Source organism: Paenibacillus sp. RC73, from assembly GCF_044908085.1.
Lineage (GTDB): Bacteria > Bacillota > Bacilli > Paenibacillales > Paenibacillaceae > Paenibacillus > Paenibacillus terrae_A.
In genome coordinates this window covers 230687-346029 of sequence record NZ_JBIYCV010000007.1, presented here as the reverse complement: position 1 = coordinate 346029, position 115343 = coordinate 230687, and the positions used below count along the sequence as shown (strand labels likewise).

Here is a 115343-nt window from a genome sequence, read left to right as displayed (position 1 = left end):
CAGCGTTCTTCAGCAATAATAGAAATGACGGCAACTACAATGGAGACCCCAAGCAAAGGAGTACCAATCAACAGCGCCATATGGGTATACCGATCCATCATTTCCAGACTTGGCAGACGCCGGATCGTATCACTCCATTTCTTGACTTTCAATTTACGATGCAAAAACAGATAAAGCCCCGAAAATACAGCCGCTACTGTCATGGCTACAAAGCCAAGATTGGCCAAAGCGATATGGATGAGAAGCAGCCCATATACCGTATGCCAACTTCCAAGCGGACTGTTGGTGGGCTCCATCCATATATTATTGAGCACAAGAACTGCAAAACTAATAATATTAAGCAGCAATACCGCAAATTCCGACCGCTGATAGCGTGACAGCATTAAAGAAATCAGGACCAAAATAAATGAAAACAGAAATAAAAAATCGTAGGTCACGAAAATAGGAAGATGTCCTTCGTTCCAGGTTCTCATTCCCATATATATAAGCTGGAGCACAAGAACGACAGCAAGAAGCCCTGTACCTGTCCGTTTGGCACTCGCATTACGGCGAATGCCATCCGAGAATACAAACAGAAGGCTCAGGGCAAAAACATAAATCATCGAATCATATATAAGCGTGCTTAAAGCCACGTCCACTCACCCGCCTTTACAGGCCAGCCGGCGCAAACGACGCTGGCGAGGATTGGGCCTGACCGGATTTTTCATGAATACCGGCCTCCGGTTTCATTAACGCGGATGCATCGCTTTTATCTACTTTCTGAGCGGCGTCCTCCAAACGATCCTCCAGAGCAAAAATGTGGCTAAACAGTTCAAGCGCCTCATTCCCCTGCTTTTGGACAGCCAGTTCCTTCACCGAATTGATCGGATCATGCATCATCTGGTTCAGCATGCTTTTCGTCAAACGGCTAATCACTTTGCGTTGTCGTTCATCCAACTCGGGAAGCTTGTTGAACAAGCTTTCGAGCGTATCCTGATGCACGGACTCTGCTTTTTCCTGTAAAGCACGAATCACCGGACGCACTCCCATCGTTTTTAACCATTGATAAAACTCGCCAAGTTCCCCTTCGATCATATGCTCAATTTTGGCAGCCTCTGTACGACGCATTTCCAAATTACTCTCCACGATGCCTTCCAGATCATCAATATCGTAAAGAAAAACATTCTGCAATTCGCCAATAGCCGGGTCCAAATCGCGTGGAACCGCGATATCAATCATAAACAAAGGCCGGGACCGACGGCGTTTCATACTGGCTTCAACCCGCTCCCGATCCAGAATATATCCTTGTGCACCTGTCGAGCTAATGACAATGTCCACATCCGCCAACCGATTCATACCTTCCTCCATCGTGACCGGCGTTCCGTGAAACTTGGAAGCCAAATCTTCCGCTCTGGATAAAGTCCGGTTCGCCACAATGACCTCGGCTGCTCCCCCGCTGTACAAATGCTTAACGGTAAGCTCGCTCATTTTACCCGCACCAAGAATCAGTACCTTCTTATCGGTAAACATCCCGAAAATCCGTTTGCCAAGCTCAACTGCTGCATAGCTGACGGATACGGCGCTTTCTCCAATGGACGTCTCCGAATGGGCACGCTTGCCCAATGTGACGGCCTGCTTAAACAGCATATTAAACCACGTTGCCGTAATTTTCTGGGATTGAGCCTGAAGAAAAGCGTTCTTCACCTGTCCCAAAATTTGTGTTTCTCCGATCACCATAGAATCCAGGCCACAAGTCACACGGAACAAATGCCGAATGGCCTGCTCGTCCTCATATATATATAGATGCTGTGTAAATTGATCGCGGGGAATACCGAACCATTGCTCCATAAAACTGCGTATGAAATAACCGCACATGTGAAGGCGGTCCACCACGACATATATTTCAGTCCGATTGCAGGTTGCGACAATTACGCCCTCCAACACACTTTTGGTGAGTTTGAGTTGTTCCAGCGCTTTTGGTAAATCTTGTTCCGCAAATGTAAAACGCTCTCTGACTTCCACAGGCGCCGTACGATAATTCAACCCAACAGCGACGATGTGCATTGCAAGTTCACCTGCCTAAACTGTAATAAGAATAACCACTGTTATCATAAACTATGTTAATTATATCACAGAAGTCCGAATCTCCTCCGGCTGTTTTATGAATTGTTTATGAAAATTGGATGGCAAACTCCAACATCCAAAATATTCTCTATCGTTTGATATAGTTTGAACCAGTCTTAAAACAAATAACCATGGAATAAATCCATGGTTATTCTTCGCATATATCTTTTCCGATAGAGCGCCCTCCATGGACGTCCTTCTTCTTAGATTTCCGGTTGTTCCTCGTCTTCGTCGTTCTCAATATAGCTGGAGATGACCGACCATAGCTCATCCTTACCCATGCCTTCTTCAGATGAAAAGGGGATAAACAAACCCCCAGGAAGTATTCCGAGTTCCTGCTTGATTACTTTATAATGCTTCTCCCGCCGTGTTTTGGGGATTTTATCTGCCTTCGTGCCTACAACGCATACCGGGAGTCCGTTATGGCGTAACCAGTCATACATCATGATATCATCCTTAGACGGTGGATGACGCAAATCGACCATTTGAAGCACCAGCTTGAGCGGCTCCCGTTCCAGCAAATACGACTCAATCATTTGTCCCCAGGCTTTACGGGACGTTTTGGATACCTTTGCGTAGCCGTAACCCGGAAAATCGACGAAATAGAGATCATCATTAATCCGGTAATAATTGAGCTGCTGTGTTTTCCCCGGCGTAGAACTGGTGCGCGCCAAGTTTTTACGGCTAATCAACCGATTAATCAGTGACGACTTCCCTACATTGGAACGCCCCGCCAGAGCAATCTCTGGCAAAGCGTCCACAGGGAACTGATCGGGGCCAACCGCGCTAATAATAAATTCTGCTTTTGTTACTTTCATTGTGTCCTTAATTCCTCTCTAATGTACCCTTGCCTGCTCAACCAAAGCATGCTCTAGCACCTGATCCATATGGGCAACGGGAACAAATTCAACATCCTGCCTAATACTGTCGGGAATATCTTTTAGATCCCGTTCATTATCCTTGGGAAGCAGAATTTTTTTGTAGCCTGCCCGGTGGGCTGCCAGCGACTTCTCTTTCAATCCGCCAATAGGCAATACGCGGCCGCGCAGGGTAATTTCACCCGTCATAGCCACATCCTTGGATACATGACGGTTGGTCAGCGCTGAAATCAACGCTGTAGCAATGGTAATCCCCGCCGATGGCCCATCCTTCGGAATCGCTCCCTCCGGAATGTGGATATGAATATCATTTTTCTCATAAAAGTCCGTAGCAATGCCCAGCTCAACCGCTTTGGAGCGAGTATAGCTAAATGCTGCCTGCGCGGATTCTTTCATAACGTCTCCCAGCTTACCTGTAAGAATCAGCTTACCGCTGCCGGGCACGACCGTCACTTCAATCATCAGCGTTTCACCGCCGACCTCTGTCCACGCCAAGCCTGTAACCATACCAATCTGGTCTTCCAGCTCCGCTACACCGTAACGGAATTTGGCGACGCCTAAATAATCCTTCAGATTATCCGGTGTAATTCGAATCGGGCCTTCTCCGCCGGATACCACTGACTTCGCAGCCTTGCGGCACAGAGAAGCCATTTGCTGTTCGAGATTCCGCACGCCGGATTCACGGGTATATTCGCGGATGACACGCAGCAGCGTATCCTCCCCGATGTCCAGTTGCTCCTCTTCCAAACCATGCTCTCTCTTCTGCTTGGGCAGTAGATAACGATTGGCGATTTCGAGCTTTTCCAGCTCGGTGTAACCCGGAATGTACAATGTCTCCATCCGGTCCATCAGCGGACGCGGAATGTTGTGCGCAGCATTGGCTGTCGTCACGAACATCACATTGGACAAATCGAAGGGCAGCTCGACAAAATGGTCACTGAACGTATTGTTCTGTTCGGGATCAAGCACCTCCAGCAACGCCGCCGAAGGGTCACCTCGAAAATCAGAAGCCATTTTATCAATCTCATCCAGCAAAAAGACTGGATTAGACGTTCCTGCCGTCTTCATCCCCTGAATGATACGCCCTGGCATCGCGCCCACATAAGTGCGGCGATGACCACGAATTTCCGCTTCATCCCGCACGCCCCCGAGCGAGATGCGGACAAATTCCCTCCCCATGGACTTGGCGATGGAACGAGCCAGCGAGGTCTTGCCGACCCCCGGTGGCCCTACGAGACACAGAATCGGACCCTTAATGGTCTTCACCAGTTTGCGTACAGCCAGATACTCCAGCACCCGCTCCTTCGGCTTATCCAGTCCATAGTGGTCATCATTCAGTACCTCTTCAGCCTTGACGATATCCAGATCATCATCCGTGAACTTGTTCCATGGCAAGCTTAACAGCCAATCGACATAATTACGGATAACCCCGCCCTCGGCAGAGCTTGCAGGCATTTTCTCCAGACGGTCGATTTCCTTCTCAACCTTCTCCTTCACAGGAGCGGGCAGTTCCAGTTCACTTAGCTGATTGCGCAGTTCTTCTACTTCTCCCGCGCGACCTTCCTTCTCGCCAAGCTCCTTCTGGATCGCCTTCATTTGCTCACGCAGGTAATACTCCTTCTGCGTTTTCTCCATCTGTTTCTTCACGCGCTGGTTAATTTTACGTTCCAGCTCCAGTACCTCACGCTCGTTATTCAAAATATCCAGAAGCTTCTCCAGACGTTGAGTTACGTCGATCGTCTCCAGTATATCCTGCTTCTCCTTGATTTTGAGCGTTAGATGGCTTGTAATCACGTCAGCCAGCCGTCCGGGCTCCTCAATGTCGGATACCGCAGCGAGAGTTTCGGGAGTTACCTTTTTGGACAAGTTGATATAATGCTCGAACTGGGTCAAAACAGTACGCATGAGCGCATCCGTCTCGGGATGCACGTTTTCTGCCTCATGCAGCTCCTTTGCCAGTACCTCGTAATATTCCTCATTGTCCGTATATTGAATAATCTCGGCACGTTCCAGCCCTTCCACCAGCACCCGAATCGTTCCATTGGGAAGCTTGAGCATCTGGCGCACTTTGGCTACCGTGCCGACTCTAAAAATATCCTCTTGTGCGGGTTCTTCAATATTTACTTCTGATTGAGAACACAGGAGAATCAAATTATCTTCAACCATCGCTTTTTCCAAAGCCTTGACCGATTTTTCCCGGCCCACATCGAGATGCAGCACCATGCTCGGGTAGACGAGAAGTCCTCTTAAAGGCAGCAAAGGAAAACGACGACCTTTTGTCTTGTTGGGTCCCATCGCTTTCGCACCTCCAGTGATTCTCAGGTTCCGGATTTTACAATCCTTCACGTTGTTATCTTTCATATTTTATCAAATGTTTTATGAAAAAACCAATGAAAGGGTAGTTCATTAGCAAGATCCTGTGTCCGATATCGTCCCGTTATGCGTCCCATCGGCCTGCAACAGGGAAGATTGGGATGGGCGAAAAGTCTCAATTGGTGTGTGCACAGGTAAATCTGACGTCAATTCTTCTCCAAATACGTGCCGGAATACTTCCGTAACCGACTGCACCGGAATGACTTTCAAGCCTTCAATACTGTCAAAAAGAGACTGCCAGTTGTCCTGAGGAATGATCACCTTTTTAGCTCCTGCCTGAAAAGCAGCCTCAACCTTCGCTAATACGCCGCCAATCGGTTTGACACGACCGTGAATGCTGACCTCTCCGGTCATCGCAATTTCGTGATCCACCGGAATTCCCCGCATTGCGGAAGCAATAGCCGTTGCCATTGCAATACCTGCCGACGGGCCATCTACTGGTGTTCCTCCGGGGAAATTAATATGCAAATCGTAATTTGACGGGGACAATCCGAGCGTACGCAAAACGGTCAATACATTTTCTACAGAGCCTTTGGCCATACTTTTACGCCGCAGCGTGCGGGAGCCGCCGCCAATCTCTTCCTCATCCACCACACCCGTAATATTATAGGTTCCCTTTCCCGCAGGAACCGGAACTGCTGTAACCTCAATCTCCAGCAGCATGCCCATATTCGGGCCATATACGGCCAAACCGTTAACAAATCCGATTTGTGGCAGACCCGGTATTTTCCGGTCAGGACGCGGTTGAATTTGGCTGCTGCCTGCTACCCATTCCACATCCGAGGCGTTTAGACGTTCCCGTTTCTCCGTAAGTGCCAATCCGGCAGCAAGCTGAATCATATTGACGGCTTCCCGGCCATTTGTGGCGTAGCGCTGTACAACTTCAACCGCCTCCGGGCAAGGACCAAAGCCCAGCTTGTGGACGGCATCCTCAGCAATACGGGCAATTTCCTGCGGCTGAAGGGCACGAAAATAAATTTCCATGCAGCGGGAACGAATGGCAGGCGGCAGCTCGTGCGGCGAACGGGTCGTCGCACCTACCAAACGGAAATCGGCAGGCAAACCATTTTGGAAAATATCATGGATATAAGCAGGAGTATTCGAATCCTCCGAGTTGTAGTACGCGCTCTCCAGAAATACTTTTCGGTCCTCCAATACTTTCAACAGCTTATTCATCTGTGTGGGATGCAGCTCGCCAATTTCATCAATGAACAGCATGCCGCCATGCGCCTTCGTTACAGCTCCGGGCTTGGGCTGTGGAATACCCGCCACTCCCATTGCTCCAGCACCTTGATAAATCGGATCATGCACCGAACCAATTAACGGGTCTGCAATACCCCGCTCGTCAAAACGGGCAGTCGTCGCATCAATCTCCGTAAATTTGGCGTCTCCCTTGAACGGGGAGGACAGGTTTTTCTTAGCCTCTTCCAGCACCACACGCGCAGCAGCCGTCTTGCCCACTCCCGGTGGGCCATAAATAATAACATGCTGTGGATTCGCACTGCATAACGCTGCCTTGAGCGCTCGCAATCCGTCCTTCTGACCGACAATATCCTGTAATGTGGCAGGACGAGTGCGTTCAGCCAGCGGTTTGGTTAATGAAATGGAGCGCAGTTTGCGCAGCTTATCCAGTTCCTTGCGGGATTCCCGGTCCACTGCGCTGCGGTTCGTCTTTTGGCTCCGCAAAAGGTTCCAGAAATATAGACCGATGACAATCCCAAAAAACATTTGCACCAACAACAAAATCATAGTAAAGTCCATCGTATTTCCTCCGTTTCTCATCTCAGCATTTTGAAAAATGCCGCTAAAATGCCGTCTATGAAAAACAGTATTTCCTTTTCCCCAATAGCTAAACGGCAGTCTTCCAAAAGATCAGAGAGAAAATACAAAAACACCGCGAAGAACAGTTCTGTAGCAGAGCTGCCCTCCACGGCGTTTAAATGATGGTAATATAATATGATTATTCCTCTTTATGGGAATCGATTTTACCTATACCTTCTCGGCTGTATGACGTTCCTCGCGACCCGGAATTTTACCCGTCTCTTCATACGCCTTGACGATGATGTCAATTTCTTTTTTCAATTCGTCAACCATGTCAGCCTCGGGAACTTTGCGAATCATTTTTCCGTAACGGAACAGAAGTCCTTCCCCGCGCGCTCCGGCAATACCGATATCGGCTTCCTTAGCTTCCCCCGGGCCGTTCACCGCACAACCCAGTACCGACACTTTAATCGGCACCTTGAGTTTTGCAATATAATCTTCGACTTCGTTGGCAATTGAGAACAGATCAATATCCAGACGTCCACAAGTCGGACAGGAAATCAAAGTCGCAGCATTCGTGATCAGCCCAAAGGTTTTGAGCAGTTCCCGCGCAACCTTCACTTCTTCCACTGGATCGGCACTCAGCGAAATACGCATGGTCGAGCCAATGCCCGCTGCCAGCAAGGCACCCATTCCCGCTGAACTCTTAACGGTTCCGGTAAAGAGGGTACCCGCTTCGGTAATACCCAGGTGTAGCGGATATTTGATGATTTCGGCTGCCTTCGTATAAGCAGCAATCGCCATAGGTACATCAGATGCTTTCAGCGACACGATAATATCGTGAAAATCAAGCTCTTCCAGTATACCGATATGATACAGTGCGCTTTCTACCATCGCTTCCGGCGTAGGATAGCCGTACTTATCCAGCAAATGCTGTTCCAATGACCCGGCATTCACACCAATCCGAATCGGAATTCCCTTTTCCTTGCATGCCTTAACGACAGCTTCCACTTTTTCACGACGACCAATGTTGCCAGGATTGATACGAACCTTGTCAATTCCGTTTTCAATCGCCAGCAAGGCCAGCTTGTGGTTAAAGTGAATATCCGCTACGAGCGGAATATGGATCTGTTTTTTGATTTCCTTAATGGCTGCGGCAGCTTCCTCATTGTTGACGGTGACCCGTACAAGTTGGCAACCCGCCTCTTCCAAACGGAGAATTTCAGCGACAGTAGCTTCCACATCTGCTGTTTTGGTCGTACACATGCTTTGGATGATGACTTCATTGCTGCCGCCAATCGTCAGATTCCCGACTTTAACGGGACGTGTGTCTTGTCTTAAGAACATGTACTTTTCTCTCCCATTAACACCAAACCTCCACCCCATAAAACCTCATATGGGTTTAGTGAAGTGGAGATCCGGCTTCTCATGTTTTAGAGATCGCGAAGTATCAATCCTTAGGCGCTCTCTTCTTGTTTTTTATCCTTATCTGTACCACCGAGTTCCGGTGCGATTTTATCTTTTACAACTTGCTCATTGATGACGCAAGTCGTGATATCATCACGGGAAGGAACCTCATACATCACATCCAGCATAATGCCTTCAATGATCGCACGAAGGCCACGGGCACCCGTGTTACGCTTGATGGCCTCACGGGCAATGGCTTCCAGAGCATCTTGCTTAAACTCCAAAGTAACATTATCCAATTCGAGCATCTTCTGATACTGCTTGACTAATGCATTTTTGGGCTCAGACAAAATACGAACCAATGTGTTCTCATCAAGCGGCTCCAGCGTAGAAATAACTGGCAAACGTCCTACAAACTCCGGAATCAGACCGAATTTCAAAAGATCTTCAGGCAACACCATAGAAGTATATTCGCCCGGTTTCAAATCCTTTTGATCTGTAGTGGCATTGAAGCCGATGACTTTCTTGCCAACACGACGTTTGATCATTTGCTCCAGACCGTCAAAGGCACCGCCGCAAATGAACAGGATGTTGGTGGTATCAATTTGAATGAACTCTTGATGAGGATGCTTACGACCACCTTGTGGAGGTACAGAAGCAACCGTGCCTTCCAAAATTTTAAGCAAAGCCTGCTGCACACCTTCACCCGATACGTCACGCGTAATGGACGGGTTTTCGGATTTGCGGGCTACTTTATCAATTTCGTCGATGTAGATAATGCCGCGTTCAGCTTTTTCCACATCATAATCGGCAGCTTGAATCAATTTTAGCAAAATGTTTTCAACGTCTTCGCCCACATAACCTGCTTCCGTAAGGGAAGTGGCATCTGCAATGGCAAAAGGAACGTTCAAGATTTTAGCCATGGTTTGCGCAAGCAACGTTTTACCTGAACCTGTAGGTCCGAGCATCAAAATGTTACTTTTTTGCAGTTCCACATCATCAATTTTGTTCTGCGTATTAATACGTTTGTAGTGGTTATATACCGCTACGGACAACGATTTTTTTGCTTGATCCTGACCAATTACATATTGATCCAGAATGTCACGGATTTGCATTGGTTTCGGAATGTCTTTCAGATCTACTTCTTCCTCATGACCCAATTCCTCTTCCACGATTTCTGTGCACAACTCGATGCATTCGTCACATATATATACGCCCGGTCCAGCAACTAGCTTGCGAACCTGATCCTGAGATTTACCGCAGAAGGAACATTTCAGTTGTCCTTTTTCATCATTAAATTTAAACATAGAGCCACCCCTTTACAGATTAATCGGTCTAGACAGCACCTGGTCAATGATGCCGTATGCTTTTGCCTCTTCCGCTTCCATGAAGAAATCCCGGTCAGTATCACGTTCGATTTTTTCGAGGGGCTGACCCGTACGCTCGACATAGATTTGATTCAGCTTGGCACGCGTTTTGAGAATCCAGTCCGCATGGATCAGCATATCGGAGGCTTGCCCCTGAATGCCACCCAACGGCTGATGGATCATAACTTCGCTGTTGGTAAGCGCATATCTCTTGCCTGGCGCACCCGCTGTGAGTAGCAAAGAGCCCATACTTGCAGCCATGCCTACACAGATCGTCGATACGTCTGGCTTAATGAATTGCATTGTATCATATATACCCATGCCCGCAGTTACAGAACCGCCCGGCGAGTTAATGTACAAATTGATATCCTTCTCCGGATCTTCCGCAGAAAGGAATAATAGCTGTGCAATGACGAGATTGGCGACATCGTCATCAATCGGGCCACTCAGGAAAATAATGCGATCCTTAAGCAACCGCGAGTAAATATCGTAAGATCGTTCTCCTCGATTCGTTTGTTCCACAACCATAGGGACGAGACTCATCACGACCAACCTCTTTTCTTTATTGAAATGAACACCAGTATTCATCCACTTCCTTAAGTCCCATTAAAACGGAAGCGGCAAGCATGAAACGGGAACACCTTACAAAATATTTTAACATGTTCAGAGTCTCGTGTCATATTTGCATCCGCTCATATATGCAGTGCGGGCTGTTATACAACGTGCTTAGCCGAGACCTTCTCATATTTAACCATGTTTCGTATGTATGTGCAAATGTACAGCAGTGACTTATGTACAACAATAAAGCGCAACTCACAGAATTTTCCATAAAAGACTAAAATATGGATTTCCCAAGGTAAAAATAAGGCACGTAACTTTCACTACGTGCCTTATCCCTATCTAATTGCTACGTTGCAACCTGTTCGGCATACCCCGTATATTTTATCGTTTGAATTACTCGGCAGCTTCAGCTGGCGCTTCAACTTCTTTGCTGTTTTCCAACAACAAAGCGATCGTTTTGCGCAGTGAAATTTCTTCTTTCAGGTTTGCGAACGAGCCGTTACCTTCCAGAATACCGCGAATTTCTTCAACCGAACGTTTGTAAGCTTCAGCCATGTTTTTCAGCTCTTCATCAATTTCCGCTTCGGAAACTTCGATGTTTTCCGCTTTAGCCACTTGCTCCAGCACAAGATTGTTGCGTACACGCTTCTCAGCATCCACCTTCATTTGCGCTTCCAGATCTTCCTGGCTTTGGCCGGAGAATCCGAGGAACATTTCAAGATTCATGCCTTGGCTACGCAGACGGTTGTCAAAATCGCGAACCATGTTTTGCACTTCACTTTTGATCATCGCTTCAGGAATGTCGATTGTTGCGTTCTCAGCAACCTTCTCCACTACCGCACCCTCACGGGCAGTTTTAGCTTCATTTTCCTTACGCTCCAGCAGTTGCTTTTTCAAGTCTTCCTTGAATTCAGCCAGTGTATCAAATTCACTTACGTCTTTTGCAAATTCATCATCCAGCTCAGGAAGAACTTTGCGTTTCAGTTCATGAACTTTCACTTTGAAGACTGCTTGTTTGCCAGCGAGATCAGCAGAATGGTAGTTCTCAGGGAACGTTACTTCAACGTCCTTGGAATCGCCTGTATGCAAACCGACCACTTGCTCTTCAAAGCCAGGAATGAACGTATTGGAGCCCAGCTCCAGAGAATACTTCTCAGCTTGTCCGCCTTCGAATGGTACACCATCCACGGAACCGTCGAAGTCGATAATAGCCGTATCGCCGGATTGTGCAGCATCTTCATCAACGACAACCAGCTCGGCATGACGTTGTTGCAAACGCTCCAGCTCTTGAGCCAGCTCTTCGTCAGTTACTTCGAGTTTGCTTACAAGCACTTCTACACCTTTGTACTCACCCAAAGTCACTTCAGGCTTAACAGTAACCTTGGCTTTGAATTTGAAAGATTCGCCTTTAGCGAATTGATCAATTTCAACGTCAGGGCTGTCTACCGGGAAAATATCCGTTTTTTCTACAGCTTGGCTGTAGGCTTCTGGCAGCAGGAAGTCAATTGCATCCTGATACAAGCTTTCAATACCATAACGCTTTTCAAAAATAGGACGTGGTACTTTACCTTTACGGAATCCTGGTACACTTACTTGTTTAGCCACTTTATTAAAAGCTTTGTCGAGTGCAGCGGCTACACGATCCGCGTCAACCTCAACTTCAAGAACCCCAAGGTTCTTCTCTATTTTCTCCCAAGTTGCTTTCATTTTATGCTTTCCCCTCCAACAAAATCTTCACTTAGTTTTCATACGATCAACGCACACAAAATAACCACTATAGTATATCTAACATTACTATCTTTTTCAAGGGCAGCTCCTTGAATGACTTCACAGGTAAACGTTTCCGGCCGTTATGGAGTGTTCATTCCCGCCGCTACGAATAGACGCATCGACCGATATACCTGCTCAAAACGGAAGCGCAATGCATCGGTAATGCCATATATAGCACGGGTTTCTTCCTCGTCCTTGTTGCCACTCAGACTCTCCGATACCGTCTGATGGAGTGCTGCCGCCCAAATATCCGGCATCCCGTCCTCCTCCACCAGCATTGACCTGTAATCTTTCGTACCGTACACCGCCATCACAAACTGCGACCATAGCTCCTGCGCAAAATAGAACAGCGTAGGCTCATGCACTTCAGTCTGATCGGCCACCCGCTCCAGAATACGCATAATCGGTTCAGGAAATTCATCCGGCCGCAACGGAATAGACTCAATCTCGATTTCTGCCTTCTCATCTCCCCGGCTGATTTCGATCGTCCCTTCCATTCCGCGTCGTCGTAGTGTCTGCAAAACACGGAATTGAAGCAGAGGGTGGATTTCCCGTTCCTTAATCCAGTTAAGCAGCGCATCGTCGATTTCTGGCAGATCCAGATAAGACAGTTGTTCCAGCGCTAAAATCGTCTGTTCCGACAACGGTTCATCCATAGCCATATGTAGCAGCTTGTTGCCGTAGCCTGCATCCTGCTCCTGCTTGAAGCGCGCATGTTGGCGAGCCAGCTCTGCTTCATTGACCTCATCTTCTGCCGTAGCGTCCGTGTCCGCCCCTCTGTCGGCATACTGTGGAAATGCGGCCTCCAGCCATTGTAAAAGGGCCTCCCACTCTTCGTATTGCTTCTGTTCCTGTCCCTGACACTGCATCAAAAAACGCAGCATCGCCATCGCCTCTCCGTAACGCTCGTTTTCAAGCATTACAGTGAGTTGAATTTGATAGTAATCCAGTGTCTTCGGAAACAAAACAATATTATTTTCTTTTGTCGTCACCTTGGAGTCCTTTATTAAAGGCACCCCCTCTCCACCGCAAGCTAAAGTATTTGTAGATTATATGAGAAACAGCGGCCGAAGTCCAACCTCTCGTCTTCCACATATTCACCTGTATTCTAACATACCCTTTTATGAGGCAAAAAAAACGATAGCTACTTTGATTTTTATGCTAAAGAAAGCCTGAATACCGGATATATGCGAAATAAAGCTTGAATCTTTTTTATCCATGTGATATATTAATCTTCGCTTGAATTTTATGTCCCAGTAGCTCAGCTGGATAGAGCAACGGCCTTCTAAGCCGTCGGTCGGGGGTTCGAATCCCTCCTGGGACGTTATCGTGAGAAGCTTCCGTAAGGGAGCTTTTTTTCGTTTCACAACCCCCGCACAAAAAAATATATTCTATTCTAATGTAGAAAAGTTCGTATCCACTTCAAAAAAACGCTGAGAATGCTATCATCTAATGTTAAATATTTTCCGACGAGCATGAACTGACGAAGTGCCACAGAAATAAAGCAGTATGCTTACATGTTTGGTACGGCAAGGGAGAATTAATAAATGAAAATCATATCTTGGAATGTTAATGGCTTAAGAGCCTGTGTGACCAAAGGATTTTATACTTATCTAAAAGAAACGAATGCTGATATTTTTTGCGTACAGGAAACCAAGCTTCAAGAGGGACAAATCCTGATGGAGAATATGGAGGAATACACACAGTACTGGAATTATGCCGAGAAAAAAGGATATTCTGGCACCGCTATCTTCACCAAAATCAAACCTCTTTCTGTGCATTATGGACTTGAAGAAAATGGGGAACCTGAAGGCAGAACCATTACTTTGGAATTTGAGAAATTTTATCTGGTTAATGTATATACTCCGAATACCAAACGGGATTTGACCCGACTGCCATACAGACTGGAATGGGAGGACCGTTTCCGCAGCTATCTGCAACAGTTGGATGCATTGAAGCCTGTCATTGTTTGCGGAGATTTGAACGTGGCTCATCAGGAAATTGACCTGAAAAATGCGAAAGCCAACCACGGAAATGCCGGATTTACGCCTGAGGAACGTGACAGAATGTCGCAGTTGCTGAGCGCTGGATTTATAGACACCTTCAGATACTTTAATCCTGACAGGACGGATGTTTATTCCTGGTGGTCCTACATGCCGAAGGTGAGAGAACGGAACATCGGCTGGCGGATCGATTACTTTCTCGTCTCGGACAGACTTCGCCCGCTGTTGATAGATGCAAGCATTGATTGCCATATTACGGGCAGCGACCACTGCCCTGTTATACTGGATATGCAAGATATTTCAGCATAGTCCCCCCTTACACAAAAATTTATGCAGTCTTAAAAGCCGTCATGCTCTGTTATTGCAGCATGACAGCTTAAATTATAATGATAATCTGTTTAAAACCCGTTATTCGCCATCACTTGCTTGAACCACAGCGCACTTTGTTTGGGTGTCCGTTCCTGCGTTTCGTAATTAATATGTACAATACCGAAACGTTTGCTGTAGCCCCAAGCCCATTCAAAGTTATCAAGGAATGACCAGACAAAATAGCCCTTGAGCTGCCCTCCCTCCCCGATGAAGCGATGGCATACCTTTAAATGCTCCTCAATGTAGCGCTGACGTCCAGTGTCCTCAATCTTCCCATCCATCAATTCGTCCTTCATCGCTGCTCCGTTTTCCGTAATCAGAATGGGCAAGCCCTTGGTAAAATCCTTCTCAATCCGAGTTAGCAGCTTATAAAAGGATTCGGGGTGAATCTCCCATCCCATATCCGTTACCGGTTCCTCGAAGCGAACCTGCTCTGCCTGAAGCAACGAAGCGTCTGTAGCCGCTCGAATGACGCTGCGGGCGTAGTAATTGATGCCCAAAAAATCCCCCGGCTGCTGAATCAGCTCCATATCACCAGGCTGTACAAAATCCAAGCCGTTCAGATACGCCCCGTACCATTCCACCATATCCTCTGGATATTTCCCGTTAAACAACGGCTCGGCAAACCAACGATTGATAAAGCCATCTCGGCGGACGGTAGCGGCTACGTCCTCAGGTCGCTCAGAAGCAGCATCCACATGTTCCATGTTCAGTGTAATGCCTATCTTACCTGTCAGACCCTTTTCCTTGTGCAAATGGATGGCAATGCCATGACACAACAGGACATGGTGAGCGGCAGTAAAGGCTTCGTTCCAGTTCTCATGGCCGGGAGCATGTTCACCTGTACCATAGCCCAGGATAGAGGCACAATAAGGCTCGTTGATCGTGTTCCACCAGTTTATGCGTTGTCCAAACCGATCCATGATTACAGAGGCATACGTCATAAAATGCTGGATAATCCTTCGATTTGTCCAACCCCCCTCGTCCTCGATCCACTGCGGAAGATCCCAGTGATACAGTGTCAGCATCGGAATTAGCCCGGCCGACTCAATCTCATCCAGCAGGCGCTCATAGAAGAGTAATCCCTGTTCGTTAACCACGCCGGGTGCAGGAATAATGCGCGGCCAGGCCACGGAAAAACGGTAATGTAGAAAGCCAAGCTGCTTCATTAACTGCACGTCTTCCTTAAAGCGGTGAAAATGATCACAAGCCATATCTCCGCTGTCATCGCCTATCACCTTCCCGGGTGCTTGACAGAAAGTATCCCAAATGGAAGACGTTCTTCCTCCCTCAGCTACACCACCTTCAATTTGATAAGAAGAGGTCGAGGTTCCCCACATAAAAGTGGCTGGAAATAAAAAGGTATTCTCACTCATACTTGGTATCATCCTTTCAGGATTTAAGACTTCACGGCTCCGGCCATTGCACCGCCAACAATAAAGCGCTGGAGGAAAATATACAAAATAACCAGCGGTAGTGTAACAATCAGGATACCGCAAGCGAGCAGCGGCCAGTTGTTCATGTATTGTCCGTAGAAGGAGAACAATCCCTTGGTCACTGGCTGATATGCGGGATCAGACAAATAAATGGTAGGACCTATAATATCGTTCCACGCCCCGATGGCTGTCAAAATAATGCCTGTGGCCAACACCGGCTTCATCAGCGGTACAAGAATCGTAAACAAATAGCGGGAATATCCGCACCCGTCCATTGCAGCCGCTTCATCCAGCTCACGGGAGACAGACTTGATATATCCCACAAACATCAGGAAGGCAATACCGGTACCCGTTGTTTTTAACAAAATAAAACCAAGCTGGGTATTGTAAAGTCCCAGACTATTAATGAGAGCAAATTGCGGAATCAGCGGGTTCGGAAGATACATGGATATCAGGAAAAACACATAAAAGAAGGTGCTGAACTTAACGTATCCCCGCGCCAATGGAAAAGCTGCAAACACGGATATCACCAACGTTAATAGCGTAGATACGCCCGTATACAAAATACTGTTCCACATGTACTGAGAGAAATTCCCTTTTTCCCAAGCATCCATGAAATTCTCCAAGCGCAGACTCTTGGCTATAGCCACAGGATCAATCAGATACTCACTTTGAGTCTTCATCGATACATTAAAGAGGTAGAATAGCGGGAATAAATATAACGAAAGCATGAGCAGTACGATGATGTAGCTCAGTAATTTTGTTCCTTTGGTACTGCTCATTACATTTCCACCTCTCTTCTGCGCAAGTAATACAGAGCAATCATCGACACCGTAAATACGAACAGGAACTGGATCATAGCTACTGCGGAAGCAAGGCCGTAATCCGACGTCCCGGAGCCGAAGGCTGTTGCATACACATCAAACGCAAGTGTCGTCGTGTTGAATTTACCACCTGTCAGCACATAAATAATGTCAAAGGTTTGCAATGCACCAATAATGGACAGCAGCATATTGACTGTAAAGGACGGCGCAATCATCGGAAAGGTAATGTTTTTGAACGCTTTCCACCCAGAAGCGCCATCCATATACCCTGCTTCATATAAATCATTGGGAATGGATTGGAGTCCGGCTAAGAAAATAGTCATCGAGTAACCCATGTACATCCAAATTTGCACAAAAATAATCAGTTCAAATGCAATATCATAGTCCCCGAAAAAGTTGGAGCTGGTTCCAAAAAAGTTCATCATGGCTTGCGCAGGACCGCCAAGCGGATTGGCAATCAGCTGCCAGATCAGTCCGGATACCGTTACCCCAAGCACAACGGGCAGGAAAAATACAGCGCGGTAAAACACATCACCCTTGAGCTTTTTATTAATAATGACGGCCATGAACAGCCCTACTGCATTTTGAATCACAACCACAGCTACGGCGAAATATAGGGAACGACCAATAGATGCGATTCGATCTCCAGAATCGGAAGAGGTAAAAAAGGTCATATAATTCTCGAATCCAACAAAATTCCACGTTTGTCCCGGAACCCCTGAAGCATTTGTAAAGGAAAACAGTACGGTTACCATTGAGGGACCAAAGCCAAGAAGCAAATAGAGCAGCACCGGAATACTCAGCAAAAGATACGGCATTAACCGGGCCGCACCCTTTCCGAAGGGATACATGGGCCTCACACCTTTTTACATTATTATGGGAGCTTTACAGTTGCCAATTTGCGCTCATGTAAAACCTTTTGATTTATTTAGGGGCTGCCGCATCCCAGTCTGCCTGGGATTTTTGGGCAAGCTCCAAAGGCGTCTTTAGCGGACCGGCAGGCGTCAGAAATTCAGCATGTACGCTGGCATCCTTAATGTACTGTCCAACATTCTTACGATTGATAAACAGCTGATCCCAAGAGAGCTTGAAGTTCTCCAGTGAGGGCTGGATTTCATTAACAAATTCACTACTTATCTTCACATCAGGCTGTGTCGGCAAAAATCCGGCGGCGTTCACAAAATCCGTATAGTTCTGCTTTTCGGAAAGCATTTCAAGCCATTTGATCGCATAATCCTTGTTTGGCGACTTTTCCAATACCATCCATGTCATATCGTACTTGCCTGCAAGGTTCTTATTTTTTGCCGGATCATTGCTGCCTGGAATCGGGAAATAACCAAATTTCATCTCTGGATTGGCTGTCTGGATCGTCGTTGCATCCCACGTGCCATCTGCAATCATAGCTACACGCCCTGTAGCAAACAAGCTTGGCAGGGTTCCATAGTCAATCCCCATAAATCCACCAATGGCGTTGTTCATCAAAATTTGTGTTTTTTCCAGCACCTCAAGCTGGACGGGATCTGTCAGCTTCGTCTTCCCTGTCCACAGCCCTTTAATATATTCCAGCTGATCATCATGGATAGAGGCTTGAAGCCCTTGGACTGCAAGATTAATAGGCCAAACATCCTTACCGCCGAAACCAATCGGTTCTACGCCGTTGTCCTTGAGCACCTTCATAACATTTACCAGCTCATCCCAAGTTGTGGGCACAGCAAGATTATATTTTTCAAAAATCTCTTTGTTATAGAACAGACCTGTAAGTGCCACCTTACCCATATTTACACCGTATACCTTGTCCTTATAGGTCATGGCATTTTTGACATCTGTAGGATTATAGTTTTTTATAAAAGCTTGATCCGACAGATCGGCTATTAGTCCTCCGTCAATCCATTGCTTCCACATCGGATCAGCTGCTCCCTTGGACCATTCCTGCGGAGCGCCTACGAAGCTGAATTTCAGAGGAATAATGTCTGCATCACCGGATGAACCAGCATTCATACGTGTTTGCATCAGTTGATCATACGTTGAGTCAGCAGGAACTGTCGTATACTCTACCTGAACATCTGGATACTTCTCTTCAAACTTTTTATTAAATTCCTTTATATAGTTATTAATATTTTCCTGTTGCCAATGAATAATCTTTAACGTGACCTTCTTATTCCCCTCCTGTGCAGTTCCGCTACCTTTACCGCAAGCGGCCAATACCACGATTAAAGCGGTTACAAGAAGTAAAGAAAAACTCTTTTTTAGCATTGCAGAATCCCCCCATAACATTTTAGAATACATACATCCACACATTACGAAAGCAGTTTCGTTGTTTACATTTACCATTATGTAACGAATGATCTGTATTTGTAAATAGAGATTTGTGAAATATCAAAAAAAAGATGAACCACCACTAAATTAAACTTATTTTTCCATATTATATTAAAATATATCCTAAAAGCACTGTTGACTCTCCTCTATGAGGTAGCATAGAATACGAGTAATCATTAAATTTAGAATGCAAAGTCAATTCAACTAAACCAGTTTAGTTTTGGAGGATTTCATGAATATAAAAACAATAGCGAGTATGGCAGGCGTTTCTGTAGCAACGGTTTCAAAAATTATAAATAATTATACGGATATCAGTGAGGAAACCCGGCAGCGGGTGCTTAAAATTATGGAGGAAACAGGCTATAGACCCTCCTCCTCGGCTAAAACGCTTGCTACCAAAAAATCAAATCTGGTAGGCGTTATATTCGCTGGCAAGCTGAATGTCGATTTTAGCCATCCTTTTTTTGTAGATATCATTAATGTCTTCAAAAAACAGATTGGCTTGCTCGGTTACGACCTGCTGTTTTTTTCGAATGAAAAATTTCTGGACAATGGAGAGGACTATTTGGCTCGTTCGAAATATTTTTCAGTGGACGGGTGCATTATTATTGCCGGAGATGAAGTGGAGAAGAGCGTTTTTGATCTCGACGCCAGCCCCATCCCCTGCATTGGTGTCGATATTGAACTAACCGGATCCAGTTCCTGTTACATTATGTCCGATAATCAGAAGATCTCAATGAAGGTTGTTGAGCATTTTTACATGAATGGTTACCGAGATATGGGTTTTATTGGAATTGAACGCCCATCCCTGGTAATTAAGGAGAGAGAAGAAGCCTTTATCACTTCACTAAAACGGTTTAGTCTTGATGTCAGACCCGAATGGATCGTGTATGCTAAGGACTACGCGGCGGAAGATGGATACCAGATAGCGAAGGCGTGGATCCAGCAAGGAAATTTGCCAAGGGCTATTTTTGCGGCTACCGACCTGCTTGCCTTTGGTGTCATCCGTGCTTTCAAGGAAAGCGGCTTGAGGGTACCCGAGGATATTGCTGTGGTGGGATGTGATGATATAGAAGCCTGTCGTTACACCGATCCTCCACTGACCACTGTAAAACAAGATAAACAAAAAATAGGACGACTAGCCGCTATGGTGCTATTTGACCTGATGAATAAACAAATGGAAACGAAATGTATTAAAGTAGAACCGGAGCTAGTCATTCGGAGCTCCTGCGGAGCCCGGCAAAATTGGAACCATACGAAGGTTAAGGGCTAAGATAAGTTGGGCTAATAACATATCTCATAGAGTGTGCCAGCTTTCTATAACTCTTTAACGAAAAAAGGGAGTCACCTCAGTGTTACATGACTATGCCCCGTAAGATGGACACTTTGAGAGAAAGTGTCCATCTTACGGGGCATTTAAGTTTTAATCAGAGTAAACAACAGTGGTGGAGCGGATAAAATATAACGCCCAATTCAACTGTCTTACGTGTAACCGAAAAAGACATTGCGTTGCTCTAGAAGAGATCCTTCGTTTAAGCTATTACTTGTAGGCCATTGTCGCCTTCACAGCCTTTTTCCAGCCTTCATACAAACTGCTGCGCGTTTCTTCATCCATACCGGGGGTAAAAGATCGCTCCACCCTCACACGCTTGCGCAGCTCATCCATGCTCTTCCAGTATCCAATCGCCAAACCTGCCAGACATGCGGCTCCCAGTGCTGTTGTCTCATGGATCACAGGCCGTTCTACTGTGGCATCCAGAATATCGCTCTGGAATTGCATCAGAAAATTGTTCAGCACGGCTCCCCCATCCACTCGCAATGTCTTCACGGCAATGCCGGAGTCAATTTCCATCGCGGCAAGCACGTCCTTCGTCTGGTAAGCAAGTGCCTCCAGTGTTGCACGAATAAAATGTTCTTTTGTGGTCCCCCGTGTCAGGCCAAACATCGCTCCACGCACCTCGCTATCCCAGTATGGACTGCCCAGGCCGACAAAAGCTGGTACCAGATACACCCCTTCCGAAGAGGGAACGCGGGCTGCATAGGCTTCACTGTCTTTGGCTTCACGGAACATACGCAGACCGTCACGAAGCCACTGAATCGCCGAGCCCGCTACAAAGACACTCCCCTCCAGCGCATATTGCACCTTGCCTTCCTCCAGCCCCCAAGCGATGGTCGTAATAAGTCCGTGCTTGGATTCCACGGGTTGATCGCCCGTGTTCATCAGCATGAAGCAACCTGTGCCGTAAGTATTTTTGATCATCCCTTTTTCGTAACAAGCCTGACCAAATAGAGCCGCCTGCTGGTCACCCGCTGCGCCTGCAATCGGTATATTTTGACCAAAGAAATGATAATCCACCGTATGCGCATATACCTCGGAGGAAGGCCGTACCTCAGGCAGCATGTTTTTTGGCACACCGAGAATGTCCAGCAGTTCTTCGTCCCACTTTAGCTCATAAATGTTATACATCAGTGTTCTGGCTGCGTTGGAATAGTCGGTCACATGCGCCTTGCCGCCGGACAGCTTCCAGATCAGCCACGAATCAATCGTACCGAACAGCAAGTCGCCTCGTTCTGCCTTTTCCCGCGCACCTTCTACATGATCCAGTATCCACTTCACTTTTGTGCCTGAGAAATACGGGTCAATCAACAGCCCTGTTTTACTGTGGAATAGCTCCTGATGCCCTTGCTGCTTCAGTTCTTCGCAGATCTCGGAGGTTTGGCGCGACTGCCATACAAGTACGTTATACACAGGAAGTCCTGTATTTTTGTCCCATACGGCTACCGATTCACGCTGATTGGTAATGCCGATAGCGGCAATTTGGTTCGCTTTTACACCGGATTCGGATAGACAGGATGCAATGACCCCCAGAATGGAACTCCAGATTTCATTCGCATTCTGTTCTACCCAGCCGGGATGAGGAAAGTATTGCGGAAACTCCCGCTGAGCCGAGTACACCACATCCCCTTTACTGTTAAACAAAATCGCTCTTGAGCTTGTCGTTCCCTGATCCAGTGACAAAATATATTTTTCCATCGTTAATCTCTCCCCTGTAATCCACTCATTTTATGCTGTTATTTTATGAGCTTTATCACTTTTATAAGTACGGCTGAAACGAAAGGTAAGCATAAGCACCACTACAATCAGACCCAGCACAATCCAGAAAGCTGGAGTCATATTCCCTTTAAATACGGTCTGGTAAAACAACCCTCCGAAAGAGCCCCCCAGCAATGGCCCTACAATCGGCACCCAGGCATATTTCCAGTTCGATGTTCCTTTACCGGGAATCGGCAGCAACCAATGCGCAAGACGCGGGCCCAAATCTCTAGCCGGATTAATAGCATAACCTGTAGTCCCGCCGAAGGACAAGCCGATGCTGACAACCAGAAAACCCACAATGAGTGGATTCAATCCCTCAGCGAAGGAGTTGGCACCGAATGACTGCAAAGCAAGAACAAAGATGAAAGTACCGATCATTTCACTAAGCACGTTAGCGAACGGATGATCAATAGCCGGTCCTGTAGCAAATACACTGAGTTTGGTTGCTGTGTCCTCCGTCTCTTTCCAGTGGGGCAAATAATGCAAAACCACAATCACGGCACCCGCCATGGCCCCAAGAAGCTGAGCTGCAATATAGCCCGGAACATCCCTCCACGGAAAAGCTCCCTGAAATGCAAGCGCCAGCGTCACCGCCGGATTTAAGTGTGCTCCGCTGATCTGACCAACCGCATATACCGCAACGGCGACCGCGAGCCCCCACCCCAATCCGATCACAATCCAGCCAGAGCCGTGGGCAAATGATTTTTTCAGGGACACCCCTGCGCACACTCCGCCACCTAGGGCAATAAGGATCATCGTCCCTATGAATTCGGCTGCGTATGGCGACATACAACCTACCTCCTCAATAGATCAACCGATTTTCAATCGCTTTCACCGCGCACAAAAAAAGAAAAGCCATCACAAACCGCCCCCTGTGCTCTAACATGGGATGTCTGCGTGGCTCTCTTGTCTCCGTCACGATTATTAACTTAAATTTGATATTATATAAGCATGTAAGCGATGTCAACTGCGGATTTACGTTTTTCCATGTACTAAAATAATCGTTGACCATGTCAGATTTCCCGATTTATGATGTAAAAAAATGGGCAAACCATTCTTTGGTCATATGACCAAACTCATAGTTATGAGCTAGAAAGCGAAAGGAAAGAGATCCGCTTTGCGGTTCTTTTTTGTTGTCCGGTAAGAATTTCAGGATGGTACGACGCTCCCAAACTCGACGAAGAAGGGAAGAATGTTATGCTGAAATTTCTGCAAAAAATCGGCAAGTCGTTAATGCTTCCAGTAGCCACACTACCCGCCGCAGGGATTTTACAAGGATTGGCTCTGATTAACTATGAAACGGATATACCGCTTGGTCCCGGAGTGGGCGGATTTCTGAATCATTATGTCACTCCTTTTCTGAACGAGGGGGCGGGTGCCATCTTCGGCAACCTGGCGTTAATTTTCGCCATCGGTGTTGCCATTGGCCTGGCCGAAGATGCGGTAGCCGCACTATCAGCAGTCATTGCCTACATGGTGCTGACCCGCATTTTGACGGCAGTACCGGGCATATTTGCATATATTCCGGATGACGTCAAGCTGGACATGGGCGTACTGGGTGGTATTTTTATCGGCGGATGGTCTGCTTTTTTGTTCAAAAAATATCACAACATCCAGCTTCCGGATTGGCTCGGTTTCTTCTCGGGCAAACGTTTCGTCCCTATGATCACGGCCTTCACGACCATGATTCTGGCCATTCTGCTCGGTATGATCTGGAGTCCGATACAAGATGGGATTGCAGCCTTCGGCAACTGGATTGTCGGCTTTGGCGGAATCGGGTCGATGGTATTCATGATCGCTAATCGGCTGCTGATCCCGCTCGGTTTGCATCATGTATTGAACGCTATCGCGTGGTTTCAAATCGGTGACTACACCAATGCGGCAGGCGAGGTCGTTCATGGTGACCTGACACGTTTCTTCGCAGGCGATAAATCGGCAGGAATGTTTATGTCCGGCTTCTTCCCCATTATGATGTTCGCTCTGCCTGCGGCTGCCCTCGCGTTTATTCATACGGCCAAACCGGAAAAACGTAAAGCGGTCGCTTCCATCTTCATCGGTTCTGCGCTGGCATCGTTCCTGACCGGAATTACCGAGCCCCTCGAATTTTCCTTTATGTTCGTTGCACCGTTGCTTTACGGCATCCATGCACTGCTTACAGGTCTGAGTGGCCTGATCATGTACCTACTGGATGTCAAACTCGGCTTTTCTTTTTCGGCAGGACTCATCGACTATCTGGTCAATATGAAGCTCTCCACCCACCCATTGCGAATGATCCTGGTCGGGCTTGCTTTTGCCGTCGTATATTACTTCCTGTTCCGATTCATCATTCTCAAATTCAACCTAAAAACCCCTGGGCGTGAAGACGATGCAGAAGACAGCCTCCTGCCTGACACTAACGAACCCAAACCCAATGAAAAGGCGGGTGCTGCATCCGACAGTCAGTCCAGTCATGCAGGCAAGGTGCTGACCTATCTCGGTGGTTCGGACAATATCCAAAGCATCGATGCGTGCATCACACGGCTGCGTCTCGTCGTCAAAGACGACAAAGCGGTTAACGACCAAGCTCTCAAGCAGCTCGGAGCGTCGGGAGTCATCAGGCTTGGCAGCGGTACGGTACAGGTTATTTTCGGTACGCGATCCGAAATTCTAAAAGATGAAATACAGCGTTTGATGTAAGTAAGTTCAGATTCGATGGCTCTTGAATTCCTCCGATGCTGCTTTACACGAAAAGGGTATCTCTTCAATCATCGAGATACCCTTTTGGGTTGCCGTCAATACGCCAATAACTTAGATACATCTAAATTATAGTGTCATATATACGTTGTTACATGTATTATTTTCTTTTAGGTACTTATCTTAGATTGGTGCTGTGCGCTCTTTTTTGTTTCAAAAATAACCATTCACGACATACCTTTACCTTTATCTGCGCAAAGGCATAGACGACGCCGAAGGAGCAGGCCACAGTCGTCAGATAAACCAAAAGCAGCGCTACAAATAAAGGAAGCTGACTTACCAAGTCACCGACCAAGCGCAGCACGATGACCAGAATGAATACGTTCGCTGTAAAGGCCCTGTACGCATAAGTAGAAAACCATTTGTAATAGGGAAGTGAACGGGAATTTACGCTGATCAAATGTCTTGCCAGCATGTAAATCAGGAAAATCACTACCAAGCTGTACAAGGTCATGGACGGCTTCAGATAAATCAGATTGCCAAATGACATATGCTTGAATCCAAAGCTGAAAAATTCGCAATTTATCCAAATGAGAATAAGCAGCATCACCGGAATGAGTATGAACTGAATCCGTCGAAGCACCCCGTCGAATTTTTCCTTGAACACCCAAGCGATTCCGCCTAGTAGAGCATAAATAAAATAGCTGACGAAAAAGCGGTCCAGGTATAGCAAACTGGTCGCATAAGCTCCATGGAATACATAGATATAATACATCCATACCCAGGCGCCGAAGATTATAAAGCTCACAATAAGCAGCGGAATGACCCGTAAAGGCTTAGCCAGGTACTTATAGCAGACGAAAATAATGACTGGCATCAGCAATTGAAATTGCAGCATCATCACCGTGTACCAATATTGTGGTGATGAATTACCGAGCACATAAGACTCAATGAGCGTCCAAAACGAAGTAACGTGTTGATTAACCTGTATGTTCGGGAAGAAGAGCAAGCTGGCTGACGCCCACAGAAAATAAGGAATCACGAGCTCGCTGAATTTTTCCTTGTAAAAATGTGATACCCTGGTATGCTGATTATTCATCACCATGCCATACACGATGGCAAAAATAAAGACTGGCGCGGTATATTTCACTAAATTATAAATAACGCCTAGTAAGGCCATATCCGTGTTAGTGTGGGCATACTTCAGTAACATGCCCAGAACGCTTTGCAGGATCGCTCCGCTGACCGCAAACACCTTTAAGATGTCACTTTCATTAATATTAACTTTTTGGCCGGTAGTGTTTTCCATAATACGCACTTCCCCTTTGAGAGCTTATGTTGGCATACGTCAAATGGTCGTGCATTCCTCCCTTTTGCCGTTATTATAGTACATTCATCATTGCCAAGGATTGCGGACGAGCCTCGGACCTGAAGAAGTTCGCAGCATCACGGTGCTGGTCCGTCTCTCAAGGATCTCGCGCAAGACGTAGGCGCCTTCCTTCACCTCTAATTGAATATCGATTCGAACGTCCAACTGCTCCAGCTTGCGCAACAGGCCTTCAGCTGTAGAATAATCAATAGCCTCTGAACCATCTATTACAAGATCAAGATCACTGCTTGCCTTCACAGCGGGGCATCCTGTCGCTATTTCGAATCCTGCACTTCCCGCTGGTCCCCAGCGCCAATCTGCCATCATTTCTGCTACAACGTCCATCAACTGAAGAACAGGCTGTTGTCGTCTCTCTGTAGACAAGAAGTTCCACATCTGACGTTTCGCTATCGCATAGGGAGACACGATCTGGCACACCCCTTTCGGGTCCAGAAATGCAGCTTCCCGTTGATTCCGTTCCTGTCCACGTACTCCGACGGGAATATAACCATCTGCCGACGGATCGGCTCGGCGAACGACCACAAAGGGGGTCCGCCTCAGCGAGGCGGTTACCCACTCCTTGTCTTCATTTAAGGAGAGATATTTCAAATTGGACACTTCAATCAGATCATGTGGATGGATTACCATTGCTCCAAAAGCGCATCTCGAACGCCGCGGGTTGCAGTCCGTCCGCCCGCCATAGCTTCCTTGGTCTGCAATCGGAAGCTAAGGTCACGGGGCGCTCCTTTCGTACTCTCGATCGCCTCGGAAACGGTCTTTTCCACGATAGCTACATCGCTGCTCTGTGGATCGTCTGCATGGATACCGCTCAGCATCTGATATAATGCCCCCAGAGTACTGTAGCTACGAACGTCGTAGGCCATAGCTGGAACCTTCTTGGTAGCTTCATCAAGCTCGGCAATCGTCCGCTTGGTAATTCGAGCAGCAGAAGCCTTGGACATTGCCTGAATATTGACCTTGCTGTCATCCAGTGCGATCAAACGATTCGATTGCAGCCCATGCGCGAGGAAGCCCCCGGAAATCGCGTTACCGACAATCACACCGATGACTGGATGGCCTTCTAATCTAGCATTTGCGTAAGCATCTGCACTTGCAGCCAGGGCAAGACTGATACCGACCATTTCTTCCTTATAGCCATAGGCTTGACTCGGTACATCAATAATGGCAATGATCGGACGCTTCGTTTCCTTTTTCTCATCTTGACGGATTGCGTCCCTAATGATTTGAGCCACCGTCCAGCCTTCAAGCATACCAACCTCGCCTTTTCTGACGCGCGGGAATCGATTGGTGGCATTCGGAACAATGGCGATATATCTGCACAGTTGCCCGTTCTTATCCACGTCTGCTGCAAGCACTGAAGGAACATCGCTGGTTGGGTGAGCAATGCCCGTCAAGCGGGAGAACCAGCGATAACCTCTACTATCCGAAATGTCGGACGCGCCCTCTTTTGCCAGCGGGACAGGCTGCTGCACAGGCTGTATCTGCGTGTAAAATTCGCGATAGCGCTCAGGTGTCCAAGCTTCTGTAGGATCAAGAGTGTTTAACAGGGTCAGATAGAAATCAATTTGCTCTGTTTTAGCAGGCTTCGCCAGTGCCTTGAGCGCAGTATCAATCGCTTCGATAACGGCATCCGTCGTATCTTCCACCATTACGTCAATCAATCCGGTTTGGAAGCGCTGGTTGGCTCCGATTGTGTTCCAAATTAAGGCTTTGTCGCTGGCATCGAACTCCATAACCCCTGCTTCCTGCTCTATGACCTCCGGCCCGTTCAGACCGAGGCGCGCTTTCTTCGTAGCAATCAGAGTGGTAAACAATTCTGCAGTAATGGACATCCCCCCAAATGCCCCTACGCGGCCCGGGATCAGTCCGACAACAGGGACGTATTTACGCAGGGCAACGATCTGGGTGGCAATCTCCGAAATCGACAACAACCCATAGTTCGCTTCCTGTAGCCGAACCCCCCCTGTATCAAAGATCATGACGGGATATAGTTTGTTCCCTTTCTTATTCTCTTCCAGTGCCAGTTCGAGCGCTCCGGAAATTTTGGCGCCGCTGACTTCTCCAATCCCCCCTCCTTGAAAAGCGCCTTCCATCGAAATGATCAAGACCTTCTGTTTGCGTATTTCGCCAAAAGCCAGAATGATTCCGTCATCGCTCTGAGGAACAATACCTTGCGGTTCAAGGTGCGGGGATTGGATTTTGTCTAACGGTCCAAGCAACTCCCTGAAAGTCCCCTCGTCCAGTAGCGCCCTGGCTCTCTCGCGTCCATTCAGCTCCACAAAACTATTCTGCATAGTCAAGCACCTCCAGCACTTGCGTAAATCTAAGCATTACTACCCCCGGAGTGGCTCCGAAGTCATGAACCGTAATATTGGCAGTAATCGGATAACGGGTAAAAAAACGTGTCAGCACATTCTCCCATACTTGTTCAAATCCTTCACTGCCTGTTAAAATGCTGACATTGGTGGTCTGGCCTTTTACAGGCTCTACAATAATCTCCAAATCTCCCGAACCGACAACACCGATATGTGCCGGCTTACAGATGGGCTTCGTAGTCTGGTATTGAAACTGTAATTTTTCCATCCTTCAGAAACACCTCCAATTAAAAGTATCAATCGATTAGAAATAATGTGGCAGCTAGCAGATCGGCACTGCCTCCGGGTGAGAGCTGTCTAACATTACAATACTCGGACAAGCGGTAGAGCAGCTTTCTGCCCGACTGGGTTCTTAATCCATCTGCTGCAAGGAACGCTGCGGCCATACTCTGAATCGCCATCAGATCCGTCAACTGACCGCGGTGCAGGATGCAGGTATCATCCACACATGCCATCAAGGCCAATAAAGCTTCTAAGCGTGCTTCGACCTCTTTCTTCCCACAAGCCCTGGCGCGCAGCAAAGCAGGCAAAGCTTCGTCCCGGATGTGCGGAAAGCCTAGCTTCGCTTCTTCCTCTGCCCCCACTACCGCGTATTTCTTCTTAACCGTTCGTCCATTCGTCTGCTGCATCGGGCGGTATCGGTCATGGAACGATGCGATTCTTCCTGCAATGCTCATGATCTGATGAGGGTCCCGCTCCTTTGGAAAGGCTGCCCGTGCACTCGTTAAAAGCCCCAGGGCCCAAATGGCGCCCTTATGTGTATTGACACCATTCGTGGCCCTGAGCATCACCTTTTCGCCTTCCCGCCCGATTAGAGCGATCTGCTCGCGCAAAGTCTGGTCCACCGGGTGAAGGTATGACACAATGGCTATTTCCCGAAACGTATCCTCCAATACTCTTGCGGATGCAAGCATTAGATTGATGGACATATCTGTATGAGAGCCATTGTCTCTGGCATCGACAAGTCCAGGCTTGGGCGTAAGAAGAGCCTCTTCCATCAGTGCCTTTACAGCTTTGGCAGCCAGAGAAGCCGCGAAGGCTGAATGCTTCATCGTGAGCATGGCTTTAAGACCAGCTCCGGAATTTAGCCGGTGGATCATACAATCCGTCTGACCAATCTACGAGGTCGTTAATCGTCTGTGCTGCCAGCATCGAGCGCTTGGCTTGTCTGCGCATAATCCCAAGATCCTCCGGATAGGCCACGATCCCTCTGTCACGCAACAGGCTTACATCGCTCTCATTACTTTCCATTCCTAAAGGTGTTACGCCTCCGATTGCCGCGAGCGCCTTCTTTCTCTCCTCTATGCTGTCCGTCTTGTAGAGGTATGCAATGCCTTCCTCGGTAAGGACGTGGGTGACATCATCCCCGTAAATCATGACCGGCGTAATGGCGAGGCCAGATTCATCCTTCACCTTGATGGCATCTAGCGAATCCACAAATACTGGCTTTTTGTTGGCACCGTATGTTTCAACCATCTGCACGACCAATTTCCGGCCTTTGGAGAGTTCCGTCGGGCGCTCGATCATGTCAAGCCAGGCAGGCGTCGCATGTCGCCGTCCCCGAGGATCATGCCCCATATTCGGTGCTCCTCCAAAACCGGACAGTCTGCCGGAAGTAACGGTAGACGAATTGCCTGCACTGTCCATTTGTAGCGTTGATCCGATAAACATATCTACAGCGAATTGGCCTGCAACCTGACACATTGCGCGGTTGGAGCGCATAGATCCGTCCTTGCCGACGAAGAACACATCTGAACGAGCCGCAATGTATTTCTCCATACCGACCTCGCCTCCAAAGCTGTGAATGCTTTCGACCCAACCGGATTCAATCGCCGGAATCAAAGTCGGATGCGGATTCAGGGCCCAGTGTTTGGCAATCTTCCCTTTCAGGCCAAGCTGTTCACCATAGGTCGGCAGCAAAAGCTCAATCGCTGCAGTATTAAAGCCAATGCCGTGATTAAGCGACTGCACCTGATGTTTTCCATAAATGCCTTTGATCGCCATCATGCCCATCAGGATTTGCAGTTCAGTAATATTCTGCGGATCACGGGTAAACAGTGCTTCCAATGCGTACGGTTTGTCGGCTTGTACAATGACGTCGACCCAGGACGCTGGAATATCGGTTCGCGGCAGCTCGTCCACGATTTCGTTAACCTGCACGATCACGATCCCATCCTTGAAAGCGGCCGCTTCCACGATCGTCGGAGTTTCTTCCGTATTGTTTCCGGTATACAGATTGCCCTCGCGATCTGATTTGTCTGCCGCTACCAGCACCACATCTGGAATAAGGTCAATGAAGAGACGTCCGAACAATTCCAAATACGTATGGATGTCACCGAGCTTAAGCATCCCGTCATCAATCATTTGCGCAACACGCAGGCTTTGGGAGCCACTGTAGGAGAAGTCCAGCTTCCCGGCGATGCCTTTCTCGAAAATATCCAAATGTTCAGGTCTTGAAATGCTGGACATAATCATATGCAGATCATGCACCTTGCCAGGATCGACTTCCAGCAGCTTCTGGGAAAGGAAAGACGCTTGCTTCTGGTTATCTCCTTCCAGGACGACCTTCGCGCCTGGCTCAATTAACGCCTCCATCAGGTCGACGATTCGGGAGGAGTCGATATATTTTCCGTCCAGCCACTTTTCCACTTTTCCTAACTTTTCCTGCTTTTTATCACGTTTTTGTGACCAGGATCGCAGTACTTTATTCATTCTTCTTGCTCCTTCCATTTTCTAATCAGATACTGAGTCGCTTCCAGACCGATTTCGTCCACGGCCATTTGCCGGGTACTCTTGTGGGCTTGCTTAACAAGTCTGGAAAGAGTATGGCCCGGCGGCATTTCGATGAAACAGTCAGCTCCCGATTCGACGCAGACAGCCGCCATATCCATCCACCGGACGGGATATGCTACGTTTAGGGCAAGGTCCTCTGCAATTTTTTCCTTGGCTTTCGTCTTTCTGCCCGTATGATTTACCAAATATGGTATTTGAGCGTCCCGCAAAGAAAAAGTGTGTATTTTCAGCAATAGCTTATTGGCTACCTCTGACATCAGCGGGGAGTGTGAAGGAATCGGAACCTTCAGAAGCGTCGCTTTAGCGCTCCCAAGCTCTTTCACATGCATAAATGCATTATTTAACCCTACCAATGATCCGGATACGACGATTTGCTGCTCTGCGTTTATATTCGAGATATAGACTGGCGTCGCCTCACTATGGGAGAGAAGCACGGCTTGTTGAACCTCTGCCTTCGTAAGCCCAATAATTACACCCATTCCATAGCCTTCAGGAAAGGCTTCTTCCATCAACCGGGCACGGAGCCATACGATCCGAAGCGCATCCTCGAACGAGAGAACTCCCGCGATGACCGCCGCAGGAAATGCACCAATGGAATGCCCTGCCACGAATTGGGGCCGGATCCCCTGCTCGATCAAGCGGTAGGCTATTGCCGTCTCCTTAACGAAGAGTGCCGTCTGAATCCAGACCGTTGAGCCCATGGCCTCCTCATCATCACGCAGTTCAGTTCCGATGATACTTGTTGCCTTTTTCACATACTCGGGCACATCTTGGAGCATTCCAGGAACCTGTGACCCCTGGCCGGGAAATGTAAAAACGATGTTCAGAATCTCACCACCTTTAGCGGATTCATTTTCTTACATTGTCAATTGTAATAAGTAAGCAAATACCTGTAAAATATATATATTCACATATAATTGATAACCTTATGGTTATAAAGGAGATACTCCATAATGGATTATTTGCAGCTTAAGTATTTTCAAGTGACCTCGAAGTATGAACATGTCACACGTGCCGCGAACGAGTTGTTTATTTCACAGCCTGCCTTAAGTAAAATGATTAGAAACCTGGAGACGGAATTGGGTGTGCAGCTATTTGACCGCGAAGGAAAACATATCGTGCTGAATGAATATGGCAAGAAGTTCCTGAAAAGAGTGAATCAGTCGCTCTCAGCGCTAGAGCAAGGCATATCCGAAGTCAAAGAAATGAAGAACGAAAAGGTAGAGGTAATCACGTTATACGTCGCCGTCGGCTCTATGCTATTGCCCAACCTTGTCGGTAAGTTTCGCGATCTCTACCCTCAAATTAGATTCAACCTGACCCAGCACCCTGCGATGGTGAAGAAAGGACTGGCGTACGATTTTGCGATTACGTCCGAAGAGTTGGCAGACAACGAGCATACGATTCTGCTGGAGGAGGAAATTTTGCTTGGCGTACCAAAATCTCACCCTCTGAGCGCTCAGGACACCGTATTCCTGAAAGATCTAGAGCATGAGAAGTTTATCAGCCTTACACCTGGTAATTCGCTTAGGAAAACAACGGACCGCTTTTTTACTCATACCCCTTTTGAACCGAACATCGTCTTTGAAAGTGATGATCCGGCTACGGTAAGAGGGTTGATTCAAACAGGACTTGGCATCTCCTTTATTCCTTCTATCCTGTGGAGAAACATCGTAACCGAAGACATCAAGCTGCTTCAAATCAGGGAGCCTCGATGTATGCGAACAATCTATCTGTCCTATCCTGCTGGGGAACTGCACACCGCTATAGAGAAGTCGTTCTTCGAATTCATCATTGGATTTTTCCAGGATATTGCCCAGCATTGACGATTGAGATACTTTTGTCATAATATCTGACTTATTGCTTTATCATTTTTCGATAGTATCTTTAGAGTATTTAATTTCTATACATGCTTTGTTTCAAATTTTTTGTTTTTGGTTAAGGCATATGCACATAAATGGATAACAGATTCATATGATGGAGCTAAACCATTCACAACTTGTTCAGCAGGTAGACCAACTCAGACAGCAAGGAGGGAAATGACGTGAAGACAGTACGATGGCTGGTGTTATGTCTTGCTTTCCTCACTATGTTTAGTGGTTGTAGCGGCCCTCTGTCCTCTGAAAGTCATTCATCTGAAAGCAATTTGCCAAACCACAAAAAGATAACGCTTACATTATGGTACTGGAACCGTTCTATTGACGATGAACTACTCGCTCGTGCCGAAAAGCAGTTTCCCGACATTAAATTGAACACCCAAAAAATCGGCGGTGATTTCAAAGCCAAGCTCAAGACGACTCTGGCAGCCCGTTCCGGTGAACCGGACATCGTAGCTTTGAACGACTGGATGGTAGAGTTATTTCCTAGTGCGGATCGTTTTTATGATTTGAGAACACTGGGAGCAGATCAATTCAAGGATCAGTATTTGGAGTGGAAATGGAATCAGGGCATTACCCCTGATGGCAACATGATTGCCTTCCCCATGGACACAGGCCCTACCGCCCTCTTCTATCGCAGTGATCTCTTTGAACAGGCGGGTCTGCCCAGTGATCCTGAAAAGGTCAGTGCTACGATTCGCACATGGGACGACTATATGGTTGCCGGAAAACAGCTTCAGCAAAAGCTCGGAAGTCGTTCGTTTTTAGCTGATAATATTGTAAACGTTTACAATCAGATGCTTGCTCAAAATACAGACCTGTACTTCAAGCCGGACGGCAGCTACATCGGTAATCAATCCCCTCATATCCGTTTGGGCTGGCAAACCGCCGTGGCTTTTCACAAGAAGCATCTACTCGCCAATGCGGATGGCTGGACCCCCGAATGGAATGCTTCGGTCAATAACGGAAAAGTTGCCTCTTTTATAGGTGCAATCTGGATGAAGCAAGTTCTCACGGAGGCTGCGCCGGATACTGCGGGCAAGTGGAGAGTCGCCCGTGCCCCTGGAGGGGACGGCAATTTGGGTGGATCTTTCATTTCCATCCTAAAATCCAGCAAACACCCCAAAGAAGCCTTTGAAGTCCTGACCTGGCTGCAAAACCCGGAACACCAGTTGGAAGCCTACCAAAAAATCGGGCTGTTCCCGTCCACTCCTGGCGTCTATGACGATCCTGCCATGGAGACACCCGAGCCTTTCTTTGGCGGTCAGGCCACTGGACTGATCTTTGCCGCCTCCGCACGTAATGTCAAAAGCAGCTATTTCGGCGAGCGTTATCCTGTCATTCACGGCATTGTGACACGTCGCCTTGCCAATGTCGCCAAGCAGGATGCCGATCCCGATGCATTATGGACGGAAACGATGGACCGAATCGAACGGGAATTACAGCGGTAAAAAATCAAAAATTTAAAAAAGGCGTGTGGTCAATATGCTGAAAGAAATATGGAAGCACCGTGCCGTATATGCCGCAATCTCGCCGTTTTACCTGCTGTTTGGCATCTTCGGCTTGTTTCCGATTGGCTTTTCATTATATCTGGCGTTTCACAAATGGGATGGCATCGGAGATATGACCTATAACGGCTGGGGTAACTTTGGCTATCTTGTGACAGATAACGAATTTTGGCAGGCTGTGGGTAATACCTTTGCGATCTGGGTGTATTCAACGATTCCGATGCTATTTTTTGCACTGATGATTGCCTTCCTGCTTTATGCACCTTTTGTCAAAATGCGTACCCTGTGGAGGGTCGGATTTTTTCTGCCGAACGTGACATCCATTGTGGCTGTTGCCATCATCTTTGGCGCTTTATTTGCCAATAATTTCGGATTTCTCAATTACCTGCTGCAACTCCCGGGCTTGCCTATGATCCAGTGGCTTAATGTGCCGTGGGGGATCCAAATCGCCGTTTCCTCCATGGTTGTATGGAGATGGACCGGCTATAACGCGATCATCTACCTGGCCGGACTCCAGAGTATTCCGCATGTGCTGTATGAAGCTGCGAAAATAGATGGAGCAACTGGAGCGCAAGCTTTCTTCCGCATCACCATTCCTATGCTTCGTCCGGTCATCCTGTTTACCGTAATTACGTCTACCATTGGCGGAATGCAGTTGTTCACCGAGCCGCAGGTGCTGGTCGGTAATGACGGTGGTGCCGGAGCAAGTGGCATGACCATTGTGTTGTATCTGTATCGTGAATCGTTCATTAACAACTATTTTGGATATGGTGCAGCCGTCGGATGGGGCATGTTCCTCATTATTGCCCTGTTCTCCATCGTGAACTGGAAGCTCGTACAAGGCAAAAAATAACGGCAGAAAGGGGGTTCTACAACATGATGCAGGCACGTGTAAAATCCGTTATTTTATATACCGGGCTGTCGGCGGGAATGATTCTGTCGATGTTTCCTTTTTACTGGCTTATCGTCATGGCTACCCGTACAACTTCGGACATCTATCGTTTTCCACCACAGTTATGGTTTGGAAGCCACTTCTGGAGCAATGTGACGAGAGTATTGCAGCAGATTGATTTTGCCGGAGCTTTTTTTAATACGCTTTTTGTAGCCAGCTCCGTTACCCTGTTGGTGCTGTTTTTCGATTCACTGGCCGGGTTTGCATTCGCCAAGTTTGATTTTCCGGGCAAAAAAGCATTATTCATCATTCTGCTGGCTACGATGATGGTCCCTTCCCAACTGTCGCTTGTCCCCTCCTTTGTCATGATGGCCGCCTTTGGATGGGTGGGCACGTTCAAAGCTCTAATCATTCCGGGGATGGTGAATGCCTTCGGCATCTTCTGGATACGCCAATATGCAGAGGAATCCATTCCAAAGGAGTTGCTGGATGCAGGACGGATGGATGGATGCAGCTTTTTTCGGCTGTATTGGAATGTGGCGCTCCCGATTCTACGTCCTGCGTTCGCTTTTCTCGGCGCATTCACCTTCATAGGAGCATGGAATGATTATTTATGGCCGTTAATCATATTAACCGATGAGCGCAAATTTACGCTCCAGATTGCGTTGTCCCAATTAAACGGTATTTACAATACGGATTATGCGATGGTCATTGCTGGCACCCTGTTGGCTGTACTGCCGCTTATCATTTTATTTCTTTTCATTAGCCGCCAGTTTATTTCCGATCTTGCAGCTGGAGCAGTCAAAGATTAGATTTACTGAGTCAGCTTTATCCTGCTCTAAAACGCAAAAAGGGAGTGTCCTCCCAGCCTGTAATGGCTGAGGGACACTCCCTTTCGTTATCCTGGCAAATGATCTTGCAGAGTCAATATTCTTAAATCCGGATATATCGGACTTTACGAGCTGACTGTTTGTCCTTTTTCTTCTATTTCTATGGCTGCTCCTGCACTGGCACCTGCAAGTATTCCCTTTTTCTTGTCAGGATACAAGGAATCCATATAGGTACGGGTTTCTGCAACTACAATTCCCGACAAGCCGAGCAGTGCAATCAAGTTCGGGAAGGCCATCATGGCGTTAAAGATATCTGCCAGCAACCAGATCGCATCCAGCTTAATAAACGCGCCTCCGGCAACCAGCGCAATGAACAGATAACGGTACGGCTTAATCCATTTGACACCCAGCAAATATTCAACACAGCGTTCTCCATAGTAGTTCCAGCCAAGCATCGTGGTGAACGCGAACATAATCAGAATGATTGTGAGCAGTTCCGCACCAAGCGGGAATGCGCTGGAGAAAGCTTGCTGCGTCATCAAGCCCGCATCGGTAGGACCGCTCCATACGCCGCTAACCAGCAGCGTCAGCCCGGTCATCACGCAAATAATCATCGTATCTATAAACACACCTGTCATGGAAATCAACCCTTGCTCCGCAGGCCATTTGGTTTTGGCGGCTGCGGCTGCAATCGGTGCGCTTCCCAATCCGGCCTCATTGGCAAAAATCCCTCTGGCTACCCCGCTGCGCATCGCCAGCATAATCGTAGCCCCGGCAAATCCACCCGTCGCAGACGTCGTGGAAAATGCCGAATGCAGCACAAGCGCGAGTGCGGCAGGAATCTGATCGGCGAACCGAATCAGTACGATCATACAGATCAACACGTACAAGCCTGTTTTGAAGGGGACTACTTTGGTCGATACCTTGGCAATGCTCTTGAGCCCTCCAATGGTAACGAGTCCCGTAAGGGTAGCAATAATCAATGCCGTTACAATTGGCGGAACACCGAAGCTGTTTTCGGTTGAGGATACAATCGCTTTGACCTGAGGAAATGTTCCAATCCCGAACAGCGCTACCAGCATCCCGGAAAAAGCAAACAGCATCGCCAACGGTTTAAAGCGGCGTCCAAGCCCTTTTTCAATATAATACATAGGGCCGCCGGAAAATTGTCCATTCCGATCCTTCACCCGGTATTTTACTGCAAGCACACCTTCCGCATATTTCGTCGCCATCCCGAAAAAGGCTGCAACAACCATCCAGAACAGGGCGCCCGGTCCCCCCAGCTTAATCGCTGTCGCGACGCCGACAATACTTCCTGTACCTACTGTAGCCGCCAGCGCCGTACTCAGGGCCGCAAAGCTGCTGACATCCCCGCTACCTTCATTTGGAGCCTTGCCGATCAGCTTGATCGCCAGAGGCAGGCGAAAAACCTGCAACATTTTTAAACGTATGGTCAGCCACAGACCTGTTCCCATAACGAGAATGATCAGTGGGGCCCCCCATATCCAACTGCTAATCGCTTCTAACACATGTACCAAATTCATTTCAACCCGCTCCTCCAGCATATTAAAAAACAAAAAAGAGTCAAATCCGCTGATTCGACTCCTGGAGAGGTTAAAGGCACGAAAAAATACAACCATCTTGTGCAGGATTCAGCCACTAACAGCTCATAAAAAAGCCTAGGGCATCCCCTGTCACAGGTTATTCGCGTCTCTGTCCTTTTGCCTGAGAGTTTAAGCAGATGATATCTGCGGTGCACCTTCGGCGCCCAATTAAGGGTCTCTCCAGAGTTCTGTCCGTTTACGGTCCCGCTTGTTGCTGTAATCAGCCCAAGCACCTGAGAGTTTTGCCCCTTCGGTCGGAACTTACGTTCCATCTCCCGCAAACATCAACCAGACATATGAAATTGTTTTTTATTATACAGAAAACTTTCAGCTTTTTACAAGTGAAAAATTTGTGAAGTCGTTTGGTTATCTTAAGATGAGCCTATAAAATAAGGGCGGGCGCAGCCAGATTCATCCTCATGATGTTCTCCGCCGCACCCGCCCCCAGACCATATCGGGTTATATTCAGTTAGCTTGGATTACAGTTCTTCGCCGTTAGTGGCAATTACATTTTTGTACCAGTCAAACGAATCCTTCTTGGAGCGCTTCAGTGTTCCGTTACCGTCATCGTCCAGATCAACATAAATAAATCCGTAGCGCTTGGACATTTCGGAAGTAGACATGCTCACAAGGTCGATAGGTCCCCAGCTAGTGTAACCGATCAGATCCACACCGTCCGCAATCGCTTCCTTCATTTGAGCGATATGCTGGCGCAAATAATCAATGCGATACGTGTCGTGAATGGAGCCGTCTTCTTCCACCTTGTCATATGCACCCAAGCCGTTTTCCACGATGAACAGCGGCTTTTGATAGCGGTCATATAATGTGTTCAGCGTAACACGCAGGCCGATCGGATCAATCTGCCAGCCCCAGTCAGAGGATTGCAAATATGGATTTTTCACGCCGCCAATCAGGTTACCCGCTGCCTTCTCGCCTTCCGGACCTGCAGAGACAGTCAAGGTCATGTAATAGCTGAATGAGATGTAATCGACCGTGTTGTTTTTCAGAATTTCGGCATCGCCGGGTTCTGTGTGCAAAACAATATTATTTTCTTCAAAATAACGGTTCATATAATTTGAATATTCCCCACGGGCATGTACATCCGTAAAGAACAGATTCATCTGGTTTTCATGCTGACTTTTCAGCACGTCCTCCGGGTTACACGTATGTGCATAGCTTTCCATACGAGCCAGCATACAGCCGATTTGAGAGCCTGGAATAATCTCATGGCCTCGTTTTGTCGCCAATGCGCTCGCCACAAACTGGTGATGCAGGGCTTGATAGATCGCTTGTTGCTTGTTATCTACACGGTCAATGACCACACCGCCACCTGTGAACGGACTCATCGTCATCACATTGATCTCATTAAAAGTCAGCCAGTATTTCACTTTATCCTTATAACGTGTAAACACAGTTTCGGCATAATTGACGTAGTGTTGTATCACTTCACGACCGAGCCAGCCATTATATCTCTGTGTCAGACCTAGCGGTGTTTCGTAATGGGACAATGTCACCAGTGGCTCTATCCCGTACTTGCGCAGCTCGTCAAATACATTATCGTAAAATTGCAGTCCTGCTTCATTCGGCTCCGCATCATCACCATTCGGGAAAATCCGCGACCAGTTAATGGACATGCGGAAAACCTTAAAGCCCATTTCCGCAAATAATGCGATATCTTCTTTGTAATGATGGAAAAAGTCCACACCTTCGCGCTTTGGAAAACGGGCATTTATCTTACCAGACAAAATGTCTTCGAGTCGCTCGGACGAAATCTCTATAGCATGATCGTTTGTGCGCTCTGCTTTGGGTACATAAGCAATCACGTCCGCACTGGACAATCCTTTTCCATCTACGTCAAAAGCGCCTTCCAATTGGTTAGCTGCGGTTGCCCCGCCCCACAGAAAATTTTTCGGAAATCCTTTTAATATCTTAGTCATAGTATGAGAGCCTCTTTTCTTATTGGATATGTTAAACACTTGTAGAGTATTCCATAACGACCTGAATGGACCAGCCTTTGCCATCCTCGTTGTAAGCAACTTCACATGGGTTGGCAGCTACTAGAACTTATAATACATCCCCTCCTTCTTTAGTTATTTTTGTCCATCTTCAAAATAAATGCCATTTTGATGGCGTAGTTCATTGCTGATCTTCTGAACCTCAATGCTCAATGACTTCAATTCTTCGTAGCGGTCTTTGTCCTTTTCGGCAATGATCCGATAAAATTCCTGAGCCTCGTAAAACATGAAATGATGAGTTTCAGGAGTACTTACAGTATCTGTTTCCTGAGTACGGACATCCAGAACCGATACGTCCGTGATACCAGAGACACCACTGGAGATCATAGTGGCCTGGTCCCCGTAAATTTCAACACGGTTGGTGGTTACAGCATTTTTGGCCAGTTGGATCACCAGTGTAAAATCGGGATACGACAGTAGGATCGGGCCGCCCAAATCCACGCCATTCTCATGCTTTTTGGCACGGTACAAGCCTGATGTAGGGGCTCCAAGCAAATCAATGGCAAAATACAGCGAATACACACCCAGATCCATTAATGCACCCCCGCCATAAGACAGAGAAAAGATATTAGGAGTATCTCCTGAAAGCAACTGATCATACCGGGAGGAAAATTGCATGGAGTACAAGGTGCCACCCTGGATATTGCCCACGCGCTTCAAGTTGTCCTTAAGGCGCAAAAAATTAGGCTCATGGATATGACGAACCGCTTCCAGCAGGTAGCAACCATTTCGGTCAGCCAACTCGTAAGCTTCTCGCAATTCCTGTTCTGTCAGGCTGATCGGTTTTTCGACAATCGCATGTTTGCCATGCTCCAAAAAAAGACGCGCTTGCAGCATGTGCAAGGAATTGGGCGTAGCAATATAAATGGCATCAATATCGGATTGAGCCATCTCTTCCAAACTGTCATACAGCGTAATGTTTTCAAGCTGACACCCGGCGGCAAAAGCTGCGCCTTTGTCCTTATTTCGAACAAAGAGTGCTGTAATTTCCCAGCCGCCAGCTTCCTTCACGGCTTTAACCCATTCTGTGCTGATCCATCCAGTTCCAATCATTCCGAGCTTCATATGGCGTAACTTCCTTTCTTGATGGCGAGCCTATCGCCGGAAATCAACGATTGACGGGGAAGGCTGCTTAAAGCCGCTTTCCAATATTTCGATTGTCAGCAAAATATCCTCGTCCTTAACCAGCTTGGGTGTTCCGTGCACAATGGACTCGTACAACGAGTCATACAATTGTCCATAATCTCCTATTGGCGTAGGAAGTGTTTCCTCGATAGCTTCACTACTTCCGGGCGGAACGTATTTAAGTTTGCCATAGGAAGCGGGATTATCCAGTCCGAAACCTTCCGCATCCGGGGTCTTGCCGGCTTTCAGCCAGGTTTCCTGCTGATCATCTCCCCATTTGACAAAGCTGCCCTTCGTGCCGTGAATAGTGAACTGCGGGTAAGGCAGGCACACCACAAGAGAAGTTTTTACAATCACTTTTTTGTCCGGGTAATATAATATAGTTTCATTGTAATCATCAGCGCCATGAGGAGTACGGATAGACTTGATGTCATATCCGACTTGCTCCGGTCTGCCAAATAAGGCGATGAGCCTGTCCAGCGTATGAACACCGAGTCCATAGTACATTCCGTTAACAGGATTGCCGCCGGGCATACTGGCATTGGGACGGAAATAATCGTAATGGGATTCAATTTCGACGATGTCTCCCAGCTTTCCGGAATGGAGTGCTTCCTTGAACGCCAGATAATCGCTGTCAAACCTCCGGTTTTGATAAGGCATGATGATGAGATTATTTTCCTTGGCGAATTGGATCAGTTCTTGCGCTTGCTCAAGGTTTTCACAAAAAGGCTTTTCCACCAGCACATGCTTGCCATGGGATAGAGCCAATTTTGCATATTCATAATGCGTAGAGGAAGGCGTACATACAACGACGAGTGATATTTCCGGGTCGCCCAGAACGTCCGTAATTTGATCCGAGAACTGAATGTCGGGGTAGGCCGTTTCCATATCCTCCCTCACTTGGCGTGTGAACACTCTCGATACTTGAAAGGCGTCCCTGATCTGAACATAGGGCAGATGATATCTGGTTGTACTTTTGCCAAATCCTAAATATGCAATTTGAATCGTCATTTCGCAAATCCCCTCGTTTCCTAAAGGCTTAGCTTTACGATATCGCAAGTATTGCCAGAATAATACCACAACATGAGGAACGTTTTTTTGAAATGCATCGACAGATGCTATAAAATAGACGTAATGCCCTCATAAGCATCCTAAACGTTGTAACGCGTTTCATGTCAAATAATTTTCATATGTGAGGAGAAGCAGCATGTCGAATCTTGATCAAATTGCCAAACTGGCGGGCTTTTCCAAAGCTACGGTATCCAGAGTGTTAAACAAGTCCCCCCATGTGAGCCGGGAGACGAGAAGTAAGATTTTAAAAATCATGCAGGAGCTGGATTACGTTCCCAACCGGAACGCCATTTCCTTATCCAAGGGTCAGACCCTTCAAATTGGCATCATCACTTCAACCATTAATGAAATTGTTCTCGCATTTCTGAATAGCTTTGTAGAGGTGGCGGGCCAGTACGAATTTCAAACGATAATTTATACTTCGGGAGAAGACAAGAAGAAAGAGCTTCAGGCCTTCGAAGATCTGAAAAGAAAAAGAATTGATGCGCTGGTCATCATTTCCTGTGTAAATGATACCGATTTGTTAAGCACTTATTGCAAGTATGGCCCGATCGTGTCGTGGCAACGAATGGATCATACCGATATTCGCTCCGTCGCCATGGACCAGTACGAAGGATACATGCTGGCGCTAAAACACTTGATACAAAAAGGCTATACTCGTATAGCCAATGCCTTTGGCCGCCCAAGCAGCATCAACACCCACAGCAGACAACGAGCCTATGCGTATATCATGGAGCAGCATAATCTTCCTGTATTGCAGCATTGGAATCAATCTTCCATCTATAACATCCGTGATGGTGAGCAGGTGGTGCGCGATTTGTTACAGTATCGGGACGAATTCCCACAGGCTATTCTGTGCTCCAACGATTATGTGGCGGTTGGTATTCTCTGCGAAGCACGCAGACAACTGCTGAGCGTGCCGGAAGATCTGGCGATCGTCGGGTTTGATAACACGGAGCTCTCGCATACGATGGGCATTACAACCGTTCAGAATCCAATCGAGGCTCAGGCGCAAAATGCCTTTTACATGCTTTCCCCTCAGCTCGTAGGTCGCCAAATGGAGCTGCAACCCCTGCAATACAGCCTCATTGAGCGCACGACTACATAGAGTAACGCTTAACTGAGGGGCTAGGCGAAAGGACCTGTGTTTATAATGTTTTTTGTCGAATAAGAATAAAATATGTTGAAATCGCTTTTTTTTGTGCTACAATAGCACTATATAAAGGATTGTGACCGGTGATGCGGGCAATGCCTGAGTTCAATTGAGTGCTATTGCTAACAATAGTGTTGAATTGTGCTTAGGCATTTTTTATTGGTAAAGGATGGGAGGGGGAACTTCAATGATTATTGAGAAGGTGCTCAATAACAACGTCCTGTTGACTAAAAACGACAAAGGCAAAGAGGTCATCGTGATGGGAAGAGGCATTTCCTTCAAAAAGGTGGCTGGGGACCAAGTCGATGATGATAAAATAGATAAGATTTTCATGTTAAATGAAAACGAGTTCACGGCCAAGCTTACCGAGCTGCTAAACGATATTCCCGTATCTCATCTGGAGGTCGTGAATGAAATCGTAACCCATGCAACGGAAGTGCTGGATACGGAATTAAGCGATAATATTTATTTAACGCTGACCGATCATATTCATTTTGCGATACAGCGGCAAGAGAAGGGGCTCGCGCTCCAAAACGCGATGCTGTATGAGATTAAGCGCTTTTACAAGAAAGAATTTGAGGTTGGGCTGGATGCTCTGCAAAAAATTGAAAATACGCTTGGTGTGAAGCTGGGCGAAGACGAAGCGGGCTTTATCGCATTGCATATGGTGAATGCTCGGGTCGACGGTAACGAAATGAAGTCTACGCTGAAAATGACCGAGATTGTTCAACATATACTGAATATTATTACGTATCATTACGGTATTGTGCTGGACGAGTCCTCTTTTAGCTATTCGAGATTTTTGACGCATTTGCAATATTTTGCGATGCGGGTGATTCGTAAAGAGGTCATTCACAGCGGCGAAGAATTTTTGTACAACCAGGTAAAGCAGACATATACCGAAGCTTTCGCTTGTGCGCAAAAGATCAATGAATATCTGGAAAAAACATACGATCAATATTTAAGCAAGGACGAATATGTATATCTGACCATTCATATTCATCGAGTGACCGAGCGAAATAATATTGCGGAATAACATTGCCAAGTAACAAGTCGAATCATAAATCTGTCTAAAAACTTCATACCTTCATCGTTCATGGATTGTGACTGGTAAGGCAGGCAAAACCTAAACTGATGGTGAAATCGGCGTTTCCTCTATGGAGAGGGTGCGTTGTTTTTACCACGAGTTTAGGTTTTTCTTGTTTACAAGGTTAAAAAGATGCACGCCGGCGCATCTTAGCAACATGAAGTAAACAGAAAGTCCTATCCATAACAAGAATAACCCATAAGGAGTTCTGAACATGAGCGATAAAGAGCTATCCAGAAAAATAGTAACCCTCGTTGGCGGCGAAGAGAATGTCAATTCGGTATTCCATTGCGCTACACGCTTGAGATTTAAATTAAATGATCGTACAAAAGCAGACAAAGCTGCATTGGAAGCAACGCCCGGTGTCATTACGGTGGTTGAAAGCAGCGGCCAGTTTCAAGTTGTCGTCGGCAACAATGTAGGTCAAGTATTTGAGCATATGATGGCAGAAACGAATTTGCAGGATGCCGAAAATGCAGGTGAGAAAAAGGAAGAGTCTTCCGAAAAAACTAACTTTCTTGGTAAAGCCGTCGATGTCATTTCCAGCATTTTTTCGCCTCTCTTGGGCGCTCTTGCCGGAGCCGGTTTGCTCAAAGGGATTCTGGCATTAATTTTGTCACTCCATTGGATTAATGATAAAAGCGGTACGTATCTGATCCTAAGCGCTGCTTCGGACAGCGTATTTTATTTCCTGCCAGTATTTCTGGCTGTTACATCATCCCGTAAATTTAAGACAAACACCTTTGTATCGGTGGCAATCGCCGGAGCTCTGGTCTATCCGGCGGTTATAGCAGCGGTAAGCAACCCGGAAAGATTGGCGTTTCTGGGTATTCCGATCATTCTGATTAATTACAGTTCCAGTGTTATTCCAATTATTCTCGCAGTCTGGGTTCAGTCCTATGTGGAACGCTGGTTCAATTCCTTTATCCATCAGTCGGTGAAAAATATTATCGTTCCGATGCTGGTTTTGCTGGTCGTTATTCCGTTGACATTCCTGGCCTTTGGTCCAATAGGTAACATGATCAGTCAAGGCTTGGCGAACGGCTTTACCTGGGTATACAATTTAAGCCCACTGGTCGCTGGTGCTGTTGCCGGGGCATTCTGGCAAGTGTTTGTTATTTTCGGCGTGCATTGGGGCTTCGTTCCGGTCATGCTGTCGAATATTGCAACATTGGGTTATGACACGATGCTTCCGATGCTTACAGCAGCCGTACTTTCTCAGGCTGGTGCAACATTGGGCGTATTCCTGAAATCCCGAAATACTCAAATGAAGGCTTTGGCAGGTTCCTCTACGCTGGCGGCTGTTTTTGGGATTACAGAACCAACGATTTATGGCGTAACTTTGAAATTGAAAAAGCCATTTATTTATGCTTGTATTTCCGGTGGTATTGGCGGGGCTATTATCGCTTCCGGCGGAGCGACTGCAAAATCCTTCTCCCTGCCTAGTTTGTTGGCATTGCCTACTTATTTTGGTGCTGGATTCTTGTGGCTTGTCATCGGCTTGCTCGTTGCCTTTGTACTTGCAATGGTGCTAGTTATGGTATTGGGCTTTGATGATCCAAAAGAAGAAACTGTCAAAGCAGCACCAACACCTGAGAAGAAAGAAACTGTGATTGAGAAGGAAATTCTCGTAAGTCCGCTGCAAGGTAAAGTGTTGCCACTCGAAGAATCTTCTGATGTCGCTTTTGCCTCAGGGGCTATGGGTAAAGGAATTCTGATTGAACCTACAGAGGGCGTACTGACTTCTCCTGTAAACGGAACAATTACGACGGTATTTCCGACCGGACATGCTATCGGTATTACTTCCAATGACGGAGCAGAAATTTTGATCCACGTTGGCGTGAATACAGTGAAGCTGAAAGGACAATTTTTTGACAAGCGCGTAAAAGAAGGCGACATCGTTACTCAAGGACAACTGCTGCTCGAATTTGACATTGAGCAAATTAAAGCCGCAGGTTACCCGACGGCTACGCCGATCATTGTGACGAATTCTGCTAAGTACCTGGATGTTCTGAAAACAGCAGAATCTGAAGTGAAACGTGAAGACTACTTGATGACAGTAGTTATCTAATCATGAATTAACACAGTAACATTACCTCACGTATAAAAGAAGCTTCCCTTGCGGGGAGCTTCTTTTGCGTTCCTTCCACAGCAGCTTATATTCGCCCTCAGCCAAGCACTTTACAAATATATCCTTTTTTATGTTTATGTCATGATTCGTAGAAAAAAAGTAAAAATGAGACAAGTATTACAGCTAAAAATGGAAATATCGTTTATGGTGTGTATAAGACTGTTAAATAAAGGAGGATTTCTGTGAAAAAAGGATATATTATCGGTTTAAGCGTGATTGTGCTGCTCGTCATTGCTATCGCTATTTCGGCTGTGTTCAAGTTTCAGGATCTCGAGCAGGTTGTTCAGCAGAAAGACAAAGAGATTCAAGCGAGTAAAAGCAATTATCCCGAAATATACGATCACTTGAATGCGGTTACAATTGAGGGTTTTAAGAAGATGATCCAGCAGGACCAAAGTGTGTTTGTTTATGTCGGCAGACCCAGCTGTGGTGACTGCAACCGCTTTGAGCCTAACTTTAACAAGATGATCGAGCAATACAATTTGGGCTCCAAAATCACTTTTTTGAATGTTCACAAAATTCATAAGAACAAGCCAGAATGGAATAAATTCAAAGAGGAATACAATGTAAAGTACACCCCCACCATTGCGGAATTCAGACATGGCAAGCTGGTAGATAAAGTGGAATGGACACCTGAAAGAGATCTCAGTACGGATGTGGTAAAAGAGTGGCTGATTTCCAAGAAACTGATTTTATAAGCATCGTCCTATACCGTGTCTTACGGACAAGCTTACATGCAGAAAAAGGTATTCACGCGTTCACCGCATGGATACCTTTTTGGGGAATTTTCAGATGATTTAAGGTTTTGAAGAAAAACAGTTCCTAACTCGCCTTCACTACCTTATGATAGCATCGTCTGTACCGGCTGGGTCCTATTATTATAGATTTACTTCATACGATATCTAGTGTTAAATGGAGTCGGGAAATTCGTATCTAATAATATCGGTTTCTGACACAATATGCCCAATTTGAGATTCGATGAACTCCAAATCCCCCTCGACAGCACCTATATAATGCTTCGTACCCGACTCTACGACGATAACCTCACCGGGGTTGACCGTTTGCATTATTCCATCGATACAGACGCTTCCCACCCCGGACACAATAGTCCAAACCTCTTTACGGAACTGATGCTCATGATAACTGATAAATCTTCCAGCAGAGATGACTACCCGTTTGGTGACTGTCTGTAAGCCGCTGGTCGCTTGTTGGTGGGACAACACCGTTTGTTTCCCCCAAAAACGCTCCTCAAAGCGAGGGCCAATCTCAATTTCCGTCACCATATCCTTAATCCCTGTGGACGACTGTCGATCGGTCACCAGCACACCATCCGGTCCGGCAACGACGATGATGTCCGGGACATTCCATATGCTAACTGGAATCTCCAGTTCATTGATAATATGCGAATCATGAGAAGCTTCCGAAATATAGCCCGGGCCGCTCAGCTCCGAGCTCCTTTCCCGCACCAGCGAATCCCACGTTCCTAAATCCCTCCACTCCCCATGATACGGAAGCACCGAAAGCTGACGGGTCTGTTCCACCACCGCAATATCGAAGCTTGTTTTGGGTAATTCCGCATAATTTGTCGAAAGAGATTCATAGTTCGATGATAGACCCTTTTGCTCCAGCATGTCCAATAAAAAACCAAGCCTGAAAGCGAACACACCGCAATTCCATAGTGCTCCTTCCCGGATCAGCGCCTCCGAACGAATCAGATCCGGCTTTTCCACAAATGAGCTAACCCTGAGATACGGCTGATTGGGGGAGGGAGATGACGAAGGAACAATATAGCCATATTTGTCAGAAGGCTCCGTTGGAACAGCTCCCATGAGTGCGATGTCACTCCCGGATTGCTCCAATATAGATGGAAGCCTGCGTAAATGCTCGAAAAACTCATCCCCCGCATATCCGTCCACCGGCATGACCCCTACAATCTCGTCGCGCGACGCACCTGCCTGGTCATGTAAGTAGGCCGCAGCCAAGGAAATGGCCGGAAATGTATCCCGCCGGGTTGGCTCCTCAATTACCACAGCGTCCGCCCCAATTTGCCCACGGATCAGCTCAGCTTGAGTTCCACTCGTTGAAAAATAGGCCTCCCCTGCCAAATTTGCTTCAGATAACTGCCGCCAAATCCGTTGCAGCATACTTTCAGGTCGTTCGTCATGACGCAGAATCGTAAGAAACTGCTTGGGGCGACTCTCATTGGACAAAGGCCAGAGACGTTTACCAGAACCTCCAGATAATAAAATCATACGCATTTATGCAACCTTCTTCCTCTAAATTAATAAATACATGCCACCTGGCACTGTTCGTTTTTCATAAATCTGCCGATTACATAAGTATGCATAAATCGCAATTTATGCATGATTACATCATGTATTTGTATACTTGTTTGTACAGGAGCTGTCAGTCATGTCCATTAAAATACTTATCATTGAAGATGAAAAAAGTTTGGCAGATATGATCGCCCTTCATCTTCAGGAAGAAGGTTATCATACCGAACTTATTTACGATTCCAAACAAGCACTTCCGACACTTATGCGTTTTAAGCCTGATATTATTGTGACCGATCTTATGTTTTCCGGTATGGTCGAATGCGCGCTAATCGGCCAACTCCGTCAATATACGACGGTTCCTGTGCTGGTGATCTCCAACAATACCCTTTTGAATATAAGAATTAAAGCATTGGATGACGGAGCGGACGATTTTTTATGCAAGCCATTCAACCTGAGAGAGCTAAATGCTCGTATCAAAGCCTTACTGCGCCGCTCTGGCCGCAACATACCTGCCGAGTCCCAAGCCATAACCAAAAAACTCAAAAAAGTGCGGGTCTGGGTGAATGATTACCGTCGCAGCCTGTTGGTCGATGACCGGGAGGTTGAAGTGACTCAAATTGAATTTTCCATTATAAAAGAGCTATCCTGCTATCCGGGGAAAGTCTTTACCCGCAGCGAGCTGATGGATCGGATTAAAGGCGGAGACGGTGCCTATCTAGATCGCACGATTGACGTACATATCTCCAGTCTCCGCAAAAAAATCGAACGTGACCCCAAAAATCCTCAGCACATCCGTACCGTCTGGGGCCGGGGGTACAAATACGAGATGTAGCCGTGCCTTCTAATGGCTACTGAATTGCATCATGGTAACTTCCTTCTATGGAATCTTTCGTTTTTTCCATCGCCGATAAGGAAGAAAACAAGCCGCTCCACCAAGTATCCCAAGTATGAACAGGATCCAGCCAAAACGGTAGGCGGAAGCCAGAATAATGACGACCTTGCCGCTTCCGCTGCCACTGGTTATAAATCCGGTAGTCACTCCGTTCACCGACAGACGGGCACGCTGGGTTTCACTTCCCAGTCTGAATTCCCACAGTGGATTGGGCGACTCGGTTTCCCGAATCAACACCTGCTGATGCGTCGGATTATACAGCGTAAAGCTGCGTTCCATGGAATTTTCACGAGAAGCCCGAATACTTTCTGAAGCATGGGGAGCCGTAAAAAAGGTTTCCATATCCGTCCCCTCAAACAGCGTAAGCTGATCCACTGTAATCATCGCCTGATAAGGGATGATGGAATAATTCTTCATTTGAAATAAGCCTGACTGCTTCTTATGCGCATGTGCCAAAATCTGAAACTGCATAAAGACGCTACCTGCCGGAGCCTTCACAATCTGATCATAATGATTCCATTGCTCCTTATCTCGCTCCTCCACCTCGTTAATATAAGAGGTCTGGAGGATTTGGGAGGCTTTATTCAAAAAAATAACCTTCATATGCCGACTTCCAATTTGTTCTGACCGCGCATCCAGTTGTACGGCATACTCTTGTAGCGGCTCAGCCTTCATCTTCTTCGACGCATATATATTCCAATCACATGAATAGCTCGGTGCGTAACGAATGGACAACCCCTCGCCGCCTGATGACAGACTCGTCTTGCCAGGCTGAATATCCGCCACGCAGCCTACATCATTGGTTAAAGATTCCTTCGTGTTATCCTCTGGCATAACCGCCACTTCCTGCGCAGCCATCCGATGAATATCTCCATACCCGCTCATGGACGGCACCTGACTGTCCAGCACCAGCGTTAAGCGATACTTCCCTTTGGTTAAAAACAGATTCTTGAACTCTATACGTCCATAATCGTTCAGCAGACCAGGAATTTGAATGATTTGTTTGGCAAAGCCATCCTGATTCGGCACCGTTTCAATGATCTGTTTTTCGGATGAAGAGGTAACGGGCAACCGCGTATACGATTCACCTGTATGGATCGTTCTTGTCAGTACCTTGCCTGTCTCTTCATTCGTCCACTTCATTGTCAATGCCCCATGATACCCGGCAGGTAGATCAGCTAAAATAGCTGTGGAATAGGTTCCGGTTTTGGCGATCTCCACATCCCTGCTTAATGTACCTTGCTGATAGCTGATTCCCCGTCCCATGCTGAGCCTCGGCAGAGCACGCTCTGACTGTACATTTCCTTGGGCGTTAAAATCGCTCTCAGCCTCCAGAGTGAAAAAGAGCTTGCCTCGCTTCAATGCCTGCTCCACCGGAAAAGATAGCTCATCCAGTTGGTCTACAGGTACAATCGCAAATTGATTGACCGCATTAAAGCCTTGCAGGTTATTCACCGTAATCGGGGTATCCCCTTTGGGAAAAGCATGCTCCCCCAGGTCGACCCATTGGAACTGATTCAAGCCTTCATCATGGGTCTTGATGTCGACCACTCCACCCGGCAGCGTAACTTGCAGCTTCCCGCCTGCCTTATTCATAAACACTCTCGCATATACATGCGAGGTTTGCGGCTGTTCCAGCTTTTTGTGCATCGTAAATGCGTTAGGCTTACTATATTGTCCCAAATCACGCAATTGGATATCATGAATCCACCAGTAGTTCTTTTGCTGCGGGCGTTGCAGGGTTAGCAAATCCATTCGCATCCAGTAGCTGCCCGGCGGGGACACATATTCCCCGTAAAATTTTACACCGTCAAAATCATATCCCTCCGAAGGCGCCACGACATAGCTAACCCCCAGCTCACGCATCTGCTTATCATAAAATCTCATTTTAACATGCATCTTGTTCGTGCCGCGTCCAGAGACGGTGATCTGAAACTGATACGGGTTATTTTCCTTGGCTTCCAGCAAACCGGATCTGGCGACCTGCCATATATTACTCGGGTCTCCCTTCATAATCTCGCCGTGCAGGGTTGGCACATCATTCAATTCCTCACGCGGGTTAGCCTCCACGCTGAACAACTGCGGATTATCCGGCTTGAAAAAGGTTTCGGTCCGCAGCATGGAATCAAAATCCACGACTGTTTTCCCCTCAATGCTGCTCATCTGATAAGGGGCCACATCCAGCTTCTTACTGGCAAAGGTGACAGCAATTCCAGCGTCCATTTCCATATCAAACGGGAAATTCCGTATATTTTGGGACGATAAATACCATAACCAATCGTTGGTCGAGGCAAAGGTTTTGGACCATTTTAAAAAGGCGTTGCCATCTTCAATGACATCAAACGGACGCAAATAATCCTCTGCCGGAAGCTGTGACAACAGCAAATCGTTAAAGGAGGCCGCTTCCACATAATCCCCCTTGTTGACCGTCTGAATGGTTTTTAGCTCAGGCTTTAACGCACTGAATAATACGCCGAAGCGACTAAAATCGAATCCAGGCAGATGGCTGTAGCTCTCCAGTCGGCTAAACCCGTAAGGTGTTACAATTTTGCTCGTTAATATGTTCATATAAGGGGGCGGCTGATCCAGATTAAATATGGAAAAAAGCCCGTTCTTGTACGTGCGTTTCAGCCTAGTCTGACCCTCCAGCTGAGACAGGTGGAAATCCTGCCGCTTCTCCTGTCCCTCATATTCGTCATGGTAGACCAGCTGATTGACCCCAAAAGTGGAGAATAGCCAGCCTAACCGGGAGCTTAGTCCGTTGTCCAGCAAATACTCCAGAAAGTTCATATAGTATGTAATCCCGGGGTCGTTGCCTTCATGATGGAAAATCGTATTTTTAGGAGATGAGTACACCTGAAAATCCCCGGTTGCCTTCTCGGTTGCTGTCTTACCCTTATTCCATTTAGGCGTGGCTACGCCGTTAAAGCTCTGAATCATATTGTCGGCAATCGGGAAATACAAGGCTTTGCTGTCGAAGCGGTCCGGGTCTGTCAGCTTTTCAGCCATTTCGCTGTAAGCCTCCGGCACTTGAACCGGCTTGTAATACCCCTCAATGAATTGGGTACGCAAGGGAGCAAAATACACGCCAAGGCACAGGACGACAATGACCAGCACCAGCCTTTTATACACTCGTTGCAGCGGCGATGAGCCGAACCATTCCATAATCTGAACCACGCCGAAGGTCAGCAATACCCCGAAATTAAGGGCAATCAGCCCGATAAACTTGTTGGGATCACGGAAAACCGAGCCAATCACAGGGGTCTTCGTCACCAAAATGACAAACCACTTGGCAATGGACGGAAAGGTTGTCCCGGTGGCTAAGACGAGAAATAATAACGTAAGCAGCGAAAAGATGAGAATGATCGGATTTTTGTGTGAGCGCGTCACCATCGCATAGCCAATCAAGAGCAGTAAAAACCCTCCGCCCACATAAAACATCGCAGGCAGTGAGGAAAAGGAAAACATAGGCCACCAATAGCTCAGCAAATAGCCCACATTGTATAAGCTGCTGTTACGACTGAACAGGGACAAGGTATCGACGACGTTGATATTATGCTGCGACGCCTGAGCGTCCATCACCATACTGCCGAGATACAGGGACAACCAATAAAAACTGAGCAGACCGAAGAACACGCCAAAAATGGTCCCTTTACGCAAAAAATTGCCGTATAACGGCTGTAAATAGGTGCGACCGGCCTTGCGGTGCGTCCAGGTCAGTTTGATCAGTAAGAGCACGGTGAACAAGCCCAAATAAATCATGCCGAAGAAAAAATAATGAATCGCAGCGGCGCTGACGGTAAATACCGCCGCCAACAGGAACAAGTCTATCCAGTTCCGCTGGTACAGCTTGTGAGGATTATAGTTTTTAATTTGCTGAATTTGAAATTTGGGATCAACCGCGCTGAAAAAGAAACGCAGCATTAACGGAAACAAGCTATATCCACAGAGCAAATAGATATGCTGAATGCGGAATATAACCCACGGATTCAGTGCATAAAACAGTGCGCCAATCATGATGGCAAAAATGCGAGTTTTCGTAAAGCTCGGTGAATAATATACACTGACCAGCCGCTTGGCAAAGGCATACATCGAAAATGCCGAAACAAACAGCAGACCCGTGATAAACGACTTCAGCAAAACCGGGCCGCTTTCTCCGAATAGCAACGAAAGTCCATAGAAGGGCAAGATATAAAGGATACGGGGAGCATTGAACATGGTAGAGGTAGACCACCGTTCGTTCCATACCCCCATAATTTCCTCCAGATACCGATGAGAGGTGGCTCCAAAGGCAATATCACTAAATACGATTTGCCCTGGTCCATAGATAGGCGCAAGATATACGCCAATCGCAGCCAGCATCAGCAAGATTGCTGCCATATCATAGCGGTATCGAATTATCCATTTTCTCACCATGCCTGGCCCCCCTCCTCTCTTGAAATTTCCGATGATCTTTCGGTTTATCTCTCCGTTATCTTCTCAAACGAACGATTGCCTGCAAGCCTTGATCCGTATTACGCAGCTTTAAGCGGCCACTGATCGTCTTTAGATAGGCATCCATATGATACAGGCTGAACGTATGCTCTTGCGAGTTTTGGGAATAGTCCGGCTGGAAATAGCTCCAACGCATCTTGTCATCGATACCGCCGCCCGTATCCTCAATGGTAATAACGATTTCTCCTTCTTCCAGCCGCGAGCTGACCTTAAGCACTTTAGTCTGCCGCTTGGTGCGCAGACCCGTTCGGCTTCGATGCTGATCCTCTGGTAGCTCATCCGCTTGTCCCATCGCCTGCACCGCGTTTTCCAGCAGTCCCTGAATCGTCTTGTACAGCAACGGTGCTTGGGCTGCAATGGACGGAACAGGCTCTTGCCGCAAGATGACCTGAATATCCTTCATGTTCAACGAACGGTTCGCCCATTTCAGCGATTCTGACAACACTTCATTCATATCTGTGAAACTGATTCCGCTATTGTCGTGCATCTTCTCTTCCAGCTCGTCACGCAAGGTGCGGACTCCAGTCAGCAGACCTCCCAGCGAGGATTCCTGTTTGAGACGTCCCTGAATGAAATTTTCATTCAGCTCACGGAAATATTCCAATTCCTCATGAGTTGCTCCCTTTCCCTGACTGGAAGCTGCCTCAAAGCGGTTCGCCAGATCATGATAAAAGCCTAACAGCTTCAAATCGTCTCGCCCTGTCAGGCGCGTAGTCTGCTCTTGCAACTCTTGTAGCCGCTGCTCAATCGTCTGCATTAACGGCAAGTAATACGTATCCTGCTGCTGACGCATATCTTCATCCCGTCGTTGGTCCCACACCTGATTATTCACGAGCGCATCCTTCACGACCCGTTTGCGAAACTGTACGAGCATGGCCCACAGCATAAACAATAGCACAACCATGACCAGCGACACCTTTTTGCGAAAAGAGCTGATCCGCTGGGCAGTGTCCTGATCGACATCCTTAACGGAAATGTAAAGAGCCTCCTCCCCCATACGGCTGAACCCTATTCCGTGCTTCACTCCCTGATCTTCAACAACGCCCGTATTGCCCTCCAGCAGCCTGCGGGTCACGCCCGTAATGTCTGTCCGATTAATATCCAGTGTGTTGAGGGAAGCTACAACCTTGAATTGATCATTATAAAATAAAGTCTCATGCTGATTGACTGGTTTATTCTTGATCATGCCGCTGAGCATACCGGAGTCAATGGTACGCACCATAAATCCGCCCGTCTGCGCCCCTTGAATCCTGCATACGATATACTGGGCAGGCTGATGATCCTCTGTCACAAAGGGGCTTACGGCGCAGCCGTTTTGCAGCAATTTAATTTGCTGCACCGCGCTCTTCATCTCACGGTTGTCACGTCCTGCGATCACACGATACTGTTCATCCAGCACATAAAATGCCCCGCTTTCACGCTTTAAGCCATCAGTATACTGACGCGTCCCCTGGTTCAGTATGTTTTTGCCAAGGCCGGATGCAAGCTCATTCAGCTCAGCCTGCCATGTCGCGTAATGCTCGGATATACGACTGGACAATTCCTGCACTTCATACCGGAGCTGCTCGTCCTGAATATCTGCCAATTGACTGCCGAACTCCCGAACGATAAACCACTGAAGCACAATGGCCAGAAACATGGTCATGCCCAGAACAAGCAGGTACAGGATCAGCTTTTGCCAACCCGGTTTCAACAACGCCCATCGCTTCATGCTTTCCTGTCCCCTCCATTCGGTTCAATTCGGCCCAGAATGGCCTGCATCAGACACTCCAGCTCGTAGCTGACTAGCGGCAGCCGTGCGCACAGCAGCCGGGGAGTCCGGCGCTGGAGTGCAGCAAACCTCGCAGCGGTTTCCGTTGCCCCGTTCGTCAGCAGCAGCAACTCGCAGGTTTTTGCAATATATAAACGATCCAGTTCTTCTTCGCTATACTCGCGCAGATCAACAATGTAAATATCATGACGATCGTCCATATGCTGAAGTGCGCTGGAGACGGTCAGGGTTACTCCCGCATGCCGTGCAGCATGATACTGATGAAGCAGACGCATTCCTTTTTCCCAGAGCGCATGCTCAGCCGAGTCGAACCGTTCACAAAAAAGACGCAGCGCCCGTTCTGTATTGACATCTTTCAAAAATGCCAAAACGCTGATATTATACATGTAGTTCCTCATTTCTTACTTCCTGATTGGAGTTGCGCAGTTCTTATGACACCCCAAAACATTCTATTTGTTGACGACAGCCCTATGGTTTTGTCCCTGCTTGAACGGACATTGTCGGAAGAAAGGTTCACCTTACATACCGCTCATACCACCAAAGAAGCCTTGCAGGTGCTGGAGCAGCACCCGATTGATGTCGTGGTTTCCGATCTGCTTATGCCTGGTCTGGACGGGATTACCTTCCTTCGCATGATCAAGAAGGATTATCCCCATATCGTGCGGATCATTTTGTCAGGTCACCTGCATACGCAGACCATTTTATCCGCGATTAATCAAGTGGGCGTATTCCGCTTTTTGACAAAACCACTGGAGCTGGATGATGACACACTGAAAAAAATCCTATACGAGGCGCTTGATGAAGCCAAGCTCAACCGAAACCGCCTGTATACAGACCAGAACGCGGCTTCCAACTTATCGGTATTTTTAGACAGTATTCTGAATGCTCCATACCGACCTTATGTGCTGCTTAATGAGCAAGATTTCGTAACCGCTGTACATGTTGCACTCGCTGAGCTGTATCCTGTCGGCTGCTCGCTTCGTCATCCTGAACAGGAAGGCATTCAGTTAACTGCACACTCACTGTATATACCGTATGATGAGTCGGAATCTTCCGATCCCGACCTGTATACGCTGGATACGCTGACCCTGGGACGTTCATCCTTACGCCTTATCCGCCTTAGCGAGATCGCCTGAGTGACGGGCGCCGCCCTTCAACACGGCGGCTGCCCCAATCACGGTCAGGCATGCATACATCCACAGCATCCCCGCCGTTAGCAGCGGGTGACGAATATAGCTTTTCAGATTGCTCCATGTATATAGCACCGGACGGAAAAAGTACCACCGTTCCAGCGCCTTCCGCAATCCCCCCTCCTCAGACGACATCGTACGATCCATCACCGAGAAGTAATAGGCTTTTTTACGTAATACATCACGCAGATAGACCTGTTTTTCATCATGATATACACGTGTAAATACCGCCCGCCGGATGACTCCGCCAGACTCTATATAACGCAGGGTCGGCTGTATTTCTTCAAAAGCAATCTGCTCTGCGTTAAATCCGCCTGTCGATTCATAAGCGCTCATTCGCCAGAAGCGTGCTGCTTCAATCGAACGTTTTCCCAAGGTGTCACCCGCGTTGTTAATCACATTCCGCTCAAAGACTTTGACTTTGGAAAAAAAGTTGGTCGCTTCCGAATAGGCCTCCTCGGGAACGACCAATGCGCCGATGTCCTGATGATGGTCAAAAAAGTCGATGCTCTGCTGAATCAAATGCTCGGCTAAAATCATATCGGAATCCAATACAAGTATGTATTCGGCACCCAAACGTCCGGCTTCCTCAACCGCCTTGACTCTCGCGACTCCCCGCTCTCCATGAGGAAGCTCCAATATCGTTACGGGTACTGGACTCCCTGCAGCTAGCGTACGAATCGTCTCCACCGTCTGATCCTCCGAGCCGTCATCGGCAATCACGATATGCAGATCCTTGTAATTTTGCCACATACAGCTCCGCAAACAAGGCTCTATCGTCCGTTCATTGTTGTACGTGGAGAAGAGAATGACCACTTTGTCCACTCTGTTCCGCCTCCTTTACCCAATCTCCCATCAACTGCTCAAATGCAGCCGCCGTATGATCAAAATGAAATCCCAGCGCATACTGATACGCCCGCTCACGCATGGCCATATAGTCTTCGCCGCCGTTGGCTGCTCTTTCCATTTGTTCAGATAATCCCCGGACGTCGCCGTGGAAGCACAGATATCCGCTTTTCCCAAAATCCGTCGCGTCCACCAGTCCGGGTGAATTACTGACGATGCTGGGAGTCCCCACAGCCGCTGCTTCGGTAATCGTCAAGCCCCAGCCTTCACGCAGGGAAGGGAAAACGAGCGCGTGGGCGCGGCTCATCAGTTCCAGCTTATGCTCTTCTGAGACGAATCCGTAAAAGGTAATATCCGCTTGTGATTGTCCCTGTTCATCCGGTTCTCCGTAGGTCAATCCATACCGTTTCATAATCGGCAATAATTGTTCTGCCACATAGGTTTTATCGGTTTTTCCAGCGATCCATAACATAGCCTGAGGAAATTTTTTCTTAAGCTCTCCAAAAGCTTCAACCACCAGATCAATGCCTTTATATTTCACAAAGCGCCCGGCGTACATAAAGGTCGGATTGGACTCCTTGGTTAAGAATTGTTCCCGAGGCCAGTGTTCAAACTCAATGCCTTCAGGCAACAGATGAACACGATCCGGGTGAAAGCCCAGCTTGAGCAGATCATAACGGGTAGACGGGGATACGGTAATTGTCCGATCCTTACGAGCAAGCTTGAGCATCAAGGGCTCCAGGCGATATCCGATATGGTTCAGCGGAAAACCAGCATTTTCAAACCATATTTCCCTTGTTAGCTGATGTATAAAGAAAATTCGCTTGGGCGCCTCCACCCAGAAACGGGTGAAAAACTGATGCGTGTTCGCCTGATTAATCACATAATCAATATGCTTACGATGATGGCGATAATAGCGCATGGCATAATAAATGACGCTATAAATGTTTCCTTTTCGGATATACGTAATTCCGTCTATGATTTCTTCCTCGGGCATCCCCTCAAGCCTGGGCGAAAAATGAATAAACTGAAAACGGTCTTGCTGTGAGCGTTTGAGCATTTCGTGGGTGAAAATTTCGGCTCCCCCGCTTTTAGGCGAACGAATGTCACGCCAGGAGAGCAACAGAACTACGGTTTTACCATCCTGTTCAGGTATTGTATTCACGGGTTGAATCCCCCCTTATCTTTATTTTGAACAAATATACATAGGCATCTACCACAAAATAGAGAGACATGGCGCCGTAAACAATCAATTCAGATAGCAGAAAGTCATACGGGTTTTGATGTGCAATATGAAAGGCTGCCAATAAAGTCGCAGCTCCAGCCAGCAGCCCGAACATAAATTTGCGTCTGCCCACCAGCACATGCACATGAACAAAGAACAGCACGATAGAAAACAGCCAATACACCCATCCTCCCAGCGGAATATAGGCTTCTGCCGACTGGTATGAAGACCCGAATAGTACGGGAATAGAGGGCGGGAATACAAAGGTGGTGCCCACATATACACAGATAGCTGCAACAGCCATTAATCCGGCATAGACGGCAACCAGCTTGCCCAGGGCTTGGCGATCATGACCCTGCGCACCGAGCTTTGGAATAAAGGCGGCAATCAGGCTGTACGACACGTAATAGACCAACTGGCTGTATTTCAGCGCAATCGCATAGCCACTGGCCTGTTCGGGAAAGTAATGCTGCACATACAGCATGTCAATGGAGATGCAGAACAAAATAAATAAATTCGTAATAAGACTATCCGTAAAATCCTGGCCTAGTGATTTCCATAGCCCGGAAGGTATACGTTCCTTAGTGTGACCGAGTAAGGATAAGCCCCGAACCGAAACAGCCCAGCCGTGAAGCAGCGACAGCAGCATCCCCCCACAGCTTGCCAGCAGCAAAGCCTCCAGCTTCAGCCCTGACGCAGCCAGTATAAAAAACAGGCTCAGCTTTCCTAAAACCTCCAAGTAATAGTTCACATTCAGCGCCAGCATGCGTTCCCTGCCCTGTAGATCTCCACGGCACGAGCTGACGAGAATATGCAACCCTACCAAGCCATACAGCATGAACAGCGGGCCAGACTCCACGCCTAATAGCGAGCGCAGCAGCGGATGAAACGCCAGCAAAATGACTATGGCAAGCACGGTTAGCAACAGTGGTGCTTTTAGCAATAGGGAACCAAGTGGCAAGCTGCGCAATGGAAGCTTCTTGTCTCCCTTGGAGACCAGCTTGGCTGTTAATAGCTGAATGGACAGGCCCAAAACGGACAAAAGTGCAAAGAGGGCCAGCAGCGCATTCGCCTGACCATAAGCTTGTCCGGTAAGATACCAGCTCGCTGCAATATGGAAGAAAAAATTAAAGCCGTTCAGCAGCACATTAAATAAAGGAAACATCAACGTTCGCAGGCGGTTTGTCACTTGCTTATCTCACCCGCCGATCCAGTCGCCAAATATCAATGATGGAGCGCAAAAAACGAATGGAATCCTTCCAGACATGGATGTGCGATCCGTCCCGGTCAATACATTTGACTGGTAATTGCAGCACCCGAAGCTGGAGCCGCTTGGCGATAAACATCATTTCCAGATCCAGCGCCAGCCCGAGCTGTTCCTTCAAATGCGGGAACATACGCTTCACAGCGACCGAGCTCATCACTTTAAGCCCTGTCTGGGAATCCACCACGCCTGTCGGTAAAAAGGGCCGGGAAATGACACGTTTGCCGAAACTGACTACAGATCGTAATAAGGAACGGTTTTCAGCTGTCATGTCCTTGGTTCCAATCACCACATCATAGTAGCCCTGCTGAACGACATTAATCATTCTGGCAATATCCTCAATAAAAAAGGAATCGTCCGCATCCACAAATACGTAGTAATCCGCGCCGATGGTGCGCATCCCTTCCAGATACGTTCCTGCCTTGCGGGTATTGCGTCCCAGTTCCCTGGTTTGAAGCAGCGGACTCAGATTCTGATTAATCCGGTTCACGGACAGGTCTGTCGCCGCCTCCAGCGCTTTGATCAAGGCATTCGTCCCATCATGACTGCCATCATCAATGAGATAAATAGAGCCCTCCACAATATGACTGCGGATAAAGGCTTGCAGCCGTTCAGCAAACTTCTTGACATGAACAAAACGCTGCTCCTCGTTATATACAGACAAGATGAAGGCAATATGCCGGCTTTTGGCCGAATACTCGGGATAGAGCAAGCTTTGAATTTCGGAAAGCATCTCTTCGTTGTCATTGGCTTGCCAAAAAAGCAGGCGCAAACGGCCTATTCCGGTAATCTGCACCATATGCTGATCACTGAACGGATGCGATACATCCGTCACCAGTAACAGCGGCATCTGCGGAAAGCGACTACGGATCTGATTCGCTACCCGTACAGCCTGTCCAGGCTCCCTGTAATCAATCAGGCAGCAGCATGCGTCTTCATAGACTGAAGTGGCCTCCTGATCCTCGCACTGTATATATTCGTAAAAATAAATCACGTTGGGATAATCAATAGCCCTGTGGTTATCGCTAAAAATGGCTATAGGTCCCTGCACACAAACATCTCCTTTTTCTCCGGGTAGTTCTATTTTCTTAAAAAGGAATTAAAAATGTTTGCTTATAGGGATTAAACATGGTTGCAAATTCTTCATATTTTTTTAATAAAATAGCTCACACATCTTGATATATATGGATAATGTCGAAATGAGACTGATATTTCACATTTAGCAGAAAACAAGCATTTAGACCTACTTTTCCCTGTAAAAATAAGTGTAAAAAGACCTTACACCCCATTCTTCATATATAGTTCTTTTTAATCAAAAACAGAATTCATTATGGTTATTTTGTCATAGAAAACTAGGCGAATAAATCAGATTCACACGCCCATACTATGGAGAACGTGTCATCTTTCGTTACGAATGGTTATCAATATGAAGTGAAAGAAGGTTATTTCTATGGAAGCATTTTATGTAAATAAGGACGGGTCATTATCCACCCCGCTGCGGGGAAAGGATATATTAGCCAATCCTCTTTTGAACAAGGGGGTCGCTTTTACCGAAGAGGAACGCAAAGCACTGGGTCTTGAAGGAATTCTTCCGCCGACCATCCTTTCTCTGGAGAAACAGAGCGTCCGGGCGTACCAGCAATTTTTGGCACAACCGACCATGCTGCGCAAAAACGCTTCCCTGAATGACCTTCACAATCGAAATGTCGTGCTGTACTATCGGCTGCTAACCGACCATTTGAGTGAGATGCTGCCCGTAGTCTACACACCTACGGTGGGGACCGCGATTCAGGAGTATAGTCATGAGTACAACCGACCTGGAGGCGTCTATTTGTCGATTGATAATCCGAATGGCATCGGACAAGCATTCTATAATTCTGGCTTGAGCGGTGAGGATGTAGATCTGATTGTAGTGACGGATTCCGAAAGTATTTTAGGGATCGGTGACTGGGGTGTGGGAGGCATTAATATTGCCATTGGCAAGCTGGCTGTATACACGGCTGCGGCAGGAATTCACCCGGGGCGGGTGCTGCCGATTGTGCTGGATGTGGGCACGAACAATGAAAAGCTGCTGAATGATCCGCTGTATATCGGAAACCGCCATAAACGGGTTCGCGGAGAGGCTTATAACCAGTTTATTGATACCTTTATCAGCAAAACGTTAGCTCAATTCCCAAAGGCGCTTTTGCATTGGGAAGACGTGGGTAGTGTGAATGCACGCCATATTATCGGAAAATACGGTCAAAGTATTCTCACCTTTAACGATGACATTCAGGGTACGGGAGCCGTAACCTTGGCTGCAATTCTTTCGGCGGTAGGCGTCACCAAGGTTCCGCTGCGTGAGCAACGAATACTGGTCTTCGGCCCGGGAGCAGCGGGAATCGGCAACGCCGACCAAATCCGGTTAGCCATGATCGTCGACGGCCTTGCAGAGAAGGATTCCTTCAAGGCATTTTGGGCCTTTGATTATCGTGGATTGCTAACGGACGATATGGAAGATGTACTGGATTATCAGAAGCCATATGTGCGCAACAAAGATGAAGTCAGCTCATGGACCCGGTCTGATGACGGCAAAATACCGTTGCTGGAGGTCATTCGTCAGGTAAAACCTACGATATTAATCGGAACCTCCGGCGTAGCGGGTGCCTTTACCGAAGAGATCATCAAGGAAATGGCCAAGCATGTAGAACACCCGATTATCATGCCCATGTCCAATCCTACAAACCTTGCAGAAGCGGTACCTGAGGATTTGATTCAGTGGACAGATGGCAAAGCCTTAATCGCTACCGGAAGTCCCTTTGAGCCCGTCACCTATAACGGTACAGAATTTGAGATTGGACAGGCAAACAATGCCTTTGTTTTCCCGGGACTTGGTCTGGGCGCAATTGTAGTCAAAGCCAAAAGGATCACCCCTGCCATGTTTACAGCCGCAGCAGATGCCGTTGCCAATGGCGTAGATTCGAATAAGCCTGGCGGTGCACTGCTCCCTCATATCCGAAAATTAAGGGATGTTTCATATGCTGTTGCAGTAGCGGTAGCGAAGGCCGCAATTCAGGATCAGGTAGCTCAGGCACATATTTCAGATATTGAACAAGCCATTCGGGATGCGATGTGGAAGCCGGAATATGCGAAGGTAAAAGCAGTGGAAAACGTAATACACCACCCGCATTAATAGGGCTTTCAGGAGGAAAAATCCATGAGTGTCGGACATATCTTTTACATTTTGGTGCCTATTTTCTTCGTCATTATTTTAGGGTGGTTGGCAGGCCATTACAAAAGCTTCGATGCCTCTTCCTCGAAAGCCCTAAATTCACTGGTTACCAAATTTGCGCTGCCCGCGCATTTATTTATCGGCATTACGACCACCAGCAGGAAATCTCTTATCGAGCAATGGCCTTTCTTGCTGGCTCTGTTCATGGGTATTGTCGGCTTTTATGCCGTCCTCCTGCTGGTGGGTCGGTTTGCGGTGAAGCAATCGGTAAAGGATGCATCCATGTTTGCTTTGAACTCGGCCCAACCGACGTTTGCCTTTATGGGCATTCCAGTGCTAGGTGCCATCTACGGTTCCTCTGCTGTCGCTATCCCGATTGCGATTACCGGGATCGTCGTCAATGCCGTTCTTGATCCGGCGGCTACCATTATAGCTACCGTCGCCAGCCGGAACTCAGGCAAAGAGCGGAATGGTCACCTCGGGAAGCTTGTTTGGGACTCCATTCTCCACGGTTTAAGAGAACCGCTGGCGCTGGTGCCGCTTATTGGTGTTATTTTGACCTTGTTCGGCTTCCACTCCCCGGATTTATTGAACAAATCGTTCAATCAAATTGGCGATATTACGTCCGGGGCCGCTTTATTCGCGGTCGGTGTGACCATCGGCGTGCGCAATATCAGTTTCAGTATAACTGCCGTTGCTATCGCGCTGTTAAAAACGATTGTACAGCCTCTATTGATGCTGCTGATTGCCTACCTGTGCGGCCTTTCGTCTGCCGATACGGTGAAGGCGGTATTGCTCGTTTCCTTCCCAGGCTCAGCCGTCGCTGCCATGATTGCTACACGTTTTGAAAGTCTGGAATCGGAAACTGCTTCTGCTTTCGTCATCAGTGCCGTCATTTCTCTTGCTACACTGCCTGTACTCATTTCCCTGCTGGTGTGAATTCATACGTATAGATAGAACTGAATTTCTCCAGAAATAGATTAAATACGTTATTCTTCAATTCCAAGCAATTCGGATACTTGCTTTCTATATCTCGTAGCCTTACGTGTCCCGTGAATGAGATTGGACAATCTGGAGGCTGGAATATGGTATGTAGTACAAAACGTCTTCTGATCCATTCTTTTCTCGATCAGTTTTTGTTTGATCTCCCACCCAAAAGGGGTTACAGGTTTTCGTTGATTCAACTTTTCATTACCTCCAAGCCTAGTTTTGAAATCATAGTATGATACAACACGTAATACACCCATTAACTTAATGCTCTGATTTGCCCGTTTGGTAATGATTCAGCAGATCATCCAGCTTCTTGGATTGTTCAATTACTTTGGGATGTGTTAAAAATCCGTACTTTTTCTGAACTTGATACAGTTTCCTCCTGGCTCTTTCCACACGAAGTAAAGTCACACCTTGATTCATCAGCATGATCCCTCCTATATGTCATATTTTAGAATAAAAAGACGTTTTTTGGATTTGCGAATGATGCTCCTAGCAAAAAAGGAGCTGTTCCAAAAGTTCGCATAAGCTGGGAAGCCTCAAATTCTACGCAAAAGAACCTCCGTCTCCACTACTAAAGTGGGGACAGAGGTTCCTTTGGTATAGTTGCTGATCTGTTCATTTCTCTCGTTTCGACAATGCAAAATTGATTACCTCTCCAATTATAATCGAAGTCAAAATGATATAAAGCATCATAATATCAAACTTATATCCAAGGACGTAGAATATGCCTATACCTAAAGCATAACTTACTATAATCCCTACGTACCGCTTTAGTAATTTAGTCATGGTGTACAGCCTATAGGGGAGGGCTGTGAACTAAAGAATTTTCCGGTGTCAAACACGCCAGTTACTTTCGTCCGTGAAGCACTCTCATAAAATATCACATGATGTGCGTAAGGTATGACTCCACATGTTCGAGGATACGAATATTGATATACCGTAAAGTAAGCTACAGTATTCATCCCAGCCGAAATACTAATCACAGTAAGAATGGTTGAAACAGGTACTTTAGTAATCGTTGAGATTATCCCTGCACCTATAGAAATCCCTACATTTACCCAATTATAAGAATAATCAAACTTTCCAGCAAAAGTTCCACCAGAAGGAACATCGTTTAATGAAAAATCTGAATTAATTTCTTTAACCATTAATTCATCCTGCTTAACTCCATCAATCAGAAGTTTTTGATCTTGTGGGAAATATTCAATTTTAGTTGTTTTTCCATTTTCAACAACCGTAGTGATTCGGTGATCATCATTTTCAAAGTTTGTTGTGATAACAGCTTTACCTTTTTCAGTCTGTACAACTTCTGTTTGGACCAAATTTTCTTCTGACGTGGTAATTTGTTCAGCATTACTTACCGAAGGTAAAACAGTTGCGCAGAGCAATGCTGATGCCAATAAGGGGACGAACACTTTCTTAAAAATTTTCATAATAATTCTCCTCCTATACAAATATTTCAAACAGTTATAAATATTACACTTTGTATAATGAGAAGTAAGGGGGAATTTGTCGAACAATAAATCAATTAAAAAAACAACCTTCTTTTAATAAAAAGTATTTAATTAACAATAAATTTAATTTCCGCCCTGTCCGGATACTCTTCAAGCTTATGACCTACCCAACTACCAGCTCCTCAGTTATCACTAGGGGTTATGTATCGAATCTATTTACTTCCTAAAGATAAGATGGTTATGATTGATTTAGGCACAGATAGAACTATTGATTCATATAAGCTTAAAAGTGATTCAAAGAATATGAGAATAAGCTTTTATAATCGGGGTGTAGGTTATGAAGGTGCATTTGCAACGAATGTAGGGGATGGAGATCTCAAAACGCTTCCTGATGAAAAAAAGTTTCTAATGTAATCGAACCAACATAACCAACTGGTGAACGCGCTATTCTGACTGTAACAATGGACAATGGATTTGATAATTCCTTTAATAACTGTGATTAACAACGACGAATAACAGAGGAAGAATGAAAAGAAAGTGGTATTTAAGACCAATGGTCATAATTTTAATGATCATTATAACCCCGCCGATAGGCTATTTGAATGTATTCTTCAATAGGAAGAAATTTGAACCCAATGAACGATTAGGCTATTTGGCAATAGCCACAGTATTTGCTGCCCTATGGTTAACTAAATTTCTACCGCATTCATGGCGAATTCCCGCTATAATAGTTGTTGCACTTATTGGGATATTCATATTCAGAAAAAAGTAAATAATAAAAACAATCCCCGTTACCTTAATTGGTTGGCGGGGATTGTTTTTATTTACGTTTAAGCTCCACCAATTTGATCACGAAGCTCAATGCTATGACCGTAAGTTTGAACAGGCATACTGAAGATAAACAGAAAGCTAGTTGCTATTACTAGAAGCACCATTTTTTTCAACATTGTTTACCCACACCTTTTCAATAAGATTGAAATACTCCGCTTTAGTTTCAGGAACCGCATGGGCTTGAAAACGAACGAACAATCCCATACAGTTTATAAAATATGTCTCATTATTTAGTATATTCGCTTTTATCGATGCATTCATCAAATGTTTAAAGCCAACAGCATAAATCCCTTTGTGTAAATAGTAATAAGCTAACTCATAATCAAAACGTGCATACTGGTCTGGCACAACTTGTTGGGTATACATGTCAGCAGATGGTCGCTGTTGAGCAAAAGAATCAATCTCCGTTTTAAACCGCTGGAGTATTTCATCCACATTTATCTGATATTGGTTAGTCGCCATTAAAACATTCAATAGCTTGGTAATCATCTCTTGATCCGTTCCATCTGTGGCTGCAATATACTCAACATAATCCAGAAGCACACTTGTATCTCCAGAAAGAAGTTTATTTACAAATACATTACCCTCTGCCCAGTGCCCAAACAAGCCGATCCAATGCAGGGTATCCTCGTCCGTCTCTTTGACCCAATCTAAATTAACGTAGGCGTATGTATAATCTAGAGCTTGTTGATAATCGCCTTGGGCTTCACAAACACCTGCACACAACAAATCGGCATAGGTGATGTACACAAACATGGGACGACTCAGCCTTCTATCAGGCTCCACGCGCTTTTGCTTCTTCTGCTGATGTTTCAAAGTATATTGAATTTCCGCTTTATCTCTCATTTTTCTAGCCGTTTCATCCAGCTTGTCCCATTCACGCAATGAACGATACACATTCGCCAAATCTTTCAACGCATCAAGCTGGTCTATTTCATCCAGTCGTTCGACAAAGGGCTCAAATAGCGTAGCTGCTCTGAGATTTCGGTTTTGATCGTCTCCAACCTGAATTGTAAACATACGATACTGACAGATGGCCAAGCGTTCAGAATGCTGGTACTTCTCTCCTTCCGCAACCCCCTCATAGAGCAACAACGCAGCAGCGTGCCGACCTTGTGCGAATAGTATTTCCGCCGCATCAAATAGCTTCGGGGAATATAACAGCTTGTCCATGATATGACCAACTACACGCTTAATCGCTTCCAGCTTATCCAGTTCAGCACAGCGATACAATACTGGCTCAATTCGCCGCCAATCCGGGGAACGTTCGATGATGTAATGATCTATGTATCGTTCGTAAAAAAAGCCTTCGGGTAATCCCATAGCCAGCGTGATTCGATCAAGCTGATGTATAGCCACAGGACGATGCTTAAGAATCCAATTATTAAGTGTTCTTTGATGAACACCTGAACACTCGGCAAATTGTGCCAATGTCAAGTCATTTTGCTTTAGATATTCTTCCAACTCCGCTAAAATCGTAGGTGTATGTTCCAAGTCACAACCACCTTTCATACAAAAAATCCAAATTTTATAATCTTATCTCAGATTATTGTCCAAATATTGGCATGTGTCAATATACTTTTTCTTGATATTGGCATATCAAACCAAAGCCCTTTCCCCAAATCAGGTAGTCGCTCTCTCCACTAATTTAAACTCCAAATGATGTAACGTTTCATCCAGCCCTTCAAGGGTGTTGCGAATCATGATGAATGCGTTCTCAGCTTGTTTATCAATCGGGTAATGAATCGTTGTTAAATCAAGCAAATGCGAAATTTCCGTGTTATCAAATCCGACCACCGCACATTGATCCGGCACAGAAACGTCGAGCCTGCGTGCTTCGGTCAGCAGTCCTGCTGCCAAATAATCTGTAGAACAAGCGAAGGCATCCGGTTTGTCCGTTTGTTCTATCCACCAATGGGCGATATTTTCACCCTCTGCTATTGAATTTAAACCATAAAAATGCGGGAAGGCCTCAGCGTCCAGATCATATTTTTCACAAAAATCATGATAGGCCCGGATGCGTTCCTTCGTATTAAGCCCCCGCATATTGCCATACACATTTACAATTTTCCGGTATCCTCGGGCATACAAATGCTCCAGCGCCAGCGTATAGCCCTGATACTGATCCATGAATACAGACGGGATTGCCTCTATGGTCACACGCTGCCATGTCACAATCGGACCATATTTGGTATAATGCTCGATCACACTCCACTCATTGACGCGAATCATACAAACCAAGGCATCCAACTGCTTTCTTCGCAACATTTCCAGTGCTTCAAGCTCCCTTTCCTTATCCCCATTCGTAATAAAAAGGGCTATATTAAAGCCATGCTCCTGAGCATACATCGTAAAACCACGCACAAATAAATTCAATGAATCATTAAAAGAAATTGAAATAATTCCTATGAGCTTTGTCATGCCCGTTTTTAAAGAAATCGCATTCAAATTAGGAACGTAATCCAGTCGGTCTATGACCTCCTGCACACGCTGTCTTGTCGGTTCACTCACATACGGGTGGTTATTAATGACACGGGACACCGTTGCCGAGGATACACCCGCAAGCTTTGCAATCTCATGGATATTCGCCATAGTCCTCACCTCGTTCTCTCTATTTTAGCATGTCTTTGCGCTAAGCCTCCAGAATCTCATCACACCCCCAAAATTGTTTTTTTCAACCCCCTTGACCTGTAATGCATTACAGAGATTACAGTGAAATAGAAGCTTGAGAAAGCGGTTTAAAAAAATGTACTCAGGAGGCAACAATCATGAAAAAAGGCTTAAAGATAGCAACTATCGGTGGCGGCTCCAGCTATACTCCGGAATTAGTAGAAGGCTTCATCAAACGTTATGCAGAGCTCCCTATTCGGGAATTGTGGCTGGTAGACATTGAGGCAGGACGCGAAAAGCTGGAAATTGTAGGGGCCATGGCCAAACGAATGGTGAAAGCGGCAGGCATTGATTGTGAAGTACATTTGACGCTGGATCGTCGTGAAGCCTTGGTAGATGCCGATTTTGTAACAACACAGTTTCGGGTAGGCTTGCTCGAAGCCCGGATTAAAGATGAAAGTATTCCGTTAAAACACGGTATGATCGGTCAGGAAACCAACGGTGCCGGAGGAATGTTCAAGGCCTTCCGTACCATTCCTGTCATCCTCAGTATTGTCGAGGATATGAAAGAGCTGTGTCCGAATGCGTGGTTGATTAATTTCACCAACCCTGCAGGGATGGTCACCGAAGCCGTGCTTCGTTATGGTCAATGGGACAAAGTCATCGGATTATGTAATGTTCCAATCGGCGCGATCAAGAGTGCATCCGCTGTGCTGGACAAACCGGAAGAAGAACTGTTCTTTAAATTTGCAGGAATTAACCACCTTCACTGGCATAAAGTATATGACAAAATAGGGACCGAATTAACTGAGCAGGTGATTGAAGGACTGTACGCGCCTGGCGCAAAACCGGAAAAGGTCGTTGAAAATATTAGAAACATGCGTTTCCTGTATGATCAAGTGCGTCATTTGAAAATGCTGCCTTGTCCATACCATCGTTATTACTACATGACAGATAACATGCTGAAGGAAGAACTAGAGGAAGCCAAAAATGAAGGAACTCGGGGTCAAGTCGTCAAACGTCTGGAAGAAAGCCTGTTTGAACTGTATAAAGATCCTAATCTGGATTACAAACCGGAGGAACTATCCAAACGCGGCGGCGCGCATTACAGCGATGCAGCCTGTGAAATTATTAATTCCATCTATAACAACAAAGGCACACTGATGGTGGTTAGCACACGTAACAATGGTGCAATTGATGATGTTCCTTATGACAGCGCGATTGAAATTACCAGTGTGATTCGCGCACATGGTGCAGAACCTGTAAACTTTGGCAAATTCCCGCCTGCACAGCGCGGCTTGCTGCAAGTGATGAAGGCGATGGAAGAATTGACGATTGAAGCGGCGGTAACGGGGGACTACGCAACAGCTCTGCAAGCCTTCACCCTGAATCCGCTTGTACCAAGCGGTGACATCGCCCAAACGGTGCTGGATGAATTGCTGGAAGCGCATAAAGAGCATTTGCCACAATTTTTTGCGCATAAGGCGAAAGCAACGGTATAAAACAAAAGCAGAGCTTTTCCTATCACTTAATTGATGTTCCACGTTCTGAGGTTCGAAGCTATTGAATCCAGTAAAAGAGGCCGTGTCAGACACGGCCTCTTGGTATTTAATTATTCTCCCACAGTAACTCGTAGCTAATCCATCGCTCCAACTCCCGGGATAGAGCCACGTATTGTGGCTTAATTCAGATTATTAATAGGCAGTCCAACCTGCATCGGCAGTAATCACTGTAGCGTTCACAAAACCTGATTCATCCGAAGCAAGGAATAAAGCCACCTGTGCTATTTCCTCCGATTTTCCAAGACGTGGATTAATAGCCATTCCCAATTGCTGTCTGGAAGCACCAAATTTATTTAGATTAGTTATCGTTGAATTGATGTTAGTTTCCACACCACCTGGAGCAATTGCATTACAACGTATTCCTTGTGGAGCATACATGTAGCCTGTATTTTTAGTAAAACCAACAACTGCATGTTTAGAAGCTGTATAAGCTCCACCAGCTCGCCCACCAAACAACCCACCTGCAGAAGCTACGTTCACAATGACACCTTTTTGTTTTTCTAAAAAGATAGGTAGAACTTTACGAGTAGAACGCATAACACTGGTTGTATTAATCGCAAAAATTCTTTCCCACTGGTCATCTTTAATATCGCCTGCCGGTTCCATGTTATCCATAATTCCGGCATTGTTTACCAGAATATCTACTGTACCATAGGTGTCAACGGTCGTATCAATCAGATTCTGAATATCTTCTTCTTTTGCAACATTAGCAACTACGACGATAGCATCTCCACCATTAGCTTTGATTTCTTCTACCACATTAGTAGCTGCATCTGCATTAATATCGGACACCACTACCTTGGCCCCTTCTTGTGCATAAAGCTTGGCAATAGCTTTACCCATACCGGAAGCTGCACCTGTGACTACTGCAATTTTGTCTTGAAGTCTCATTTCTATCCTCCTCGTCTGCATCTGTATCCTGTATAATGTTCGACAGTTGTTCATCAACTTTTACAATTATAGTATAAAGAAGCACATCAGCTAAAATCATCAAACGCTACTTATTTTGCTCACTAGCAAACACTTTTATACATTAATGTCTATTAAATAGGGGGACATTTTATAAGAACTATCAGTCTATCGAAGCTCTGCTTAATGAAATTATAGACGATGTCACTACTGATTAATCGCATCATATCGTGAACCCTGTGAGCATAACTGGAACACAAAAAAGCTCCCTTACGGAAGCTTCTCTGTTATACGTCCCAGGAGGGATTCGAACCCCCGACCGACGGCTTAGAAGGCCGTTGCTCTATCCAGCTGAGCTACTGGGACAAAATGGTATTCGTTGGAACCTTATGTATTCAGCGCATTGATTATTATATCATATTTTTGCTAACTGTCAAAAGCATTTTTTTATCGTACAAGTAAACAGGCTGCAAAAGGAATCATTTGGACGCTGACGGGGTATTATGTACAAAAGGCCATGCTACGAAGGAGGTATATGTCCGTGAGAGGTCTATTGTCGTCACTTTGTTATTTCAGTATTTTTTTCGCCCCTTTTCTGTTGCCTGTCATTGTATGGATTGCGGTACGGGACGAGTATGTTCGGGAACATGCAAAAAAGGCCATTTTATCGCACATTTTCCCCATTATCGCGGCGATTCCGCTATTGTATTTTATCGCAACGGCGAATCATGCAGGTTCTGTAATCGGGTTTGTGCTGCTATTCGCTGTGGTCTACCTCGTGGTATTTGTCTACAACATCTACAAAGGAATCATGACACTCCGTGAAGCCGCTTAAATCTGAAGAAGAAGCCTCCTGCATTCCGCGAATTAAGCGGGATACGGAGGCTTCTTTAAAAATTTTTAATGGACAAATTTATTTATTACCAAAGCGTCTAGGACTTTTTGGTACTTCATGCCTTACATTTTTCTCAAGCACTTCTTCCGCAAATTCATTGTTATGAATATAACTGCTGCCTTTGTTCTTCTTGTACTTCGCTTTGCCGTCTATGATTTCCCCCTCCTTTCACGCTGATCCCGCGATGGCGCTGGAGCCCAAATCAACAAAAGCCGAGGCATGGCGCATCCTATTCTCATACGCCGAACTCCTTGGCAAATTCCGTGCTGAGCTGCCCATAGGAAAGTAACTCCCTTTTAAACTTTTCCCGTTCTTCCCCAGCCGTAATGTGAGTGGAGTCGGTAAAAGCCTTATCCGTCACTTCCTCAAACGCAGAATGCAGGTTATTGTCGTACCAATCCAGCGCCAGATCGGCATCATTACGAATGATGCGTACCATGTCATAGCCTTCCTGACCGTCCTGCTGATTGGTGGCGGTAATGTAGACCAGCAGTTCCGGGTCATCTGCTGCGCCGGGCCGTACCTCTACCTCTGCGCAGCGCACTCCGTCAAGTTCGGTGAAGCGGCGTATTTTAGCATCCTTGATGTAGTACATTTGCCTTCCTCCTTCCTTGCGAATACACGGGTTGCCCCATTTGTAGTTTTCGGAACGGACAGACATTTTATGCTCCTTTTCGGCATATATACTGATGAACTGGGGATTTAGTTTTTGTTTCATCCCAACACTGGATGAACACGACAAAGAGAGGATGAACAGACATGTGCGGAATTACTGGTTTCATACAGTGGAACGGAGACTTAATGCATCAATCGGAGCTGCTGCTCAATATGACGCGAACGCTCTCTGATCGCGGACCGGATGCTGCGGGCACCTGGATATCCAACCCGTGTGCCTTTGGACACAGAAGACTGAGCGTCATGGACCCGGAAAACGGCGCCCAACCCATGATCCGGCAGCTTGAGGATATCACTTATACGATTGTATATAACGGGGAAATATATAACGCGCCTGAGCTGAAAAAAGAGCTGCAACAGCGAGGGCATATTTTCCGTACACAATGCGACACAGAGGTATTGCTTGAAGCCTACATTGAGTGGGGCCCGGATTGTGTGGATCGGCTGAACGGCATTTTTGCCTTTGCGGTCTGGGACAGTGAGCGGGAGCAGGTGTTTCTGGCACGGGATCGGCTGGGAGTGAAGCCGTTATTTTACAGCCAGGCCGGAGATGTATTCGTATTTGGCTCGGAGCCCAAAGCGCTGCTTCAGCACCCTTCGGTAGAAGCCGCAGTCGACGCCGAGGGTTTGGCTGAAATTTTTATCATCGGGCCTGCACGCACCCCCGGACACGGCGTCTATTCGTCCATGAAGGAGCTGCGCCCCGGACATACGCTAACGTACAGCCGCGACGGTGTGCGCATTCAAGCCTACTGGAAGCTGGAAAGCTTTGCGCATGAGGATAACACCGAAGAAACAGCGCTCAAGGTACGCGAGCTGCTGCTGGATACGGTGGAGCGGCAGCTGATTTCAGACGTTCCGGTATGCACCCTACTGTCGGGCGGTCTGGATTCAAGCGCACTGTCCGCGCTGGCTGTCGATTATTACAAGCGTACCGGGCAGGGACAAGTTCATACGTATTCAGTCGATTATGTGGATAACGACAAGCATTTTAAAGCCCATGCGTTCCAGCCCGGAGCCGATGCCCCATGGATTCAGCGGATGGTCGATGAGTTAGGCACGAACCATCACTGGATCGAATTCGATACGCCCGAGGTCGTAGCAGCGCTGAACAACTCCACGCTAACACGGGATTTGCCCGGTATGGCGGATGTGGATTCGTCGCTGTATCTCTTTTGCCGGGAGATTAAAAAGGGAGCCACTGTTGCTATTTCCGGTGAGGCGGCGGATGAAGTGTTTGGCGGATATCCGTGGTTTCATCGTGAGGAAATGCTCAATTCGGGTACGTTCCCGTGGGCAGTCGCTCCCGACATGAGAGCCAGTCTGCTGTCTCCCGAGGTGCGGGACTGGATCAAGCCCTTGGAATATTTGAACGACCGCTACTCGGAAGCCGTAGGAGAAGTGCCAAAGCTGCCGGGGGAAACAGATAAAGCCGCGCAAATGCGCGTCATGTCCTATTTGAACATCACCCGCTTTATGCCTACTCTGCTGGACCGTAAGGATCGGATGAGTATGGGAGCCGGACTGGAAGTACGGGTGCCGTATTGCGACCATCGGCTGGTGCAGTATGTATGGAACATTCCGTGGAGCATTAAAATGACGGGCGGGCGTGAAAAAGGTATTTTACGCAAGGCGCTGGAGGGTGTATTGCCGGATGATGTGCTGTATCGCAAAAAAAGCCCATATCCCAAAACGCATAACCCTTCCTATCTTGCTGCTGTGAAAAAACAGGCGCTGGATCTATTGGATGATTCCTCCTCCCCACTGCTCAAGCTGATTGATGCCCAAAAAGTACGGGATATCGCGGCCTCACCGGAGGCATCCACCAATCTGCCCTGGTTCGGTCAGCTGATGTCAGGGCCTCAATTGTTCGCGTATTTGGCTCAAGTGGATAACTGGCTGCGCACTTACAAGGTAGCGATTCGGTAAGCGTTAGTCGTAACCTGACATAACCTTCCTCAAGGCAAAACGTGAATAGCTTGAGTTGTATGGAAAATAATAAATGTCAAAAAGCCTATCCGCAGCTTGGTACCATCCCCATCAAATTAGATACTCAAAAAATCCCACATGAACCATGGATAGAGTGAACTGGAGGGGATATGTGCATAACACGGTTTACTCAATTATGACTGGATCGGGAAAGGAAACTAAAAAACACAAACGGATCGTTTGTGTTTTTTAGTAATTAGTTCGACCAAAAAATTACTCTTGAATTTTTTTTACAATTTCCATCAATTCATCAAGAGTGGCATTAAAAGAGGAAACAGTATAAAAGTGATCTTTCGTAATCAGATGAACAACCTTTCTTGCTTGCCCGTCAACATAAACAGCAGTATGGTCGTTGATTTTAGTCGACTCAACCTTTTCCTCTTTATATGATTCTTTCAAACTCTCAATAGTAGCCTGTTTATCCATATGGGATTCGGTTTGAATGACCATAATTTCTTTTCCATCATTCCCGCGATATGATTGTCTAATAACCAATCCATTCTCGCCTTTTAGTGCTGTTGTGTTTAATGGTTTCAAACTTACGTCCCCAGCCGCTGCTGTTTTAAGCGAGGCTCCCTGCGCTAGATTAGGAATATGGATATCTTCTGCTGGTACATCAGATATGTTTATGAGTCCTTCGATATCAGTAGAGCTTTCAACTACTGTCTCTGCTGGTGTTTCCATCGGCGCTTGTGCTGTTGAAGCATCAATCGCTTCTGCTTTGGTCTCAACCGGAACCTGTGATGGAACTTCCGATTCGGCAGCATAGGAATTATATACAAATGCACCACTACCTATTACGAGTGCGCCACCTAATGCTACAGCAACTAATTGTTTTTTCAAATTAAACCCCTCCTATTAATATACTGTACCTGAAGTAACGGTCCTATTATTGGTTTTATACAAAACTGCATATCTCATACCACTACCACTATCTCCTGTCCCATAAAACACGTAATAAGTCGAACTGTCAGGAGTAGATAAGAAGAAAGATCTTCCTGGAACTTCAACAGAGACATTATAGTTCATTCTATTCCAAGTCCCCGAACCAGCTATTCCATCTGCTGTTAGTCCTTTAGCACTTTGAAAATTTTGGAGCCCTGATTTCACACCGCTACCAAAACTTCCATCAATCGTTCCTACGGTTCCCTGTTGTCCATAGGCCCATAAATTTGCTTGTAATGCTCTCACATATCCCCCGCTGTCGCCTTGGCGCAAAGTAGGGAAACCACTAAAATCACTGGCAGCACTTGCTATGCTTGAAAGCCCGAGACAAGAATGGACTTTATTAATCAGACTGATTATGTAAAAGGTTATTTGTATGTGTTTTATGACTAATAAAGAACGTACAAAATACAGCTACACTATTAATAGCTGCATATTGCATTTGGTTGTCTTCTCTTACATTATAAGTTTATTTTTGTAATTCTTCAACAAAACTATGGGCAATTCCCCCAATCTATCAGGGGCACGCTGCGGAATTGAACCGCACAAGGGGTCCGACCAGGCTGCTGCTGTTTCAGCTGGTTAACTGGTTCCTTGCGCCAGCGCCTGCCATTAAACCCCAGACTAATCTGAGGTTTAATTCTGGGTAAGCTTGATGGAAATGGAAAAATCAAAAGTCTATACATGATTATACCCCTGTCTACTTGACAGGGGTATAATCAGCTATCCTTCATTATTGTTATATGTTAGCTTAATTATTTAGCCGTTCAATAAAACGGTGAGGCAACAGACGCATCTAAAGGTTACTCAAGCCCAGCAGCTACATTGCTAAAAACTATGCCTGCGGATTCCCAAGCTTTTTCGCCAAGTCACGCAATGCTACGCCTCGGTGGCTAATGGCTTGCTTTTGTTCCAGCGTCAGCTCGGCCATCGTCTTTTCAAACTCAGGCAAATAAAACAACGGATCATAGCCAAATCCCCCGCTGCCTGCGGTTTCCGTTGTAATCCAGCCCTCCACCGAGCCAGTCGATTCCAAGGTCTCCCCTGTCTGCGGATTATACAGAATCAAGGTGCAGACGAATTGAGCCGGGCTTAGCAAAGGCTGTCCGGTATCATCACCAAGCTGCTTCGATTCCAGAACGTCGAGCAGCTTGATATTGTTTTCGTGATCGCTGGCACCTTCTCCGGCATAACGGGCCGAGTATACGCCCGGTGCACCGTCCAGCAAATCCACACACAGGCCGGAATCATCAGCCAGCACAGGCAATCCGAGCACATCTCCGACCGCTTTGGCCTTTTTCAAAGCATTCTCGGCAAAGGTTTTACCATCCTCAACGACATCAGGGATGTCAGGATAGTCGTACATGCTTTTGACTTCCTTGCCAAACGGAGCAAAGGCATGTGCGAATTCACGCAATTTTCCTTTATTCTTCGTAGCGACAATAACAACCGGACCCTCCAACAGCATCAGGCCCCAGCCCCCGCACGTCCTGCTCCGATCTTGTCTGCAATCGGTCCGAGTACTTCTTTTTGACGCTCGATCATTTGCAGAATTCCTTGTTCACCCAAGCTGAGCAGTTGATCCAGCTCTTGACGGTCGAACGGACTTTCTTCACCTGTACCTTGCAGCTCGACATACTTGCCGCCGCTGGTCATCACGAGGTTCATGTCTACCTTGGCCTTGGAATCCTCTTCATAGTTCAGATCGAGCAGCGCTTTGCCGCCAACAACCCCCACGCTGACGGATGCCAGAAAATCAGTAATTGGAAAAACAGGCAGCTTGTGCTGTAGCGCAATTTTATTCACAGCAATCGCCAGCGCTACGAAGGAACCGGTAATTGAAGTCGTGCGTGTGCCGCCATCCGCCTGAATCACGTCACAGTCCAGCGTAATCGTCCGCTCACCCAGCGCCTGCAAATTCACAACCGAACGCAGCGCTCTTCCGATCAGACGTTGAATTTCCATCGTCCGGCCTGTCAGCTTCCCACGTGCAGCTTCGCGCTGATTACGCGTATGAGTCGCCCGTGGAAGCATGGAATACTCTGCCGTCACCCAGCCCTTCCCTTGTCCCTTCATAAAGGGTGGAACGCGTTCTTCCACGGTAGCTGTACAGATGACTTTCGTCTCGCCAACCTCTATAAAAACAGAGCCCTCCGCATACTTATTTACTCCTGCTGTCAATTTCATCGGGCGCAGCTCATCACCGTTTCGTCCGTTAGATCTACTCATGCTTTTTCCTCCTACGTCGTATGCAACCTGTTCTTATACGTTTATTTTACCAAAGTGTGCAGGCAAAAGCACCCCAAGGACGATTCGTCGCCCTTAAAGAGGAATTTCGTTAATGTGCTGCGGCTTGGTTACAGGCTCTCCATAATTCTGATTATTTTGTCCAATCACACTTTTTTCACCGTTCAGCTCAATCCGAATTTTGGTTTTAACCGCATCCTCTGAATTGTCTGCCGCCGTCAGCACTACCGATTCCAGAAACTCGGCAGGCACCGCTTCTCCCTTGGCGAACATATCATCCGAGAGCGATACCGTAATCACGTTATCCTTGGAGCGTTCCACGGATTTCAGAGCCGTCTCCCCTGTCATGACTTCCTGTAGTCCGTCCTGGGTCTGCGGCCCCTGGATCAACTGATGCAGCGCGGACTGAACACGATCTTTTTCCGGGCTGACCAGCCGTGTTACAGGCACATAATATTGAACTCCAGCGGGAGATGAGGATGAAAAATATACCGTGACCGGACTAGAATCTAGCGGCGTTACGCCATGACCAACCTCCAGATTAATGCCTACTGCGCGGGTCAGCGGATGATCCAGCGGTGTGCCGCCAACAGGCATTTCGTTCAGCTTTTTGCCATCCACCCAGATTTGTACACTTTGAATATCGGGACGGTCAGTCAGGGTCCAGGTCAAGCTCTCCATTAATTTGCGTTCTTCCTGTGCCTTGTAGCTCCCAAACGATTTGTTGAATTCGACGACTGCCAGCTTGTTCTTCTTGTCCACCGTCACACTCTTCACTTCTGTACCTTGGGGCAGCACGCCCTTGAAACCCTCCGGCAATAATCCGGCATACGGCCCGCCCTCCACCAGCGTTTCCAGCGCCGACTTGGCATCCGCCTGCACATCACCTGTAGCAATCGGTAAGGATACCGGGGCTAGCAAACCGTTATGATCCTGTAAAAATACAGCTCTCAGCTGTCCAGTGCTGATGGGAGCTTTTCCTGTCACCGCCTTAATCATGGACTGCTCCGTCGTGGATGGCGGGGGATCAATAGATGCCGATTCATTGCCGAAAAGACTGCATCCGGACAACAACAACGGCAGGGACAGCAGCCCTACTACAGACGTTACGCGCAATGGATGTTTTATGTTCATAAATGAAGTTCCTCCCTAACAATTTTGTACAGATTGTACTAATATGTATACGAGCCTCGCGTAAAAAATAACTACTTTTTCATCCGACTGGACACACTGGTCATAATTGCAGTAGAAATCAGGAACGATACGAGGAGGGAAACTTCAACTTTATGGACAAGAAAAAAGCACCTTATAGCCTGAATAGTAAAAAGGTAGCCGATGCCACCCGCGAATGGCTGCACAAGCGTGGTGTAAACATTACGGAGATCGCAGAGCTGGTCATGCTTTTACAAAAAAAATATTACCCGAATTTAACGGTGGAAGAATGTATTGAGAATGTGGAAAAGGTGCTGATGAAGCGCGAAGTCCAAAATGCGGTGCTTACGGGCATCCAACTGGATATCCTTGCCGAGCAAGGCGCTCTCCTTCCCCCATTGCAGGATATGATTGAAAATGATGAAGGGCTGTACGGAGTGGATGAAATTTTGGCCTTTTCCATTGTGAATGTATACGGCAGCATTGGATTTACGAATTACGGTTATGTCGATAAACTTAAACCGGGCGTGCTGGAACGACTGAACGATAAAAGCCTGGGGCCGATCCATACGTTTCTGGACGATATTGTCGGGGCCATCGCTGCTTCGGCCAGCAGTCGTATTGCTCATCGCAAGCAAGCAGAACGCGAGCAGGAGCTTGGGGAGGAAAGCGCCCCGGATACAACTCGTTAGATAACAACGCGATAAAATACAACAGATATATGCCGGGTCTGATTTGAATAGGAAACGATCAGACCCGGAATATAGGGTAGACTAACGTGATGGTTACAATCTAAATTTATTTTTGTGGGCGCAGTGCACGTTCTACAATTCCCAGCGTGGATTGACGAGAGAAAAACCGGGATACCTGAGCTACCCAATAGTTTTGACGACCGGAAATGATGTGACTACGCCCCTTTTCAAATGCTCTCAGCGCGTTCTTCACAACGGTTTGGGGAGTTTCCCTAATTCCAATTGACGCTTCACTTGCGCCAACAATATCAAAAAACGGCGTTTCTGTTGAGCCTGGACAAAGGGCCAGAACTTTAAGTCCCCGTTTCCGATTTTCTGCCCATAGCGCTTCAGTAAAAGAAAGCACAAATGCTTTGGTTGCTCCATACACCGCCATATACGGATCGGGCTGAAATGCGGCTGTGGAAGCAACATTGATTAATCCGCCATCCCGGTTACGCAATAAATCAGGCATAAATGCATGTGTGATATCGACTAAAGCAGCCACATTGAGCATGACTTCCTCATGCTGCCGTTCTCCTGAAACCTGCTCGAAGTATCCATAGGTGGCAAAGCCGGCATTGTTAATCAAGAGATCCACCTTTAGATGATGTTTTTGAACCTCCTGATGTAATGTTTGCGGTGCTCCTATCACAGAAAGATCAAGTGCGATGACTGTTGTCTTTACATTGTATTTAGCAGAAAGCTCTTTAGCCAACGCCTTCAACTTCGTTTCATTACGTGCAACCAAAATGAGATTGCATTTTTGAGCTGCCAGCGAATAGGCAAAGGCTTCGCCAATACCGGATGATGCACCTGTGATCAGAGCTGTTTTGTTTGCGTACATAAACATGATTATGAACCTCCATAGTATCGTTGTTTTATTTAAGAAACATTGTTACCATTGTTCCAAAATGAACCGAAGTCACCTATTATGACGACCTCAGTACACCTTATATCTTAAGATTGGGATGAGGATGTTTTAAATGCTGCGAGCATATTCTTCAGTGTAAATACATACACCCCTTGAGCCATATCTACATCTGAAAAATGACCTGCAAACTGAAGATGTATGACTCCATGTAAAGCAGACCAAAACATGCGGACAACTAGCAGCGGATCATGTTCTTCCAGTTCACCCTGCTCCATAGCATGTGCTACGGCTTCCGTGATTCGAGAAAGGGCCGTAGTCGTGCCCTCCAGACTCTGTTCATCCGGTTTAAAATCAGATAAAGCCCCGCCAAACATCATTTTGTAATAGGCTGAATGAAGCTGTGCAAATTGCCAATATGCCCAGCTTAGGGCTTCCAGATCAGCGAGTACGTTATCGGTGCTTGGAACTTGTTGAAAGGTTTCGGCCAATAGCCGACATCCATCTAGGTACATCTCATTGGCGAGACCATCCTTGCTGCCGAAAATACTGTAAATAATCTTGGTGGAACAGCTTAATTTCTGGGCAACTCGTCGTACAGTCACGGCCTCAGGCCCTTCTTCCGCAAGAAGGATACATGCGGCATCAATGACATTTTTACGTAGCAATTGCTGCTGCTGTAGCTTCACTTCCGAATAGGTTTTATAGGGATGCGATGGCTCGGACATTTTTTAATGCACTTCCTTACTATTTTTAACATAGAGTTTGAACGTGATCTTTTTGGAAACAACGTTACCAACAAGAATCATAGTATTCTAATTCTGAATTTTTGTCAAATATTAAACTCGCTACAGCATCAATAGGCAATGCCTACCCGTGTGTGTAGAAAATCGCTGCTACTCAACTGACGATAGGTAAAATCGGCCGTGTCAGCGGTCATAATTTGTGTGCCATCCTCGGGCAGCAGATCCTTTTCCACGCGATATATGCCCGTCCGTGCTCCGTCCGGCAGCCATGTCGGGCAGACTATCGTCCAGTCCAGCGCCGAATCGCGCAGCAGTTCGTACACCCGGCGGTGTTCCTCAGCCGCACGGGTGCTGCGCCGCCGGGGCTCGGAGGATTCATACCGATACAAGCCCGGCTCCGTCCGGCTCTGTAAAATCCCTGCCGTCCCCACTGTAATGAGCCGGGGAACGGACTGCTCCTGCATAAGCCGGATCAGCAAACGGATATTCACGGATAAGGTCGTGGTTCCATCCGTATTCAGCGCGCTGATGACAGCCGTCGTCCCACCCTCCAGCGCTTGCGCTACATCCTCAGCGTTGGTGGCATCTCCTTGTACGATCTGGAGTAGCGTCCCATATCTTAATATGTAATCCTCCAGCTTGTCCGGTGAACGAACAAGAGCTGTAACAGTATGACCGTCCGCTAATGCATATTCCAGAATAAAACGCCCCACACGTCCGGTAGCCCCCAGCAGCAGCAAATTCATAAAAGCCTCTTTCCCGGCATGGATGCCGTTGTCCTTCTATTACTTTCCGCCATTACTTTCCGCGAAGCGGGTAGAAACGTGCGATAGGGTTCGTCTCGCTTATAGAGGCCCGACCGCGTCGCTCCAGTTCCACCAGATGGGCCAGTGTCTCGGACATGGCAAACCGTAGCTGATGAATCCCCAGTTTGTCACTAAATACAGCGATACACAGCTCATAGGCTGTACTGCCCTCTGGCTGGATCAACTCATGGAACTTGTCCAGCCGTTCTTCATGATGCTCCAGCAGCGCCTGCGTCCGTTCACGAAAATAACCAAACGGATTACGGTGCCCCGGATATGCCCACGCTACCTCCAGCTCGCCAAGCCGCTGCAAACCATTCAAAAAAGACTGCAAGGGCTGGGGGTCACTTCCCGGCAGCAGACTGATATTAGGCGAAATCCTTGGCAAAACCGCGTCACCGCACAGAATAACGCCGCTATTCGGCTCATACAAAGAGACATGTCCGGGCGCATGCCCCCCTGTCTCAATGGGCAGCCAGCCACGCCCACCCAATTCCAGACGTGCATCCTCCCCGACAGGAATAACAGTGATATCAGGCTGTGGATTCACTTGCAGATGAGCCTGCTGCATGTGCAGTTCCAAGGCCGATACCTGCTCCACAGGAAAGCCGTGACGGACAAAAAAGCTTGGCAGCCTCTGCTCCATCGGCATAGAGATATCCGCTTGTGAATCTGGCTGGCCCCACATCACCATCGCTTCCTTATGGCTTCGCGCTGACATATGTACACGAGCCTGACTTTGCTGCTGCATCCAGCCCGCCAAACCATAATGATCCGGGTGATGATGAGTCACCACAATGTCCGAGATATCACCAAAGGACATCCCCAGCTCCCGGAAGACATGCGCCCATTCTTCCTCCGTATCCGTACTGCGCGGGCCGGGGTCTACGATCGTAAATCCGTCTTGCCCCTTCAGCACATAGCTGTTCACCCAGCGCAGCGGAAAGGACATGGATATTTTGACCTGAAAGCCTCCGTCGATCCGTTCACACGGGGTCAGCTCCGGCATCTTCATGGCTTCCCAACCGCCTTTCCGTATCAAGCACGCACACCGACAAAAATCATTCGGGGCGATGCATTTTCAATATATTCATCTTCGTTATAGCTTCCATGTACCTGCTCTACAGACAGTCCCGCTTCCTCCAGCAAAGCACGGAATTTTTCATACGGATACAGCTTGACGCGCTCATGATACACACGTGCAGGCTCTTCACCCGCTACTACTATTGAACGAATGGCAATCTGTTTTTTCACAAATCCGTCCTCGATAACCCGATGCTCCTCAATCTGACTTCCTTCATCCTCCCGTGACGAATGCGGCACCAGATGAGCGGCTACGTACGCAGGATTCAAATAATCTATAATAAAACGTCCGCCCGGCTTCAACAGCCGATAAATTTCTTTTAATACTCTAAGCTGCTCCGCGTCCTCCTCAAAGTAACCGAAGGAAGTAAACAAATTTACCACCGCATCAAAGCTTTCCTCCAGCGGCACCTCTCTCATATCGCCCTGATGCCAGCTAACCCGTCCTTCAGGATCGGAAGCATGTGCTTCACGCAGCAGCACACCGGACAAATCCACGCCCGTTACCTTATAGCCGGCATCTGCGAGCGCAAGCGAATGACGTCCCATACCACAGCACAAATCCAATACGCTGGATCCCTGCGGCAATTTGAGCCAGGAGATCATTTTCTGCACTTCCTGATAGGCTCCCTGAAAGTCGCGATGCTTGTATACTAATAAGTAATCTTCCCCAAAGCTCTGCTCATACCATTCTGCCATATTGTTTCTCCTCCATGAACTCATTTCGCTCTATTACATACTATATTAGCTTTTTCAAACTGGAAACTCAAAAACATTACGATTAAGCAACATGTTACAATAACCATATTTATGCTTAGATATTCATAGGAACTTCATACCAGCTTCATGCGATTCACCCCATTTTATCATTAAAATGAATCAAGGGAACGCCTTTTGATGCTATTCATGAAGGAAAGGAGCGACAACGTTATGATTCAAATCGGACTGACGGGTTGGGGCGATCACGATGATCTGTATCCAGTCGGCACCAAAGCCAACCAAAAATTAAGCGTCTATGGAAGCCATTTTTCAGTGGTGGAGATGGATAGTTCTTTTTATGCTGTGCAGCCCACAGATCGTATGGCACGCTGGGCGACCGAAACCCCTGACTCATTTTCATTTCTCGTCAAAGCCTATCAGGGCATGACCGGGCATACGCGCGGCAAACAGCCTTATTTCAAAACAACTGATGCCATGTACGAAGCATTGCATACATCCATACAGCCTCTCCGCGAAGCAGGCAAGCTCAAGGCTGTGCTGTTCCAATATCCACCCTGGTTCGACTGTACACGTGAGAACGTCGCCGTGCTGCGTGATACGAAAAAAAGGATGGGAGATGTCCCATCCGTACTTGAATTCAGAAATCAAAGCTGGTTCACACCCGAGTTTCGAAAGCAAACGCTGGCATTTATGCGTGAGGAAGGCTGGATACACAGCGTATGCGACGAGCCGCAGGCGGGACTGGGGTCCGTCCCGATTGTGCCGCAGGCTACGGACAGCAATATGACAGTGGTACGTCTCCACGGACGGAATGTGTCCGGCTGGAATCAAAGCTCCGCACCCAACTGGCGAGAGGTTCGTTATCTGTATCGGTATAATGAGAGCGAGCTGGCCGAATGGAAAGACCGTTTGCTGGAGCTGGAGCAGCAAAGCCGCGAGGTGTGCGTTATTTTCAACAACAACTCAGGTGGAGATGCCGCCGCTAACGCCAAGCAGCTCATGACCATGCTCGGCATGGAGCCTAAGCCTTTTCCACCCCGCAAGCCACCCGAGGAGGACAATGGACCGGAACAGCTTGAACTATTTTGAAGGGCGGGCTGAGGATGAAAGGTTTTGAATAGCACTCCTGAGCTTGAGTTCGTTATCCAGCAAATGCGGGTCCTCAGGCAAGTATCGCAAAGCTTTTTGGTTATGCTCATATGAAGCGTCCAGATTGCCCAGATTGGCACAGCAATGGCTAAGTCGTACATGCGGCAGCCAGGAGTAGCAGGGCAGCGGAACAGCTCTCAAACCAGATACGCCCCGCTGCTCCAGTGCTTTTTCGTACCAGTAGGCGGCTGTGCTCCACTCTTTTCGTGTGAAGAACCAGTCACCGATCATGCAGCACAGATCCGCTTGCGGCACATCATATCGGAAGGAGCGCAGCAAACTATCCAGTTGTTGCTCCGGCTGCACGAGATGAAGATAGCATTCCGCCAACCGTACACAAGCCGTAATCCGGTCCTCCCGGTAGCCGCTCGGCTCTCCCAGCAGGCGATTGAACGCCTCTGCCGCCTCGACATATTCCTTACGATCAAAGCACTCATTCGCGTAAAAATACAGCAGACGTCCCTCCAGCTTGCCGCTTTCGCTGATCCAGCGGGCAAGGATACGTTGATTACGGAGCGTGTGATCTTCCATGCGGCGGTGCGTTACAGCCACATCTGAATGGACGATTTGCCCCTCGGGTATCACCAGATCCTCATGCAGACGCCCTGCCCAGCGGTATTGACGCTCCCGCTTCACGAGACGAATACGGCGCGAGGTGAATAATGGCTCCCCCTGCTCACCTTCCGCCAGATGGAGTGGCATCACCACCGCGTCAATGTCCATAGACAAATGCCGCTTCAACGAACGCATACGCTCACGATCTGGCTCCAGCAGCACATCGTCCGCATCCAGCCACAGGACATAGGAACAGGTCGCCTTGTCGAACGATTCGTTGCGGGCGGAGGCAAAATCGTCGTTCCAGTCGAATGTATACAGCCGATCCGTATAACGGGCTGCAATCGTCTTCGTCTGATCCGTGGAACCTGTGTCCACGATGATCATTTCATCCATCAGGTCCGCCACCGAATCCAGACAGCGGGCAAGTGTCTGCTCCTCGTTTTGCACAATCATACACAAGCTGATGGTGACGGGAGGTTTAGTTATAGAGCCTTCCGCACTACAGCTATGCGTCTTGGGCATTTCCGTCGTCATGACTTCACGCCATCCCCTTTACCGTTGGCTGTATTCCCGGTCTATTTCCCGGTAGACCCGCCATCAGTATATGCACCTTTCCCTTCATTCTGCGCCTTGCCCGCCTCTTCAGGACGTGCAGCCCTCTCCGGTGGCAATGCCCGTTCCTCCATGTGTCGGATTCGCTGTACCGCCTTGTCGAGCGCTGCCTTGCGCTGATTCATTTTGCGAACATGCTGCTGCTCCACCAGCCGGAATTGTTCCTCATCTAGCGCCATCCAGCGGGCCAAATGCTCTGCCCCCGGATTGGCTTCGCGCAGCTCTTTCGCTTTTTTACGGCCTGCGAAGCACAAATATTTGTGATGCACCTCCAGCGCTTGTTCATCAACATAAGGAAACAGCACACTGGACAGGCTCCCGGCATAGTAGGTCCACTTGTGATCGTGAAACGGATGATATCCGTAGGGTACAGAAAGGACGAGCGTCCCTTTTTTATGAAGCAAACGGTAGGCTTGTGCAAGCAATGTATGAGGGTGTGCGTAATGCTCCAAAATCTCACCTAAAATAATCGTGTCAAATCCACCGGGCGGACGTTCGAATTGAGAAATATCTTTTAACTGAAAATGAACTCTTCCACGAACAGGTGCAGATTCCTGGCGAAGTTCTTTTTTTGCATATGAAATGCTGCCCTCTTCCAAATCAATGGCCGTTACCTCAAAGCCTTCCCGCCCGAGCAAAATGGACGTGATCCCCTGACTACATCCAGCATCCAGCACAGTATGACCCTGCACATGGCGGCAAATCCAGTGAATTCTGTTACGGGTAGCCTCATGAGATTCCTCCGAGTTAATCTGCCCGTAATAGCGCTCATTTACCTGATCACGGTTAGCCAACAGCGGCGCCCCCTCCAGCACCGGGATTCCCCAGTATCACGACATGACCACCTGTGCAATTCACCGTCGCGTTGCGTGTATCGAACACCAGCGGAGCATGGTCGACTAACTGCTGGTAATCCAGGGCAGAATGATCCGTCGTGATCACGACGATATCTGCACTTTCCCACAGGCGGGTGTTCGCCGCACGAGATTGGATGACCTCACCGTTCAGCTTAAAGCTCTTTACATACGGGTCGGTGAAGCTCACCGAAGCGCCCATTTCCTTTAAGTGCTCAAACAGGACAAGAGCAGGGGATTCCCGAACATCATCAATGTCTTTTTTGTAGGCTACGCCCGCCAGAACGATCTCGGACTGGTTCACAGCTTTACCTTCCTGGGCGAGCAGGGTTTCAATTCGCTCCGCAATATACAGCGGCATACGCCGATTCATACGGTCTGCCAAATCCACAAACTCCAGCTCAAGCCCATGCTGCTCGGATTTCCATGACAAATACAGCGGATCGACCGGAATACAGTGACCCCCGATGCCAGGCCCCGGATAGAACGGCATATAGCCGAAGGGCTTCGTTGCTGCCGCATCCAGCACCTCCCATATGTTGATGCCGATTTTCTCACAGGCCGCTGTCAGCTCATTGACCATCCCGATGTTGACACTGCGAAACGTATTCTCGAACAGCTTCGCAGCTTCCGCGACTGTTGTCGAGCTGACTGGAACCATTTGCTCCAGAAAGGAGCCGTAAAAGGCTACTCCTGCTGCCAGGCAATCCGGAGTACAGCCGCCAATCACCTTGGGCGTGTTCCGAATGTTAAAATGAACACTGCCCGGATCGACGCGCTCTGGTGAAAAACACACGTAAAAATCCTGGCCTACCGTCCAGCCCCTTCGCTGTTCAATCACCGGGCGGATCAGTTCCTCCGTCGTTCCCGGATATGTGGTACTTTCCAAAATCAGCAGCGTCTGTTTTCGCAAATGGGGGATAGCTTGGTCGATAGCCGTTTCTATATAGGACGTATCCGGCTGATGGTCATCCGTCAGTGGCGTAGGCACGCAGATGACGACGATATCCGAATGCTCCAGCACCTTGATATCCGTAACCGGATGCAGCCTCTGCCCGATCAGACCCTCCAACGCATCATCGTCAATATCTATGATGTACGATTGTCCTTGAAGCAGCTTGGCTACTTTGACCGGATCGGAATCCACACCATACACGTCGTAACCGGCTCGTGCCATTTCCACAGCCATCGGCAGTCCCACGTAACCGAGGCCGATCACCGCAACCTTTACCGTGCCTTTAGTTATTTTTTCCATAAGTTGCAAAATGCCCACCTCTTTCATCGTTACTCCACACCTCGCAATAGCTCAGCAATGCCTGCGCGGTCCATTAACTCATCGTCCGAGCGGTATTGATCAAAGCTCACCCGTTCCAGCCCGCCATATTGGCTCAGTAATCGCTTGTCTGCTTGCTGTGGGAGAATGACAAAATAACGATCATCATAGCGGTACGTGTGCGGCACCTCATAAGGAGAAATCAGAACTTCGTGCAGCTTTTCCCCACCGCGTATGCCGATTTCTTTTACTTTCAAAGATGGCTGGCCCGCCTGCTCCTTCATCACTTCCGCCAGATCTGCAATGTTGCAGCCCTTCATTTTCATAACCAGCGTCTCTCCACCAATCGCCGCCACAGAAGCCTTCAGCAGCAAGCCAATAGCCTCTCCAAGCGTGAGGAAAAAACGGGTCATATCAGGACTGGTCAGCGTCAAATCCTGCCCTTCCGCGATCTGGCGCTTGAACAACGGCACAACACTTCCGCTTGTACCCAGCACATTGCCGCCGCGAATACACACAAAACGGGTGCGCTCGCTCAGATCGTTGGCACGAATCATCAGTCTTTCGCCAATCGCCTTCGTCATGCCATATACATTCACCGGGTCTACTGCCTTGTCGGTAGAGACGTCAATAACCTTGGCGACTCCCTGCTCAATGCTGGCCCGGATTACATTTTGCGTACCGTATACGTTCGTCTTGAAAGCCTCTTCTGGCTGTCTCTCGCACACGGGGACATGCTTCAACGCCGCCAGATGGAACACATAGTCCACCCCGCGACATGCCTCTTGTAATGCCTGAAGATCCCGAATATCACCTATAACAAAATTCAACCGGGGATCAGACTGGAATTGACGCTGCATAGCAATCTGTGCAAATTCACCGCGTGAAAAAATACGAATTTCCGCTGGTCCTTCCTTGAGTAATTCCGCCGTTAGACGTTGCCCCCAAGATCCCGTTCCTCCGGTCACCAGCAGTTTTTTGCCTTTGAACAATATAATCTCCTCCTGACCGTTACGAATTGACAGTGCCCGTCCCCAGAAATTCAGCCAGCACAGCCTTCATGTCATCCTCTGTCAGCCGATCCTTCGCTGGCACTTTTTTTACAGAAGTATTTGCGGCATGGATGACGTTCACATAGTTGCGAAGCGGAATGACCTCATGCGGCAGCTCCGTTACATATCCGTGCGTACCCTTCCCAGGAATGGCGACACGGTAATCGTTCAGAAAATCCTCCACTCGATAGCGAAACACATAAAAAGAAGGCGAACGGTGAAATACCGGTGCCATCTGACCTTCTACGGCATCCCACAGGTAACCCATCTGGTTCACCAACGCGACCGTATCCGGCTGAAATTCGTAATCATGCAACTGTTGCACAAACGATTGATGATACAAATCGTCGGAATCAATTCGCGCAATAAGCAGTTCGTCCGCGCCTTCGATATACGCATTAATGCGGCGCTTGCTTTCGATGCTGGTACCAAAGCGGATATGGTCGGGAATCGGCTCACGCTTGGCTAATTCATCCTCCACGATGTCACTGCATCCTCCCGCCAGCTTGACGACAGACAAGAAATCCGCATTCGTCTGACTGAGCAAGCTGCGCAGCGTAAAGGTTCTGAATACATCCAGCCGCTCGCTGATCCACTCACGTGTCAGCCGATTGGGATTCATCCCGTAGTTATTAAAATTAATTTCAATCACAATCTTGCGATTCATTCATCTTCCTCCCTTTCAACCGTCTCCTCACAAGTTATGAAACCGCCGGGGAAACGGCACGTACAAATGCATCAACTCTTTCAATAAATAGGTAGAATCCAAAAAGAATAGCTGATCATACAAAAACCTTGCCGCTTTCGACATATGATAGAATACAGAGTTTTTTGCACCATTCTAAAAGCTGAAGAAGAAGGATAGACAGGGAGGAAGCATGATATGACTAAGCCAAAGTATCTGGAGATTGACGAGGTATTGAATCATTTGAAGTTGGCACTGGATCAACAGCAGCCCTTCTCGCTAATTCGGATTGGGGATGGTGAAAATTTGATTTTGTCTCAGGATACCGTCTGGCCGATGGAAAAGGTGTTGCAGGAACGTTGGGCAGTCAAAGCCAATCTCGGGCAAAAAGGATTGTTTCTACCGAATACGAAATTGCGAGATTCGGTAGCCGAGGCGGTACGCAAAGTCGATATTGCTGGCATCCTGCCTTATGATGACGAATCTATCAAAGCACCGTCCTATATGAAGCGGGAGCTGACCGACCAGGTTTTTAACCATTACAGCCTCTCTCCTGCGCTGACCTGCCATGCCTGCCTGAACCGGTATTTGGCTGAGACACCCGCTTTCTGGGACATGCTTAAAAATCGGCGCATCCTGCTCGTCACCCGTACAGCCGCCGAAGTGAAGCCCGTCCTTGAAGCCGAGCCGTATCAGCTGCATATCCCGCACACGCTTGCATTTCATCAATATGAACAAATGGATAAAACGCTCCAGTGGATCGCAGCGCATAAAGATGACTTTGATATTGCGCTATTCTCCTGCGGGGTCAATGCGGTCGTACTGGCGCAAAAAACGGCAGAACTAACTGGCAAAGTAGGTATAGACTTCGGCAAGGCAATTAATATCGTAATGTTCGGCAAAGCGAATTAATGGATAGCCTCTGCTTCTCATATCAAAAAAGCACTAGCAAATTCAAGATTTGCTGGTGCTTTTAGCTATCACAAACCGTCCTAAAGTACGTGGGTCGCATGGAATATCTAAATAAAGCCTTGAAACCTTGCTAGCTTAAAAATAGACTTTGAGATTTCATGTCACTTATTTTACAATATTATAGAAACTAGCATTAAATTGGAGATCACGAGGAGGATATCGTAAATGACACATAACAAGAAATTGAAGACATATCCACTTACAAAAGCTAAGCATGTAAAGGTTCATGGTCGAACTACACAAACACTTACACCACTAACTCTGTTTTGGACAGGCAGCGGCATTGAATTGAATATCAAGGGCTCGGAGCTGTGGATTGAAATTGAGGCCGATTACCAGGTGTATGAGCACTGGATCAGTATTGTCATCAATGGTGCCCCGATGAGTCGCTTGATGGTGACCGCAGGACGGCATTGGATTTGTCTTTTGAGAGGAATGAATCCTGACATGGTTAAAAATGTCCGGGTGGTCAAGGATGTCCAGCCTATGAGTTTTGACTCGCGCATCTTGTTGCAAATTCATGCCCTGAAGGTTGACGGAGAATTGCTGCCGGTCACAGATAAGCCTTACAAGGTGGAATTTATCGGTGACAGCATTACCTCGGGAGAAGGAACGATTGGAGCAAAGGAGGAGACAGACTGGGTTCCCATGTTGTTCACGGCACTACATAATTATACAGCCATAACTGCCGAAGCACTGAATGCCGATTACCGAGTATTGTCACAAAGCGGATGGGGTGTCCTAACGAGTTGGGATAATAATCCGCATGCAAACATACCAGCATATTATGAGCAGATATGTGGTGTGCTCAGCGGAGAGAGAAATGAAGCATTAGGGGCATTTTCCGATCATGATTTTACCTCATGGCAGCCGGATGTGGTCGTGGTGAATTTGGGGACTAATGACGGGGGAGCCTTCTATTCTCCCGCATGGACGGACCCAGCAAGCGGGAAAGTGTACAAGCAACGCTTGAACGAGGACGGGACATTCAATGAAGAAGATTTACAAGCTTTTGAAAACGCTACCGAAAATTTCCTTGTCAAGCTTCGGACCTGTAATCCTGCTGCCCATATTGTGTGGGCCTATGGGATGCTTGGTACTCCGATGATGCCAGCGATCTACCGGGCGGTAGACGCGTACAAGAAAAGAACGAGGGATCGGAATGTGTCCGTGTTCCAACTGCCTAACACGACGGAAGAAACGTTAGGGTCTCGCAGCCATCCAGGGCTTCTCGCCCATACCAAAGCGGCAAATGAGTTGACAGGGTATTTGCGAGAAATTTTAAAGAATTAGAATCCAGGAAGCAGAATCAACTCTGTTGAACCACTCTCTTGAAGTAAACATAACATCACAACACCCAGGATATTTGTGTTCTGGGTGTTGTTGACAATCATAGGAGAACCATAAACAGGAGGCAAATTCTTAATAAAGAAATACTCGTCTGATATATTTAGAAAAAAGGAGTCGAAGCGATGCCAGTAAATACCTCTGGACCGTTACGTACGGTCGTCGATACCCCAGAAATATAAGAGGAATACACTGTTTGTATCGCCCATGGCGCGGAAAGATCCTGTGCATTAAAAGCTTGCGTTTCAGTGGCTCCTGTGACGCCAAGTACACCCTCTGCCCGGTAAATAACATCGCTCGGATCGTAGTCGGTGCCACGTACGATTTCAACCGCATACGTATCACCAAGTTCACCAATCAGACCTATGGAACCGCTAAAGGTCACAATCGGACCCGGTACAAGAAAAGTTCGCAGGGTAATCAAACCAAACCGCTCCGGTTCAGGACCCAGCTGGACATCGGGACCCTCACCTGATTTTGATGAATTTGTTGAACTTCTCATATCCAGAAAAAAACCCATTGCTTATCCCTCCAAATTGCAAGATACTCCATGATATGCGAGAAATTCTTAAGCGACTTGGACAAATTAGCAATAAATCTATCAATTCAGCTTAAAATAACCGATAGTAAATACATATGATATAAGCACTAGAAATGAATATGTAGATAGAAAGCAGGGGGTTTGATGAAACAACTGAAACGACTGAAAACATTAACACTACGTAAGAAATTAACAGCAGCATTCTTGCTGGTCATGCTTGTTCCTAGTATTATTGTCAGCTCTTTTTCTTATCAGGCAGCGTATAACCAGACAGACCAGCAATTAATGGACAGTGCGACGACTAGCGTTACCGCAGCCGACCGCGCAGTCACCCAGACGATTCAAGCCAAAATTGCAGATATCGAATATTACGCTACTACGATGACGGCCAGTGACAACACTCCAGAAGCAGATGCAGCACTCCTGACGGAGCTGCAAATCTATTTGAAAATGCATGCGGAAGCCCTCGATATGTTCGTAGGAACTCCTGAAGGAAAACTCATTATTGGCAAAGCCGTAGGCTCCACAAACGATCCTCGTGAGCGTCCGTGGTACAAACAGGCCATGGAGAAACCCGGACAAACCGTAATCAGCCCTGTCGGACTCAATACAGCTAAGGTCGCCGTTGTGTATATTTCACGTACGCTTCCTGACAATAGCGGTGTTCTCGGTCTTTCCCTGAACCTGAATAATTTAAAGGAAATTACGAATTTAAAAATCGGGCAGCAAGGTTATGTCATGATATTGGATAACACCAAGCGTATCGTTACTCACCCGACAGAAGTCAGCGGAAGTACGAAATTGGGAGAAATGTTGCCACAACTGTTCACCTCCAAGGAAGGCAGCTTTAATTACAAACTGGATGGCGTAGCCAAAAACCTGATTTTTAAAACTAACGCTCTGACCGGCTGGAAAATTGCTGGAACGATGGACAAGTCGGAAACAAATGCTTCCGCCAAACCGATCCTCATCACGACCATCGTGGTGCTGGTCATTTCAGCTATCGTCATCGGTGTGCTGGCGCTGTGGCTAATCAGCAGTATACTCAAACCGATCCAAAGATTGCGTAATTCTATGGATGCTATCAGCCAAGGCAATCTTTCCATCAATGTCGCTACGAACAGCACAGATGAAATCGGCGACTTATCGAGATATTTTCAAAAAACGGTGGATAGCCTGCGTAACATGATCAAAGAAATCCAAGCCATGACAGGCAATCTGTCAGCCTCCTCGCAAGAGCTCGCCGCAGGTGCAGAACAAACAACCCGCGCGATTGAACATGTGACCGAAGCCATTCAGGATGTGGCCGCAGGCAGCGAAAGACAAGCCAACAATGCCAAAGAAAATCAGGATCGTGTGTCAGGTATGTCAACAGATATCGCGGCTATGACCGAGGCCATGACTGAAATGACCACGTTCTCTTCTCAGGCCATTCAGGCGTCGGATACAGGCAGTGAACATATCGGCAATAGTGTCGTCTCCATTGACGGCATTCGCACAACAGTGGAAGAGCTGGATACGATTATTGGCGCATTGAGTGAACGATCCGGACGAATCGGAACGATTGTCACGGTCATTACCGAAATCGCCAGCCAGACCAACCTGCTCGCCCTGAACGCTTCTATTGAAGCAGCACGCGCCGGAGAGCATGGTAAAGGCTTTGCAGTTGTAGCGACTGAAGTCCGCAAGCTAGCGGAAAACTCAGCTCATTCGGCACAACAGATCCGTGAGCAAATTCAAGGGATTCAAAACGGCGTATCCGAGGCCCTGACCTCGATGGAATCTGCCAAAGAGCGCGTAAGCGAAGGCATTAATTCCGTGGATCTGTCCGGCCGCTCCTTCTCCCGAATTCGTAGAGCGATCGTTAAATCGGCGAAGCAGCTTGACAACGTCTCAGCTTCTACAGCAGGAGTAGCACAAGGAACAAGTGCAGTGGTCGGCAGTATGGAGGAAATTACACGTATTGCCGAAGAAGCCGCATCCCATACCGAGACGGTATCTGCGGCCGCAGAGGAACAGCTCGCCTCCATGGAAGAGATCGGTTCCTCTGCCGCAGATTTAACCCGTCTGGCAGAACAGCTCCAAGATTTGCTGGCACAGTTCCAATTGGATGAAACAAATAACAGTTCTGACCGATAAATAGTAAGAGTCTTCACGACAAAGGAGGAATGAAAACATGGATATCGCAGCATTATCAACAGGTATGAGCCAGGCCAGCTTGGCGCAAGCCGTGAGCGTGAAAGTATTGGGTATGGCTAAGGATCAAGCTGGTGAACAGGGACAAGCACTGATCCAGATGATGGAAAAAAGCGTACAGCCTCATCTCGGAGGTCAACTGGACCTTCGGGCGTAGCTTCACCGCTATTCGACGGGCGATCTGTTCGGTTCTAAACGGACCGGAGCAGATCGCCTATTTTTTTAACACATCTACCATCGCGATTTTTCGTTCAGCGCAAAACGTAGTAAACTATACATATCGTCCACGGCCTTGGTTCGGAGGATAGAGCAAAAACCGCACAATGAAAGAGGAGGATACATAAATCATGAGTTATTCCGCATATTTCGAAAAGGTCAGAGAGCAGCAGCTTGATGAGCTGAAGGATTGGTTGTCCATTCCGAGTATTTCCGCATTATCCGAGCATAAAGGAGACATTAACAAAGCAGCCGATTGGCTTGCCGCCAAACTGACGTCTGCCGGATTGGAAAACGTTGAAATCATTCCGACTAAAGGCCATCCGCTGGTGTATGCGGATTATCTGCACGCACCCGGTAAACCGACAATCCTCGTGTACGGTCACTATGATGTACAGCCAGTCGACCCGCTTCATCTGTGGGAAACTCCACCGTTCGAGCCGTCGATCCGTGACGGAAAGCTGTATGCGCGCGGAGCTACAGATGATAAGGGTCAGGTATTCTTGCACATTAAGGCGGTCGAAGCCATTTTGAAGCAGGAAGGCAAGCTGCCGCTGAACATCAAATTTTGCATCGAGGGCGAGGAAGAAGTGTCCAGCCCGAGCCTGCTTGAATTTTTGCAGACAGGTGCAGACCGTCTGGCTGCCGACGCTGTACTGGTATCCGACACCTCCCTGATCGAAAAAGGCAAGCCTGCGATTTGCACAGGTCTGCGGGGATTGTGCTCACTGGAAGTTGCGATCCACACTGCCAATACGGATCTGCATTCCGGCTCCTTTGGCGGGGGTGTGCCAAACGCGTTGCATGCCCTAGTATCCTTGCTGGCAACGCTGCATGACGACAAGGGACGCGTCAGCATCGACGGTTTCTACGACGATGTCGCGCCGCTATCGGCTGAGATGAGAGCAGAGTTCGTGAAGCAAGATTTTAATGAGAGCAAGCTGCAAAAGGATCTTGCGCTTGATTCCCTCTACGGCGAAGAAGGATTCAGCTTCGTCGAGCGTGTCGGGGCACGTCCAACGCTGGAGCTGAACGGCGTGTATGGCGGCTTCCAGGGCGAAGGCACGAAGACGGTCATTCCGAAGGAAGCTCACGCCAAAATTACGTGCCGTCTGGTTGCCAACCAGAATCCGCAGGACATTCTGGACAAAATCGAGCGCCATCTGCGCGCCCATGTTCCGACAGGTGCCACGCTGAACATCCAGCAGGGTGAAAAAGCAAACGCCTTTAACATCGACCCGTCACACGCATTTCTGCAAGCAGCGGCAGATGCTTTTGGAAAGGTATATGGTGTACGCGCCCTGTTTACCAAGGACGGCGGCTCCATCCCAATCGTGGAAACCTTCTCGCGTGTGCTAACCGCTCCAGTCGTACTGATGGGCTTCGGCTTGCCGGATGAGAACTTACACGCGCCGAATGAGCATTTTAATTTGGAAAATTTTGATAAGGGTCTGCTGACCATTGTGGAATTTTTGAAATCTGTGTAAGCTGATACCAAAAAAGCATTCACGGCATGTGATCAACCATGCTTCGTGAATGCTTTTTTACATTGGCTGCCGTCGCCTAAGAAAAACGGGTGTAGCGCAACAGACGAACCAGCCGATTCAACCGTTCTATTTCCCGATCCAACTCGTGAAGCGGTTGCCCGGCCAAAGCAGCGTTCGCTCTCAGATCACGCAGCGGGTTCATTTTCCGACCCATAAGTTTCAACACCGTGGCCTTCCCCATGTTGTTCACCACCGCATATTGCGTTAGCGGGTCAAGCTCAATCCACAAAACATGATGATGCTGAAAAAACGACAATAGTTGCTTTTTCAATTCTTCAAGCTCACCTGTAATTTGCGGATGATGATGAAAAGCCACATAGCCCATCACCCGCAGGTCACTTATGATTTGTTCCAGTTGAAGCGTTTCGTTTATGTACACATTATTCGTCCTCATGCGATTCCTTGCGCCGTTCGTATAATTTTCCCGGATGACGTTCACCACCTGACTATCGTTATCTTTTTATCGGTATGCTTCCATCATATACAAAAAAACAACCGGCTTATACGCCAGTTGTTTCCCGTTCCACAAAATACTTATTGGTCATATAATGAGCCTTGCCTCTGGAAGTGTCGACCATTCCCTTTTTGTTATCGAGAAAAACAATTTCCCGGCATTTGGTGCAATACCACTTGGTCCGCTTAAAGGGAGATTCCGTTACATACGAGGTACCGCATTTGCAATCTACTTTGATCAAGGTTTCTGTTGATTTGTAAGCTTGGGACAGCTCCTTCAAGCCTGTATCCGGCTGTTGAACCGGGATAATGACTTCCTGATAGCTTGAATACTGATTATGAACTTTAAAATCAGCCACCAGTTCCGCATGTAGCCCAAAGTACTCTTTGCCAATCTCGGTTACAAATTTCTTGCCAATTCTGTAACACTCAAGCCATTCCTGTATCTGTTGATTAGACAAAGGCACTGTGCCCTTGATACCGCTATTTAATGTGTAAGTCATGATGTATAAAGTATCATCTTGTCTATGTCCGTACATGAGAAGCCTCCTTATAATACACTTGATAATGTACTACAAAGCGCAAAAAACATCAATTTTATTATTTGGCAAAAGGTTATAGCTGATTTATAAAGCTCAGGGAATGCACATATAGAATAAAAGCAACTGACCTAGGTCAGTTGCTTTGTCTTTCCACATAGTATTTGTTGGTCATATACCACGCCTTGCCTTTTTCCGTATCCACCATACCCTTTTTGCGATCCAGGAACACAATGTTATTGCATTCCTTGCATGACCACTTGGTCCTTTTATGCGGCGACTCTTCTATATAGGAAGCTCCGCATTTGCACTCTACCTGAATTAACGTTTTATACTGACTGTACGCCTCTGCCAACGGGTCTACGTCTACAGCTTTACTTACCACCGCAGGCTGTATCATGGATATATGATCCCGCTGCTCCGAGTATTCATTATGTACCTTAAAATCTGCTACCAATTCAGGATTCAAACCAAAATACTGTTTACCAACTACCGTTACAAACTTGCTGCCAATTCGATATGCTTTTATCCATTCCTGAACCTGCTTACTGGATAGGTCGACTGTTCCCTTTATACCGCTGTTCAGCGTATAGGTCATCAAATGTTCGTTTTGTGTCATATGTCTCCCCGTTCACCTCCGATCAAGAATATACCACAGGTAGACCTAAGCAAAAGCTACTTACTGCTACCTGAAGCAACGAGCTTTTCTGCCTTGTGATCCTTTTAATACAAGTATAACTCAAAACCCGAGCTGTCTTCCATTTTGTCTATATCCTGAGCACTGATTTCGCAGGGATCTATACTCGCCTCCTTAGACTATCACAAGATGCATTTTTATCTTTTTATCACTTTGTGGTACAGTCTTCTACATTAATCATTCATGCGAGTTGGCGGATAAGCTAATGGTAGTTTCTTCCTTCCTTATATATTACAACACTTTTGTACAAATTCCTACATGTTTCAGCGGTGTAATCGTTTTTTTCGTCACCTTGCCAGAGTAAGTGCTCCCGCTTATACTCAATAGCCTTTTCATATGTACCACCAGGTTCGCAACATACATTTTGATGAATTCTTCATTAGGGAGTTGAGCGTACCAGAGATACTGGCTTTTCATTTTATAGAGTAAAAATAATTTCCAAAGACCATTTTCGTTTTTTGAATTCATTCGTGTGATATATTTTCTCTTAGGGAGGCGAATCCATTTTGGAAAGAAAAAGTGTTATGGTGTATGAAGATATAAAAGAAAAATTACAATCTATAAAAACAGAGTTAGGTTTGAGTAATGAAAATGATGTTGTCAGTTATTTGATCAGTGTATATGAACACTCCGATTCTCTGCCCAAAAAATCTCAAATTCAACTCATTAAACTTATAAAATAGAAACACCAAAAATCCTTGAGTGTATAAGCGCCCAAGGATTTTTGGTAACGTAATTAATCAGGTATTTGAAAACACATAAAAATATTTTTATCTGTAAAATGTTCTTAGCATCTCCTGCGCAATCTGATCGACCTCTTCCAATTTATCGTTTTCACTCGGATTAGTGCTGAGCCTATTTAGTTCGTATGTTAGCTTTCCAAGTAAAGCATTAGGAAGCTGCTTACAAAAATGTATAAGCACGAAATACTTCCACGAACTATCGTTTGAATTTAATATTTGCCGGATGACTGGGATTAGCTCCATATCGAACTGGAACAAAATATTTCTTACTTCCGCTGAAATGGGCCAATTACTGTCTTGTAACCAGGTAAAAAGCTCAGGAATGATGGGTCGAATTTCTGCCTTACTGCACAATTTCAATTGATTAATGCTATCAAAATCCGACTTATGTTTAGGGATAAGATCGTGAGGATTCACCATGTGGCCTCCTTTACCTGGTTATTCCCCAAACATCTATGATTAATCTTTTTGGTTCAGTTTCTGCATTACATTGGAAATACATTTTGAAGCACGCACTCAGTAATTAAAAAAACAGATCATATCTTTTTACTAAATTATTAAAACGAATAGCCGTGAACGGTTTTCACTGAATCCTCATTGCAGCTATCACTGTGATATTAATGGACTAAGAGTATAAAAAGCTGTACCATACACGTGAGTTGTATGTCTTTCATACCAGTCGAACCGATGTACAAGTCGTTGAATAATTTTTTTCTGGGATCCACTTCCCACTTTCACCTTTAAAATAACTCCAAGCAGGTGACTCATGCCTAATCATATAAATCAGATTACCATCACGCTCAGCCCGTAGAAGTATTGATTATACCCTTGGTTTCTCCTGCGGGCTGAGCCTTTGCCCAAGGGAGCGTGATGGTAATGAAGCCTAACCGAAAAAAACGTAATCAAGCCTATTTTAGACATCACAGAAAGCGGGTTATTCAGCGTAAGAAACGACTTTCAGCACACCGGGGATGGGTCGTCAAATTCGACGGTGTATTCTCCAAAGGGAAAATTCATTGTTCCTGCTGGATGTGCAGCGCAAAAACAAAACGACTTGGCTATCCCAAATCGGAGTTATCAAGAATAGCTAACTGTCAGGAACAGCTTCTGGATTATGATTTTTAAACTACAAATGATCAAAACAAGCGAATGTCTTTTTCTGCGACAATCGCTTGTTTTTAAGTTGACTCACTTGGCAAGGTCATCCTACAAAACAAAAGCCTTCTCGACCAGCCTTCACTTTTGAAGGATCATCGAGAAGACTTTGCACCCCGCAAGGAACAAGAGGTCAGATTTTTAATTCGCCAAGCCTGATTAATTCCACGACCGCCTGTGAACGACCTTTTACGTTCAGTTTCTGCATTACATTCGCGATGGGGTTTGAAACACACCAAGTTTGTTGTTAAGGTAAAAGGGCACTACTTTTTATCCAATTGATTTTGTTTGATAAATTCATCAAAATCATCACTTGTGTCCATAACCAATCTTTGTCGATTGTATTTGTCGTACTCTGCTGTCGCCAACTTCTCTGCAATCTCTTGCGAAATACTTCCTGCATTTATCAGAATATCTCGCTCATTGAATTTCAGGAATGAGTCCAGCTTCTGGGTCCAGTCCTTCATATACATCGGGGATTGACGTTCCGCCTGATCTTCCGCATAGTCCAGATACATCGTTACGATGCGATTCAACGTTTGTATTTCTTTATCGGTCAAATAGTTCTTGGCTACGGTTATATCGCTCTTCCTTACTTTATCGCCTTTCCAGCTCGTTAATCCCATATTGCCTTTATCAGCGCTTGCTCGCTCGGCAATCAGCTCTGCCGCGGTATGACCATGGACGGCAAAATGAAGTTTGTTTTGTACAGTAGCGAAAAACTCTTTGGACACACTGGAATGGGGGTCATAATCAACCGATAAGGCGTAGATATCCGTAATCTTGCGATAGAACCTTTTCTCCGATGCACGGATGTCGCGAATACGCTGGAGCAATTCATCGAAGTAGTCTTGTCCAAAGTGACGCATATCTTTCAAACGCTCATCGTCCATTGTAAAGCCTTTGACAAGGTACTCATTAAGCCGCTCGGTTGCCCACCGCCTGAACTGCGTGCCTCTGTGCGAGCGGACACGATACCCGACAGCAATAATCATTTCAAGATTGTAATGCTTGACCTTGCGTTTTATTTCTCTTGAACCTTCAATTTGAACTTGTAAGTATTCCTTACAAGTTGCATCAAAAGCTAGTTCATTTTCTCCATAGATGTGTTTAATGTGAAGCGTAATGTTTTGAGACGTAGTCTGATATAACTCTGCAATTGCCTTCTGAGTCATCCAAACGTTGCCGTTCTCCAGTTTCACGTCTATTTTGGTATTCCCATCTTCTGTCTGGTATATTAAGATATCTGTACGATTGTCCAATTTCTCAACTCCCACTCCTCCCCAACTAACGCTTACGGAATCATACGTTCTTATTTTATCATATTCGAAGTAAACACATTGACAATAAAGTCTCCTATTTTACAATCCTCGCCCTTTTTTTATCTATATTTAACATATGTCACAGCCATTTAAAGCTTTTTCACTCCAATTTACTTAACGAAGTTTCCAATCTCAGCACTAAGAATCGGTGGTTCAAACGGTTCAAACCGCTTAATGAAACCGTTTGATCCAGTAGACCATTTTTGTAATACGTATATTTGGCATCTGGAGATGAAGACTCTGTTCCCGCTGACGTTAACCGATTAAGGTCATCAAAGGTATAAGAGATTTCGCTGCCAAATGGCTCCCTCAGCTTAGTTCGATTTCCAATTAGTCATACTACTTGTTTACTTACCTGATTTTTCTCATCAGTTATTTTAATAACCTGTCCCAGTTCGTTAAATTCTCTTCACTTTTGGTTATATTTCGCCTCACCTTTGGCATTAGCAACGGAAGCACGACGATCCATCACATCATAATTGTAGGAAGTGCTATTTTATTGCCATCCTATGCTGTTACGTTATTGCCGCTAATCTTGTCGCAGCTATGTTTGCCCAATAATTGTATTTTTTAGAAATAAAATATATTTTATGCATTTTTAAAAAAACAAAAGCCTTCCCGACCAGCCTTCACTTTTGAAGGATCATCGAGAAGACTTTGCACCCCGCAAGGAACAAGAGGTCAGATTTTTAATTCGCCAAGCCTGATTAATTCCACGACCGCCTGTGAACGACCTTTTACGTTCAGTTTCTGCATTACGTTGGAAATATGGTTACGCACCGTCTTCTCACTAATAAATAGTTGTCCGGCGATGTCACGTGTTGTTTTGTCCTGCACAAGCAGTTCAAATACTTCACGTTCACGGTGAGTTAACAAAAACTTGTTTTTGTGGTCGTTACCCTTCGTCAATTTCACCCCTCCTTGCTCGGGTTTTGTGTGGTGTAACAAGGTTAAGGGATACAGTCAACACATTTTATGTCACGTGCTTAGGTATGGTTCAATATGCGGATAAAAATGGGCCTAGGCACTTATTTTCAGCCTTTGCAGAATCGTTAGACTCTGCGTCTAATTTTATGTATTGACAGGCATATGGGGCAGCCTTATGATAAGAAAAACCGCGACTGATAATCATTATCAAAATAATGATACATATAGATATCGCGCAACAGACTATTGTTCATGGCCGCTTGGCCAGAAAGGGTGTTCATTAATTATGAAATTACGTTACGCTGTACCGGCCGGAGTGCTGGTTTCTTCTATTCTGTTCGCAGGTTGCGGCCAAACCGGAACTGCTACTCAGCAGCCTGCTGCAACGACCAAAGATGCGGGAGCAACTACACAGTCAACGACTCCTGCGGCCTCTGCCCCCAATTTTGATCAAGCGGTGGCCGCTTACCGTGCCTATGCCATAGAGCAATGCGATACGTTTGTGAAAAAGACAGAAGAATTCACGAACGCGGTCAAAGCTGGCGAGCTGGACAAAGCCAAGGCGCTGTATGCTCCTGCACGTATGTACTATGAACGGATTGAACCGATTGCAGAAGCGCTGGGCGATCTTGACCCGAATATTGATGCGCGTGACGGTGATGTAGATGCAGCAGATTGGCGCGGTTTCCACCGGATTGAAAAGACATTATGGGAAGAAAACACCACCAAAGGGTTGGACGAGTTTTCCGACCGCCTGTTGAGTGATGCAAAGCTGCTGCGTGCCAAGGTGGAGGCGGTCAACATTGACGCCAGTCTGATGGTAACGGGTGCAGTCGAGCTGCTGAACGAAGTATCCACCTCCAAGGTGACGGGTGAAGAGGAACGGTATTCCCATACGGATTTGTACGACTTTGCAGCCAATGTAGAGGGCGCACAAAAAATATATGAGATTTTGAAAACAGACCTGAACCAAAAAGATGCAGCGTTGGAAACGCAAATTGGCGAGCGCTTTGAGGCATTGCAGAAAGAATTGGCTCCTTTCAAGAAAGGCGAAGGCTATGTATCTTATACGAAGCTGAAACCGGAAGAAATTAAAAAGCTGAGCCAAAACCTCGATGCCCTGGCAGAGCCGTTGTCCCAAATGGGAAAATTGTTAGGAGTGTAACGATATGAAAGGCTTCAAGCGGCAAAAGGGAACGAGACAGGAACCGCAGCAGCGTACAGATTCCCGTGAAGAACAGGTTGATCTGGTCAAAAAGGATGCTAAGTCAGAGGATGTTCTGCTAGAAAATGATGTGCTGTCAGGAAAGAGTAAATCTGTATCACGCCGGGATCTATTGAAGCTGGCCGGAGTCGGGGGACTGGGTCTCCTGCTCGGCGGCGGTGGCGTGGGGGCTGTGCTGACAGCCAGCCAACGGCTTGAAAGCATGATGACGGAAGCGGATACCAAGGATGTGGTTCCTTTTTACGGGAAGCATCAGGCGGGTATTGTGACTCCGGCACAGGATTTCATCTGCTTCGCCGCCTTCGATCTGACGACGAGCGACAAGGAACGGGTACGCAGCCTGTTTAAAGCCTGGACAGAAGCCACCGCTACGATGACTTCCGGCGCGCTGATTGGCAACGATAACGAAAACCTCAACCTGCCTCCGTCCGATACGGGCGAAGCGGCGGGGTTATCGCCGTCACGGACGACGATTACCTTTGGTGTAGGTCCGTCCTTTTTTGATGGGCGCTACGGTCTGGCAGGGCTTAAACCTGCCGGACTTCGTGAGCTGCCCCGTTTTCAAGGAGATGCGCTGGACGATCAATGGTGCGGTGGCGATATCGGGGTGCAGGTATGCGCCAATGATTTGCAGGTAGCTTTCCATGCCCTGCGTAATTTGGCGCGTATCGCCAGAGGAACGGCGGTGCTTCGCTGGACACAGGAAGGCTTCCAGCGGACAGCACAGGCCGATCCGGCGGGAAGCACGCCGCGGAATTTGCTCGGCTTCAAGGACGGTACGGGGAACCCGGATACCTCCAAGGCTGATGAGATGAACCGACTGGTATGGACACAGGCGAGTGACGGTCCTGCGTGGATGGGCGGCGGCAGCTATATGGCTGTGCGGCGTGTACGCATGCGGGTAGAGGTATGGGATCGCTCGACACTGGGCGACCAGGAGGATACCTTCGGACGCCATCGCAGCAGCGGGGCCCCACTGGGCAAGGCCAAGGAGTTCGACAAGCTTGATCTGGCGGCCACAAGTCCGGAAGGCAAGCCGATCACGCCCCCCACCTCTCATGTGGCATTGGCTCATGGGGACGGGAGCATTAATATTTTGCGGCGGTCTTATTCTTATTCGAGCGGATTGGACAAGCAAACAGGACAGCTCGATGCCGGGTTGCTGTTCATCAGCTACCAACGTGATCTATTCAAGCAGTTCGTCCACATTCAGGAGAAGCTTGCGCGCAATGACAAGCTGAACGAATATATTGTACACAAAGGCAGTGCGGTGTTCGCCTGCTTCCCGGGTGTATCGCAAGGCGGCTACATCGGGGATACGTTATTTTAGCAGCAGGCCAGGAAGGGGATTTATATGAATCGGCGCAATAAAAGCTTGGGATGGGTGTTTCTGCTGGTGGCTCTGCTGCTGACAGCAACTCCGTTCATATCCGGCTCCGGGTCGGTCGCTTTCGCACAAACAGATACCAAAGCTGCTTCCAATGATCAGCTCATGCCTGTGGTGGGTGGCGCACTGGTGGAGGCGGGACAATCCCAATGGACGGAAGCCTCCAGGGACGTCAAAGAATTCCGTACGCTGTGGGAAGCTGCCAAAACAAACGGCGGTGATGCAGCCCATATCGCAGCGGTGGACAAGGCTCTCACGGATGCAGAGCAGGCGCTTGCCAGCGGCGGCGGAGAACCAGCGAAAGCTGCACTGTCCGTGCTAGCTCGTTCGGTCAACGAATTTGTGACTGCTGCGGAAGGCGACAAACCCGCCCCGGCTGGAGCCAAAGCAGCGGAAAAGCTGCTCCCCATGGCGAAGGGCAGTCTGGCTGCCATGCAAAAAGGCGACTGGACTGCGGCCCGCGCTGATTACGACCGGATCGTAAAAGCATGGTATCAGGTGGAGACACCGATTCGTTCGGACAATTTTCCGGTATACAGTGCGCTGGAAACTAAAATTAGCCTGATTCGCATCTCCATGCAAGCCGAGCCAATACGACAAGAGCAGGCTCTCAAGGAAATGCAGGAACTAACGGCTTTGTTGTCGGATTACAGTCAAGGCAAGTTGGTGAATACGGGTCAAGAAGCTGTTGCAAACAACACGGCTAATGGCTCAGTAGTCTCGCTAAGTGATGCGGTCAAGCTCCTCGAATTCGCACGGCAGGATGCGACAGCCAATCAGCCTGAGCAAGCGGCTGACAAGGTAGGGCGGTTCATCGCCCTGTGGCCTTCGGTTGAAGGACATGTGCAAATTTCCGATCCGGCGTCCTATACCGCGATTGAAAATGAAATGACCGAGACTTCCGGTTATCTGCTGTCTTCTCCACCGAACACAGTCAAAGCCATCCAAACCCTTGATCAGATGCTGGAAAGGCTCCGTCCGTTGACGGAAGAACGTTCCTACACCGCTTGGGATGCGGCACTGATTTTGCTGCGTGAGGGGCTGGAAGCCATTCTGGTGCTTGCGGCTCTGCTGGCGTATGCCAAAAAAAGCGGCGAAGCTGTGGCTGGTCGCTGGATATGGGCTGGTGCCGGAACGGGGCTGGTGCTGAGCGGAATCCTGGCGGTGCTGTTCACCACACTGGTCGCGGCCGCCACATCGGGCAGCATGCGTGAGCTGCTGGAGGGTGTGACTGGACTGGTCGCGGTTGTGCTTATGCTGACCGTCGGTAACTGGCTGCATACCAAATCCAATGCTGACGCGTGGAACCGCTTTGTCGAGAACAGCGTAGACAACGCGCTGGCGCGTGGTAGCCTGTGGTCGCTGTTCGCCGTTTCTGCGCTCGCGATTTTGCGTGAAGGCGCCGAGACGGCTATCTTTTATATCGGTATGGCCCCGGCCATCGAAACCTCTCAATTGCTGATTGGTATTGGCTCGGCAACTGTCGTGCTGGTTGTGCTGGCATTGGCGATTATCAAGTTTAGCGTACGGTTGCCGATTCGCGCCTTTTTCCTGACGGCCACTGTACTGATTTACTATCTCGTATTCCGGTTTCTGGGCGAAAGTATTCATTCGCTTCAGGTGGCTGGCAAGCTTCCGGGGCACACGGTCTCTTCGTTGCCATCCATTAGCTGGCTGGGCATGTATCCTACTTGGGAAACGTTTATCCCACAGGTCGCTGTGCTGATCTTCATGGTGTGGCAGCTTGTACGTCAGGAAATGCGCAGCTCCAAGCAACGTTAAAGTCCAAACTGCAACACATACAATTGAGGATTTTGCAAAAATCCAGCACGCGACTTCCAATGAACAATATATAGATCGAAAGGGTCTAGTTCGTCTATATATTGCACTTTCGAGCGACTGGAATCGAATTTTGCAAAATCCTGAATGCAAAAATAACGAAAAAAAACGTCAAAACGCAGGTCCGATCTCTATCGGCTCCGACGGTTTTGGCGTTTTTTTAGTCACGAGAAGGAGTGCTGACTTTTATGATCAGAAAATATCCTCCAGCAACGGAATCATACGCTGGTGATGGAGCAAGTCTGTACGGTCACCGTGCTCACGAATCACGTGTACCTCACCGCGAAAATCCAGCAGCTCCGCCGGCGTAGCATGTCCCAGAAAATGCACCGGACTATAGCTTAGTCCATAAGCTCCTGCATTCGGAATGACAATATAATCACCCTCCTGAATCGGAGGAAGCTGCGCTTTTTTCACAAGACAATCCTCGGGTGTACAAAGCGGTCCGACAATGCTCACGGTTTCCAGATCCACGGTTGCTTCTGGCTGAAGCTCCCCTATCCGGTCTGCGGCCTTCCCTAATTTTAGCTCGACAGCAGCAGCCTCTTGAACAGGAATGTCCTTCCCCTGCCCTATCTGAATCGCCACTTCCTGTCCCTCTCCTTGCCCGCGCATAATTCGCACCGGATAGTTGTCCCTAATCCGACGTCCTCGAAAGGCAGCCGAGGCATAATGGTTCATACCGCCATCAGCTACAACGAACTTCTCTCCCTTGGATTCCTTCGTATACAACGCCCGACAGACATACATTCCTGCCTGAGCAACCAGATATCTGCCGCTTTCGATGATCAGCATAACACCTGGCAGACGGGATCGAGTCTGCTCGGCCATTGCGTTCAGTCCATCAATCACTTGCCCCATATCCAACGGCTGCTCATGAGTAAAATAAGGAACGCCAAATCCGCCGCCCAAATTTACCGTATGCATCGCCACACTATACTGATCCTGTATGCGTTCTGCCAATTGAAGGGTATTCGAGAATGAAGCTAAAATCTGATCCGCTTTCAGCATTTGCGTGCCTGTATACACCTGAATGCCCTGGAAATATACATGTGGGCAATCTTCCAGCACCGTAAAAAAGTGATCCAACTGCCCCTCGTCCACACCAAAGGGACGAGGAACGCCACCCATTTTGATCGTCGATCCCGACAAATCGTTATCGGGATTCACACGAACCGCAGCGCGGACAAACAAGCCTGCTCGGGCAGCAATATCCTCCAGCAAGCGCAGCTCCCGCACCGACTCGACATGAATGCAGCCGATTCCACAGGCTACCGCCTCACTCAGTTCGGCTACCGTTTTTCCCGGCCCGGCGTACAACACATCTTCTGGGGCATACCCGGCCTCCATCGCGACAAACATTTCCCCGGCCGAAGCGATTTCGACGCCACAGCCTAACGTGCGAAGCAATCCCGCCAAGGCTACGTTGCCATTGGCCTTGAGTGCGTAATGCACACGCACAGCCGGGTGCAGCCGGGATAGCAGCGAGCTGACATGAGCATGTAGCGCGTCGCCATCGTAATAATAAAATGGCGTCGGATGTTCGCCGAAGCGTTCCAGCAAGGCTTCGTCCTTTTTATCCATCTGCTGAATCTCCCCCCTTCTTCTTCCTATTCCGCATAGATCGTCTGGCCTGAACGGGCGGCCTCATGAATAGCTGCCAGCAATCTGACGCGCTCGGCGGCCTCGTGGAACGGAATAGGCTCCGCGACTCCCCGGATGATATCGCAGAACGTGTCCAACTGATTGACGTAATAGTTCATGGGCTCGAAAACGGTTTTGATTTTGGAGTCTATCATTGTATCCTTCGTTATTTTCGTCTTGAGCGTTATTTTATAAAAGCCCAGATTCGCCCGAAAGCAGTCCTGCAAAGTAACTACCGCCGAATCAAAGGTTAATACATGAGCGCAGCGGTATGGCCGCTCGAATGAAAAGAGGGCGGATGCCTCCAATCCCCCCGGATAGCGGGCCTGTGCACGAAATGTCCAGTCACAGCCGTTAGGACCGTCGAAATCCGATTGACTGCGGAACTCCGCCTGCTCCAGTCCAACGACTGCCTGAAGAAACTGGAGCCAATACACGCCCAAATCCCAAAAGCATCCCCCGCCCTGCTCGGGTCGGGATCTGTAATTCTCCGCATGCCCGTCCTTTGCGGGAATGCACAGGCTGGTCGCTATGGAGCGCAAACAACCATAGCGACCGGAATCCACGATATTGCGCAGCTCGCGCTGCCAAGGATGATGCTGCACCATGACTCCTTCCAGCAGGTGAGCGCTGCTCTGCCCGACTGCCGCTTCCAGGGGAGCCAGCTCCGCCGTATTCAGACATAACGGCTTCTCCACAAGCACATGTTTGTGAGCCTGTAATGCTTTACCGATCCACTCCGCATGCAGATCGTTACTCAGCGCAATATACACGGCGTCAATCTCCGGGTCGATCAGCATATCCTCGGCATGCCGATAAACGACACTAACGCCAAAACGGTCCGCCAAATCTCCTGCCTTGGCAACGGTCCGGTTCGCAAGCGCGGTTACACGGGCCCCCGCAACGTAACGGATCGGCTCCAGCAGCGCACGAGGGGCAATGGCTGAACAGCCAATGAGGCCAAAACGGATATCACGTACCGCAGGCTCTTGCGCCGCTGCGGCGGTGTTCATGACCCCTTCTCCAATCCCGCTGAGTTTACTTGCACCTGGACGTTCCTCACATATGACTCCACATAGCGTGGTGTCTGACTACGTAGCTCCACGATCCTCCGGTGCATGTCCTCCAGAATCTCAGCGCTGCCACCATAGATTTGCATCCACGTATCGTACCGTATCCCCAGTCCCAGCCGTTCCCACAGATCCGCATTATGCATTTCATGCACACCGAACGGCTCCAGCATAATGAGTGGAGTGGCTGTGGCGAACGAATCTGTCAGACTACCCCCGCCGGGCTTGCTGACAATGGCCTGGACATGACATGCCTGGTCCAGCATGCTATGGTAATCCGGCCCGGTCTCATACAACGTCTCCTCGCCAGCCTTCACCTCACCGAAAGGCGGAAAAGTATGCTCCCCGGCTTCATTCCGCTTCCATGTTCTCCACTGCGGGTCCATCCGGAAATAACGTATACCGTCCCGCTGCTCATCCGGCTGGTCCTGATCATACAGCAGCAAATCCAGCTCCCAACCCGCCTCTTCCAGCCGTCCGACCTTTTCACGGTACGTGCCCATACCCCAACCGCCGCCGTGCACAAACAAGCGGGATTTCCGGGCCTCAAAGGGAACATGCTCTACAGCCGGGACATCAATATAGTGGCTGACTCTATTTGGGTCATTTTCAAAAAATGTCATTTCTCCACACCCATCGGCAAAGTTCGGGTTATGCTTGGCCAGATTTTTCCATGAAGGAGAAGGCGTCGAGTCCATATATACAATGTCCACATGTACCGATCCCGGCTCCCTGCGCTTGCGATACTCCTCCAGCACATACATCCAATGGCCGGACAAGCATATAAAATGCCGCCGATCTTCCTCCATCCATCGGGTCAGCAGCACTTCCATGGCAGCGAGATCAAGCGAATTGCGCATATCCTGCGGAACCTTCTGTGACATTAAGGCTACAGCGAAATTATCATGGTAAGCTTTGCGGCTTTTGTCCACCTTGAGACGGGCCGACTCAGGCAGTACATTTTCAAATACGTGAATCGCCGTCTCCACACCCAACCTGCGAAGACCCGCTTGCATCAGCAAGCCGGGAGTATAAAAGCCCAATCCGAAACCGGAACACAAAATCGTTACCTTCATACTCTTGTGCATACTCATGCTCATACGCCTCCCGTTTAATTCAGCACTGTAAAATGATGCTCCGCCAAAAAATGCTCCAGCTTCGTAGTCAGACGCATTTTTTCCTTATCACCCGCGGCAACCAGTTCCAAATAAAGACGACCTTTTCCACGTGCCCGCTCACTTCCAGTTGCCCTTTCTTTACCTTGGATATTCGCTACGCCTTCAGGCCCACCAGACACGGAAAGACCGTCACCACTGCTAATCCCGCTAACACGAACCTGCTTGGCAGATGACCTGCCCCCGCGCTCTGTTGTATTTCTGCTTGGCGTGCTTTTATCACCTGCATTCCTGTTTTCGCCATCTCGTCCGCCCGTGTTCACATACAGCGTATTGGCGCCCAGCGGCATGACGCCTTCTTCACTTTCGCCTGTGAACAGCAGTCCTTCACATTCCAGCCCTTCCAGCAATTCTTCATAGGACAAACTGCCATCATGGGACAACGAATAATTCGTCAACGTGCCACGCATATTTTTCCCAGCCAAAAAGGTGTCCAATTGGTGCTTGATCAGACTCATGGATTTACGGGCGTTAATTTCGATAATAGGCTCCAGCTTCCCGCCGCGAAGTGTCATCGAGTCAATGCAGACGTCGCCGTAATAACCGTCCTGATACAGCTGCTTCCCTACATCCTGCATTAAGCGAAAATAGCCCTCACGCTCCAGCCGCTCCATAAAAGCCTCATCCGGCGACAACGATTCCCGATAGGCGAATTGGGTGTTAGCCAGCCACTGCACAGACAGGATATCGACACTTCCGTTATCACCAATCGTAAATTGGCATGAAAAATCCTGCTCCTTCTCCAAGAAAGGCTCCAGGAGGAACAGTACCCGTTTGCCTTTTCGTTCCTGCCCACGTAAATACGATACAATTCGGTCCAGCATCTGTGTTGAGGTAATGTGCAGGTTTCCTTTGCCGGATACGCCAAAATCATCCTTGATTAAAAAGCTTCCATCCCGCAGCAGCTTGCGTCCCGCCTCAGCTACATCCGCAAACGAAGTCACAATATAGCCGGGATGGCGCAGTCCAAGACTGCGTTTTAAATCAGAAGAATAGGTTTTGGCATTCACCTTGCGGATCGTTTCCAGCGGCGGCTGATGCAGCGTAATACCCCAAGCGCGTGCGGCCTCCTCCACATGAGGCAAACCCGCAAACGGGCTAAGCACACATCCCTCCAGTTGCGGAAACCCCGTACTGGTATCGGCCTTGCGACTGCCCAGCAGTTCAAAAACGGAAGCCGCCGACACATTCCCCGCCTGCTCCGTTCCGTCAGTCAAATCCCGTTCATTTACAGCCGGGCGAAAGCCCAACTGCGCGATATACTGACGATGCACAGGCGAAATAGCATAGCGGGTCAACAACGCGTCTCCCGGCTGGCAAAAGCTGAACAGCAGCTCATCCATTGCCGCCACAATCGCAGAAGAAGCCCGGTCAGGAATGGCGGGCAAGGAAGCTAACTGGGCATCCCGCCAGTAAACCTCCGCTTCGAACGTTCCCATATACAAATGACGCTGGTTCGGTGTCGCATTCATATGATTCGCTTCCTTTCCTGCTTCGTTATTAGCCTGCTATTACGGTAGCGCTACTGGCTTGCACTTGTATAATCGCGCAAGGCAAACTGCCATATAAAGCGGATCACCGCCAGTAGCCAGATCGGGGCGAGGAATGCCCATATGATCAAGCCGGGTTCCATTTTGCCCAGAATAAACATCGGTGGAAAATTACAAATCACAAACACCGGAAGCACGAACAAGCCGATACGCTGGATCAGATTACTATACACCGCCATCGGCACATGGTTCGTATCGAAAATGCTGTTGGATAGTTCTGTCACCCCGTTCGTGCGGATGATCCAGAAGGCTAGCAGTTGGGGCAGCAAAAACACGGAATAGGCCGTCAACACCCCGCAACCGAGCAACACAGAAAAGCCCCCGACCGTTTCAAAGTTAAACGGCAGACCGAGTTTATACCAGCCAATGCCCGTCATGATTCCGCCGCCGACTACGTTTGGAATGGTGTAGCCCAGCTCAAATTGCCGCAGCGTCACCATAAATTGCAGGGACACCGGCTTGGTCATGAGCACATCCAATGAACCGGTACGGATTTTGTCAGGCAGACTTGTAAAATTGCTGTAGAACAAGCCGCTGTAAAAACCGCTCATCATCGTAAATACGCCGATATATAACAGCACCGCGTCAGGAGACCAGCCGTTAATATCCGTTCCGGCCCGGTATGGAACCGAGGCGTACAGCAGCTTGATGAGCAAATAAGCGGTTTCGACCAGAAAAGCAGTAATGAAATTAATGCGGTATTCCATCTGCGACATGACGGAAAACTGGACGAACTTCCAGTACAGTCGGATATAACGTCCAGCATTTCGGAAAACATTTTTCATGTTAACCTCCTACCGAGACAAAGCGTTTGACCCCGGCTTGCCACACCCGGCGCGATACGGCCGCCAGCACTACAATCCAGAGCCATTGCACGCCAATGCCTTCAGCGGCTTCCAGCATGGTCAGCTTGCCCGTTAATGCGTTCACCGGAAAAAATACGGTGTAGCTAAACGGGAGCAAACTGAACATGCGGGCCAAAACGTCTCCAAAAATCGTCAGCGGAAACACAGTGCCACTAGCTACATAAATGACGAGCGACAACGTGTAAAATAGTCCCCCCGATTCCGTCACCCAAAAGGCTATGCCGCTCAGCGCATAATAGACCACAAAATTGAGCACCAGCGCCCCCGGCAACGCCAATATGTAAAGCAGGATATACGACAGCCTGAAGCTGATTTGACCTTCCAGGCTAAGGCACAGCAGCAAAATCGCAGCCGCCAGCAGCACTACTGCGGACTGTACCGCCTTGCCTCCAATAAACCGACAAAAACGGTAAGCAAAATAGTGTACAGGCTGCACCATGAATTTGGCCAGTCCGCCTTCTTTGATGTCTGTAGCAATTTCGTATTCAAAACCCGTAGCGATCAGCTTACCGGTTACCCCTGCCATGACTACATACACCAGCATTTCCGGCAAAGAGTAGCCCAGCACCCTT

At 47.5% G+C, this 115343-nt stretch carries 101 protein-coding genes, 2 tRNA genes, 2 pseudogenes and 2 riboswitches (2 of these 107 running past the window's edge); of the genes and pseudogenes, 32 read left to right on the top strand and 73 right to left on the bottom strand.

Annotated elements, in window-relative coordinates; genetic code table 11:
• From ccsA to ABH897_RS18855, 10 genes are all read right to left on the bottom strand, one after another.
• Nucleotides 1-632, bottom strand: the 5' portion of a protein-coding gene (gene ccsA / locus ABH897_RS18900) for a cytochrome c biogenesis protein CcsA (RefSeq protein ID WP_404519653.1). It extends 196 nt beyond the left edge of the window; 632 of the gene's 828 nt are visible here — the first part of the coding sequence; its start codon is at nucleotides 630-632; the stop codon falls past the left edge of the window.
• A gap of 16 nt (nucleotides 633-648) precedes the next feature.
• Nucleotides 649-2043 carry a glutamyl-tRNA reductase gene (gene hemA / locus ABH897_RS18895; RefSeq protein WP_404592552.1) on the bottom strand — a complete coding sequence of 465 codons (1395 nt, stop codon included), beginning with the start codon at nucleotides 2041-2043 and terminating at the stop codon, nucleotides 649-651.
• A 263-nt stretch (nucleotides 2044-2306) separates the two neighbouring features.
• Nucleotides 2307-2921 (bottom strand): ribosome biogenesis GTP-binding protein YihA/YsxC, encoded by a 615-nt coding sequence (yihA, locus tag ABH897_RS18890; protein WP_044645655.1) that lies wholly within the window; start codon nucleotides 2919-2921, stop codon nucleotides 2307-2309.
• 18 nt (nucleotides 2922-2939) lie between these two features.
• Nucleotides 2940-5276 carry an endopeptidase La gene (lon, locus tag ABH897_RS18885; RefSeq protein WP_404592551.1) on the bottom strand — a complete coding sequence of 779 codons (2337 nt, stop codon included), beginning with the start codon at nucleotides 5274-5276 and terminating at the stop codon, nucleotides 2940-2942.
• 111 nt (nucleotides 5277-5387) lie between these two features.
• On the bottom strand, nucleotides 5388-7115 hold the full coding sequence (lonB, locus tag ABH897_RS18880; protein ID WP_283653014.1) for an ATP-dependent protease LonB: 1728 nt from the start codon (nucleotides 7113-7115) through the stop codon (nucleotides 5388-5390).
• 228 nt (nucleotides 7116-7343) lie between these two features.
• Nucleotides 7344-8462 (bottom strand): flavodoxin-dependent (E)-4-hydroxy-3-methylbut-2-enyl-diphosphate synthase, encoded by a 1119-nt coding sequence (gene ispG / locus ABH897_RS18875; RefSeq protein WP_283653015.1) that lies wholly within the window; start codon nucleotides 8460-8462, stop codon nucleotides 7344-7346.
• Nucleotides 8463-8572: 110 nt separating this feature from the next.
• The gene (gene clpX, locus ABH897_RS18870; RefSeq protein WP_025684004.1) at nucleotides 8573-9829 is read right to left on the bottom strand and encodes an ATP-dependent protease ATP-binding subunit ClpX; all 1257 of its coding nucleotides are present in this window, start codon (nucleotides 9827-9829) and stop codon (nucleotides 8573-8575) included.
• A gap of 12 nt (nucleotides 9830-9841) precedes the next feature.
• Nucleotides 9842-10432: an ATP-dependent Clp endopeptidase proteolytic subunit ClpP gene (clpP, locus tag ABH897_RS18865; RefSeq protein ID WP_044645652.1), complete on the bottom strand. Its 591-nt coding sequence runs from the start codon at nucleotides 10430-10432 to the stop codon at nucleotides 9842-9844.
• 411 nt (nucleotides 10433-10843) lie between these two features.
• The gene (tig, locus tag ABH897_RS18860; RefSeq protein WP_404592550.1) at nucleotides 10844-12157 is read right to left on the bottom strand and encodes a trigger factor; all 1314 of its coding nucleotides are present in this window, start codon (nucleotides 12155-12157) and stop codon (nucleotides 10844-10846) included.
• A gap of 143 nt (nucleotides 12158-12300) precedes the next feature.
• On the bottom strand, nucleotides 12301-13236 hold the full coding sequence (locus ABH897_RS18855) for a hypothetical protein (RefSeq protein WP_404519647.1): 936 nt from the start codon (nucleotides 13234-13236) through the stop codon (nucleotides 12301-12303).
• 234 nt (nucleotides 13237-13470) lie between these two features.
• Between ABH897_RS18855 and ABH897_RS18850 the strand changes: the two genes are divergently transcribed.
• Nucleotides 13471-13544 (top strand) — tRNA-Arg (locus tag ABH897_RS18850).
• Nucleotides 13545-13767: 223 nt separating this feature from the next.
• The gene (locus tag ABH897_RS18845) at nucleotides 13768-14532 is read left to right on the top strand and encodes an exodeoxyribonuclease III (protein ID WP_283653018.1); all 765 of its coding nucleotides are present in this window, start codon (nucleotides 13768-13770) and stop codon (nucleotides 14530-14532) included.
• An 89-nt stretch (nucleotides 14533-14621) separates the two neighbouring features.
• On the opposite strand, the gene ABH897_RS18840 is transcribed toward ABH897_RS18845, so the two are convergent.
• From ABH897_RS18840 to ABH897_RS18825, 4 genes are all read right to left on the bottom strand, one after another.
• Nucleotides 14622-15968: a GH1 family beta-glucosidase gene (locus ABH897_RS18840; RefSeq protein WP_404519644.1), complete on the bottom strand. Its 1347-nt coding sequence runs from the start codon at nucleotides 15966-15968 to the stop codon at nucleotides 14622-14624.
• Between the two features lie 23 nt (nucleotides 15969-15991).
• Nucleotides 15992-16810, bottom strand: a complete 819-nt coding sequence (locus tag ABH897_RS18835; RefSeq protein WP_283653019.1) for a carbohydrate ABC transporter permease — start codon at nucleotides 16808-16810, stop codon at nucleotides 15992-15994.
• Complete coding sequence (locus tag ABH897_RS18830; RefSeq protein WP_137059973.1) at nucleotides 16810-17703, bottom strand: carbohydrate ABC transporter permease; 894 nt, start codon at nucleotides 17701-17703, stop codon at nucleotides 16810-16812. The genes ABH897_RS18835 and ABH897_RS18830 overlap by 1 nt, the downstream gene beginning before the upstream one ends.
• A gap of 73 nt (nucleotides 17704-17776) precedes the next feature.
• On the bottom strand, nucleotides 17777-19105 hold the full coding sequence (locus ABH897_RS18825) for an ABC transporter substrate-binding protein (protein WP_283653020.1): 1329 nt from the start codon (nucleotides 19103-19105) through the stop codon (nucleotides 17777-17779).
• 295 nt (nucleotides 19106-19400) lie between these two features.
• On the opposite strand from ABH897_RS18825, the gene ABH897_RS18820 reads away from it, so the two are divergent.
• On the top strand, nucleotides 19401-20441 hold the full coding sequence (locus ABH897_RS18820) for a LacI family DNA-binding transcriptional regulator (RefSeq protein ID WP_283653021.1): 1041 nt from the start codon (nucleotides 19401-19403) through the stop codon (nucleotides 20439-20441).
• Nucleotides 20442-20708: 267 nt separating this feature from the next.
• Here the strand turns inward: ABH897_RS18820 and glpK are convergent, their stop codons facing one another.
• Both glpK and ABH897_RS18810 read right to left on the bottom strand, forming a co-directional pair.
• Nucleotides 20709-22202: a glycerol kinase GlpK gene (glpK, locus tag ABH897_RS18815; protein WP_283653022.1), complete on the bottom strand. Its 1494-nt coding sequence runs from the start codon at nucleotides 22200-22202 to the stop codon at nucleotides 20709-20711.
• A 30-nt stretch (nucleotides 22203-22232) separates the two neighbouring features.
• Entirely contained in the window at nucleotides 22233-23054 is an 822-nt protein-coding gene (locus ABH897_RS18810) for an MIP/aquaporin family protein (protein WP_404592549.1), read from the bottom strand.
• A 408-nt stretch (nucleotides 23055-23462) separates the two neighbouring features.
• Here ABH897_RS18810 and ABH897_RS18805 point away from each other — a divergent pair, with 408 nt between their 5' ends.
• On the top strand, nucleotides 23463-24941 hold the full coding sequence (locus ABH897_RS18805) for a PTS transporter subunit EIIC (protein WP_404592548.1): 1479 nt from the start codon (nucleotides 23463-23465) through the stop codon (nucleotides 24939-24941).
• Nucleotides 24942-25116: 175 nt separating this feature from the next.
• On the opposite strand, the gene ABH897_RS18800 is transcribed toward ABH897_RS18805, so the two are convergent.
• The 7 genes from ABH897_RS18800 to ABH897_RS18770 form a co-directional block, all read right to left on the bottom strand.
• Nucleotides 25117-26247: an acyltransferase family protein gene (locus ABH897_RS18800; RefSeq protein WP_404592547.1), complete on the bottom strand. Its 1131-nt coding sequence runs from the start codon at nucleotides 26245-26247 to the stop codon at nucleotides 25117-25119.
• Between the two features lie 87 nt (nucleotides 26248-26334).
• Entirely contained in the window at nucleotides 26335-26955 is a 621-nt protein-coding gene (locus tag ABH897_RS18795) for a malonate decarboxylase holo-ACP synthase (protein ID WP_044645639.1), read from the bottom strand.
• Entirely contained in the window at nucleotides 26949-28622 is a 1674-nt protein-coding gene (gene mdcD, locus ABH897_RS18790; RefSeq protein ID WP_404592546.1) for a biotin-independent malonate decarboxylase subunit beta, read from the bottom strand. The genes ABH897_RS18795 and mdcD overlap by 7 nt, the downstream gene beginning before the upstream one ends.
• Nucleotides 28612-28911, bottom strand: a complete 300-nt coding sequence (locus ABH897_RS18785; protein WP_044645637.1) for a malonate decarboxylase subunit delta — start codon at nucleotides 28909-28911, stop codon at nucleotides 28612-28614. The genes mdcD and ABH897_RS18785 overlap by 11 nt, the downstream gene beginning before the upstream one ends.
• A 28-nt stretch (nucleotides 28912-28939) precedes the next feature.
• Nucleotides 28940-29764: a triphosphoribosyl-dephospho-CoA synthase gene (locus tag ABH897_RS18780; protein ID WP_044645636.1), complete on the bottom strand. Its 825-nt coding sequence runs from the start codon at nucleotides 29762-29764 to the stop codon at nucleotides 28940-28942.
• A 4-nt stretch (nucleotides 29765-29768) separates the two neighbouring features.
• On the bottom strand, nucleotides 29769-31415 hold the full coding sequence (gene mdcA / locus ABH897_RS18775; RefSeq protein ID WP_044645635.1) for a malonate decarboxylase subunit alpha: 1647 nt from the start codon (nucleotides 31413-31415) through the stop codon (nucleotides 29769-29771).
• Complete coding sequence (locus ABH897_RS18770) at nucleotides 31412-32275, bottom strand: ACP S-malonyltransferase (RefSeq protein ID WP_044645634.1); 864 nt, start codon at nucleotides 32273-32275, stop codon at nucleotides 31412-31414. Before ABH897_RS18770 ends, mdcA begins: the two co-directional genes overlap by 4 nt.
• A 174-nt stretch (nucleotides 32276-32449) precedes the next feature.
• Between ABH897_RS18770 and ABH897_RS18765 the strand changes: the two genes are divergently transcribed.
• From ABH897_RS18765 to ABH897_RS18750, 4 genes are all read left to right on the top strand, one after another.
• Nucleotides 32450-33322 carry a LysR family transcriptional regulator gene (locus ABH897_RS18765; protein WP_044645633.1) on the top strand — a complete coding sequence of 291 codons (873 nt, stop codon included), beginning with the start codon at nucleotides 32450-32452 and terminating at the stop codon, nucleotides 33320-33322.
• A 218-nt stretch (nucleotides 33323-33540) separates the two neighbouring features.
• Nucleotides 33541-34824, top strand: coding sequence for an ABC transporter substrate-binding protein (locus ABH897_RS18760; RefSeq protein WP_404592545.1), 1284 nt, complete (start codon nucleotides 33541-33543; stop codon nucleotides 34822-34824).
• Between the two features lie 34 nt (nucleotides 34825-34858).
• The gene (locus ABH897_RS18755; protein WP_283653025.1) at nucleotides 34859-35734 is read left to right on the top strand and encodes a carbohydrate ABC transporter permease; all 876 of its coding nucleotides are present in this window, start codon (nucleotides 34859-34861) and stop codon (nucleotides 35732-35734) included.
• Nucleotides 35735-35757: 23 nt separating this feature from the next.
• Nucleotides 35758-36585 (top strand): carbohydrate ABC transporter permease, encoded by an 828-nt coding sequence (locus tag ABH897_RS18750; protein WP_404592544.1) that lies wholly within the window; start codon nucleotides 35758-35760, stop codon nucleotides 36583-36585.
• Between the two features lie 143 nt (nucleotides 36586-36728).
• Here the strand turns inward: ABH897_RS18750 and ABH897_RS18745 are convergent, their stop codons facing one another.
• From ABH897_RS18745 to ABH897_RS18730, 4 genes are all read right to left on the bottom strand, one after another.
• A complete protein-coding gene (locus tag ABH897_RS18745; protein WP_404592543.1) occupies nucleotides 36729-38147 on the bottom strand; it encodes an alanine/glycine:cation symporter family protein in 1419 nt (472 codons plus the stop codon).
• Nucleotides 38148-38306: 159 nt separating this feature from the next.
• Nucleotides 38307-38401: riboswitch (glycine riboswitch) on the bottom strand.
• A 17-nt stretch (nucleotides 38402-38418) separates the two neighbouring features.
• Nucleotides 38419-38495: riboswitch (glycine riboswitch) on the bottom strand.
• A gap of 191 nt (nucleotides 38496-38686) precedes the next feature.
• The gene (locus ABH897_RS18740; RefSeq protein WP_404519635.1) at nucleotides 38687-40144 is read right to left on the bottom strand and encodes a glycoside hydrolase family 1 protein; all 1458 of its coding nucleotides are present in this window, start codon (nucleotides 40142-40144) and stop codon (nucleotides 38687-38689) included.
• 153 nt (nucleotides 40145-40297) lie between these two features.
• A complete protein-coding gene (locus tag ABH897_RS18735) occupies nucleotides 40298-41287 on the bottom strand; it encodes a Gfo/Idh/MocA family protein (protein ID WP_283653029.1) in 990 nt (329 codons plus the stop codon).
• A gap of 30 nt (nucleotides 41288-41317) precedes the next feature.
• Complete coding sequence (locus tag ABH897_RS18730) at nucleotides 41318-42358, bottom strand: oxidoreductase (protein ID WP_283653030.1); 1041 nt, start codon at nucleotides 42356-42358, stop codon at nucleotides 41318-41320.
• Nucleotides 42359-42554: 196 nt separating this feature from the next.
• Between ABH897_RS18730 and ABH897_RS18725 the strand changes: the two genes are divergently transcribed.
• From ABH897_RS18725 to ABH897_RS18710, 4 genes are all read left to right on the top strand, one after another.
• Nucleotides 42555-43526 (top strand): LacI family DNA-binding transcriptional regulator, encoded by a 972-nt coding sequence (locus ABH897_RS18725; protein WP_404519633.1) that lies wholly within the window; start codon nucleotides 42555-42557, stop codon nucleotides 43524-43526.
• A 232-nt stretch (nucleotides 43527-43758) separates the two neighbouring features.
• Nucleotides 43759-44607, top strand: coding sequence for a BglG family transcription antiterminator LicT (gene licT, locus ABH897_RS18720; RefSeq protein ID WP_404592542.1), 849 nt, complete (start codon nucleotides 43759-43761; stop codon nucleotides 44605-44607).
• Nucleotides 44608-44872: 265 nt separating this feature from the next.
• Complete coding sequence (locus ABH897_RS18715; protein WP_044645625.1) at nucleotides 44873-46729, top strand: beta-glucoside-specific PTS transporter subunit IIABC; 1857 nt, start codon at nucleotides 44873-44875, stop codon at nucleotides 46727-46729.
• Nucleotides 46730-46971: 242 nt separating this feature from the next.
• Nucleotides 46972-47487: a thioredoxin family protein gene (locus ABH897_RS18710; RefSeq protein WP_283653031.1), complete on the top strand. Its 516-nt coding sequence runs from the start codon at nucleotides 46972-46974 to the stop codon at nucleotides 47485-47487.
• 210 nt (nucleotides 47488-47697) lie between these two features.
• Here the strand turns inward: ABH897_RS18710 and ABH897_RS18705 are convergent, their stop codons facing one another.
• Entirely contained in the window at nucleotides 47698-49047 is a 1350-nt protein-coding gene (locus tag ABH897_RS18705; protein WP_283653032.1) for a sugar phosphate nucleotidyltransferase, read from the bottom strand.
• Nucleotides 49048-49201: 154 nt separating this feature from the next.
• Between ABH897_RS18705 and ABH897_RS18700 the strand changes: the two genes are divergently transcribed.
• On the top strand, nucleotides 49202-49897 hold the full coding sequence (locus ABH897_RS18700) for a response regulator transcription factor (protein ID WP_283653033.1): 696 nt from the start codon (nucleotides 49202-49204) through the stop codon (nucleotides 49895-49897).
• A 45-nt stretch (nucleotides 49898-49942) separates the two neighbouring features.
• Here the strand turns inward: ABH897_RS18700 and ABH897_RS18695 are convergent, their stop codons facing one another.
• Genes ABH897_RS18695 through ABH897_RS18685 form a run of 3 tightly spaced genes read right to left on the bottom strand, consistent with a single transcriptional unit; the run spans nucleotide 49943 to nucleotide 56608 of the window.
• Nucleotides 49943-54370, bottom strand: coding sequence for a hypothetical protein (locus tag ABH897_RS18695; RefSeq protein ID WP_404592559.1), 4428 nt, complete (start codon nucleotides 54368-54370; stop codon nucleotides 49943-49945).
• Between the two features lie 58 nt (nucleotides 54371-54428).
• Nucleotides 54429-56162: an ATP-binding protein gene (locus ABH897_RS18690; RefSeq protein ID WP_404519629.1), complete on the bottom strand. Its 1734-nt coding sequence runs from the start codon at nucleotides 56160-56162 to the stop codon at nucleotides 54429-54431.
• On the bottom strand, nucleotides 56159-56608 hold the full coding sequence (locus ABH897_RS18685; RefSeq protein ID WP_404519628.1) for a hypothetical protein: 450 nt from the start codon (nucleotides 56606-56608) through the stop codon (nucleotides 56159-56161). The genes ABH897_RS18690 and ABH897_RS18685 overlap by 4 nt, the downstream gene beginning before the upstream one ends.
• A 45-nt stretch (nucleotides 56609-56653) precedes the next feature.
• Here ABH897_RS18685 and ABH897_RS18680 point away from each other — a divergent pair, with 45 nt between their 5' ends.
• Nucleotides 56654-57358 (top strand): response regulator, encoded by a 705-nt coding sequence (locus ABH897_RS18680; RefSeq protein WP_283653036.1) that lies wholly within the window; start codon nucleotides 56654-56656, stop codon nucleotides 57356-57358.
• On the opposite strand, the gene ABH897_RS18675 is transcribed toward ABH897_RS18680, so the two are convergent.
• From ABH897_RS18675 to ABH897_RS18660, 4 genes are read right to left on the bottom strand one after another with little or no spacing between them, the layout of a single operon-like run.
• Nucleotides 57326-58237, bottom strand: coding sequence for a glycosyltransferase family A protein (locus ABH897_RS18675; RefSeq protein ID WP_283653037.1), 912 nt, complete (start codon nucleotides 58235-58237; stop codon nucleotides 57326-57328). The genes ABH897_RS18680 and ABH897_RS18675 overlap by 33 nt on opposite strands.
• The gene (locus tag ABH897_RS18670; protein WP_283653038.1) at nucleotides 58197-59423 is read right to left on the bottom strand and encodes a glycosyltransferase family 4 protein; all 1227 of its coding nucleotides are present in this window, start codon (nucleotides 59421-59423) and stop codon (nucleotides 58197-58199) included. The genes ABH897_RS18675 and ABH897_RS18670 overlap by 41 nt, the downstream gene beginning before the upstream one ends.
• Nucleotides 59407-60672 (bottom strand): MATE family efflux transporter, encoded by a 1266-nt coding sequence (locus ABH897_RS18665; RefSeq protein ID WP_404592541.1) that lies wholly within the window; start codon nucleotides 60670-60672, stop codon nucleotides 59407-59409. Before ABH897_RS18665 ends, ABH897_RS18670 begins: the two co-directional genes overlap by 17 nt.
• A 4-nt stretch (nucleotides 60673-60676) precedes the next feature.
• Nucleotides 60677-61798 (bottom strand): glycosyltransferase family 2 protein, encoded by a 1122-nt coding sequence (locus ABH897_RS18660; protein WP_283653040.1) that lies wholly within the window; start codon nucleotides 61796-61798, stop codon nucleotides 60677-60679.
• Between the two features lie 399 nt (nucleotides 61799-62197).
• On the opposite strand from ABH897_RS18660, the gene ABH897_RS18655 reads away from it, so the two are divergent.
• Complete coding sequence (locus ABH897_RS18655; protein WP_404592540.1) at nucleotides 62198-63919, top strand: NAD-dependent malic enzyme; 1722 nt, start codon at nucleotides 62198-62200, stop codon at nucleotides 63917-63919.
• 24 nt (nucleotides 63920-63943) lie between these two features.
• Nucleotides 63944-64897: an AEC family transporter gene (locus ABH897_RS18650; RefSeq protein ID WP_404519624.1), complete on the top strand. Its 954-nt coding sequence runs from the start codon at nucleotides 63944-63946 to the stop codon at nucleotides 64895-64897.
• Between the two features lie 50 nt (nucleotides 64898-64947).
• Here ABH897_RS18650 and ABH897_RS18645 read toward each other — a convergent pair whose 3' ends face one another.
• From ABH897_RS18645 to ABH897_RS27565, 4 genes and pseudogenes are all read right to left on the bottom strand, one after another.
• On the bottom strand, nucleotides 64948-65142 hold the full coding sequence (locus tag ABH897_RS18645) for an XRE family transcriptional regulator (protein ID WP_404519623.1): 195 nt from the start codon (nucleotides 65140-65142) through the stop codon (nucleotides 64948-64950).
• Nucleotides 65143-65209: 67 nt separating this feature from the next.
• The gene (locus tag ABH897_RS18640; RefSeq protein WP_404519622.1) at nucleotides 65210-65377 is read right to left on the bottom strand and encodes an aspartyl-phosphate phosphatase Spo0E family protein; all 168 of its coding nucleotides are present in this window, start codon (nucleotides 65375-65377) and stop codon (nucleotides 65210-65212) included.
• Nucleotides 65378-65733: 356 nt separating this feature from the next.
• Nucleotides 65734-66384, bottom strand: a complete 651-nt coding sequence (locus tag ABH897_RS18635; RefSeq protein ID WP_283653044.1) for a hypothetical protein — start codon at nucleotides 66382-66384, stop codon at nucleotides 65734-65736.
• Between the two features lie 128 nt (nucleotides 66385-66512).
• Nucleotides 66513-66617 (bottom strand): annotated as a pseudogene (locus ABH897_RS27565) (NucA/NucB deoxyribonuclease domain-containing protein); the annotation flags it as partial.
• Nucleotides 66618-66639: 22 nt separating this feature from the next.
• Between ABH897_RS27565 and ABH897_RS18630 the strand changes: the two are divergent.
• The gene (locus tag ABH897_RS18630; protein ID WP_404592539.1) at nucleotides 66640-66819 is read left to right on the top strand and encodes a hypothetical protein; all 180 of its coding nucleotides are present in this window, start codon (nucleotides 66640-66642) and stop codon (nucleotides 66817-66819) included.
• Nucleotides 66820-67314: 495 nt separating this feature from the next.
• Here ABH897_RS18630 and ABH897_RS18625 read toward each other — a convergent pair whose 3' ends face one another.
• Together ABH897_RS18625 and ABH897_RS18620 are read right to left on the bottom strand one after the other, a co-directional pair.
• Nucleotides 67315-68748, bottom strand: coding sequence for a transcriptional regulator (locus tag ABH897_RS18625; protein WP_404519620.1), 1434 nt, complete (start codon nucleotides 68746-68748; stop codon nucleotides 67315-67317).
• A 111-nt stretch (nucleotides 68749-68859) separates the two neighbouring features.
• Nucleotides 68860-69828, bottom strand: coding sequence for a LacI family DNA-binding transcriptional regulator (locus ABH897_RS18620; RefSeq protein WP_283653046.1), 969 nt, complete (start codon nucleotides 69826-69828; stop codon nucleotides 68860-68862).
• A 176-nt stretch (nucleotides 69829-70004) separates the two neighbouring features.
• On the opposite strand from ABH897_RS18620, the gene ABH897_RS18615 reads away from it, so the two are divergent.
• Nucleotides 70005-71348, top strand: coding sequence for a 6-phospho-beta-glucosidase (locus ABH897_RS18615; RefSeq protein ID WP_404519618.1), 1344 nt, complete (start codon nucleotides 70005-70007; stop codon nucleotides 71346-71348).
• Nucleotides 71349-71540: 192 nt separating this feature from the next.
• Here the strand turns inward: ABH897_RS18615 and ABH897_RS18610 are convergent, their stop codons facing one another.
• Entirely contained in the window at nucleotides 71541-72299 is a 759-nt protein-coding gene (locus ABH897_RS18610) for an SDR family oxidoreductase (protein WP_283653048.1), read from the bottom strand.
• A 310-nt stretch (nucleotides 72300-72609) separates the two neighbouring features.
• Nucleotides 72610-72683: transfer RNA gene (locus tag ABH897_RS18605), tRNA-Arg, on the bottom strand.
• A 175-nt stretch (nucleotides 72684-72858) separates the two neighbouring features.
• Here ABH897_RS18605 and ABH897_RS18600 point away from each other — a divergent pair.
• The gene (locus ABH897_RS18600; RefSeq protein WP_404592538.1) at nucleotides 72859-73152 is read left to right on the top strand and encodes a magnetosome magnetite crystal formation protein family; all 294 of its coding nucleotides are present in this window, start codon (nucleotides 72859-72861) and stop codon (nucleotides 73150-73152) included.
• A 295-nt stretch (nucleotides 73153-73447) separates the two neighbouring features.
• Here ABH897_RS18600 and ABH897_RS18595 read toward each other — a convergent pair whose 3' ends face one another.
• A complete protein-coding gene (locus tag ABH897_RS18595; protein ID WP_283653050.1) occupies nucleotides 73448-73807 on the bottom strand; it encodes a hypothetical protein in 360 nt (119 codons plus the stop codon).
• Between the two features lie 164 nt (nucleotides 73808-73971).
• On the opposite strand from ABH897_RS18595, the gene asnB reads away from it, so the two are divergent.
• Nucleotides 73972-75816: an asparagine synthase (glutamine-hydrolyzing) gene (asnB, locus tag ABH897_RS18590; RefSeq protein WP_404519616.1), complete on the top strand. Its 1845-nt coding sequence runs from the start codon at nucleotides 73972-73974 to the stop codon at nucleotides 75814-75816.
• Between the two features lie 273 nt (nucleotides 75817-76089).
• Here asnB and ABH897_RS18585 read toward each other — a convergent pair whose 3' ends face one another.
• The 5 genes from ABH897_RS18585 to ABH897_RS18565 all read right to left on the bottom strand — a co-directional run bounded on the left by ABH897_RS18585 (nucleotide 76090) and on the right by ABH897_RS18565 (nucleotide 80202).
• Nucleotides 76090-76719, bottom strand: coding sequence for a DUF4367 domain-containing protein (locus tag ABH897_RS18585; RefSeq protein WP_283653052.1), 630 nt, complete (start codon nucleotides 76717-76719; stop codon nucleotides 76090-76092).
• Between the two features lie 15 nt (nucleotides 76720-76734).
• Complete coding sequence (locus ABH897_RS18580; protein WP_283653053.1) at nucleotides 76735-77067, bottom strand: peptidoglycan-binding domain-containing protein; 333 nt, start codon at nucleotides 77065-77067, stop codon at nucleotides 76735-76737.
• A 589-nt stretch (nucleotides 77068-77656) separates the two neighbouring features.
• Entirely contained in the window at nucleotides 77657-78289 is a 633-nt protein-coding gene (locus ABH897_RS18575; protein ID WP_283653054.1) for an XTP/dITP diphosphatase, read from the bottom strand.
• A complete protein-coding gene (gene rph, locus ABH897_RS18570) occupies nucleotides 78289-79050 on the bottom strand; it encodes a ribonuclease PH (RefSeq protein WP_283653055.1) in 762 nt (253 codons plus the stop codon). Before rph ends, ABH897_RS18575 begins: the two co-directional genes overlap by 1 nt.
• Nucleotides 79051-79143: 93 nt before the next feature.
• Nucleotides 79144-80202, bottom strand: coding sequence for a GerMN domain-containing protein (locus tag ABH897_RS18565; RefSeq protein ID WP_283653056.1), 1059 nt, complete (start codon nucleotides 80200-80202; stop codon nucleotides 79144-79146).
• Between the two features lie 152 nt (nucleotides 80203-80354).
• Here ABH897_RS18565 and ABH897_RS18560 point away from each other — a divergent pair, with 152 nt between their 5' ends.
• Nucleotides 80355-80912 carry a phosphatidylglycerophosphatase A family protein gene (locus ABH897_RS18560; RefSeq protein ID WP_283653057.1) on the top strand — a complete coding sequence of 186 codons (558 nt, stop codon included), beginning with the start codon at nucleotides 80355-80357 and terminating at the stop codon, nucleotides 80910-80912.
• Nucleotides 80913-81018: 106 nt separating this feature from the next.
• On the opposite strand, the gene ABH897_RS18555 is transcribed toward ABH897_RS18560, so the two are convergent.
• The 5 genes from ABH897_RS18555 to ABH897_RS18535 form a co-directional block, all read right to left on the bottom strand.
• Nucleotides 81019-81804: an SDR family NAD(P)-dependent oxidoreductase gene (locus ABH897_RS18555; protein WP_404519614.1), complete on the bottom strand. Its 786-nt coding sequence runs from the start codon at nucleotides 81802-81804 to the stop codon at nucleotides 81019-81021.
• 107 nt (nucleotides 81805-81911) lie between these two features.
• Nucleotides 81912-82550, bottom strand: coding sequence for a TetR/AcrR family transcriptional regulator (locus ABH897_RS18550; protein ID WP_283653059.1), 639 nt, complete (start codon nucleotides 82548-82550; stop codon nucleotides 81912-81914).
• A 128-nt stretch (nucleotides 82551-82678) separates the two neighbouring features.
• Entirely contained in the window at nucleotides 82679-83314 is a 636-nt protein-coding gene (locus tag ABH897_RS18545; RefSeq protein ID WP_283653060.1) for an NAD(P)-dependent oxidoreductase, read from the bottom strand.
• 52 nt (nucleotides 83315-83366) lie between these two features.
• The gene (locus ABH897_RS18540; RefSeq protein ID WP_283653061.1) at nucleotides 83367-84389 is read right to left on the bottom strand and encodes an MBL fold metallo-hydrolase; all 1023 of its coding nucleotides are present in this window, start codon (nucleotides 84387-84389) and stop codon (nucleotides 83367-83369) included.
• A 23-nt stretch (nucleotides 84390-84412) separates the two neighbouring features.
• Nucleotides 84413-85156, bottom strand: coding sequence for a class I SAM-dependent methyltransferase (locus ABH897_RS18535; RefSeq protein WP_404519613.1), 744 nt, complete (start codon nucleotides 85154-85156; stop codon nucleotides 84413-84415).
• A 231-nt stretch (nucleotides 85157-85387) separates the two neighbouring features.
• On the opposite strand from ABH897_RS18535, the gene ABH897_RS18530 reads away from it, so the two are divergent.
• Nucleotides 85388-86266, top strand: a complete 879-nt coding sequence (locus ABH897_RS18530) for a DUF72 domain-containing protein (RefSeq protein WP_404519611.1) — start codon at nucleotides 85388-85390, stop codon at nucleotides 86264-86266.
• Here the strand turns inward: ABH897_RS18530 and ABH897_RS18525 are convergent.
• The 5 genes from ABH897_RS18525 to ABH897_RS18505 form a co-directional block, all read right to left on the bottom strand.
• The gene (locus ABH897_RS18525) at nucleotides 86258-87370 is read right to left on the bottom strand and encodes a glycosyltransferase (RefSeq protein ID WP_404519674.1); all 1113 of its coding nucleotides are present in this window, start codon (nucleotides 87368-87370) and stop codon (nucleotides 86258-86260) included. The two genes, ABH897_RS18530 and ABH897_RS18525, sit on opposite strands and share 9 nt — an antisense overlap.
• Nucleotides 87371-87459: 89 nt before the next feature.
• Nucleotides 87460-88290, bottom strand: coding sequence for a class I SAM-dependent methyltransferase (locus tag ABH897_RS18520; protein WP_283657278.1), 831 nt, complete (start codon nucleotides 88288-88290; stop codon nucleotides 87460-87462).
• Nucleotides 88283-89632, bottom strand: a complete 1350-nt coding sequence (locus ABH897_RS18515) for a nucleotide sugar dehydrogenase (protein ID WP_283653064.1) — start codon at nucleotides 89630-89632, stop codon at nucleotides 88283-88285. Before ABH897_RS18515 ends, ABH897_RS18520 begins: the two co-directional genes overlap by 8 nt.
• 2 nt (nucleotides 89633-89634) lie before the next feature.
• Nucleotides 89635-90615, bottom strand: a complete 981-nt coding sequence (locus tag ABH897_RS18510; protein ID WP_404519610.1) for a polysaccharide biosynthesis protein — start codon at nucleotides 90613-90615, stop codon at nucleotides 89635-89637.
• 19 nt (nucleotides 90616-90634) lie between these two features.
• Nucleotides 90635-91342, bottom strand: coding sequence for a glycosyltransferase family A protein (locus tag ABH897_RS18505; RefSeq protein ID WP_283653066.1), 708 nt, complete (start codon nucleotides 91340-91342; stop codon nucleotides 90635-90637).
• A 216-nt stretch (nucleotides 91343-91558) separates the two neighbouring features.
• Between ABH897_RS18505 and ABH897_RS18500 the strand changes: the two genes are divergently transcribed.
• Nucleotides 91559-92272, top strand: a complete 714-nt coding sequence (locus ABH897_RS18500) for a GT-D fold domain-containing glycosyltransferase (RefSeq protein ID WP_283653067.1) — start codon at nucleotides 91559-91561, stop codon at nucleotides 92270-92272.
• Nucleotides 92273-92497: 225 nt separating this feature from the next.
• Entirely contained in the window at nucleotides 92498-93625 is a 1128-nt protein-coding gene (locus ABH897_RS18495) for an SGNH/GDSL hydrolase family protein (protein ID WP_404519608.1), read from the top strand.
• A gap of 157 nt (nucleotides 93626-93782) precedes the next feature.
• Here the strand turns inward: ABH897_RS18495 and ABH897_RS18490 are convergent, their stop codons facing one another.
• A complete protein-coding gene (locus ABH897_RS18490; RefSeq protein WP_283653069.1) occupies nucleotides 93783-94199 on the bottom strand; it encodes a hypothetical protein in 417 nt (138 codons plus the stop codon).
• 165 nt (nucleotides 94200-94364) lie between these two features.
• Here ABH897_RS18490 and ABH897_RS18485 point away from each other — a divergent pair, with 165 nt between their 5' ends.
• The 3 genes from ABH897_RS18485 (at nucleotide 94365) to ABH897_RS18475 (ending at nucleotide 98119) form a co-directional block, all read left to right on the top strand.
• Nucleotides 94365-96359: a methyl-accepting chemotaxis protein gene (locus tag ABH897_RS18485; RefSeq protein WP_404519607.1), complete on the top strand. Its 1995-nt coding sequence runs from the start codon at nucleotides 94365-94367 to the stop codon at nucleotides 96357-96359.
• Nucleotides 96360-96396: 37 nt separating this feature from the next.
• Nucleotides 96397-96573, top strand: coding sequence for a YjfB family protein (locus ABH897_RS18480; protein ID WP_082067275.1), 177 nt, complete (start codon nucleotides 96397-96399; stop codon nucleotides 96571-96573).
• A gap of 190 nt (nucleotides 96574-96763) precedes the next feature.
• Nucleotides 96764-98119, top strand: a complete 1356-nt coding sequence (locus tag ABH897_RS18475) for a dipeptidase (protein WP_404519606.1) — start codon at nucleotides 96764-96766, stop codon at nucleotides 98117-98119.
• A gap of 76 nt (nucleotides 98120-98195) precedes the next feature.
• On the opposite strand, the gene ABH897_RS18470 is transcribed toward ABH897_RS18475, so the two are convergent.
• The 3 genes from ABH897_RS18470 to ABH897_RS18460 all read right to left on the bottom strand — a co-directional run bounded on the left by ABH897_RS18470 (nucleotide 98196) and on the right by ABH897_RS18460 (nucleotide 99790).
• Nucleotides 98196-98573 carry a hypothetical protein gene (locus ABH897_RS18470; protein ID WP_283653072.1) on the bottom strand — a complete coding sequence of 126 codons (378 nt, stop codon included), beginning with the start codon at nucleotides 98571-98573 and terminating at the stop codon, nucleotides 98196-98198.
• Between the two features lie 106 nt (nucleotides 98574-98679).
• A complete protein-coding gene (locus ABH897_RS18465) occupies nucleotides 98680-99171 on the bottom strand; it encodes a hypothetical protein (protein WP_137060035.1) in 492 nt (163 codons plus the stop codon).
• Between the two features lie 136 nt (nucleotides 99172-99307).
• On the bottom strand, nucleotides 99308-99790 hold the full coding sequence (locus tag ABH897_RS18460) for a hypothetical protein (RefSeq protein WP_044648314.1): 483 nt from the start codon (nucleotides 99788-99790) through the stop codon (nucleotides 99308-99310).
• 584 nt (nucleotides 99791-100374) lie between these two features.
• On the opposite strand from ABH897_RS18460, the gene ABH897_RS18455 reads away from it, so the two are divergent.
• The gene (locus ABH897_RS18455) at nucleotides 100375-100551 is read left to right on the top strand and encodes a hypothetical protein (RefSeq protein ID WP_161797194.1); all 177 of its coding nucleotides are present in this window, start codon (nucleotides 100375-100377) and stop codon (nucleotides 100549-100551) included.
• 87 nt (nucleotides 100552-100638) lie between these two features.
• On the opposite strand, the gene ABH897_RS18450 is transcribed toward ABH897_RS18455, so the two are convergent.
• A complete protein-coding gene (locus tag ABH897_RS18450) occupies nucleotides 100639-101028 on the bottom strand; it encodes a DUF5071 domain-containing protein (protein WP_404529637.1) in 390 nt (129 codons plus the stop codon).
• Nucleotides 101029-101487: 459 nt separating this feature from the next.
• On the opposite strand from ABH897_RS18450, the gene ABH897_RS18445 reads away from it, so the two are divergent.
• On the top strand, nucleotides 101488-101736 hold the full coding sequence (locus ABH897_RS18445; protein WP_404581077.1) for a hypothetical protein: 249 nt from the start codon (nucleotides 101488-101490) through the stop codon (nucleotides 101734-101736).
• A 163-nt stretch (nucleotides 101737-101899) separates the two neighbouring features.
• On the opposite strand, the pseudogene ABH897_RS18440 reads toward ABH897_RS18445, so the two are convergent.
• From ABH897_RS18440 to ABH897_RS18430, 3 genes and pseudogenes are all read right to left on the bottom strand, one after another.
• Nucleotides 101900-101998 (bottom strand): annotated as a pseudogene (locus ABH897_RS18440) (helix-turn-helix domain-containing protein); the annotation flags it as partial.
• A gap of 31 nt (nucleotides 101999-102029) precedes the next feature.
• Nucleotides 102030-103028 carry a virulence RhuM family protein gene (locus ABH897_RS18435; protein WP_044648317.1) on the bottom strand — a complete coding sequence of 333 codons (999 nt, stop codon included), beginning with the start codon at nucleotides 103026-103028 and terminating at the stop codon, nucleotides 102030-102032.
• A 741-nt stretch (nucleotides 103029-103769) separates the two neighbouring features.
• Complete coding sequence (locus tag ABH897_RS18430) at nucleotides 103770-103997, bottom strand: helix-turn-helix domain-containing protein (RefSeq protein WP_007431813.1); 228 nt, start codon at nucleotides 103995-103997, stop codon at nucleotides 103770-103772.
• A 304-nt stretch (nucleotides 103998-104301) separates the two neighbouring features.
• Between ABH897_RS18430 and efeO the strand changes: the two genes are divergently transcribed.
• The 3 genes from efeO to ABH897_RS18415 are packed head-to-tail and all read left to right on the top strand — an operon-like array spanning nucleotide 104302 to nucleotide 108409.
• Entirely contained in the window at nucleotides 104302-105180 is an 879-nt protein-coding gene (gene efeO / locus ABH897_RS18425) for an iron uptake system protein EfeO (protein WP_404519604.1), read from the top strand.
• A gap of 4 nt (nucleotides 105181-105184) precedes the next feature.
• Nucleotides 105185-106570, top strand: a complete 1386-nt coding sequence (gene efeB / locus ABH897_RS18420) for an iron uptake transporter deferrochelatase/peroxidase subunit (RefSeq protein ID WP_283653075.1) — start codon at nucleotides 105185-105187, stop codon at nucleotides 106568-106570.
• A 24-nt stretch (nucleotides 106571-106594) separates the two neighbouring features.
• A complete protein-coding gene (locus tag ABH897_RS18415) occupies nucleotides 106595-108409 on the top strand; it encodes an FTR1 family iron permease (protein WP_283653076.1) in 1815 nt (604 codons plus the stop codon).
• A 249-nt stretch (nucleotides 108410-108658) separates the two neighbouring features.
• Here ABH897_RS18415 and ABH897_RS18410 read toward each other — a convergent pair whose 3' ends face one another.
• The 6 genes in view from ABH897_RS18410 to ABH897_RS18385 are tightly spaced (at most 50 nt apart) and all read right to left on the bottom strand, a layout consistent with a single transcriptional unit that may run on beyond the window.
• The gene (locus ABH897_RS18410; protein WP_283653077.1) at nucleotides 108659-110050 is read right to left on the bottom strand and encodes a type III PLP-dependent enzyme domain-containing protein; all 1392 of its coding nucleotides are present in this window, start codon (nucleotides 110048-110050) and stop codon (nucleotides 108659-108661) included.
• A gap of 26 nt (nucleotides 110051-110076) precedes the next feature.
• Complete coding sequence (locus ABH897_RS18405) at nucleotides 110077-111123, bottom strand: Gfo/Idh/MocA family protein (RefSeq protein WP_283653078.1); 1047 nt, start codon at nucleotides 111121-111123, stop codon at nucleotides 110077-110079.
• On the bottom strand, nucleotides 111120-112280 hold the full coding sequence (locus ABH897_RS18400) for a UDP-glucuronosyltransferase (protein ID WP_404519603.1): 1161 nt from the start codon (nucleotides 112278-112280) through the stop codon (nucleotides 111120-111122). The genes ABH897_RS18405 and ABH897_RS18400 overlap by 4 nt, the downstream gene beginning before the upstream one ends.
• An 11-nt stretch (nucleotides 112281-112291) precedes the next feature.
• Entirely contained in the window at nucleotides 112292-113827 is a 1536-nt protein-coding gene (locus ABH897_RS18395; protein ID WP_283653080.1) for a hypothetical protein, read from the bottom strand.
• A 50-nt stretch (nucleotides 113828-113877) separates the two neighbouring features.
• On the bottom strand, nucleotides 113878-114690 hold the full coding sequence (locus ABH897_RS18390; RefSeq protein ID WP_283657284.1) for an ABC transporter permease: 813 nt from the start codon (nucleotides 114688-114690) through the stop codon (nucleotides 113878-113880).
• 1 nt (nucleotide 114691) lies between these two features.
• A protein-coding gene (locus ABH897_RS18385; protein ID WP_404519602.1) for an ABC transporter permease crosses the window boundary here: on the bottom strand, nucleotides 114692-115343 show its 3' portion. Its footprint extends 155 nt past the window's final position; the window shows 652 of its 807 coding nt (coding positions 156-807); the start codon falls outside the window, past its right edge; it ends in the stop codon at nucleotides 114692-114694.

Coding starts and splice junctions, on each gene's coding strand:
- hemA (WP_404592552.1), bottom strand. CDS start 2,043: ATGCACATCGTCGCTGTTGGGTTGAATTATCGTACGGCGCCTGTGGAA.
- yihA (WP_044645655.1), bottom strand. CDS start 2,921: ATGAAAGTAACAAAAGCAGAATTTATTATTAGCGCGGTTGGCCCCGAT.
- lon (WP_404592551.1), bottom strand. CDS start 5,276: ATGGGACCCAACAAGACAAAAGGTCGTCGTTTTCCTTTGCTGCCTTTA.
- lonB (WP_283653014.1), bottom strand. CDS start 7,115: ATGGACTTTACTATGATTTTGTTGTTGGTGCAAATGTTTTTTGGGATT.
- ispG (WP_283653015.1), bottom strand. CDS start 8,462: ATGTTCTTAAGACAAGACACACGTCCCGTTAAAGTCGGGAATCTGACG.
- clpX (WP_025684004.1), bottom strand. CDS start 9,829: ATGTTTAAATTTAATGATGAAAAAGGACAACTGAAATGTTCCTTCTGC.
- clpP (WP_044645652.1), bottom strand. CDS start 10,432: ATGAGTCTCGTCCCTATGGTTGTGGAACAAACGAATCGAGGAGAACGA.
- tig (WP_404592550.1), bottom strand. CDS start 12,157: ATGAAAGCAACTTGGGAGAAAATAGAGAAGAACCTTGGGGTTCTTGAA.
- ABH897_RS18845 (WP_283653018.1), top strand. CDS start 13,768: ATGAAAATCATATCTTGGAATGTTAATGGCTTAAGAGCCTGTGTGACC.
- ABH897_RS18840 (WP_404519644.1), bottom strand. CDS start 15,968: ATGAGTGAGAATACCTTTTTATTTCCAGCCACTTTTATGTGGGGAACC.
- ABH897_RS18835 (WP_283653019.1), bottom strand. CDS start 16,810: ATGAGCAGTACCAAAGGAACAAAATTACTGAGCTACATCATCGTACTG.
- ABH897_RS18830 (WP_137059973.1), bottom strand. CDS start 17,703: ATGTATCCCTTCGGAAAGGGTGCGGCCCGGTTAATGCCGTATCTTTTG.
- ABH897_RS18825 (WP_283653020.1), bottom strand. CDS start 19,105: ATGCTAAAAAAGAGTTTTTCTTTACTTCTTGTAACCGCTTTAATCGTG.
- ABH897_RS18820 (WP_283653021.1), top strand. CDS start 19,401: ATGAATATAAAAACAATAGCGAGTATGGCAGGCGTTTCTGTAGCAACG.
- glpK (WP_283653022.1), bottom strand. CDS start 22,202: ATGGAAAAATATATTTTGTCACTGGATCAGGGAACGACAAGCTCAAGA.
- ABH897_RS18810 (WP_404592549.1), bottom strand. CDS start 23,054: ATGTCGCCATACGCAGCCGAATTCATAGGGACGATGATCCTTATTGCC.
- ABH897_RS18805 (WP_404592548.1), top strand. CDS start 23,463: ATGCTGAAATTTCTGCAAAAAATCGGCAAGTCGTTAATGCTTCCAGTA.
- ABH897_RS18800 (WP_404592547.1), bottom strand. CDS start 26,247: ATGGAAAACACTACCGGCCAAAAAGTTAATATTAATGAAAGTGACATC.
- ABH897_RS18795 (WP_044645639.1), bottom strand. CDS start 26,955: ATGGTAATCCATCCACATGATCTGATTGAAGTGTCCAATTTGAAATAT.
- mdcD (WP_404592546.1), bottom strand. CDS start 28,622: ATGCAGAATAGTTTTGTGGAGCTGAATGGACGCGAGAGAGCCAGGGCG.
- ABH897_RS18785 (WP_044645637.1), bottom strand. CDS start 28,911: ATGGAAAAATTACAGTTTCAATACCAGACTACGAAGCCCATCTGTAAG.
- ABH897_RS18780 (WP_044645636.1), bottom strand. CDS start 29,764: ATGCTCACGATGAAGCATTCAGCCTTCGCGGCTTCTCTGGCTGCCAAA.
- mdcA (WP_044645635.1), bottom strand. CDS start 31,415: ATGAATAAAGTACTGCGATCCTGGTCACAAAAACGTGATAAAAAGCAG.
- ABH897_RS18770 (WP_044645634.1), bottom strand. CDS start 32,275: ATGCTCCAAGATGTGCCCGAGTATGTGAAAAAGGCAACAAGTATCATC.
- ABH897_RS18765 (WP_044645633.1), top strand. CDS start 32,450: ATGGATTATTTGCAGCTTAAGTATTTTCAAGTGACCTCGAAGTATGAA.
- ABH897_RS18755 (WP_283653025.1), top strand. CDS start 34,859: ATGCTGAAAGAAATATGGAAGCACCGTGCCGTATATGCCGCAATCTCG.
- ABH897_RS18750 (WP_404592544.1), top strand. CDS start 35,758: ATGATGCAGGCACGTGTAAAATCCGTTATTTTATATACCGGGCTGTCG.
- ABH897_RS18745 (WP_404592543.1), bottom strand. CDS start 38,147: ATGAATTTGGTACATGTGTTAGAAGCGATTAGCAGTTGGATATGGGGG.
- ABH897_RS18740 (WP_404519635.1), bottom strand. CDS start 40,144: ATGACTAAGATATTAAAAGGATTTCCGAAAAATTTTCTGTGGGGCGGG.
- ABH897_RS18735 (WP_283653029.1), bottom strand. CDS start 41,287: ATGAAGCTCGGAATGATTGGAACTGGATGGATCAGCACAGAATGGGTT.
- ABH897_RS18730 (WP_283653030.1), bottom strand. CDS start 42,358: ATGACGATTCAAATTGCATATTTAGGATTTGGCAAAAGTACAACCAGA.
- ABH897_RS18725 (WP_404519633.1), top strand. CDS start 42,555: ATGTCGAATCTTGATCAAATTGCCAAACTGGCGGGCTTTTCCAAAGCT.
- licT (WP_404592542.1), top strand. CDS start 43,759: ATGATTATTGAGAAGGTGCTCAATAACAACGTCCTGTTGACTAAAAAC.
- ABH897_RS18715 (WP_044645625.1), top strand. CDS start 44,873: ATGAGCGATAAAGAGCTATCCAGAAAAATAGTAACCCTCGTTGGCGGC.
- ABH897_RS18705 (WP_283653032.1), bottom strand. CDS start 49,047: ATGCGTATGATTTTATTATCTGGAGGTTCTGGTAAACGTCTCTGGCCT.
- ABH897_RS18700 (WP_283653033.1), top strand. CDS start 49,202: ATGTCCATTAAAATACTTATCATTGAAGATGAAAAAAGTTTGGCAGAT.
- ABH897_RS18690 (WP_404519629.1), bottom strand. CDS start 56,162: ATGAAGCGATGGGCGTTGTTGAAACCGGGTTGGCAAAAGCTGATCCTG.
- ABH897_RS18685 (WP_404519628.1), bottom strand. CDS start 56,608: ATGTATAATATCAGCGTTTTGGCATTTTTGAAAGATGTCAATACAGAA.
- ABH897_RS18680 (WP_283653036.1), top strand. CDS start 56,654: ATGACACCCCAAAACATTCTATTTGTTGACGACAGCCCTATGGTTTTG.
- ABH897_RS18655 (WP_404592540.1), top strand. CDS start 62,198: ATGGAAGCATTTTATGTAAATAAGGACGGGTCATTATCCACCCCGCTG.
- ABH897_RS18650 (WP_404519624.1), top strand. CDS start 63,944: ATGAGTGTCGGACATATCTTTTACATTTTGGTGCCTATTTTCTTCGTC.
- ABH897_RS18640 (WP_404519622.1), bottom strand. CDS start 65,377: ATGCTGATGAATCAAGGTGTGACTTTACTTCGTGTGGAAAGAGCCAGG.
- ABH897_RS18635 (WP_283653044.1), bottom strand. CDS start 66,384: ATGAAAATTTTTAAGAAAGTGTTCGTCCCCTTATTGGCATCAGCATTG.
- ABH897_RS18630 (WP_404592539.1), top strand. CDS start 66,640: ATGGTTATGATTGATTTAGGCACAGATAGAACTATTGATTCATATAAG.
- ABH897_RS18625 (WP_404519620.1), bottom strand. CDS start 68,748: ATGAAAGGTGGTTGTGACTTGGAACATACACCTACGATTTTAGCGGAG.
- ABH897_RS18620 (WP_283653046.1), bottom strand. CDS start 69,828: ATGGCGAATATCCATGAGATTGCAAAGCTTGCGGGTGTATCCTCGGCA.
- ABH897_RS18615 (WP_404519618.1), top strand. CDS start 70,005: ATGAAAAAAGGCTTAAAGATAGCAACTATCGGTGGCGGCTCCAGCTAT.
- ABH897_RS18610 (WP_283653048.1), bottom strand. CDS start 72,299: ATGAGACTTCAAGACAAAATTGCAGTAGTCACAGGTGCAGCTTCCGGT.
- ABH897_RS18595 (WP_283653050.1), bottom strand. CDS start 73,807: ATGTACTACATCAAGGATGCTAAAATACGCCGCTTCACCGAACTTGAC.
- asnB (WP_404519616.1), top strand. CDS start 73,972: ATGTGCGGAATTACTGGTTTCATACAGTGGAACGGAGACTTAATGCAT.
- ABH897_RS18575 (WP_283653054.1), bottom strand. CDS start 78,289: ATGCTGTTGGAGGGTCCGGTTGTTATTGTCGCTACGAAGAATAAAGGA.
- rph (WP_283653055.1), bottom strand. CDS start 79,050: ATGAGTAGATCTAACGGACGAAACGGTGATGAGCTGCGCCCGATGAAA.
- ABH897_RS18565 (WP_283653056.1), bottom strand. CDS start 80,202: ATGAACATAAAACATCCATTGCGCGTAACGTCTGTAGTAGGGCTGCTG.
- ABH897_RS18560 (WP_283653057.1), top strand. CDS start 80,355: ATGGACAAGAAAAAAGCACCTTATAGCCTGAATAGTAAAAAGGTAGCC.
- ABH897_RS18555 (WP_404519614.1), bottom strand. CDS start 81,804: ATGTTTATGTACGCAAACAAAACAGCTCTGATCACAGGTGCATCATCC.
- ABH897_RS18550 (WP_283653059.1), bottom strand. CDS start 82,550: ATGTCCGAGCCATCGCATCCCTATAAAACCTATTCGGAAGTGAAGCTA.
- ABH897_RS18545 (WP_283653060.1), bottom strand. CDS start 83,314: ATGAATTTGCTGCTGCTGGGGGCTACCGGACGTGTGGGGCGTTTTATT.
- ABH897_RS18540 (WP_283653061.1), bottom strand. CDS start 84,389: ATGAAGATGCCGGAGCTGACCCCGTGTGAACGGATCGACGGAGGCTTT.
- ABH897_RS18535 (WP_404519613.1), bottom strand. CDS start 85,156: ATGGCAGAATGGTATGAGCAGAGCTTTGGGGAAGATTACTTATTAGTA.
- ABH897_RS18530 (WP_404519611.1), top strand. CDS start 85,388: ATGATTCAAATCGGACTGACGGGTTGGGGCGATCACGATGATCTGTAT.
- ABH897_RS18515 (WP_283653064.1), bottom strand. CDS start 89,632: ATGAAAGAGGTGGGCATTTTGCAACTTATGGAAAAAATAACTAAAGGC.
- ABH897_RS18505 (WP_283653066.1), bottom strand. CDS start 91,342: ATGAATCGCAAGATTGTGATTGAAATTAATTTTAATAACTACGGGATG.
- ABH897_RS18500 (WP_283653067.1), top strand. CDS start 91,559: ATGACTAAGCCAAAGTATCTGGAGATTGACGAGGTATTGAATCATTTG.
- ABH897_RS18495 (WP_404519608.1), top strand. CDS start 92,498: ATGACACATAACAAGAAATTGAAGACATATCCACTTACAAAAGCTAAG.
- ABH897_RS18490 (WP_283653069.1), bottom strand. CDS start 94,199: ATGGGTTTTTTTCTGGATATGAGAAGTTCAACAAATTCATCAAAATCA.
- ABH897_RS18485 (WP_404519607.1), top strand. CDS start 94,365: ATGAAACAACTGAAACGACTGAAAACATTAACACTACGTAAGAAATTA.
- ABH897_RS18480 (WP_082067275.1), top strand. CDS start 96,397: ATGGATATCGCAGCATTATCAACAGGTATGAGCCAGGCCAGCTTGGCG.
- ABH897_RS18475 (WP_404519606.1), top strand. CDS start 96,764: ATGAGTTATTCCGCATATTTCGAAAAGGTCAGAGAGCAGCAGCTTGAT.
- ABH897_RS18470 (WP_283653072.1), bottom strand. CDS start 98,573: ATGAGGACGAATAATGTGTACATAAACGAAACGCTTCAACTGGAACAA.
- ABH897_RS18465 (WP_137060035.1), bottom strand. CDS start 99,171: ATGTACGGACATAGACAAGATGATACTTTATACATCATGACTTACACA.
- ABH897_RS18460 (WP_044648314.1), bottom strand. CDS start 99,790: ATGACACAAAACGAACATTTGATGACCTATACGCTGAACAGCGGTATA.
- ABH897_RS18445 (WP_404581077.1), top strand. CDS start 101,488: ATGAAGCCTAACCGAAAAAAACGTAATCAAGCCTATTTTAGACATCAC.
- efeO (WP_404519604.1), top strand. CDS start 104,302: ATGAAATTACGTTACGCTGTACCGGCCGGAGTGCTGGTTTCTTCTATT.
- efeB (WP_283653075.1), top strand. CDS start 105,185: ATGAAAGGCTTCAAGCGGCAAAAGGGAACGAGACAGGAACCGCAGCAG.
- ABH897_RS18415 (WP_283653076.1), top strand. CDS start 106,595: ATGAATCGGCGCAATAAAAGCTTGGGATGGGTGTTTCTGCTGGTGGCT.
- ABH897_RS18410 (WP_283653077.1), bottom strand. CDS start 110,050: ATGGATAAAAAGGACGAAGCCTTGCTGGAACGCTTCGGCGAACATCCG.
- ABH897_RS18405 (WP_283653078.1), bottom strand. CDS start 111,123: ATGAACACCGCCGCAGCGGCGCAAGAGCCTGCGGTACGTGATATCCGT.
- ABH897_RS18400 (WP_404519603.1), bottom strand. CDS start 112,280: ATGAGCATGAGTATGCACAAGAGTATGAAGGTAACGATTTTGTGTTCC.
- ABH897_RS18395 (WP_283653080.1), bottom strand. CDS start 113,827: ATGAATGCGACACCGAACCAGCGTCATTTGTATATGGGAACGTTCGAA.
- ABH897_RS18390 (WP_283657284.1), bottom strand. CDS start 114,690: ATGAAAAATGTTTTCCGAAATGCTGGACGTTATATCCGACTGTACTGG.